General features: G+C 66.0%; 101 protein-coding genes, 1 tRNA gene and 5 pseudogenes (1 of these 107 running past the window's edge). 61 read left to right on the top strand and 46 right to left on the bottom strand.

Features of this window, described 5'->3' with window-relative positions; translation table 11 throughout:
- A protein-coding gene (locus IPJ61_RS14765; protein WP_297109131.1) for an extracellular solute-binding protein crosses the window boundary here: on the top strand, positions 1-617 show its 3' end. Its footprint begins 1147 nt before the window's first position; only the last 617 of its 1764 coding nucleotides appear in the window; its start codon lies off the left edge, out of view; the stop codon is at positions 615-617.
- 101 nt (positions 618-718) lie between these two features.
- Here IPJ61_RS14765 and IPJ61_RS14760 read toward each other — a convergent pair whose 3' ends face one another.
- The 5 genes from IPJ61_RS14760 to IPJ61_RS14740 all read right to left on the bottom strand — a co-directional run bounded on the left by IPJ61_RS14760 (position 719) and on the right by IPJ61_RS14740 (position 11039).
- Complete coding sequence (locus tag IPJ61_RS14760) at positions 719-3187, bottom strand: glycoside hydrolase family 2 protein (protein ID WP_297109128.1); 2469 nt, start codon at positions 3185-3187, stop codon at positions 719-721.
- A 205-nt stretch (positions 3188-3392) separates the two neighbouring features.
- Positions 3393-4916 (bottom strand): glycerol kinase GlpK, encoded by a 1524-nt coding sequence (gene glpK, locus IPJ61_RS14755; RefSeq protein ID WP_297109127.1) that lies wholly within the window; start codon positions 4914-4916, stop codon positions 3393-3395.
- A gap of 33 nt (positions 4917-4949) precedes the next feature.
- Positions 4950-5714, bottom strand: coding sequence for an MIP/aquaporin family protein (locus IPJ61_RS14750; protein ID WP_297109124.1), 765 nt, complete (start codon positions 5712-5714; stop codon positions 4950-4952).
- Between the two features lie 187 nt (positions 5715-5901).
- Entirely contained in the window at positions 5902-8301 is a 2400-nt protein-coding gene (locus IPJ61_RS14745; protein ID WP_297109121.1) for a YhgE/Pip domain-containing protein, read from the bottom strand.
- Between the two features lie 29 nt (positions 8302-8330).
- On the bottom strand, positions 8331-11039 hold the full coding sequence (locus IPJ61_RS14740) for an MMPL family transporter (protein ID WP_297109118.1): 2709 nt from the start codon (positions 11037-11039) through the stop codon (positions 8331-8333).
- Between the two features lie 100 nt (positions 11040-11139).
- On the opposite strand from IPJ61_RS14740, the gene IPJ61_RS14735 reads away from it, so the two are divergent.
- Complete coding sequence (locus IPJ61_RS14735) at positions 11140-11748, top strand: TetR/AcrR family transcriptional regulator (protein WP_297109115.1); 609 nt, start codon at positions 11140-11142, stop codon at positions 11746-11748.
- Positions 11749-11921: 173 nt separating this feature from the next.
- Here IPJ61_RS14735 and IPJ61_RS14730 read toward each other — a convergent pair whose 3' ends face one another.
- A complete protein-coding gene (locus IPJ61_RS14730; protein ID WP_297109113.1) occupies positions 11922-12560 on the bottom strand; it encodes an MBL fold metallo-hydrolase in 639 nt (212 codons plus the stop codon).
- 25 nt (positions 12561-12585) lie between these two features.
- Here IPJ61_RS14730 and IPJ61_RS14725 point away from each other — a divergent pair, with 25 nt between their 5' ends.
- From IPJ61_RS14725 to IPJ61_RS14705, 5 genes are all read left to right on the top strand, one after another.
- Entirely contained in the window at positions 12586-13575 is a 990-nt protein-coding gene (locus IPJ61_RS14725; RefSeq protein ID WP_297109110.1) for an FUSC family protein, read from the top strand.
- 116 nt (positions 13576-13691) lie between these two features.
- Entirely contained in the window at positions 13692-14003 is a 312-nt protein-coding gene (locus IPJ61_RS14720) for a hypothetical protein (RefSeq protein WP_297109107.1), read from the top strand.
- Positions 14000-14305 carry a ribbon-helix-helix protein, CopG family gene (locus tag IPJ61_RS14715; RefSeq protein ID WP_297109104.1) on the top strand — a complete coding sequence of 102 codons (306 nt, stop codon included), beginning with the start codon at positions 14000-14002 and terminating at the stop codon, positions 14303-14305. Before IPJ61_RS14720 ends, IPJ61_RS14715 begins: the two co-directional genes overlap by 4 nt.
- 333 nt (positions 14306-14638) lie before the next feature.
- Positions 14639-15628 carry a UDP-glucose 4-epimerase GalE gene (gene galE / locus IPJ61_RS14710; protein ID WP_297109102.1) on the top strand — a complete coding sequence of 330 codons (990 nt, stop codon included), beginning with the start codon at positions 14639-14641 and terminating at the stop codon, positions 15626-15628.
- A gap of 17 nt (positions 15629-15645) precedes the next feature.
- Positions 15646-16140 carry a dihydrofolate reductase gene (locus IPJ61_RS14705; protein ID WP_297109099.1) on the top strand — a complete coding sequence of 165 codons (495 nt, stop codon included), beginning with the start codon at positions 15646-15648 and terminating at the stop codon, positions 16138-16140.
- A gap of 124 nt (positions 16141-16264) precedes the next feature.
- Here the strand turns inward: IPJ61_RS14705 and IPJ61_RS14700 are convergent, their stop codons facing one another.
- Positions 16265-16966, bottom strand: coding sequence for a class I SAM-dependent methyltransferase (locus tag IPJ61_RS14700; protein WP_297109096.1), 702 nt, complete (start codon positions 16964-16966; stop codon positions 16265-16267).
- Between the two features lie 6 nt (positions 16967-16972).
- Entirely contained in the window at positions 16973-17518 is a 546-nt protein-coding gene (locus tag IPJ61_RS14695; protein WP_297109094.1) for a nucleoside/nucleotide kinase family protein, read from the bottom strand.
- A 360-nt stretch (positions 17519-17878) separates the two neighbouring features.
- Between IPJ61_RS14695 and IPJ61_RS14690 the strand changes: the two genes are divergently transcribed.
- The 4 genes from IPJ61_RS14690 to IPJ61_RS14675 are packed head-to-tail and all read left to right on the top strand — an operon-like array spanning position 17879 to position 21874.
- Positions 17879-19087, top strand: a complete 1209-nt coding sequence (locus IPJ61_RS14690; RefSeq protein ID WP_297109091.1) for a sensor histidine kinase — start codon at positions 17879-17881, stop codon at positions 19085-19087.
- On the top strand, positions 19088-19741 hold the full coding sequence (locus IPJ61_RS14685; protein ID WP_297109088.1) for a response regulator transcription factor: 654 nt from the start codon (positions 19088-19090) through the stop codon (positions 19739-19741). It abuts the gene before it with no gap.
- Positions 19719-20897, top strand: a complete 1179-nt coding sequence (locus tag IPJ61_RS14680) for an ATP-binding protein (protein ID WP_297109085.1) — start codon at positions 19719-19721, stop codon at positions 20895-20897. The genes IPJ61_RS14685 and IPJ61_RS14680 overlap by 23 nt, the downstream gene beginning before the upstream one ends.
- On the top strand, positions 20876-21874 hold the full coding sequence (locus tag IPJ61_RS14675; protein WP_297109082.1) for a hypothetical protein: 999 nt from the start codon (positions 20876-20878) through the stop codon (positions 21872-21874). The genes IPJ61_RS14680 and IPJ61_RS14675 overlap by 22 nt, the downstream gene beginning before the upstream one ends.
- Before the next feature lie 50 nt (positions 21875-21924).
- Here the strand turns inward: IPJ61_RS14675 and IPJ61_RS14670 are convergent, their stop codons facing one another.
- Positions 21925-23286 (bottom strand): MFS transporter, encoded by a 1362-nt coding sequence (locus IPJ61_RS14670; RefSeq protein ID WP_297109079.1) that lies wholly within the window; start codon positions 23284-23286, stop codon positions 21925-21927.
- A 7-nt stretch (positions 23287-23293) separates the two neighbouring features.
- On the bottom strand, positions 23294-24496 hold the full coding sequence (locus IPJ61_RS14665) for a TerC family protein (RefSeq protein WP_297109076.1): 1203 nt from the start codon (positions 24494-24496) through the stop codon (positions 23294-23296).
- A gap of 488 nt (positions 24497-24984) precedes the next feature.
- Between IPJ61_RS14665 and IPJ61_RS14660 the strand changes: the two genes are divergently transcribed.
- Positions 24985-26868, top strand: coding sequence for a penicillin-binding transpeptidase domain-containing protein (locus IPJ61_RS14660; protein ID WP_297109073.1), 1884 nt, complete (start codon positions 24985-24987; stop codon positions 26866-26868).
- 204 nt (positions 26869-27072) lie between these two features.
- Here IPJ61_RS14660 and IPJ61_RS14655 read toward each other — a convergent pair whose 3' ends face one another.
- Positions 27073-27465: a DMT family transporter gene (locus IPJ61_RS14655; protein ID WP_297109070.1), complete on the bottom strand. Its 393-nt coding sequence runs from the start codon at positions 27463-27465 to the stop codon at positions 27073-27075.
- Complete coding sequence (locus IPJ61_RS14650) at positions 27462-27776, bottom strand: DMT family transporter (protein WP_297109067.1); 315 nt, start codon at positions 27774-27776, stop codon at positions 27462-27464. Before IPJ61_RS14650 ends, IPJ61_RS14655 begins: the two co-directional genes overlap by 4 nt.
- A 245-nt stretch (positions 27777-28021) precedes the next feature.
- Between IPJ61_RS14650 and IPJ61_RS14645 the strand changes: the two genes are divergently transcribed.
- Together IPJ61_RS14645 and IPJ61_RS14640 are read left to right on the top strand one after the other, a co-directional pair.
- Positions 28022-29683, top strand: coding sequence for a DUF885 domain-containing protein (locus IPJ61_RS14645; RefSeq protein ID WP_297109064.1), 1662 nt, complete (start codon positions 28022-28024; stop codon positions 29681-29683).
- A 375-nt stretch (positions 29684-30058) separates the two neighbouring features.
- Positions 30059-30814 (top strand): extensin family protein, encoded by a 756-nt coding sequence (locus tag IPJ61_RS14640; RefSeq protein WP_297109061.1) that lies wholly within the window; start codon positions 30059-30061, stop codon positions 30812-30814.
- 333 nt (positions 30815-31147) lie between these two features.
- On the opposite strand, the gene IPJ61_RS14635 is transcribed toward IPJ61_RS14640, so the two are convergent.
- Together IPJ61_RS14635 and IPJ61_RS14630 are read right to left on the bottom strand one after the other, a co-directional pair.
- Complete coding sequence (locus tag IPJ61_RS14635) at positions 31148-31750, bottom strand: mycothiol-dependent nitroreductase Rv2466c family protein (RefSeq protein ID WP_297109058.1); 603 nt, start codon at positions 31748-31750, stop codon at positions 31148-31150.
- A gap of 45 nt (positions 31751-31795) precedes the next feature.
- The gene (locus IPJ61_RS14630) at positions 31796-32572 is read right to left on the bottom strand and encodes a fructosamine kinase family protein (RefSeq protein WP_297109056.1); all 777 of its coding nucleotides are present in this window, start codon (positions 32570-32572) and stop codon (positions 31796-31798) included.
- A gap of 176 nt (positions 32573-32748) precedes the next feature.
- On the opposite strand from IPJ61_RS14630, the gene IPJ61_RS14625 reads away from it, so the two are divergent.
- From IPJ61_RS14625 to rfbB, 3 genes are all read left to right on the top strand, one after another.
- Positions 32749-32985, top strand: a complete 237-nt coding sequence (locus IPJ61_RS14625) for a type II toxin-antitoxin system Phd/YefM family antitoxin (RefSeq protein WP_297109053.1) — start codon at positions 32749-32751, stop codon at positions 32983-32985.
- Positions 32976-33395, top strand: a complete 420-nt coding sequence (locus tag IPJ61_RS14620; RefSeq protein WP_297109050.1) for a PIN domain-containing protein — start codon at positions 32976-32978, stop codon at positions 33393-33395. The genes IPJ61_RS14625 and IPJ61_RS14620 overlap by 10 nt, the downstream gene beginning before the upstream one ends.
- 442 nt (positions 33396-33837) lie before the next feature.
- Positions 33838-34836 (top strand): dTDP-glucose 4,6-dehydratase, encoded by a 999-nt coding sequence (rfbB, locus tag IPJ61_RS14615; protein WP_297109047.1) that lies wholly within the window; start codon positions 33838-33840, stop codon positions 34834-34836.
- Positions 34837-34900: 64 nt separating this feature from the next.
- On the opposite strand, the gene IPJ61_RS14610 is transcribed toward rfbB, so the two are convergent.
- The 3 genes from IPJ61_RS14610 to IPJ61_RS14600 all read right to left on the bottom strand — a co-directional run bounded on the left by IPJ61_RS14610 (position 34901) and on the right by IPJ61_RS14600 (position 37544).
- Positions 34901-35821 carry a hypothetical protein gene (locus IPJ61_RS14610; protein ID WP_297109044.1) on the bottom strand — a complete coding sequence of 307 codons (921 nt, stop codon included), beginning with the start codon at positions 35819-35821 and terminating at the stop codon, positions 34901-34903.
- Positions 35822-35929: 108 nt separating this feature from the next.
- The gene (locus IPJ61_RS14605) at positions 35930-36229 is read right to left on the bottom strand and encodes a hypothetical protein (protein WP_297109041.1); all 300 of its coding nucleotides are present in this window, start codon (positions 36227-36229) and stop codon (positions 35930-35932) included.
- A 43-nt stretch (positions 36230-36272) separates the two neighbouring features.
- Complete coding sequence (locus IPJ61_RS14600; protein ID WP_459251309.1) at positions 36273-37544, bottom strand: IS256 family transposase; 1272 nt, start codon at positions 37542-37544, stop codon at positions 36273-36275.
- A 343-nt stretch (positions 37545-37887) separates the two neighbouring features.
- Between IPJ61_RS14600 and IPJ61_RS14595 the strand changes: the two genes are divergently transcribed.
- Together IPJ61_RS14595 and IPJ61_RS14590 are read left to right on the top strand one after the other, a co-directional pair.
- Positions 37888-38430: an NUDIX hydrolase gene (locus tag IPJ61_RS14595; protein ID WP_297109035.1), complete on the top strand. Its 543-nt coding sequence runs from the start codon at positions 37888-37890 to the stop codon at positions 38428-38430.
- A gap of 64 nt (positions 38431-38494) precedes the next feature.
- Complete coding sequence (locus tag IPJ61_RS14590) at positions 38495-39727, top strand: hypothetical protein (RefSeq protein ID WP_297109010.1); 1233 nt, start codon at positions 38495-38497, stop codon at positions 39725-39727.
- A 415-nt stretch (positions 39728-40142) separates the two neighbouring features.
- On the opposite strand, the gene IPJ61_RS14585 is transcribed toward IPJ61_RS14590, so the two are convergent.
- The 8 genes from IPJ61_RS14585 to IPJ61_RS14550 form a co-directional block, all read right to left on the bottom strand.
- Positions 40143-42854, bottom strand: coding sequence for a PKD domain-containing protein (locus IPJ61_RS14585; RefSeq protein ID WP_297109007.1), 2712 nt, complete (start codon positions 42852-42854; stop codon positions 40143-40145).
- Entirely contained in the window at positions 42851-43102 is a 252-nt protein-coding gene (locus IPJ61_RS14580) for a PKD domain-containing protein (protein WP_297109003.1), read from the bottom strand. The genes IPJ61_RS14585 and IPJ61_RS14580 overlap by 4 nt, the downstream gene beginning before the upstream one ends.
- 209 nt (positions 43103-43311) lie before the next feature.
- The gene (locus IPJ61_RS14575) at positions 43312-47739 is read right to left on the bottom strand and encodes a PKD domain-containing protein (RefSeq protein WP_297109000.1); all 4428 of its coding nucleotides are present in this window, start codon (positions 47737-47739) and stop codon (positions 43312-43314) included.
- Between the two features lie 128 nt (positions 47740-47867).
- On the bottom strand, positions 47868-49370 hold the full coding sequence (locus IPJ61_RS14570; protein ID WP_297108996.1) for an oligosaccharide flippase family protein: 1503 nt from the start codon (positions 49368-49370) through the stop codon (positions 47868-47870).
- 159 nt (positions 49371-49529) lie between these two features.
- Positions 49530-50843, bottom strand: coding sequence for an O-antigen ligase family protein (locus tag IPJ61_RS14565; protein WP_297108993.1), 1314 nt, complete (start codon positions 50841-50843; stop codon positions 49530-49532).
- A 156-nt stretch (positions 50844-50999) separates the two neighbouring features.
- Positions 51000-51827 (bottom strand): GumC domain-containing protein, encoded by an 828-nt coding sequence (locus tag IPJ61_RS14560; protein WP_297108990.1) that lies wholly within the window; start codon positions 51825-51827, stop codon positions 51000-51002.
- Between the two features lie 412 nt (positions 51828-52239).
- The gene (locus tag IPJ61_RS14555; RefSeq protein WP_297108987.1) at positions 52240-53154 is read right to left on the bottom strand and encodes a glycosyltransferase family 2 protein; all 915 of its coding nucleotides are present in this window, start codon (positions 53152-53154) and stop codon (positions 52240-52242) included.
- Positions 53155-53162: 8 nt separating this feature from the next.
- The gene (locus IPJ61_RS14550) at positions 53163-53807 is read right to left on the bottom strand and encodes a CDP-alcohol phosphatidyltransferase family protein (protein WP_297110950.1); all 645 of its coding nucleotides are present in this window, start codon (positions 53805-53807) and stop codon (positions 53163-53165) included.
- Between the two features lie 568 nt (positions 53808-54375).
- Between IPJ61_RS14550 and IPJ61_RS14545 the strand changes: the two genes are divergently transcribed.
- The 5 genes from IPJ61_RS14545 (at position 54376) to IPJ61_RS14525 (ending at position 58309) form a co-directional block, all read left to right on the top strand.
- Positions 54376-55332: a glycosyltransferase family 2 protein gene (locus IPJ61_RS14545; protein ID WP_297108984.1), complete on the top strand. Its 957-nt coding sequence runs from the start codon at positions 54376-54378 to the stop codon at positions 55330-55332.
- A gap of 141 nt (positions 55333-55473) precedes the next feature.
- Entirely contained in the window at positions 55474-55980 is a 507-nt protein-coding gene (gene pssD, locus IPJ61_RS14540) for a PssD/Cps14F family polysaccharide biosynthesis glycosyltransferase (RefSeq protein ID WP_366505708.1), read from the top strand.
- Between the two features lie 305 nt (positions 55981-56285).
- Complete coding sequence (locus tag IPJ61_RS14535) at positions 56286-56558, top strand: hypothetical protein (RefSeq protein WP_297108981.1); 273 nt, start codon at positions 56286-56288, stop codon at positions 56556-56558.
- A gap of 232 nt (positions 56559-56790) precedes the next feature.
- On the top strand, positions 56791-57729 hold the full coding sequence (locus tag IPJ61_RS14530) for an IS1634 family transposase (protein ID WP_297108978.1): 939 nt from the start codon (positions 56791-56793) through the stop codon (positions 57727-57729).
- Entirely contained in the window at positions 57698-58309 is a 612-nt protein-coding gene (locus IPJ61_RS14525; RefSeq protein WP_297108975.1) for an IS1634 family transposase, read from the top strand. Before IPJ61_RS14530 ends, IPJ61_RS14525 begins: the two co-directional genes overlap by 32 nt.
- Before the next feature lie 78 nt (positions 58310-58387).
- On the opposite strand, the gene IPJ61_RS14520 is transcribed toward IPJ61_RS14525, so the two are convergent.
- From IPJ61_RS14520 to IPJ61_RS14510, 3 genes are all read right to left on the bottom strand, one after another.
- On the bottom strand, positions 58388-59029 hold the full coding sequence (locus IPJ61_RS14520) for a hypothetical protein (RefSeq protein ID WP_297108973.1): 642 nt from the start codon (positions 59027-59029) through the stop codon (positions 58388-58390).
- A gap of 276 nt (positions 59030-59305) precedes the next feature.
- Positions 59306-60463 carry a glycoside hydrolase family 16 protein gene (locus IPJ61_RS14515; protein WP_297108970.1) on the bottom strand — a complete coding sequence of 386 codons (1158 nt, stop codon included), beginning with the start codon at positions 60461-60463 and terminating at the stop codon, positions 59306-59308.
- Between the two features lie 835 nt (positions 60464-61298).
- Positions 61299-62072 (bottom strand): adenylyltransferase/cytidyltransferase family protein, encoded by a 774-nt coding sequence (locus IPJ61_RS14510; RefSeq protein WP_366505706.1) that lies wholly within the window; start codon positions 62070-62072, stop codon positions 61299-61301.
- Between the two features lie 221 nt (positions 62073-62293).
- Here IPJ61_RS14510 and IPJ61_RS14505 point away from each other — a divergent pair, with 221 nt between their 5' ends.
- The 3 genes from IPJ61_RS14505 (at position 62294) to IPJ61_RS14495 (ending at position 66548) form a co-directional block, all read left to right on the top strand.
- On the top strand, positions 62294-63775 hold the full coding sequence (locus IPJ61_RS14505; RefSeq protein WP_297108965.1) for a sugar transferase: 1482 nt from the start codon (positions 62294-62296) through the stop codon (positions 63773-63775).
- A gap of 121 nt (positions 63776-63896) precedes the next feature.
- Positions 63897-65036, top strand: coding sequence for an adenylyl-sulfate kinase (gene cysC / locus IPJ61_RS14500; RefSeq protein ID WP_297108962.1), 1140 nt, complete (start codon positions 63897-63899; stop codon positions 65034-65036).
- A gap of 336 nt (positions 65037-65372) precedes the next feature.
- On the top strand, positions 65373-66548 hold the full coding sequence (locus IPJ61_RS14495) for a nucleotide sugar dehydrogenase (RefSeq protein ID WP_297108959.1): 1176 nt from the start codon (positions 65373-65375) through the stop codon (positions 66546-66548).
- A 263-nt stretch (positions 66549-66811) separates the two neighbouring features.
- Here IPJ61_RS14495 and IPJ61_RS14490 read toward each other — a convergent pair whose 3' ends face one another.
- Both IPJ61_RS14490 and IPJ61_RS14485 read right to left on the bottom strand, forming a co-directional pair.
- Positions 66812-67225, bottom strand: a complete 414-nt coding sequence (locus IPJ61_RS14490; RefSeq protein ID WP_297108956.1) for a hypothetical protein — start codon at positions 67223-67225, stop codon at positions 66812-66814.
- A gap of 146 nt (positions 67226-67371) precedes the next feature.
- Entirely contained in the window at positions 67372-67758 is a 387-nt protein-coding gene (locus tag IPJ61_RS14485) for a helix-turn-helix domain-containing protein (protein ID WP_297108953.1), read from the bottom strand.
- Between IPJ61_RS14485 and IPJ61_RS22295 the strand changes: the two are divergent.
- From IPJ61_RS22295 to IPJ61_RS14450, 6 genes and pseudogenes are all read left to right on the top strand, one after another.
- Positions 67691-68395: pseudogene (locus tag IPJ61_RS22295) on the top strand (Sir2 family NAD-dependent protein deacetylase); the annotation flags it as partial. The gene IPJ61_RS14485 and the pseudogene IPJ61_RS22295 overlap by 68 nt on opposite strands.
- 130 nt (positions 68396-68525) lie before the next feature.
- Complete coding sequence (locus tag IPJ61_RS14475; RefSeq protein WP_297108949.1) at positions 68526-68948, top strand: Sir2 family NAD-dependent protein deacetylase; 423 nt, start codon at positions 68526-68528, stop codon at positions 68946-68948.
- A 62-nt stretch (positions 68949-69010) separates the two neighbouring features.
- Positions 69011-69202, top strand: a complete 192-nt coding sequence (locus IPJ61_RS14470) for a hypothetical protein (RefSeq protein WP_297108946.1) — start codon at positions 69011-69013, stop codon at positions 69200-69202.
- Positions 69203-69435: 233 nt separating this feature from the next.
- Positions 69436-69693 carry a PIN domain-containing protein gene (locus tag IPJ61_RS14465; protein ID WP_297108943.1) on the top strand — a complete coding sequence of 86 codons (258 nt, stop codon included), beginning with the start codon at positions 69436-69438 and terminating at the stop codon, positions 69691-69693.
- Between the two features lie 139 nt (positions 69694-69832).
- Positions 69833-70640: pseudogene (locus tag IPJ61_RS22290) on the top strand (DUF808 domain-containing protein).
- Between the two features lie 437 nt (positions 70641-71077).
- Positions 71078-72364, top strand: coding sequence for an IS256 family transposase (locus IPJ61_RS14450; protein WP_297108937.1), 1287 nt, complete (start codon positions 71078-71080; stop codon positions 72362-72364).
- 610 nt (positions 72365-72974) lie between these two features.
- Here the strand turns inward: IPJ61_RS14450 and IPJ61_RS14445 are convergent.
- Both IPJ61_RS14445 and IPJ61_RS14440 read right to left on the bottom strand, forming a co-directional pair.
- Positions 72975-73529 carry a glycerol-3-phosphate dehydrogenase C-terminal domain-containing protein gene (locus IPJ61_RS14445; protein ID WP_297108934.1) on the bottom strand — a complete coding sequence of 185 codons (555 nt, stop codon included), beginning with the start codon at positions 73527-73529 and terminating at the stop codon, positions 72975-72977.
- A gap of 16 nt (positions 73530-73545) precedes the next feature.
- Positions 73546-74646, bottom strand: coding sequence for a glycerol-3-phosphate dehydrogenase/oxidase (locus IPJ61_RS14440; protein ID WP_297108931.1), 1101 nt, complete (start codon positions 74644-74646; stop codon positions 73546-73548).
- Positions 74647-74779: 133 nt separating this feature from the next.
- Between IPJ61_RS14440 and IPJ61_RS14435 the strand changes: the two genes are divergently transcribed.
- From IPJ61_RS14435 to IPJ61_RS14420, 3 genes and pseudogenes are all read left to right on the top strand, one after another.
- Entirely contained in the window at positions 74780-74989 is a 210-nt protein-coding gene (locus IPJ61_RS14435) for a helix-turn-helix domain-containing protein (RefSeq protein WP_297108928.1), read from the top strand.
- Between the two features lie 30 nt (positions 74990-75019).
- Positions 75020-75752, top strand: a pseudogene (locus IPJ61_RS22285) (sugar-binding transcriptional regulator).
- Between the two features lie 97 nt (positions 75753-75849).
- A complete protein-coding gene (locus IPJ61_RS14420; RefSeq protein WP_297108922.1) occupies positions 75850-76695 on the top strand; it encodes an enoyl-CoA hydratase/isomerase family protein in 846 nt (281 codons plus the stop codon).
- A gap of 144 nt (positions 76696-76839) precedes the next feature.
- Here IPJ61_RS14420 and IPJ61_RS14415 read toward each other — a convergent pair whose 3' ends face one another.
- A complete protein-coding gene (locus tag IPJ61_RS14415) occupies positions 76840-77175 on the bottom strand; it encodes a hypothetical protein (protein WP_297108919.1) in 336 nt (111 codons plus the stop codon).
- A 241-nt stretch (positions 77176-77416) separates the two neighbouring features.
- Here IPJ61_RS14415 and trxB point away from each other — a divergent pair.
- The 6 genes and pseudogenes from trxB (at position 77417) to IPJ61_RS14385 (ending at position 82616) form a co-directional block, all read left to right on the top strand.
- A pseudogene (gene trxB, locus IPJ61_RS14410) lies at positions 77417-78351 on the top strand (thioredoxin-disulfide reductase).
- A gap of 163 nt (positions 78352-78514) precedes the next feature.
- Positions 78515-78832, top strand: a complete 318-nt coding sequence (trxA, locus tag IPJ61_RS14405) for a thioredoxin (RefSeq protein WP_297108916.1) — start codon at positions 78515-78517, stop codon at positions 78830-78832.
- Complete coding sequence (locus tag IPJ61_RS14400; RefSeq protein ID WP_297108913.1) at positions 78832-79413, top strand: hypothetical protein; 582 nt, start codon at positions 78832-78834, stop codon at positions 79411-79413. The genes trxA and IPJ61_RS14400 overlap by 1 nt, the downstream gene beginning before the upstream one ends.
- 95 nt (positions 79414-79508) lie before the next feature.
- Positions 79509-80813 (top strand): aminotransferase-like domain-containing protein, encoded by a 1305-nt coding sequence (locus IPJ61_RS14395; RefSeq protein ID WP_297108910.1) that lies wholly within the window; start codon positions 79509-79511, stop codon positions 80811-80813.
- Between the two features lie 9 nt (positions 80814-80822).
- The gene (locus tag IPJ61_RS14390) at positions 80823-81758 is read left to right on the top strand and encodes a D-alanine--D-alanine ligase family protein (RefSeq protein ID WP_459251305.1); all 936 of its coding nucleotides are present in this window, start codon (positions 80823-80825) and stop codon (positions 81756-81758) included.
- A gap of 69 nt (positions 81759-81827) precedes the next feature.
- Positions 81828-82616: an SURF1 family protein gene (locus IPJ61_RS14385; RefSeq protein ID WP_297108903.1), complete on the top strand. Its 789-nt coding sequence runs from the start codon at positions 81828-81830 to the stop codon at positions 82614-82616.
- A gap of 213 nt (positions 82617-82829) precedes the next feature.
- On the opposite strand, the gene IPJ61_RS14380 is transcribed toward IPJ61_RS14385, so the two are convergent.
- The 10 genes from IPJ61_RS14380 to rpmH all read right to left on the bottom strand — a co-directional run bounded on the left by IPJ61_RS14380 (position 82830) and on the right by rpmH (position 90127).
- Positions 82830-83195: a DUF3817 domain-containing protein gene (locus tag IPJ61_RS14380; protein ID WP_297108900.1), complete on the bottom strand. Its 366-nt coding sequence runs from the start codon at positions 83193-83195 to the stop codon at positions 82830-82832.
- A gap of 73 nt (positions 83196-83268) precedes the next feature.
- Positions 83269-84162 carry a ParB/RepB/Spo0J family partition protein gene (locus IPJ61_RS14375; protein WP_297108897.1) on the bottom strand — a complete coding sequence of 298 codons (894 nt, stop codon included), beginning with the start codon at positions 84160-84162 and terminating at the stop codon, positions 83269-83271.
- The gene (locus IPJ61_RS14370) at positions 84162-84986 is read right to left on the bottom strand and encodes a ParA family protein (protein WP_297110942.1); all 825 of its coding nucleotides are present in this window, start codon (positions 84984-84986) and stop codon (positions 84162-84164) included. The genes IPJ61_RS14375 and IPJ61_RS14370 overlap by 1 nt, the downstream gene beginning before the upstream one ends.
- Positions 84987-85621: 635 nt before the next feature.
- Entirely contained in the window at positions 85622-85966 is a 345-nt protein-coding gene (locus tag IPJ61_RS14365) for a GIY-YIG nuclease family protein (protein WP_297108894.1), read from the bottom strand.
- Between the two features lie 419 nt (positions 85967-86385).
- Positions 86386-87057, bottom strand: coding sequence for a 16S rRNA (guanine(527)-N(7))-methyltransferase RsmG (rsmG, locus tag IPJ61_RS14360; RefSeq protein ID WP_297108889.1), 672 nt, complete (start codon positions 87055-87057; stop codon positions 86386-86388).
- A 627-nt stretch (positions 87058-87684) separates the two neighbouring features.
- The gene (locus IPJ61_RS14355) at positions 87685-88161 is read right to left on the bottom strand and encodes a Jag family protein (protein WP_366505698.1); all 477 of its coding nucleotides are present in this window, start codon (positions 88159-88161) and stop codon (positions 87685-87687) included.
- An 87-nt stretch (positions 88162-88248) separates the two neighbouring features.
- Positions 88249-89340, bottom strand: coding sequence for a membrane protein insertase YidC (gene yidC / locus IPJ61_RS14350; RefSeq protein WP_297108884.1), 1092 nt, complete (start codon positions 89338-89340; stop codon positions 88249-88251).
- The gene (gene yidD, locus IPJ61_RS14345) at positions 89341-89634 is read right to left on the bottom strand and encodes a membrane protein insertion efficiency factor YidD (RefSeq protein WP_297108881.1); all 294 of its coding nucleotides are present in this window, start codon (positions 89632-89634) and stop codon (positions 89341-89343) included. It lies immediately after the preceding gene.
- Positions 89631-89978 (bottom strand): ribonuclease P protein component, encoded by a 348-nt coding sequence (rnpA, locus tag IPJ61_RS14340; protein ID WP_297108878.1) that lies wholly within the window; start codon positions 89976-89978, stop codon positions 89631-89633. The genes yidD and rnpA overlap by 4 nt, the downstream gene beginning before the upstream one ends.
- 11 nt (positions 89979-89989) lie before the next feature.
- Positions 89990-90127 (bottom strand): 50S ribosomal protein L34, encoded by a 138-nt coding sequence (rpmH, locus tag IPJ61_RS14335; protein WP_077686880.1) that lies wholly within the window; start codon positions 90125-90127, stop codon positions 89990-89992.
- Positions 90128-90499: 372 nt separating this feature from the next.
- On the opposite strand from rpmH, the gene dnaA reads away from it, so the two are divergent.
- The 7 genes from dnaA to IPJ61_RS14300 all read left to right on the top strand — a co-directional run bounded on the left by dnaA (position 90500) and on the right by IPJ61_RS14300 (position 100024).
- A complete protein-coding gene (gene dnaA, locus IPJ61_RS14330; protein ID WP_297108870.1) occupies positions 90500-91852 on the top strand; it encodes a chromosomal replication initiator protein DnaA in 1353 nt (450 codons plus the stop codon).
- Between the two features lie 739 nt (positions 91853-92591).
- Positions 92592-93473, top strand: coding sequence for an ABC transporter ATP-binding protein (locus tag IPJ61_RS14325; RefSeq protein ID WP_297108866.1), 882 nt, complete (start codon positions 92592-92594; stop codon positions 93471-93473).
- Between the two features lie 4 nt (positions 93474-93477).
- Positions 93478-96018 (top strand): ABC transporter permease, encoded by a 2541-nt coding sequence (locus tag IPJ61_RS14320; RefSeq protein ID WP_297108862.1) that lies wholly within the window; start codon positions 93478-93480, stop codon positions 96016-96018.
- A 55-nt stretch (positions 96019-96073) separates the two neighbouring features.
- A complete protein-coding gene (gene dnaN, locus IPJ61_RS14315; protein ID WP_297108859.1) occupies positions 96074-97246 on the top strand; it encodes a DNA polymerase III subunit beta in 1173 nt (390 codons plus the stop codon).
- A 256-nt stretch (positions 97247-97502) separates the two neighbouring features.
- On the top strand, positions 97503-98663 hold the full coding sequence (recF, locus tag IPJ61_RS14310; RefSeq protein ID WP_297108856.1) for a DNA replication/repair protein RecF: 1161 nt from the start codon (positions 97503-97505) through the stop codon (positions 98661-98663).
- 57 nt (positions 98664-98720) lie between these two features.
- The gene (locus tag IPJ61_RS14305; protein WP_297108854.1) at positions 98721-99245 is read left to right on the top strand and encodes a DciA family protein; all 525 of its coding nucleotides are present in this window, start codon (positions 98721-98723) and stop codon (positions 99243-99245) included.
- A gap of 155 nt (positions 99246-99400) precedes the next feature.
- A complete protein-coding gene (locus tag IPJ61_RS14300) occupies positions 99401-100024 on the top strand; it encodes an SIMPL domain-containing protein (protein ID WP_297108851.1) in 624 nt (207 codons plus the stop codon).
- Between the two features lie 141 nt (positions 100025-100165).
- Here the strand turns inward: IPJ61_RS14300 and IPJ61_RS14295 are convergent, their stop codons facing one another.
- The gene (locus IPJ61_RS14295) at positions 100166-100576 is read right to left on the bottom strand and encodes a hypothetical protein (RefSeq protein ID WP_297108847.1); all 411 of its coding nucleotides are present in this window, start codon (positions 100574-100576) and stop codon (positions 100166-100168) included.
- On the opposite strand from IPJ61_RS14295, the pseudogene IPJ61_RS22280 reads away from it, so the two are divergent.
- Together IPJ61_RS22280 and IPJ61_RS14290 are read left to right on the top strand one after the other, a co-directional pair.
- A pseudogene (locus IPJ61_RS22280) lies at positions 100458-100712 on the top strand (M23 family metallopeptidase); the annotation flags it as partial. The gene IPJ61_RS14295 and the pseudogene IPJ61_RS22280 sit on opposite strands and share 119 nt — an antisense overlap.
- A 65-nt stretch (positions 100713-100777) precedes the next feature.
- Positions 100778-101257 carry a hypothetical protein gene (locus IPJ61_RS14290; protein ID WP_297108844.1) on the top strand — a complete coding sequence of 160 codons (480 nt, stop codon included), beginning with the start codon at positions 100778-100780 and terminating at the stop codon, positions 101255-101257.
- 38 nt (positions 101258-101295) lie between these two features.
- Here the strand turns inward: IPJ61_RS14290 and IPJ61_RS14285 are convergent, their stop codons facing one another.
- Positions 101296-102534 (bottom strand): alpha-amylase family glycosyl hydrolase, encoded by a 1239-nt coding sequence (locus IPJ61_RS14285; protein ID WP_297108841.1) that lies wholly within the window; start codon positions 102532-102534, stop codon positions 101296-101298.
- A gap of 245 nt (positions 102535-102779) precedes the next feature.
- The gene (locus tag IPJ61_RS14280) at positions 102780-103514 is read right to left on the bottom strand and encodes a sulfite exporter TauE/SafE family protein (protein ID WP_297108839.1); all 735 of its coding nucleotides are present in this window, start codon (positions 103512-103514) and stop codon (positions 102780-102782) included.
- 250 nt (positions 103515-103764) lie between these two features.
- Here IPJ61_RS14280 and IPJ61_RS14275 point away from each other — a divergent pair, with 250 nt between their 5' ends.
- The 10 genes from IPJ61_RS14275 (at position 103765) to IPJ61_RS14230 (ending at position 113890) form a co-directional block, all read left to right on the top strand.
- Positions 103765-104781: a serine hydrolase domain-containing protein gene (locus tag IPJ61_RS14275; protein ID WP_297108836.1), complete on the top strand. Its 1017-nt coding sequence runs from the start codon at positions 103765-103767 to the stop codon at positions 104779-104781.
- Between the two features lie 253 nt (positions 104782-105034).
- Positions 105035-107029 (top strand): DNA topoisomerase (ATP-hydrolyzing) subunit B, encoded by a 1995-nt coding sequence (gene gyrB / locus IPJ61_RS14270; protein ID WP_297110940.1) that lies wholly within the window; start codon positions 105035-105037, stop codon positions 107027-107029.
- A 45-nt stretch (positions 107030-107074) separates the two neighbouring features.
- Positions 107075-109696 carry a DNA gyrase subunit A gene (gyrA, locus tag IPJ61_RS14265; protein ID WP_297108833.1) on the top strand — a complete coding sequence of 874 codons (2622 nt, stop codon included), beginning with the start codon at positions 107075-107077 and terminating at the stop codon, positions 109694-109696.
- Positions 109689-110423 carry a DUF3566 domain-containing protein gene (locus IPJ61_RS14260; protein WP_297108830.1) on the top strand — a complete coding sequence of 245 codons (735 nt, stop codon included), beginning with the start codon at positions 109689-109691 and terminating at the stop codon, positions 110421-110423. Before gyrA ends, IPJ61_RS14260 begins: the two co-directional genes overlap by 8 nt.
- Before the next feature lie 62 nt (positions 110424-110485).
- A tRNA-Ile gene (locus IPJ61_RS14255) sits at positions 110486-110562 on the top strand.
- Between the two features lie 368 nt (positions 110563-110930).
- Positions 110931-111155, top strand: coding sequence for a helix-turn-helix domain-containing protein (locus tag IPJ61_RS14250; RefSeq protein ID WP_297108827.1), 225 nt, complete (start codon positions 110931-110933; stop codon positions 111153-111155).
- A 508-nt stretch (positions 111156-111663) separates the two neighbouring features.
- Positions 111664-112017 carry a hypothetical protein gene (locus IPJ61_RS14245; RefSeq protein ID WP_297108824.1) on the top strand — a complete coding sequence of 118 codons (354 nt, stop codon included), beginning with the start codon at positions 111664-111666 and terminating at the stop codon, positions 112015-112017.
- Positions 112018-112036: 19 nt separating this feature from the next.
- Positions 112037-112924 (top strand): hypothetical protein, encoded by an 888-nt coding sequence (locus IPJ61_RS14240; RefSeq protein ID WP_297108821.1) that lies wholly within the window; start codon positions 112037-112039, stop codon positions 112922-112924.
- A gap of 30 nt (positions 112925-112954) precedes the next feature.
- On the top strand, positions 112955-113680 hold the full coding sequence (locus tag IPJ61_RS14235) for a hypothetical protein (RefSeq protein WP_297108819.1): 726 nt from the start codon (positions 112955-112957) through the stop codon (positions 113678-113680).
- Between the two features lie 33 nt (positions 113681-113713).
- Complete coding sequence (locus IPJ61_RS14230) at positions 113714-113890, top strand: hypothetical protein (protein WP_297108816.1); 177 nt, start codon at positions 113714-113716, stop codon at positions 113888-113890.
- Positions 113891-114029: the final 139 nt, after the last annotated feature.

The following is a 114029-nucleotide window of genomic DNA, read 5'->3' as shown; positions in this document are numbered from 1 at the left end:
GCCCGGACGGCAACGCGTACGTCAGCTGGGATCACACCCCGGGCAACGCCGTCGGTCTGATCCTGACCAGCTCCACCCGGAACCCCGAGGAGCTCATCCGCTGGGCGGACTACCAAACCGGCCTCATAGGCACGCTCAACATGCGCCTCGGTGCCAAGCAGGACGAGCTCTGGACCTGGGCCACGGAGGGCGAGCTCGGCATCGACGGCCGCCAGGCGGTCTACAAGAGGCTCAAGTCCGGCGCGGACAACGACGGATGGTGGGAGATGGGTCCGTACAACCAGGTCATGGACGTGCGCCACGGCGAGTTCACCGACGAGAGCTCCTCGATCGAGCCCTCGCTGTACCGCGCAGGTCGCATCTACGAGCCGTTCGCCTCGCCGGTCGAGGAGTACTTCATGGATCCCTTCTTCACGGCCGAACAAGCCGCGCAAATCGGCGAGTTGCGTGTGAACATCGGCAACGCGCGGAAGCAGGGTCAGACCAACTTCGCGCTCGGCAACGCCGACCCGAACGCCGACGGCGACTGGGATGCCTACGTCAACTCCTTGAAGGGTGCCGGCCTCGACCAGTACCTGGAGATCCTGAAGGCGGCCGACGAGGCAAGCAACGGCTGATCGGCGCCCAACGGCACCAAGCAAGGGGCCGCGGACATCAGTCCGCGGCCCCTTATCGTTCCTTGAGCCGGGCAACGGCGACGAAGGAGCCGCCGCCCGGCTCAAGGAACGGTGGGAACCAGGTCGTTCGCGCTCCGGACGACGTCCGACGAAGCGAACAGTGCGGGGTCGAGGCCCTCGGGCGCAGTGACGCGGAACTCGGCCGTCTCACCGGGGAGCAGGGTCACGAGGCCGCGATCGACCTTCGCGTCGGGGTGCACCTTGTCGACCAGCAGCGTGACGTCCTTCGCGAGCGTCGCCGCCGACACGGTCACCAGGTAGCCGCCGTCGACCACCTCCGCCGTGGCGACCGCCGCGGCCGGGTCGAGGACCAGCCAGAGGTCCTCCGAGAAGTACCACAAGGCCCGCTCCCCCGTCGACAGGTCGACGACGATGAGCTGGAAACCCGCGTCGAAATCACCCAGCGCGCAGACGTCGAGCGCGGGGACGTCGAGCGCGAAGGTCGACGACGACCGGGCCGCGACGCTGAGGTTCAGGGAAGTTCCCGCCACCTCGCGCCCGTCGAAGGTCAGGACGCGGGCGTGCGCGCCGGCGGTCCATTCGTCGTCGGTGTCGTTGTGCAGGACAAGCGCGGGGACGCCATCGCGCGGCTGAATGGTGGCCAGCCGCTCCGCGTAGGCATCACGCAGTGCGTACCACAGCGGTTTGCGGTGGCCGTGGCTATCGACGGCGGCCCACGAGATGACGGGCCAGCAGTCGTTGAGCTGCCACACGACCGCGCCCTGGTTCAGCGGGTGCAACGAGCGGAAGTGCTCAAGGCCGAACCGGACGGCGCGCGCCTGGTTCAGCTGGGTCGCCCAGTGCCAGTCCTCGATCGACCCCGGCTTCGCGATGTGTTCTCCAAAGCCACGCTCCAGCTTGAGGTTGCCCTCCGGGGCCTTCTGGTGGACGAGCATCGTGGGGCCGTACGGATCGGCCGGCTCGTCGTGTACCACTGAGAACAGCGTCGACCACGCGGGCGCGCCCTGGAACCCGAACTCGGAGACGAATCGCGGCGTGTGGTTGCGGTAGGCGCTGTAGTCCAGGCTGCCCCACACGTCCCAGATGTGCATGGTGCCGTGCGCGGCCGCGTTCGGGTCGAAGTAAGGGCTGAAGCTGTACGGGCTGCCCGGGGAGTAGGGCGTCGTCGGAGCGAGCTCGGCGACGACGCGCGGGAACAGCTCCTGGTAGTACCCGTCGCCCCACGTGAGGCCGTTCAGCTGCGGCCGCCAGCCCCAACTGGCGAAGCCCATGAAGTTCTCGTTGTTGCCGTTCCAGATGATGAGGCTGGGATGCGTCGACAGGCGGGTGACGTTCTCGCGCGCCTCGGCTTCGAACTCGTCCCATAGCTCAGCGTCCTCCGCGTAGGCGGCGCAGGCGAGCAGGAAGTCCTGCCACACCAGGATGCCCAGCTCGTCGGCCAGGTCGTAGAAGTCGTCGGACTCGTAGAGGCCACCGCCCCACACGCGGAGCAGGTTCATGTTGGCCTCGACGGCGTCGGCGAACCGCTCCGCGAGGCGGGAGCGCGTGATACGCGGGAAGAATGTGTCCTCGGGGATCCAGTTGGCGCCACGGATGTAGATCGGCTCGCCGTTGACGAGGATGACGAACGCGGTGCCGTTGCGGTCCGCGTCGGTGTTGATGGCGACGGTGCGGAACCCGATCTTCCTGCTCCATGCGTCGACGCTCCCCGCGGTGACGGACAGCTCATAGCGGGGCTGTTCGCCGTGGCCGCGGGGGTACCAGAGATCCGCGTCGACCGCGCGGAGCGGCAGCACCGCCGACGCACCGCTCGCCGGGGACAGCGTCGCACGCGCGGAGGCGCCCGCCACGGCCGCGTCGACATCGACGATCAGCGACGGGTCATCGCCCCACTCGAGCTCGACGTGCACATCTACCCTGCGCGCGTCGCCGTCGATGCCGACGACGGGCCGCACCGACGCGATCCGCACGCCGGACCAGCTCTCGATGCCGATGCGCCTCCAGATGCCGGAGGTGACCACCGCCGGCCCCCAGTCCCAGCCGAAGTTGCAGGCGGTCTTGCGGATCGTGTTGTAGGGGTACTCGTACGAGCACGGACGCGCGCCGAGCGCCTCCTCGCGCTCGCGGGCGTAGTGGACGGGCGAGGCGAACTCGACGCGGAGCGTGTTCTCGCCCTCGCACAGGAGGTGGTCGACGCGCCAGCGGTAGCTGCGATGCTGGTTCCGCGTCCGCGCGACCTCGACGCCGTTGAGCAGCACGGTGGCGATGGTGTCGAGCCCGTCGGCCACCAGGTCGTGGCGTTCCTCACCGTCAGGGACGTGCGTGAAGGTGGTCTCGTAGCCCCAGTCGCAGTACCCGATCCAGGCCAGCGCGGACTCGTTGTCGTCGACGTACGGGTCCGGGATCAGCCCCGCGTCGAGCAGGTCGGTGTGGACGACGCCGGGCACGGTCGCGGGGATGTCCCGCCCCCCGACGGCGGCGTACGCGGCGGGGATGTCCCCGCCGATATGGAGCAGCTTCCAGCCGGAGGAGAGTTCACGAAAAGCCATGCGCCAACGCTAACTGCTGGTCGAGGTGTTGAACGCTGGTTGAGCCGACGCGCGAGCGCTAGCGAGCCGTCGTGGTCGTTACCAATGGACGTAACTTTTGAGCGAAACCAACAAACCGGCGCCAGTCCATGGACTGGCGCCGGTTCTCTGGTTTCGACACACCGACTCGGCTAGCGCCTCATGCGGTGGCTCAACCAGCTGTTGTTCAGCCCTGCTCGACGTCCTCGTCAACCCAGTCGAAGGTCCGCGTGACGGCCTTCTTCCAGTTGCGGTAGAGACGCTCGCGCTCGCCCTCTTCGCCCTCGGGCTTCCAGCGCTTCGCCTCGGCCCAGTTGTCGATGACGTCCTGCTCGCCCGCCCAGTAGCCGGTGGCGATGCCCGCGGCGTAGGCGGCGCCGAGCGCCGTCGTCTCCGCGACGACCGGACGCACGACATCGACGCCGAGCTGATCGGCCTGGAACTGCATCAGCAACTCGTTGGCGGTCATGCCGCCGTCGACCTTGAGCTCTGCCAGCTTCACGCCGGAGTCGGCTTCCATCGCGTCCAGGACCTCACGGGTCTGGTAGGCCGTCGACTCGAGCACAGCCCGCGCGATGTGCGCGCGGTTGACGTAGCGCGTCAGGCCGACGATCGCACCGCGGGCGTCGGAGCGCCAGTACGGGGCGAACAGGCCCGAGAACGCCGGCACGAAGTAGGCGCCGCCGTTGTCCTCGACGGAGGCCGCGAGGGTCTCGATCTCGGGGGCCGAGTCGAACATGCGCAGGTTGTCGCGCAGCCACTGCACCAGCGAGCCGGTGACGGCGATCGAACCCTCGAGCGCGTAGATCGGCGCGTTGTCGCCGATCTTGTAGCAGACCGTCGTGAGCAGGCCGTTCTTGGAGGGAACGATCTCGGTGCCGGTGTTCATGATCATGAAGTTGCCGGTGCCGTAGGTGTTCTTCGCCATGCCGGCCTCGAAGCAGGCCTGACCGAAGGTGGCTGCCTGCTGGTCGCCGAGGATGCCCGCGATCGGGACACCGGTGAGCAGACCCTGCTCGCGACCCTCGCCGTAGACCTCCGCGGAGCTCTTGATCTCCGGCAGCATCGACAGCGGAATGCTCATGTCCGCGGCGATCTCCGGATCCCAGTCGAGGGTCTTGAGGTCCATCAGCATGGTGCGCGAGGCGTTGGTGACGTCGGTGACGTGCACGCCGCCGTCGACACCACCTGTCATGTTCCACAGCACCCAGGTGTCCATGGTGCCCATGACGAGATCGCCTGCCTCGGCGCGCTCGCGGGCTCCCTCGACGTTGTCGAGGATCCACTTGACCTTCGGGCCACAGAAGTACGTGGCCAGCGGGAGGCCGACGCGGTCCTTGTAGCGGTCCTGGCCGATGTCGCCGCCGAGTTCGTCGACGATCTTGCCGGTGCGGGTGTCCTGCCACACGATGGCGTTGTAGACGGGCTCGCCCGTCGTCTTGTCCCAGACGACGGTGGTCTCGCGCTGGTTCGTGATGCCGACGGCGTGGATGTCGGTGTTCTTCAGCGACGCCTTGCTGAGCGCCTCTGCGACGACCAGGCGGACGTTCTCCCACACCTCGAGCGGGTTGTGCTCAACCCAGCCGGCGCGCGGGAAGATCTGCTCGTGCTCCTTCTGCCCCACGGACACGATGGTGCCCGCGTGGTCGAAGACGATCGCACGAGAGCTCGTCGTGCCCTGATCGATTGCCAGTACGTACTTGTCAGCCATGAATGCTCACTTCCTTGTGATGGGGTTGGTTGGTTAGGCGGGCAGGAGCACGCCGGAGACGAGGCCTGCGACGACGCCGCCGATGATGGGGCCGACGACCGGGATCCAGGAGTAGCCCCAGTCCGAGCCGCCCTTGCCCTTGATGGGAAGGATGGCGTGCGCGATGCGCGGGCCGAGGTCGCGGGCGGGGTTGATGGCGTAGCCGGTCGGGCCACCGAGGGAGGCGCCGATGCCGACGACGAGGAGAGCGACGCCGAGGGCGCCGAGCCAGCCGAGGTTCGCGGCCGGCGTCGGATTGCTGCCGGTGAAGTTGCCGGAGGCGAGGACGACGAAGACGAGCACGAAGGTCGCGATGGCCTCAGTGACCAGGTTCCAGCCGGAGTTGCGGATGGCGGGGCCAGTCGAGAACACGCCGAGCTTGGTGGCGGCGTCGGTCTCCTTGTCGAAGTGCTGCTTGTAGGCAAGCCAGCAGAGGACGGCGCCGATGAACGCGCCGACCATCTCGGCACCGAGGTAGGTGAGGATCGAGCCGGCGCCGACCGGGATGCCGTCCACGAAGTTTTCGGCGCCCGAGGCGACGACGCCGAGCGTGACGGCCGGGTTCAGATGGCCGCCCGACTTATAGGAGACGAGGACGCCCGCGAAGACCGCGAGACCCCAGCCCCAGTTGACGAAGAGGAAGCCGGTGCCGTTGCCCTTCGTCTTGGCCAGCGCGGTGTTGGCGACGACGCCGCAACCCAGAAGGGTCAGCATGGCCGTGCCGACGACCTCAGAGAGGAAGATGACTCCCAATGACATGAGTGTTGCTCCGTTCCTGACGGCTATGTCAGCTGATAGCGCCCACCGTGGGCACGTCTGTCCGCGGGGAAGTGCCGCCTTTCGACTAGCCAACCGTGGCTTGCACGTCTTTGCAAGACCAATGCACGATCGTGCAGCGCGGGGGCGTCGCGCTGCACTTATCCGATACCGCGCGTACACAAACCAATCAGGCGGCGCTCACGAACTGACGGGCTGTCAGCTTTCTGCGCGTGGCAATGGAGGCAAGTGAGACAATCCCGGCGATCGCTGCCATCAGCAGCGCCACCGTTGCCAGGCCGATCTCGCCGGTCCCCCCGGACAGCCAGGTCCGCACAAGCAGGAACGCGTTGTGCAGCGGCGACACGGCGCCCAGCGGGGACAGCCAGCCGACCGACGATGACAGCCCTAGCGCCACCGTCGCCGCGGCCAACAGCCCGGCGATCGCGCGGCCGACGTTGCCGAACCACGCGGCCAGTGCATGGTTGGCCAGACCGAAGGACACGCCGACGGCGGCGAGCAGCAGGGCGAGGCCGAGGGTGCGCGCGGCGCCTGCCTCGAGGATCACGCCGCCGATCAGGCCGAGCACGACGCCCTGCGCCGCGAGGATGGCGAGGGGGAGCCACACGGTGCGCGCCCACAGTGCGACGCTGCTCGCCCGCGACGCCACGACGTCCCGCGGCACCGGGCGCGACACGACGAAGCCCGCCAACGCGCCCAGCCACAGCCCGACGGTGAGCAGGAGCGAGACGAGCGGCACCGCGTCGGAGGTGATCACGCCGTCGGCGCGCTCGATGGGCGAGGCGACGACGGTGGAAAGCCGCTCGCGGTCGGCCTGCGAGTAGCTGGGGACCTGGTCGGCGCCCTTGGCGAGCTCGGTGGCGAAGGTGCCGACACCCTCGTCGAGCTCCGCGGCGCCGTCGGCCAGCTGCGAGATGCCATCGGCGGCGAGCTTGGCACCGTCGGCTGCCTGAGACGCGCCGTCGGTGTACTTCTCGACGCCGTCGACGAACGTGCCCGCACCCTTCCCGAGTTCGCCGACCCCGTCGGCGAGTTGGCGCGCGCCGTCGGCCAGCTGGTTCACGCCGGCGGGCAGCGCGCCCACTTGGCGGTCGAGTTGCGTGATGCCGTCGAGGAGCTGGGTTGCGCCGTCACCGAGTGCCGGGGCGTTGTCGACGAGCGGCTTCGCCTTCTTCTCCAGCGTCGCCGCGCCGTCGCGCAGCTGCGTCAGCCCGTCGATGAGTTGGCCGAGCTGGGCCTCCGTCTGCTTCGGGAGCTCGGTGGCGAGCTGGCCGACGCCGTCGGCCAGCTGGTCAGCTCCCCCAGCGAGCTGTGCGGCGCCTTGGAGGAGGGTCGTGCCAGAGGCCGGGTCGGCGGTGTTGAGCGCCGTCGACCCCGCACCGACTCCCGCGGCGAAGCCGGAGGAGAACGTGTCCTGCATGACACCCTTCAGCACCTGGATGGTGCCTTGGCACTCGGGCGTCGTCGGATCGTCCGCGCAGCCGAAGTACTGCATGGCGACGCTCGTGGCGGCCTGGGTTGCCGCCTCGTCGGGCATGCTCACCGGGTCCTTGGCGAGGCCCTTCAGTGTGGAGTCGACTTGCTCGAGACCTCCGCTGAGGCCCGCGGCACCGCCCGCGACCTGCTTCGCCCCGGCGGCGAGCTGGTCGAGCCCGCTGGTGTCGGTCTCGGCAGACTCGAGGCCGTCGAGCATCTGGTCGAGCCCCTTGCGGAGGCCGCTCACTCCCCCGATGGCCTGCGCGGCACCGTCGGCGTAGGCGGGGACCTGGCTCAGCAGTTGGTCGGCGCCGTCCGCGAGCCGGCCGACCCCGTCGACGAGCTTCGGGGTCTGGGCGGCGAACTCGTCTACGCCGTCGGCGAGCTTGCCCGCGCCGGTGCCCAACTGCCCGATGCCGTCGACCAGCTTGTTGCCGCCGTCGACGAGCTTCGGCCCGTTGTCGGCGAGCTGCCCGAGGCCCGCCGAAAGCTGGTTGATGCCCTGCGACGCCTCCTTTGCGCCGCTGGCGAGCTTCGTGGTGCCGTCGTGGAGTTGGCTTGCGCCGTCGACGATGGTGGTGAACTGCTCGCCGACGGTGTTGAAGCCGACGTAGATGCCGTCGAGGTAGCCCTCGGTAAGGGTCGCGTTGATGGTGCCGACGGCGAGCCGCGAGACCTGCTCGGCGACCTGCGCATCGGTGACCGGCGCGTTGGCGCCCACCTTGACGTCGATCGTGGCCTGCTCGGCGGTAGCGGCGTCGTTCGCGGAGAACGAGGTGGCCGCGGCCGAGAAGCCCTTGGGGATGGTCACCACGGCGGAGTAGGCGCCGGAGCGGAGGCCCGCCGCGGCGGACGGCGCGTCGGCGAGGGTCCAGTCGACCTTCTCGTCCTTCTCGATCATCGCCGCGGCCAGCTGGCGACCCATCGGGACGAGCTGCCCGCCGACCGTCACCGCCTCGTCGAGATTCACGACGGCGGCGCTGACGGCCTTGTTCTCGGGACGGCTCAGCCCGAGCAGCAGGCCGACGACGAGCAGCGGCCCGAGGGCCAACGCGACGATCGCCGGCCAGGAGACGGTGGTGCGGGGCTTCATGCGAGGCTCCTCGCGATAGGTGTGGAGGCTCACGCGAAGCTCCCCTCGTAGTGGGCGGCGAGCGGGGCATAGGCCCCGTCGATGGCGAACCCCTCGAGCTGTTCCTCGTGCGCGGCGCACAGCACCACGGCACCGTCTTGGCGGATGCGGGAGACGAGGTCGACGACCAGCGCCTTGGCCTCCGGGGTGTCGGCGAGCTCGACCGAATCGACGAAGACCACCGAGCCGCCGTGGGTGCTCGCAAGGACGGCGAGTCCGTCTTCGGCAGCCAGGTCGATGTAGCTCACCCGGCGGCGGACGCGGCTCGCGCCCTCGGGGAGCAGCGCGCCGGCGACGCGGGCACGACCTGCCGACGTCTCCAGCCGACCGCTCAGGGCAAGCGCGGCGCCCGTGCGGGTGCGCACCGGCCCGACGAGGCCGATGACGTTGCCAGCGACGAGCCGAAGATCGATGGGGCCGACGACACCATCGACGGTGAGGCCGTCGGCCAGCACGAGCGAGCCGTCGCCCGGCCAGTCCTTCAGCGCCACCTCCTTGGTGAGCACCTCGCCCTCGACGTCGAACGTCGGTAGCAGGCGATCGAGCCACCGCGGCAGCCACCAGGCGCGCTCGCCGAGCAGCGTCATGACGGCAGGCACCAGCGTCATGCGGATGAGGAACGCGTCGATCGCGACGCCCACCGACAGCGCGAAGGCGATGGCCTTGATCGACGACATGCCTTGGGGGACGAAGAACGCGAACACCGCGAACATGATCACGGCGGCACCGGCGACGACGGGGCCGGAGGCCACGAAGCCGCTGCGGATGGCCTCGACCGGCTCCTTGCCATGCACGTACTCCTCGCGGATGCGGCTGACGAGGAACACCTCGTAGTCCATGGCGAGGCCGAACAGGATGCCCATCAGGAGGATGGGCAGGAAGGAGATCACCGGCATCGGTTTCTCGAGGTTGATCACCTGCCGCAGAACGCCTTGGTTGAACACCAGCGCGGTGGCACCGAATGCCGCGCCGACGCTCAGCAGGTACCCCACCGTCGCCTTGACCGGCACCCAGACGGAGCGGAAAACGGCGGCGAGCAGCACGAGCGAGAGCCCGACGACGAGGACGCCGAACGGGAGCAGCGCGGCGGTGAGCTTCTCGCTGATGTCGATCTGGACGGCGGTGATGCCTGTCACGTAGGTGTCGACGCCGAACTCTTCCCGCCACTGGCCCTCGTGGTCGTTCAGCGCGGCGACGAGGTCGGCGGTGGCGGGGTCGTCGGGTCCGGTGGTGGGCACGATCTGGATCAGAGCGGTGTCGGCGTTCTGGTTGGGCGTGGCGAGCGGCACGGACGCGACGCCCGGGATCTGCTCGATGTCCTCCTTGATACCCGCGACGACCCCGAGCGGGTCGGTGCTGCCGATGATGTCGGCGGTGACGATGAGCGGCCCGTTGACGCCGGGCCCGAAGTGCTCCGCGAGTAGGTCGTACGCGACGCGCGCCGGCGACCCGGCCGCCTGCTGACCCGCGTTCGGCAGCGAGACCTGCAGCCCCACCGTCGGGATGGCGAGCGCCCCGAGCGCGGCGACGACAGCGACGATGGTCACGACCGGGTGCCGTGTCGTCACTCCGACCCACCACGAAAACGCCCCATTCCCTGAGGCGCGCGGCCTTTCATCGTTCCCTGAGGAGGGCGACGAAGGAGCCCGTCTCGAAGGGTTCTTCCTTGACCGGCTCCGCTTCGGCCTCGGCGTCATCCGTGCGCCCAGCACGCCCATCAGCGCGGGAAGCAGGGTCAGCGCGATGATCACCGCGAACGCGACGGTGATCGCGGCGAAGATGCCCATCACGGTGAGGAACGGGATGTTGGCGACGCTCAGCCCGAGCAGTGCGATGAACACGGTCAGGCCGGCGAAGACCACTGCCGAGCCGCTCGTCCCGACGGCGCGGCCGGCGGACTCCTCGGGCTCGAGCCCGTCGCGGAGCTGGTCACGGTGGCGCGAGAGGATGAACAGCGCGTAGTCGATGCCGACGGCTAGGCCGAGCATGATCGACAGCAGCGGCGTGGTGGAGTTGATATCGAACACGCGCGTGAGCAGCAGCATGAGGGCCATGGCGACGCCGACGCCGGCGATGGCGGTGAGCAGCGGCAGGCCGGCGGCGACCAGCGAGCCGAGCACGACGGTCAGCACCACCAGCGCGACGATCAGGCCGACGCCTTCGATGATGCTGAGGTGCGGCAGCTCGATGTTGTACGCCTCGCCGCCCATGCTGACCTGGCTGCCCGCGGGCATCGCCGCCTCGAGTGCGCTGGCGACGTCGGTCATCGGCTGGAGGTCCTCCGCCGACGGCGCGGGACCCGTGTCAAGGCTCATCTGGATGATGGCGGCGCGGCCGTCGTCGGACACCAGTCCGTCGACGTATTCGTTCCAGGGCGAGGTGACGGACTCTGTCTCGGGGAGCTTGTCGAATTGGTCGACGGCGTTCTCGATCTCCGCGCGGTAGTCGTCGACGGTGCGCCCCTCGGGCGCGACGACGATCGTCATCGCGGACAGCGCCGCCCCCTGCGGGAAGGTCATGCGGAGCCTGTCGAGTGCCTCCTGGGACTTCGATGAGGGGATCTCGAACGAGTTCTGGAAGGACCCGGACCAGGCCGCGGCTGCGCCGCCGAGCACGGCGAGGAGCAGGAACCAGACCGCGATCACGGTGAGGCGGTGCCGGTAGCACCAGCGGCCGAGCGCGTAGAGCGTGGCTGACATCTTGCCCCCTGGGTTTCGATACAGAACTGAATCCAACCTGAGCATACAACCTTGTATCGGTTTCGATGCAACTCTGTATCGGGAGCGATAGGGTGGGGGTATGTCAGAGACCACGCCGCGCCGGGAGGCGACGCGTCGACGGCTCATCCAGGCGGCGGTGGGCGAGTTCGCGCGTCATGGGATCGACGCCACGAGCGTCGAGCAGATCTCGGAGGCGGCGGGCTTCACCCGCGGTGCGTTCTACTCGAACTTCGAGGACAAGGACGCGCTGATCCTCGCCCTGTTAGAGGAAACGCATCGGGCGACGATGGCGCGTTTTCAGGCCGACGTCGCGAACCTGCCCGAGGGGATCGGCCTCGACGACGCCATCAACCGCCTGCTCGCGGTCAAGATGGTCTCCCCTGAGGCCTACACGACGACGCTCGAGATCCGCCTGCGCGGCCGCCGCGACCCGGCGCTGCAGCGTCGGCTGGCCATCCTCCGCCAGGAGCTTCGTCCGCAGTTCGCGGCCGTGCTCGATGCCGCCGCCGAACGCCTGGGCCTCGAGCCCCTCGCAAGCGTCGACGACCTGATCGACATCTTCGATGCCCTTCACGACGCAAGCTTCCTCTGGGGCGACGACCTCGCCGCGCCCCGCAGCTGCCGCATCACCGAACTGATCGGCCTGGTCGCCCGCCAGTTCACCACCCCGCGCACCACCGCGGGTTAAGCCGCGCCGCCGGGTTGAGCCCCGCCTCCCCTGGTTTGGCCGCAACAGTCCATGGAGTTTTGACGCATGGAGGCCCCTTCTGTGCCCAATCGAGCACAAAGAGGGCAACTGTGCGTCAAATTTCCATGGCGCTCGACTAGACATACTCATCCGGGCAGCGACGCCCCAGCGGGTTACCAACCCCGGGCGCGCCACTCATCTAGGTGCTCGCGCTCGGCGCCGATCGTCGTCGACGCCCCGTGGCCCGGGTGGACGACGGTGTCCGCAGGCTGCACGAACAGCGTGTCGGCGATCGACGACAGCAACTGGTCGAAGCTCGAGTACCCCCATCTCGTCGCTCCCGGGCCTCCGGGGAAGAGCGTGTCGCCTGTGAACACCACGCCTGGCGCGCCTTTCACCGGGCCGACGACCAGGAACGACGTCGATCCCGGCGTGTGCCCGGGGGTGTGCATCGCGACCACCTCGACCCCGGCGACGGCGACGCGCTCGCCGTCGGCAAGGGCGTCGAAAGGCGCGTCGTCGAGTTCATCGGCCCAGAGGAACTGATCCGAGGGGTTCATCCGCGCGACGAGGCCGTGCCGGGCGGCGAACAGCGCGGCTTCGCGGACGTGGTCCCAGTGGCCGTGCGTGATCAGCACCGCGACGACGCGGCGGCCGTCCACCGCCTCATCGACGGCGTCGGCGTCGTGGGCCGGGTCGATGACGACGACCTCCGTATCGTCGCCGATCAGCCACGTGTTGTTCTCGTGGATGGGCGGTCCGGCGGGGTCGGAGTTCCCGGCGGTCAGGACCTTCTCAATGCGCGCGCTCATGCCTCGACCCTATTACCCTTCCCTCATGGGACAACCGCCGCAGAATCTCCTCCCGCGGGTGATGGCGACCGTCCTCGTGGCGCTGTTGCCGGTTGTGGCGCTGTCGCTGTCGTCGGCATCGGCTGCGACGGGAATCCTGGTGCTGGGCATGCTGCCGACCCTTTCCGCCGCGGCGTCCGGCCCGAGGGCGATGCTCACCGCGGGCGGTGCGAGCGTCGTCGTCGCTGTTGTGGCGGTGTTCACCACCGGCTCGGGCGCGCTGTTGCCCGTGCTCGGCACCGCGCTGGTGGTGGCGTTGGCGTTCGCGACGGGTGCGTTGTCGCCGCGGGGGCTGCATCCGATCGGGGCGTCAACGATCGCGTTCACCGCCTACCTGCTCGTCGATCCTTCGCGGGTTCTTCACGTTCTCGGCTCGCATCTGCCACTGGCGACCACGGCTTTCCTTCTCGCTGGGATGGTCCTTCTCGCCAGCTTGTGGGCGGTTGGAGCCACCGCCGTGATACTGCGAGGTGTGCGGCTTCCTCCCGTCGTCGGGCCGACGACGTTGCCGTACGGAACGATCCTCGCCGTGCTGTGCGGCGCGTTCACCCTTGTGTGCCTGGTGTGGTTCCGCGGCACGAACGCCTGGTGGGCGGTCATGACGATCGCGATGATCCTGCAGCCGGCCCACGCCGACACCGCCCAGAAGATCAACGGCCGCATCCTCGGAACCATCCTTGGCGGCACGGCGGCGGCCGTGCTCGCCACGCTCGTCCCTGGCGAGGTGCGAGCGACGCTGCTCGGCGTCGCCGCGACGCTCCTGTCGGTTCCTCTCCTCTTGGGCGGCGCGGCCTATTGGCTGTACACGACGGTGGTGACCGTCTCGGTGATCCTGCTCACGTTCGAGGGGACCGAGTTGTACGTCGGCGACATGCAGCGGATCGTGATCACGAGCGTGGCCGCGGCGGTCACCGCGGCGGCGGTCTGGGTCGCCGCGCTCCTCGCCCGCCGCTTCCACCCCGCCGCCGAAGGCTAGTTGAGCTACCCGGTGCCCCGCACGTCTCGGGACCGTCGCGCGGGTCGCCAGGGGAACTTGTCCACAGATCTGCTCGGAGGTGGTGGATCTGACCCTACTTTGGACATAACGCTGATATGCGGGCCTTCGAACCAGAAGAGAATTCGTGTTACGATATTTATGCGCGATCGACCGTGCATCAGTCGGCACTGAAGCACGGGCTGTCCGCGTCCCGAGTCCACGCAGCATGGGTATCCGGTGGGCAGCTCGAGTGCCAACTCGACGATGCCGAACCTCAACGTCTGCTCCGAATCGGGTTCGACAGTACAACAGGTATGCCCGTGGATCTGATCGCCTTGGTGTTCGGCCAACAACGGGTCCTGATCATCCACGCGATGGCGGCGCGTCAGCACATGATCGATTTGGTGGAAAGGGGTAGGGGACGATGAGCGAACACGACGACTTGATTGCACGCCGACCGGACGACGGCATCTGGGGAATCATCGATGGGGTGCCTGTGACCGACGAGGTCATCGAACGCCTCGTGGCGAACGCGGAGGCGGGGTGTCCCGGAGTGCGGGTGCGTCCAGTTGGCCGGCCTCGCACCGTCGGCAAGAAGGAGGCAGCGCAGACCGTGACCGTCCGGCTGGATCAGTCTCGCGCCGCAGCGATCAGGGCGCGCGCGGCGCAAGACCACGTCAGCGCATCGGATGTGATGCGCCGCGCCCTCGACCTCTACCTGGCGAGTTGACTCGCTGTCTCGGCAGGTTTCGTCACTCAGTTGACGGACTCGACCGAGACAACCCGAACCTGTTGATCGGCAGAGGGCGACCACTGATCGAGCCGATGGCCGATCGCTGGTTGATTTCGACGCAGGCACGGCGCTGCGCGCAGCGGCCTGGCTCAATCCGGCGGAGGCGGGGCACATCCACGCCGACGAAGGCCGAGGGCAGTCGAGCTTGCTCGACTGCCGAGGCCAAGGAAGGCGTTGCAGTGCGAAGCACGATCACGAAGTCGACCGTGACTCGTGTTGAAACCACTGGACTCATCTAGGATGAGAGCGACCCTTGAGAGAAGGAAGCAGATGCTCGTCCTCATCACCGGCGGTGCCGGGTACATCGGAAGCACAGTCGCGTCGGCCTGCGAGGATGCGGGCCATCAGGTCGTCATCCTCGACGACTTCTCGACCGGCCGGCGGGAGTTCGTCGGCGACCGTGTCCTCTACGACGGCGACATCGCCGACGACGCGCTCCTCGACCGGATCTTCGCCGAGCACCGCATCGACGCCGTGGTGCACTGCGCCGCGAAGATCGTCGTGCCCGAGTCCGTGTCCGATCCGCTGGGCTATTACGAGAACAACGTGTCGAAGACCGTCACGCTGCTGAAGGCGCTGGAGCGCAACAACGTGCCGCGGTTCCTGTTCAGCTCGTCGGCGTCGATCTATGCGCCGGACGAGAACTTCGTCGTGACGGAGGCGTCGCCGCTGCAGCCGGGGTCGCCGTACGCGCGGACGAAGTTCATGGTCGAGCTGATCCTTGAGGACTTCACGAAAGCGAGCGCCGTGAAGGTGCTGAGCCTGCGCTACTTCAACCCCATCGGCACGGACCCGCAGCTGCGCTCGGGTCAGCAGCTGGAGAAGCCGTCGCACGTGCTGGCGAAGCTGCTCGAGGCCTGGTCGAACGGCGAGACGTTCACTGTCACCGGCGTCGACTGGCCCACTCGAGACGGCTCCGGCATCCGCGACTTCATCCATGTCTGGGACCTGGCGAAGGCCCACGTCGCCGCCATTGAGGGCTTCGACGCCGCGACGGCCGACAACGCCTACCAGGTGTTCAACATCGGCACGGGCAACGGCGTGACCGTCAAGGAGCTCGCGGCGTCGTTCGAGGCCATCTCCGGCGACCCACTGAAGATCACCTTCGGCCCGCCCCGCCCGGGCGACGTCGCCGGCGTCTACACCGTGTCGTCGAAGGCCCGCGACGTCCTCGGCTGGGAGGCCAAGCTGAGCGAGCAGGAGGCCGTGCGTGACGCGATCGCCTGGCTCCCCGTCCGCAAGGAGATGCTGGGCTACTAGCGCTGGCGGCATCCCGGATGCGGATCATCGGCATCGCGATCGTCGGCTCCAACGGCGTGATCGGAGACGGCAACGGCCAACCCTTCCAGATTGCCGAGGACTGGGCGCGCTACAAGCGAGTGACGAACGGCCATCCGATGATCGTAGGGAGGCGCACCCACGAGGCCATCGGCCGGTGGCTGTCCGGTCGTACGACGATCGTGGTCACTACCCACCCCGAACGCGTCGGGCTTCCCGCCGATGACCGAGCCATCGGCTATGCGGTGCCCAGCCTGGGAGCGGCGCTCGACCTGGCCCGCTCGCTGGACGACACGATCTATGTCGCCGGCGGCGGCCAGATCTACCTGGAGGCATGGCCGGAACTCACGGAACTGGCCGTTACCGAAGTGGAAGCGGAAGCCCCGGGGACGGTCTTCTTCCCGACCGTCGAGCCGGCGGAGTGGCAGGAGATCGCCCGGGAACAGCGCGACGGTTTCGCCTTCGTGCACTATCTGCGTCGGCAGAAGCCCTGACCGCCGCAGAGCGATCGTTCCTTGAGCCGCGCACCCGGCGCGAGTCGACCCGGAAATCCTTCTGAGCAGAAGCTCCGGCGGACGGGAAGCGACCGACCGGCGGAGCACCTCAAAGCCTTCGACGCTAGTCGGGACGCCTCAAGCTCTCGAGGACGAAGAAGATGAACGAGACGAACCTGGTCGCGCCGTTCTGGGGGAGCAGTTCGTCGGGAGTGTCGGATGCGACCGGGGGCTCGCCAATCGTCATGATACGGAAGCCTGCTTCCGTGAACGCATCCACCATCGCGTGTAGAGGTCGATGCCAGGTATGAAGGACCACCTCTCGCCCGTTGACGGTCACTTCCATGGGGAACTCCACTATGGGGAAGTACTTCGCTCCCTCGACGGTGAACGGGAAGACGAAGGGGTGGTTGACCGAGACGACAAGACGACCGCCGGGCTTGAGCAGGCGGCGCAACTCTGCCAGAGGCTCCCGCCAGTCGCGGAGGTAGTGCAAGACGAGTGAGGCGGCGACGTCGTCGAACGCCGCGTCGTTGTAGGGCAGAGGATCGCCGAGGTCGGCCACCCGAAGGTCGGCTTCGTCCCCCAGCCGCTCGCGCGCGACGTCGATCATGGCCGCGCTGGCGTCGAACCCGACGACCTCCGCGCCGCGTTCGCGCAGCGCGACAGACAGCGCGCCGCTGCCGCAACCGACATCGAGGATCCGACGCCCGACGACGTCACCAAGGAGGTCCAGCATGGCTGGCCGCTCGTAGTAGTTGTTCAGCAGACTCGCATCGTTCTCCGCGACGTAGTCGGCCGCAAAGTCGTCGTATCCCTCAGCCATGCGTCCCTATGCTAGGCGGGCCCGCGCCTTCGCGATCGCCGTCCGGATGAGGCCGACACCTTGGTCGACGCTGACGGTGCTCGTGTCGATCACCAGGTCTGGGGCGATGGCCGCCAACTCGCCGGGCCAGCGCACGTAGACCCCGCTGAGGAAGCCGTGTTCTCGCGAGACTCCTCGCGTCGGGTCGTCTTGGGCCCGCGAGAACGCGACGTCAAACGAACTCGTCGTGGCCACCGTGACCGGGACGACACCCTCTGGTGCCTGGGCCCGCAGCCCCAACACCTCCTCAGCCGAACCCGAGCCCTCCGCCACCACGCAGGTCAGCTCGGAGCGCAGCCAGGAACTGACGACCGTCTCGAAGATGCGGTGCGCCGTGTCCCACCCAGGAAGCGTCGGGAGGGCCATCGCCGCAATCTGGTCGAGTTCGACGAGCGCTACCCATTCGCCCCGACGGCGAAGTTCCGCAGCAAGGGCCGACGAGAGAGTGCTCTTCCCCGAAGCCTGCGGTCCGATGATGACGACGAACGCGAGCGACGCGGTTTCCGAACTCATTTCCCCAGTCTGTCGACCGGGGCCTGCCGAAGCCACCTGTGGGTCGAGATCAGTCGGTGGCCTCGGACCACAGCTCGCGGCGGCGGCGCGCCGCGGAACTGTCGACGACGCCGGTCACAGTGCACGCGATGGCGACGAGCGCCAGCACCCAGAAGAGCTTTCGAATCATGTCGTCAGCCTAAGCCGACCCCCGCGGCCTCCGACACCGGAAACGCCCGGAATCAGACCAGGGTTGACCCTGATTCGGCAAGCGCCGACGGCGGTCTGACCCGCAGCCGGACCGCGGGACATAGGCTATGCCTGTCGCTCCCACGCCTGACCCGAGCGACGGTGTGCGCAGTCGGGCGAAGGAGTGAGGCGATGCGGGACTTCCGCTGGTCGAAGGACGGCCGCATGCTGCTTCGCGATGTCGCGCTGGCCGCCGCGCTCGCCGTCGGCGGCCTCTTCCCGGTCTTCTCGATCCCGAACGACTACCTGATGTGGCGCGCCGTCGGATGGTCGCTGGCGATGTGCGCGGCGGTGGCGCTGCGCAGGGTCGCGCCGCTCGCCGCACTGGGCCTCATCACGGTTGCGGGGCTGGGCATGGTCTTCACCATCAACATCCCCGTGCCCGCGCTGGTGGCCGTGCCGATCGTCGCGTACAGCGTCGGCCGGTATCACCGCCTCACGGCCGCGGTCGCCGTCGGGACAATGGCGGTGGTGGGCAGCGTCGCGGGGCCCATCACATGGACGCGCGGCCTGGAAGCCGGGTACCAGTTCATCGGCACGACGCTGCTCGTCCTCGTGTGTTTCACGACGACGGCGCTGTCCTACCTCGCCGGCCGCCTCATGCGGGAGCGGCAGCTGAGCGACGCCCTCGACCGCGAGATCGCGACGGAACGGTTCACAGCGGCGCAGCGGCAGTCGGAGCAGGAGACGGAGTTGGCGGCGGGGCGCGCGCGGGCCGAGGTGGCTCAGGAGCTGCACGACGTGTTGGCGCATTCGCTGTCGGTGATCGTCGTCCAAGCCGAGGGCGCGAAGGCGCTGACGCAGAAGCGGCCGGAGGCGGCGGCCGAGGCGCTGGGCGTGATCGCGGACACGGGACGCAAGTCGATCGCGGAGGTGCGCCGGATCGTCGCGGTGATGCGCGGCGAGGACGAGGCGCCGGCGTTCGGGCCCGCGCCGTCGCTCAGCCAGGTGCCGGAGCTGGTGCGGGCGGCCGGGGAAAGGATCACGCTGACGGTGACTGGCGAGCCGCACGTGTTGCCGGAGTCGCTGTCGCTGGCCGCGTTCCGGGTGGTGCAGGAGGCGGTCACGAACTTCTTGAAGCATGCGGGGCCGACGGCGACCGCCACCGTCGAGATCGCCTACGCGCCGCGGGACGTGCTGATCGTGGTGCGCGACGACGGCATCGGTGTGCTGTCGAAGTCCGACGGTCGCGGCTCGGGTGTGCGGGGCATGCGCGAGCGCGTCCAGGCCATGGGCGGTGACTTCCGCGCCGGGCCGCGTGCCGGCGGCGGTTTTGAGGTGCAGGCTCGCCTGCCGTTGCCGGCGACGCTCGGCAGCGGCTGGCTGAAGGGAGACGAGTAGATGACGATCAAGGTGCTGCTGGCCGACGACCAGTCGCTGGTGCGGTCGGGGTTCCGGATGCTGATCGATTCCGCCGACGACATGGAGGCCGTAGGCGAGGTCGACAACGGGCGCGACGCCGTCGCCATGGTGCGATCGCGGCCGGTCGACGTCGTGCTCATGGACATCCGGATGCCGATCATGGACGGCACGGAAGCCACGCGCCGGATCTCTGAGCTGGGCGTCGACACGAAGGTGCTGGTGCTGACCACGTTCGATCTCGACGAGTACGTGTTCGCCGCCCTGCGGGGCGGCGCGAGCGGGTTTCTACTGAAGGACGCCTTGCCCGACGAACTGCTGGGCGCGATCCGGGCGGTGGCCGCGGGCGACGCCGTCGTGGCGCCGTCGACGACGAAGCGGCTGCTCACGCACTTCGCCGGTCTCCTGCCGAAGCTCACCTCCGAACCCGACGCGCGCCTCGAGGCGCTCACGGAGCGCGAGCGGGAAGTCCTTGTCGAGGTGGCGCGCGGGGCCAATAATCAGGAGATCGGGCAGCGGTTGTACATGGCGGAGGGCACGGTGAAGACGCACATCGGCAGGCTGTTGAGCAAGCTCGGCGCCAGGGACCGCGTCGGGCTGGTGCTCATCGCGCATGAGGCCGGTCTGGAGACCTGACGAGGTGGCCGCGACGACGTGGAACCCGGTCGACCGCACGCTCGGGTTGGGGATCTCCCTCTGCGGGTTGGGAATCACCGTGTTCAACGTCAGCATGTTCGTCGCCCAGATGCCGGAGTTCGCCGTGTGGTGGCAGGTGCTGTGCCTGATCTTTCCCGTCGGTTTCGCCGTCCTCGCGATCGGCTGGAGGCGGATCCGGCCGAGGGTGCTGCGCACGGTCTGGACGGCGCTCCCTTTTCTGTACATCGTGGTGCTGTTGTTGACCTGCGCGGCGTGGAACGGCGTGTCCGGCACGCTGCCGGTCCCGGCGGTGTGGACGCTCGACACCGCGGTCCTGGGCCTGATGCTGTTGGCGGTGCGCCCGCTGCCGGTGATCGGGTTGCTCTTCGGGATGGCGGTGACACCGTCGTTGTCGGCCCTGGTCTTCTTGGGCGAGGTGCCGCGGAGCTTGGTGTCGCTGGGGCTCATGCATCTGTCCAGCATCATGCTCATGATGCTCGTTCTGCTGCTGCGCGCGCAGATGAAGGAACTGCATCAGACGCGGAAGGTGGCGGCCCAGTTGCGTGCGGAGGAGGCGAGGGCGAAGGCCGACGCCGAGGAGTCCGCCGAGTACGGGCGCATGATCCACGACGAGGTGCTCTCCACCTTCGCGGCGGCGTTGCGGCTGCCGGGGGATCCTCCCCCGGAGCTCCGGCAGGGCGCCGCGGCGGCATTGCGGGCGCTGCACCTGGGGGCGCGGTCGGGCGTCGGGCCCGACGACGCGGAGTACCTGAGGTCTGAGGACGTGGCGCGGTTGGTCGTGGCGCTGGTGTCGTCGGCGGCTCCTGAGGTGCCGGTCGAGTCGGCGCATCAGGAGGGGGCGATACCGGCGGCGGTGGCCGGTGTGCTGGGGTTGGCGGCGGCGGAGGCGGCGCGGAACGCGGTCCGGCATGCGGGCGGCGGGCGCGGGGAGGTCGTCGCGGCGGACGGAACGTTGTGCGTGCGGATCTCGGACGACGGCCCCGGGTTCGAGTCGTCCACGATCCCGCCGGGGCACTTCGGCGTCCGCGAAAGCATCCTGCGCCGCATGCGCACGCTCGACGGCGGCGCGGCGACCATCGAGAGTGGCAGCGACGGGACGACGGTGGAGGTGCGATGGACACAACCCACCAGCTAGACGCGGGCCTCTCTCGGCCGCTCGCGCGTCCCGGGCTGTTGCTCGGCCAGAGCGCGATCCTTGCGTCGTCGATCGTCGGCGGCGGTTTCCCGCCCCTTCAGCAGTGGACGCCTGCGCATTGGGCTGCGGTGGTGGCGATCGTCGTCGTGACGGTGCTGGAGACGAACAGGCGGCCGGGGCGGCTTCCCCAGATCCACGCCTGCCTCGCCGCGGGAGCAGCGGTGGCGGGCGGGGCGTTCGTCATCGCCTCGGCCGGGTCTGCTGACGTGACGCTCACGCTGATGCAGATTGCGTTCGCCGGCGCGCTGCTGGTCCCGCGCGGCCACCCTGTGCTCGGCAGCGTCGCGGGCGGCGCGCTCCTCGTCACCCTGTGGCTTTGGGGCACAGGCAGGGGCTTCACCCCGATCGAGCATCTGAACAACCTGGCGCAGGCGCTGGCGGGTGTCGCGGCGTGCTGGGTGATCCGGGTGACGAACCTCTCCCTCTCCAGCGGCAAGTCGGCGGCCCTCAGCGAGCAGGTCGAGACGGTCGAGGAGACGGGTGACGTCCGGAGCGCGGTCGAGAGCGAGCAGGAGCGTCGTCGTCGGATCGCGGCGTTGGTGGAACCACTCCTGGTGCGGCTCTCGGAGGGCGAAACAGTGACCGACGCCTTCCGCGCCGAGGTCGCCGCGGCGAACGAGGAGGCGCGCGACCTCCTCCGCCGCGACCTGCCCCGCCATCCGGAGCTGACGCGCGCGGTGTCGGCGGCGCGGAAGGCGGGTGCGAGCGTGCAGTTGATCGGCAGCGACGACCGGGGCGAGTCCTTCTCCGACGAGCTGGCCGCGCGTCTCACCGACGTGCTGTCCACCGAAGGCCTTGTCAGTGCGACGATCCGGTTCCTCCCTGCCTCCCGGGGCGGGACGACCTCGGTGCTGCTCGAGGACCGCGACGGCCTACGCCGCCTCCAGCTCGATCCGCCGATGGCTGAGTCGGGCTGAGCACCGCTGGTTGAGCCGAGGCACGTCGACGGAGTCGACCGCGTCTCGGCTCAACCAGCGGTGGCGGTCAGGTCCTCCGTGCCGCGCTCGAACGTGGCGGCGCCCAGACGGCCTCTGGCGATAAGGAAGGCGACGGCGCCGACGGCGTAGGTCGCGGCCATGCCGAGGAACGCGACCATTGACAGGCCCGTGGGCGGCAGCACGTAGGCGGCGACGACGCCGGCGAGCACGAAGGCGCCGTTGAACGCCATGTCGTAGAAGGTGAACACGCGGCCTTTGTAGCCCTCGTCGACGTGCGCCTGGACGATGGTGTCGACGCAGATCTTGAACGACTGCACGGCTACGCCGGTGAGAAAGCTCAGCACGAACAGCGGCCACTTGGCGGGGAGGAAGGCAGCGGCGGCGGTGACGACGGCGCCGGCGACCAGCAGCGCCGGCGCGGTCCGGCCGATGCCGAGCGGGCGCACCAGCACAGGGACGAGCGGCGCGGCGAGGATGAACCCGACCCCGGTGAAGAGGCCCCAGAGGGTGATGTCGGCCAGCGCGGGCGCGGGCTGGTCGACGGGGTGCCAGAGGTTCCGCGCGGCCAGGATCACGGCGACGCTGAGCAGCCCGAACAGCAGCCGCGTCACCGCCATCAGGCTCAGTGCGACGGCGGCGACTGGCCGCGTACGGAGGTGTCGCCAGGCGTCGGACAGCCCCTTGAGGACAGCGCTCGGGCCCCTCGGCGTCTCGGCGCCGGGCGAAAGGTCCGGCGTCCGCCCGCGATCCGGGCCGAGGGCGTCGGACGCGAACCCGCGGCAGATCAGCACCGAGCCGGCGAACAGGACGGCGGCGAAGAGGAAGACCACGGAGTCGGCCTGGTGCGAGGGCAGCACGCCCCCGAACGCGAACCGGGCGAGGAACCCCAGCACGGCGCCGATCACCACACCCATCGGTCCCACCGTCGGCACGATCGAGCTCGCGGTCAGGTACTCGTCCTCGTCTACGGTGTGCTGCAGGCCCGCGGACAGGCCGGCCAGCATGAACCGGTTGATGCTCATCGCGACGAGCAGGCCGCCGTACAGCACGATGGCCCAGACACCTGTGGTCGCGCCGCTGAAGATCGTGACGCCGAGGACGAGCGCGATGAGCGAGCGGACGATGTCGGAGTAGAGGGCGACGTTGCGGCGCGACCAGCGGTCGAGCAGTGGCGACACGAATGGCCCGATGACGGTGAACGGCAGCAGCGTCAGCGCGAGCACGCCCGCGATGGCCCACGCGTCGGGTTGGGACTGCGGCGAGAACAGCAGGTAGCTCGCCATCCCCACCTGCAGCGTGCCGTCGGCTGCCTGGCTGAGGATGCGGAGCGTCAGCAGTCGCCGGAAGGCGGCGTGCCGCCACAGCCGCCGCAGGGCGGAGATGAGCGTCATGTGGTGATCAGGACCCCGTTATTTCGGCGTGCAGGCGCTGGGCCTTCTGCAGGGCGTAGGCGGCGCCGCTCTCCTCCAACATGTGGTCGACCTGGGCGCGTCGGCCGTTGAACTTGTCGAGCTTGGCGACGGCGGCGAGCATCTTCTGGTAGTTCGCCTCGCGCTCCTCGTCGTCGCCGTGGTACTCGGTGTGCAGGTATCCGTGGGCGAGGCGGTCGACGCTGCGCACGGCGGAGAGGATCTGCCCCTTGGGCGAGACGAGCGACGCGATGACGGTGATGGCCAGCACGATGACGATGATGAGCAGCGAGTGCACGGGGTCAAAGGTGAAGACGTGGACGGGCTGGCCATCGTTGATGAAGCCGACACGGTTGGTGTGCAGGGCCTCGAGGACGAGCTTGACGCCGATGAAGCCGAGGATGATGGCCAGGCCGTACTTGAGGTAGACGAGGCGGTCGAGGAGGCCGTCGATCAGGAAGTACAGCTGGCGGAGACCCATCAGCGAGAACGCCGTCGCGCAGAACACGATGTAGACGTTGGTGGTGACGGCGTAGATCGCGGGGATCGAGTCGAGGGCGAACAGCAGGTCGGTGCCGCCGATGGCGACCATGACGAGCAGCATCGGGGTGAGGACCTTGCGGCCGTTCTCGATGGTGACGAGCTTGTCGCCGTCGTAGTGGTCGGTGGTGCGGAGGAAGCGCTTGGCGAGGCGGATCATGACGTTGTTCGCCTCGTCCTCGCCTTCCTTCTCGGGGGCGAGGAGCTTGCCTGCGGTGATCAGGAGGATCAGGCCGAAGACGTAGAACGCCCAGGTGAAGTTGTCGATGATCGCCATGCCCAGGAAGATGAAGAGGCTGCGGGCGATGAGCGCGAACACGATGCCGAACAGCAGCACCTTCTGCTGGTCCTTCCGCGGCACGGCGAAGCTGGACATGATGACGAGGAAGACGAAGAGGTTGTCGACGCTCAGGGCCTTCTCCAGCAGATAGCCGCTGAAGTACTCGATGCCGAGGTGGTGGTCGCCGATGGACCACAGCACGATGCCGAACACGACGGCGACGCCGACGTAGAAGGCGGACCACCACGCGGCCTCCTTCAGCGACGGCTCGTGCGCCTTGCGGACGTGGAAGAAGAAGTCGAATGCGAGGAGTCCGCCGATCACGACAAGCGTGATGGCCCAGACCCAGAGGGGCATGTTGGTGGTGGTCACAGGGACGCTCCTGGTGCAGGCGAGAAAACGGGTTTCTGCCACCGGTACCCTTCAGGGCCAACGTCGATGACTGGCGTCACTTTACGCGACGGTTCCACAGAACCAGAAGCCGTCTGCCATGTCGGAACGCACTTGTAACGTCTGCGCCCGGGCTGTCACGCCCCTTCTATCGCTCGTCACGCACAGCCTCCCACGCACAAATCAGCGTGGGCTGCTCGAGCTGTGTAATGGGCGCACAGCTGAGCGAGCCCACGCAGATATATGTTCGCCAGCCCTTGTAGCCTGGGCTACCCGCTGGTTGAGCGGAAGGCGAGACGACCGCTGGTTGAGCGGAAGGCGAGACGACCGTTGGTTGAGCGGAAGGCGAGACGACCGCTGGTTGAGCGGAAGGCGAGACGACCGCTGGTTGAGCCGACGCGCGAGCGCCAGCGAGCCGTCGTGTCGAAACCAATAAGCTGAACCAGAAGCGAACGACAGGGAGTGAGCCGATGCGGAGACTGCTGGCTGGGGTGATGGCTGGCCTGGTGCTGTTGGCTGGGTGCGCCCCTGGCGAGAAGGGGCCGGACCCGGCTCCGACTGCGCCGACGACTCCCCCGCGGGATCTGCCGCCGGCCGACGCCGCCGTCGAGGAACTCGTCGCCGCGCTCAACAAGCACGATGTCGGCGGGCTGAAGATGGTGCGTGCGGCGTCGGACGCGCAGAAGGAGTTCGAGACGATCTTCGCGGGTATGGACGGCATCTACCCCACGGTCGCGAAGGGTGCGCTCTCCTATGGCGAGGGTGACATCGCCGTCGCGAAGCTCGCCTTCTCCTACGACTTGGGCGAGCACGGCTGGAAGTACGAGACGGAGGCGCGATTCAACTGGGTCGACACGTGGCGGCTCGACTGGGCTCCCACCGTCATCCACCCCAAGCTCACCAGCGACTCGCGCCTCCGCCACACCCACAAGGAGGCGCGGCGCGGCGCCATCAATGACAACGCCGGGCTGGCGATCGTCGAGGAGGGCACGCTGTACGAGGTGGGCTTGGACAAGTCCACCATCAAGGAGGCGGAGTGGGCCTCGGCGGCGAAAGCCCTTGCCAAGGCGCTGAAGATCGACGAGAAGGCGTACGTGAAGAAGGTCGAGGCGAACGGCCCGAAGGCGTTCGTCATTGCCGCGACGCTCGACCAGGCGGACATCCCGGGCGCCGTCGGGGACGTCCCGGGCACGCTGGTCCGCGAGGTCACGGGGGTCGTCGGGGAGACGGGGCTCGCGGCGTCGCTGCTGGGCACCGTCGGGGCGCCGACGAAGGAGATGATCGAGAAGTCCGACGGCACGTTGTCGGCTCAGGACCGGGTGGGGTTGACGGGCCTTCAGCTGCGCTACGACCAGGAGTTGCGCGGCGTTCCGCTGGTGCAGGTCGATCAGGTGGGCCGCAGGGTCGACGGCCAGAACGACCCGACGTTCCAGGAGCAGACGCTCTTCGAGCAGCAGGCGTCGGTGTCGACGGCGATCGACACCAGCCTTGACCGGGCGCTGCAGGCGAAGGCGGAGAAGGTCCTTTCGAAGCAGAAGGGCCTGGCGACGCTCGTCGTCCTCGACCTGAAGACAGGTGGGGTGCTGGCGGCCGCGCAGTCGCCGTCGGGCGGGACGTTCCCGTATGCGACGTTCGGGAAGTACGCGCCCGGGTCGACGTTCAAGGCGGTCACGGCGCTCGCGATGCTGCGCGGTGGGCTCACGCCATCGTCGACGGTGAAGTGCCCCGCGACGCTGAAGGTCAGCACGCACACCATCGGCAACTACTCGGGGTATCCGTCTTCGTCGCTGGGGTCGATCCCGCTGATCGACGCGTTCAAGTACTCGTGCAACACGGCGTTCGCGGGCTCCGACGTCGACGGCGCCCAGCTGGCCGACGCCGCGGCCTCCCTCGGCGTCGGGACCGACTACGACGCGGGGTTCACGTCGTACTTCGGCACGGTGGCGCCGGGCAACGTGATCGACTTGGCGGCGTCGAAGATCGGGCAGGGCCAGGTGACGATGTCGCCGTTGGGCATGACGGCGGTCGCCGCCTCGGTCGGATCGGGCCAGACGACGATTCCGTGGCTCGTGAAGGGCCACGAGGCGAAGGCGACGGCGTCGCTGAGCGAGTCGGAGGCGTCCCAGCTCCAGACGTTGATGAAGGCGACGGTGGACTCCGGCACGGGCCGTCCGCTGCAGGGCGTGATGACGGGCGCGAAGACCGGTACGGCGCAGTGGGGCAAGACGGGGAAGCTCAAGACCCACGCGTGGATGATCGCGTACAACGAGGACTACGCGGTGTCGGCGTTCGTGGAGGTCGGCGATTCCGGCGGCACCACCGCTGCCCCGCTGATCGTCAAGCTATTCGGGTAGCCCACCGCTGGTTGAGCCGACCCTCGCTGGTCGAGCCGACCCTCGCTGGTCGAGCCGACCCTCGCTGGTCGAGCCGACCCCCGCTGGTCGAGCCGACCCCCGCTGGTCGAGCCGACCCCCGCTGGTCGAGCCGACCCCCGCTGGTTGAGCCGGACCCCCGCGCGAAGCGCCGGGTCCGTGTCGAAACCAATGAACTGGTGGATCTCAGTGGGCGTGCGAATCAAGGCGCTTCAGTCCAACAACGCAACCCACAATGCACGCCAGGAAAAGGGCTTTGAGCCAGCTGATCGACTCGTGGCCGGCAACGACGGAGTAGGCGACGGTCAGCACTGTGCCGACGCTCGTCCACACCGCGTAGGCGGTTCCGGTCGGGATGTGGCGCATGGCGATGCCCAGTCCGACGGTCGACGCGATGACGGTGATGAGGAAGAGCACGCTGGGCGCGAGCAGGGTGAATCCCGCGCTGGCCGACAGCGCGTTCGCCCAGACCGCCTCGAGGAACGCGCTGGCGAGCAGGATCGGCCAGGCCCGGCGCGCGCTCAGGGCGTTCCTGCCCGGCGCGGCCGCGGCGGCCCCGCCTCCGGTGGCGCCGCTCATGAGAACACCTTCAGCCCGACGACGCTGACCACGATCCCCAGCAACAGCAGCACCTTGGCTATGCTCGCCGGCTCGGCCTTCGTCAGCATCGCCCAGAGCACGGTCAACGACGCGCCGGTCGCCGTCCACACGGCGTAGGCCGATCCTGTCGGCAGCGTCGCGAGCGCGATTCCGAGCCCGCCGAGGCTGAGGATCGACGCGACGACGAACACCGCGGTCGGAAGCGGTTTCTTCAGTCCATCGGAGCGGCCGAGCGCCGTGGCCCACACCGCCTCCATCACGCCGGCACCGATGAGTATCACCCAGTCCATGATTCGCCCTTCCCGCGAGTCATCCGAAACCCCAGTCGAGTGGGGTGGCCAGTCGTTCGTGCCCGGTACTGAACCGTCGTCGGGGGCGGGTCGCCGTCGGCAATGCTAACACCGGACAGCGTGTACGTCGGAGTCACCTATCTGACTCTGACGTACACGCTGAGCCGGTCCTCCATCTTCCTGGTGAGGTTCGCCATGAGCCATGTGCACGCTTCGCCGTGATGCAACGGGGTAGCCTCACGGACATGGCAAAGACCGAACTCGACCGCATCGCCGACGCCTACGTCGACACGGTGGTGCGCCTCTCCCCCATGACGGCGACCGACATCGGCGCCGACGGCGACCACCGCGCGCTCGACGACTTCTCCCCCGCCGGGCATGCGGCCCAGGCCGAGGCGGCGCGGGAGGCGCTGCGGCTGGTTGAGGCGGCGGAGGTCGTCGGGGCGAACGACGCGGTGACGAAGGCGGCGATGCGCGAGCGCCTGGGGCTGCAGCTCGAGCTACACGAGGCCGGGGAGGACTACGCGGATGTCAACAACATCGCGTCGCCGATCCAGTCGATCCGCGCGATCTTCGACCTCATGCCCACATCGACGGAGGACGACTGGGCGACGATCGCCGCGCGGCTCGGTGCTGTGCCCGCTGCCGTCGAGGGGTATCTGGAGTCGATCCGCTACGCGGCGGAGCGCCCGGACCTGCCGTTCCCTGCCAAGCGGCAGATGGGGATCGGGGTGGCGCAGGCGGAGGAGCAGGCCGGCGACGGCTCGTTCTTCACCGAGGTCGCCACCTCCGCGGCAGCGCCCGAAGCCCTGCGCGGGGAGTTGACCGCTAATGCTCACGAGGCCGCCGCGGCGTACGGTCGCCTTGCGGAGGGCCTGCGCGGGTTCGCGGACCGCGCCGGGGAGGCCGACGGCGTCGGCCGCGAGCGGTATCAGCGCTTCTCGCGCCGGTTCCTGGGCGCAACGGTCGATCTCGACGAGACCTACGAGTGGGGCCTCGAGGAGTTGGCGGGCATCGTCGCGGAACAGGAGGCGGTCGCGGCTGAGCTGTACGGACCGGGCACGTCGCCGGAGGAGGCCATGGCCCGCCTCGATGCCGACCCCGCCCGTCAGCTGCACGGCACGGATGCCTTGCAGCGCTGGATGCAGGAGACGTCCGACGCCGCCGTCGGGGCCCTCGCCGGTGTCCATTTCGACATCCCGGAGCAGTTGCGCGCGCTCGAGTGCTGCATCGCGCCGACGCAGGACGGTGGCATCTACTACACCGGCCCGACGGCGGACTTCTCACGTCCCGGCCGCATGTGGTGGTCGGTGCCGCCGGGCGTGACGGAGTTCAGCACCTGGCGCGAGCTCACCACCGTCTACCACGAGGGCGTTCCCGGGCATCATCTGCAGATCGGCCAAGCGGTCTACCGCGCCAGGGAACTCAACCGCTGGCGGTCTCTCCTGTGTTGGGTCTCGGGTCACGGTGAGGGGTGGGCGCTGTATGCGGAGCGGCTGATGGCCGACTTGGGCTTCCTGGACGACCCGGGCGACCGTCTGGGCATGCTCGACTCTCAGCGCTTGCGTGCGGCGCGCGTCGTCCTCGACATCGGCGTGCATTTGGGCAAGAAGTGCCCCGACGTCTGGGGCGGTGGCACCTGGGATGCCGAGAAGGCGTGGCCGTTCCTGAAGGCGAACGTGAACATGGCCGAGGGGTTCGTCCGCTTCGAGCTGGACCGCTATCTCGGGTGGCCGGGGCAGGCGCCGTCGTACAAGATCGGCCAGAGGCTGTGGGAGCGGGCGCGCGGCGACGCAGCGCGCCGCGAAGGCGGTGCGTTCGAGCTCAAGGACTTCCACCGTCGCGCGCTCGACCTGGGTTCGGTCGGCCTCGACGTCCTCCGCGACGCCCTCGCCACCGCTGGTTGAGCCGGGCCGCGAGGAACGAGCGCCCGTGAGCATGGCGTCGTACCTCGCCCAGACGGTGTCGAAGTCGAGCGGCTCGTCGCCGGCGATCGCGCTTCGCGCTGCAATGCCTTCCTTGGCCTCGGCAATCGAGCAAGCTCGATTGCTCTCGACCTTCGTCGGCGTGTCGAAACCAATGAGCCGGGCCTCACCGTTCCTTGAGCCGGGCCACGGCGACGAAGGAGCCGCAGCCCGAGAGTCGAAAGGTCCGAAACGCGCGCAGGGGGACGCGGCAGTGGACCCGACCCCTTGGAACGATGAAACCCTGACACTTGGTAGGAGCACGACTGGACCTCAGGACGTGGTGGAGCGTTCGGCGTGGTCGGTAGCGTGAATGTCATGATTCACAGGCGCACCTTCCTCCTCGGCGCCGCGGCTCTCCCCCTTGCCGGCTGCGGTCTCCTCGACGGCGGTAGTTCAGGGTTCGAGGACCCCGGGCCGCAACCCGAGTGTCGGACGCCGGCGGAGTTGGTCACGTTCAAGAGCATCGACGGCGCACCGTTGAGCTACGAGCCGACGGGCAAGAAGCAGTCGTTCCGCGCCGACCCGCGCTTCGTCGATCTCCTCGATGACTGGGCCGACGACTGGGCTGGCCTTTCCGGCCTGGGCAAGATCACCGGGATCTCCACGTACGGCGCCTATGTCGACAAGTGCCCGTCGATGCATGCTGCGGGTCGCGCGTTCGACTTCGGCGTGGTCACGCATAAGGACGGCAAGGTGTCGTGTCGCGGTGATCTGTGGGGGGACGACGCCAACCGTCTGCGGTCATACTGGCGCCTTGCTGCGTCGTTGTCTTCGCATTTCACGTACACGTTGACGTTGGCGTACAACGAGCTGCATCGCAACCACATCCATGTCGATGACGCGGTCAGCGAGGGCGAGGAGCCGACATTCGACAAGAACTCACGCGCCCAATGCCTGGTGGTTCAGAACGTGGCGCGGCACGTGTTCGGGCGGAAATGCCCGGACACGGCAGCGTACGACGCGGCGACGAAGGACACCGTGCGCGACATTCAGCGCGACGTGGGTATCAAGGCCCCGCTCTCGGAGCCCGACGGCTGGCGCGCGTTCCTCCGCGCCGCCGCCGCCGCTTGAGCGCCGGTTGCGCCGGTCCCGCGCGAGGCGCCGCCATCGCTCGTTGAGCCGGGCCCCCGCGCGAAGCACCACCATCGTTCCTTGAGCCGGGCCCCCGCGCGAAGCACCACCATCGCTCGTTGAGCCAGGCCCCCGCGCGAAGCACAACCATCGTTCCTTGAGCCAGGCCCCCACGCGAAGCACCACCATCGTTCCTTGAGCCGGGCCCCCGCGCGAAGCGCCGGGCCCGTGTCGAAAGGTCCGCAACCGTGGGCAGGTACCTGCGGAAGGCGGGACCTTCGACACGGTCGGTGGCTCCTTCGTCGCCGTTGCCCGGCTCAAGGAACGAGTTTGTCAGTCGAAGATCGGGCCGACGGTGCGGGTGCGCTTGAGCTCGAAGAAGCCGGGGTAAGCGGTGACCTTCTCGACGCCGTCGAAGAGGTTGCCGGCCTCTTCGCCCTTCGGGGCCGGGGAGATGACCGGGCCGAAGAGGCTCATGCCGTTGATGCGCAGCACGGGAGTGCCCACCTCGTCGCCCACCGGGTCCATGCCCTCGTGGTGCGAGCGGCGGAGATCGTCGTCGAATTGGTCGGTTTGGGCGAGGTCGGCGATGTCCTCGTCGGCGCCGACGGCGGCGAGCGCGGCGCGCACGACCTCGGGTGTCTTCGGCTCCTCGCCCAGGTGGAACCGCGTGCCGATCTCGGTGTAGAACTCGCGCAGCTTGTCAGAGCCGTGTCGCTGCTCCACAAGCAGAGCGGCGCGCGCGGGCAGCCACGCCTGCTTCATGATTTCGAGGTAGTTCTCCGGCAGGTCGCGCCCGTCGTTGAGCACCGAGAGGCTCATCACGTGGAAGACGGTCTTCACGTCGCGGACCTTCTCGACCTCTAGCATCCAGCGGGAGGTCATCCATGCCCACGGGCAGGTGGGGTCGAACCAGAAGTCAACAGTTGTCGTCATGGGACCATCTCAGCACACCGGCCAACCTCCGAACGCGGGCTCTCATCACCGCACCAGCCATGCGGCAATATCCAAGGCCCTCGGGATGTACGACCCCTGGAAGAGCACCACGTGGACGAGGAGCTTGTGGAATTGGTGGACGGGGACGCGTTCGCGCCAGCCGTCGGCGAGGGGGCTGACGTCGACGTAGCCGGCGATGGTGGCGTCGAGATGGGGCGACCCGAACAGCGCCAGGTCTGCCAGGTCTGTTTCGGCATGGCCGCCGTGGGCGCAGGCGTCGATCATGGTGCCGACGGTGTGGTTGCCCTGGCTGGCCCACACCACGTTGCCGCCCCATAGGTCGCCGTGGACGCGCGCGACTTCCGGGCAGCGCGCGGGCTGCGGCGCGTCGAATCGTCCGGAGCCGATGACGTCGCATGCCTTGTGCAGCAGCTCGCTGTGGTCGTCGTGGAGGAAGTCGGCGAACTCGACGTAGGGCCTTGTCCGAGCCTCGGCGAAGAACTCACCGAAGGTGGTCCATCGGGGTTCGTCGACGGCGGGCGCCGGCAGGTTGGCGAGAGTCAGGTCCTTCGCCGCGACACCCGGCGGGGGTTGCCCCCACCAATTGGCGCCGGCGGCATGGGTGATCGCGAGGCCTCGGCCAAACGCGGCGGCGTCCTCCCTTGAGGGGATGCCGGGGTCCATGAGAGCAGTGGTGAGCCAGGTGGTGCTGACGCTCCGGAGCTTGGCGACGGCGGCGCCGTCGACGGCGGCCAGCCACCGGAGGCTGCCCGCCTCTGTCGCGATGGCCTGCCTGCTCCCGATCTTCTGGAACGTCTCCATGGCGCCCTACATCCCGCGCCCCGACGATCGACGCCGGGGAGGGCGTCTCGTGCCGGTGCCTCCGGCCAGGGCAATGCCGCGCATGTCCGATTTTCCCATACACGGCGGCGGGTCGGCGCAATTGTAGACAATTTTCTACCACGAGGTACTCTATGGGTATGACTCAGACAGTTCCCGTGGGCAAGCTGCGCCAGAACCCCACCGAGTATCTACAAGCGGTTGCCGAAGGCGAAAGCTTCGTGATCACCAGTCACCGTCGACCGGTGGCTGATCTCGTGCCACACCGCGGCGAGCCCGGGATCTCCGGAGCCGACTTGATGCGTCGCCTGACGAAGACCCATCGTGACGACAGCTGGCTGGAAGAGCTGGCTGCGGACCGCGCGAACACGACATGGAGCGATCCGTGGAGCTGACCGACAGGTCAGCGGCATTGCTGGACACATCCGTGCTAATCGCCCTCACGCAGGAGGGGCGGACGCTTGATCTCGGTTCTTACAAGCGGCTCTACGTGTCGTCGGTGAGCTACGCGGAGCTCCGCCTCGGTGTGGCGTGCGCCAGCGACGCAGAGTCGGCAGTATCCCGGTATTCGGCGCTGGAGGACATCGTCTCCCTCTTCGGGGAAGGCCTTCCTTTCGACGACCACGCAGCCGTGGAGTTTGGCCGCATTCTGCAGGCGGTGGTCCGACGCAAGGGCGGCCCTCGGGCACACATGAACGACCGGATGATCGCGGCCATCGCCGCATCCCGACGGCTACCCCTGCTGACCTTGAACGCGTCGGACCTCGTCGGGATGGAAAGCCATCTCGAGGTAATCGCTCTGTAGCCTTGATGCCCCGATGGCCGAACGGTGGCACAGCATCTGACGAAGTAGTGGAGGACCCAACGCTCTCTCGCTGGAATCTTCGCCGACTCGACGCTCCCCGAGCGCCTATGGTTCCACAGGCGCACCGCAACCTGGAGTCATTAGGTATTGAGCCGTGGCCCGGTCTGCCGGCGGCGCAGAACCAGTGGGCCGCGCTCGACGATGGGATCACCGCCCCGGCTCTCGCATGGTTCCGCAGACGGGGAACACCCTTCGTCGCCCCGTAGACTCTCCCGCGCGCGGGTGAGAGATGACCCCGTTCACCGAGGACCTCGTCAACTTCCGTAGACTCTCCCGCGCGCGGGTGAGAGACTCACATCCATGTCAGGCCGCAAAGACACCGTCTATCGGCTGACGCAGCACGCCGCGCCTGCCTGAGTGAGCAACAGAATAGACTCCCGGCATGTCGAAGCTACTCGTCACCGGCGGAGCCGGGTTCATCGGTAGCAACTTTGTCCGCCAGGTTCTCCGGGACACCGACCATAACGTCACGGTCCTCGACGCACTCACCTACGCAGGCAACGAGACCTCGCTACACGGGCTACCGGTGTCGCGCTTCCGGCTCGTTGAGGGCTCGATCTGCGACTCGGCCCTGGTCAACGACCTCGTCGGCTCGCACGACGTCACCGTCCACTTCGCGGCCGAATCCCACAACGACAACTCGCTGAACGACCCGTCCCCGTTCATCCAGACGAATCTCGTAGGTACGTTCGAACTCCTCGAGGCCATCCGCAAGCACGAGAAGCGCTACCACCACGTCTCCACCGACGAGGTCTATGGCGATCTTGAGCTCGACGACCCGGCCAAGTTCACCGAGACCACACCGTACAACCCCTCCAGCCCGTACTCCGCGTCGAAGGCAGGCTCGGACCTGCTCGTCCGCGCCTGGGTGCGGAGTTTCGGCGTCCAGGCCACCATCAGCAACTGCTCGAACAACTACGGGCCGTACCAGCACGTCGAGAAGTTCATCCCGCGACAGATCACCAACGTGATCGACGGCGTTCGTCCCCGCCTCTACGGAGCCGGGCTGAACGTCCGCGACTGGATCCACGTCGACGACCACAACGCCGCCGTGCTCGACATCATCGACCGCGGCCAGATCGGCGAGACCTACCTGATCGGCGCTGACGGCGAGAAGAACAACAAGACCGTCATCGAGCTGATCCTCACCCTGATGGGGCAGCCGGCCGACGCCTACGACCACGTCGACGACCGCGCCGGCCATGACCTGCGATATGCGATCGACGCCACCCGCCTCCGCGACGAGCTCGGCTGGCGTCCGCGTTACGCCGACTTCGAGTCCGGCCTGGCAGCAACCATCGAGTGGTACCAGGCGAACGAGGCGTGGTGGCGGCCCATGAAGGCCACGACCGAGGCGACGTACGCGAAGACCGGTCAGTGATGGCAGGCTCCTCGCGGCCTCCCTGTCCGACGGCTCCCTCGGGGGGGCCCGCTGCCGGAACTCCTCAAGACTCAGGCACTTCCAGCTCCAGAACCTGCTCGGCTCGGACGCCCTCCTCGTCGGTAACCGCGATGTTGATGGTTGCCACCCCGCCTGGGACGCAATCAACTGCAGCCCAGTAGGACTGGTACTCAGGAAGGTCGCCGTGCGGATTGATGCTCAGCCCTGCCGAGAGCAGGTTGTAGTTCGGGTCCGAAGCGGGGGTGAACTCGATGTTTGCAGTGCTGTCTGGCGTGAATCCGGTGGCTGTCACACCAACCCTCAGCCCGCCGTCGGCACAGATATCACTTGAGCCGTCGTACCCGACCGTCAGACGGGCCAGGCCAGTAGCCTGAGGACGCCAGCTCCCCGACGTGATCCAGGTGCTGACAGGTGGCGTTTCCGAATCGCTTACTACCGTGAAGGATGCCTCCACGACGGCGCCCGAAATGTCCGTGAATCGGAGGACCAAGTCGCCGTCATTTCCCCAAATATCGTCAGTGCGTTCTGGAAACCACTGAAAGTCGTACGCGAACAGCCCGCGATTATCGGCGTACACAACGTCGCTGAAGTAGCCTGCTTCGCCGTCGGCCCTCTCCAACTCAGCCCGCACAAGCGAGTGAGACGTGAACCCCACGCCGCCCACGTTGACGGCCACGGGCTCACCTCTATTGGTGATCGTCTCGATATCGGCAGACACCCAGGGGCTTAAGCCGTCTGACTCCAGCCCAACCGGCGGAGCAAGGCTGCGTACCTCCACGGTCGGACGATCCGACGGCGCGTCAGTCGTCAGATCACCGTCGGCGTCAACCCCATCGCCTTGCAGAGGGGTCTCTGCCGTAGCCAGATCCTCCCCCGGCTCGTCCGAGAAGTCGTCGCTGCCCGTCTCGATTGCCGCTGGCTCCATACCCTCCGGCATCTCGTCAACGTCGTTCACGATGATCATGGTCGTATCCCCGAGGGGGGTGATCTCGATCAGAGGTAGGTCGATTCTCATCCGCGATGGCCCGTCGGACCAGACGTTGATGTGCTGCCCGTAGCGAGCGAAGTCGATCTAAAACGCATCCTCGCTGCTATTGCCCCGTCCGGACAGAATGGTAAGGAACAGCGCATCATCGGAGTCGTTCAGAACCGCGTCCTCGACTGCGGCTTCGAGCTCGAACCGCCCAATCGGCGTGATCACGGAATACTCCCCCGCAACCGCCCACTCACCACGGGTATTGACAGAGAAAGAGATCGGAAGCCCCAGCGGCTGATACTTGCCAGTCACGACGAGCTCACAGCCAGTAGCACCCAGAACTACTCCGACGGCGACGATAATGCCGAGCACGCGGCGAACAAGACGGATGATCATGGAAGGCCCTCGGGGACTGTCAAGTTTTCGGTGTAAGTCATGGTTAGTGGTTGTGGGCGGACAGTCGGCCGTTGAAGGTGATGTCGAAGGCGTTGAGGGCGCCCTTCCAGCGTTGGGTCCACCGGGCCCGTCCCTTGCCGGTCGGGTCGAGCGCCATCACGGCGAGGTACACGCACTTGAGCGCGGCCTGCTCGTTCGGGAAGTGCCCACGGGCCTTCACCGCTTTCCGGATCCTGGCGTTCACGGACTCGATCGCGTTGGTGGTGCACACGATCCGGCGGATCTCGCGGTCGAACTGCAAGAACGGAACGAACTCCGCCCAGGCGTTCTCCCACAACCTGACGATCGCCGGATACTTGGCGCCCCAGGCGTCTTGGAAGTCGAGGAACCGGTCCTCGGCCTCGCTGAGGGTCGCGGCCTGGTAGATGGGTTTCAGGCTGCGGCTGATCTTGTCCCAGTCCTGACGGGCGGCGTACTTGAAGCTGTTCCGCATCAGGTGCACGATGCAGGTCTGCACGATGGTGGCCGGCCACACCGTGTTCACGCTGTCGGGTAGGCCGGTGAGTCCGTCACACACCAGCATCAACACGTCTTGGACACCGCGGTTCTTGATCTCGGTGAGCACTTGGAGCCAGTACTTCGCGCCCTCGCCGCCGTCGCCGATCCACAGGCCGAGGATGTCGCGGTTGCCCTCGCTGGTGACCGCGAGCGCGACGTAGATGGGCCGGTTCGCGACTTGGCCGTCGCGGACCTTCACATGGATCGCGTCGATGAACACCACTGGGTACACCGGATCCAGGGGGCGGTTCTGCCAGGCGGTCATGCCGTCGAGGACCTTGTCGGTGATCGTCGAGATCGTGGTCTTCGACACCTCCGACCCGTACACATCGGCCAGGTGTGCACTGATGTCGCCGTGGGTCATGCCACGGGCCGATAGCGACAACACGATGTCCTCGATCGCGCCGAGTCGGCGCTGTCGCTTCGCGACGATCTGGGGTGTGAACGTGCCGGCCCTATCCCGCGGGACATCGATGATGACCGGTCCGGCCTTGCTGACCACGGTCTTCGACCGCGTCCCATTGCGGGCGTTTCCATCCGCCGAGGCGCCGCGTTCGTGCTTGTCGTAGCCGAGGTGGTCGGTGATCTCGCCGTCCAGCGCGGACTCCACCACCAGCTTGGTCAGCTCGGCCAGCAGACCGTTCTCGCCATCGATCGACAAGCCCTTGCCACGGGCATCAGCGACGAGCTGCGCAACCAACGATCGGTCAACAACCGGCTGCGGGGAAGGGGTGCTCACAGGCAGTTCCTCGGGCATCGCACTCAAGGCCAGGGCGGCCGTGTCTACAGGGGTACTCATCTTGTAACTCCTTGATCCGAGTTACGCCGTTGACCGTACAGTCCCGGCCCTCGCGATCCTGGATAGCGGCGGTCTGACGGACGACGCCTTCGATTTCCCGAGAGGCGTGCTGGCCGGGCGAGCTGGAGACGAGGAAAAGCCTACTGGACGGTTCACCACGAGCTCAGTTGGCCCTTCCCTCGCGCGGCCCGGCCGCGCGACCGCAGCCGTTGCCGCCTACGGTTGCTGTATCGCGCTGCTCAGCATCGCCGATGAAAGTGTTGAACACACCCGGGGCCTTGCCCCCGGTATGCTCCGAAATATGGAGAGACTTGTGTTTGTACACCCTCCTTGGGCGAGTGTCTTCATCGACGGCGCGGACGATACCCACCCCGGGTACCTCAGGATCCGGGAACGAGATGGTCGTCCCGGCGCGGTGATCCTGGCTGTCCGCGACAGTCAGATCGCCATGGTGGAGGTCTATCGCAGGCCGCTCGGGCGCACACTCCTTGAGCTTCCCCGTGGATTCCGAGACGACGGCGAGACCCTTGAGCAGGCTGCGTGCCGGGAGCTCGCCGAGGAGACTGGGCTTGCGGTGGGGTCGGAGCGCCTGATCACCCTGGGCGCGGTGGCGCCCAACGCGGGTGTACTGGAGTCCATCGTCGAGTTGTTCCTGGTCGTCGTGCCCGATGATGTAGACCCGTTGCTTCCATCCGATCGAGAGGTCGGTGCGGCCCGCTGGATGCCAGTCTCGGAGGTGTTGCGTCTCGCCGCCGAGGGGGCGATCATCGATTCTTTCACGTTGGCGGCGCTGCTGCGTGCCCTTACCCGCGGTCTTCTGTCTGGAGTAAGCATCGATGCCTAGGGTCGCCCGTACGAACGACCGGGTGTTGCTCGCAGAGTTCGACAGCACCCAGCAGCGTGCGGGGATGAGCGGACCGGACTGGCTGGCGGAGTTCCGGAACCGTGACAGCCCGGTTCTCAGAGCGGCGCTCGGGAAGCTGCGCCTGGAGGCGCTGCTCTCGGAGCGGATCGTCGTCACAGATGCGCAGGCGCTCGATGGCAGGTTGCTGCTAGGGCTGGCCTCGTCCGGACTACTGAAGACGCTGCGTACCGATCCAGAGCGGCCGATTCCGATCGAGTTGCGCGCACGAGCGGCGACCGTGGACGCAACGGTCGCCGCGATGCATCAGCCCCAGACCGGCCAGGGATTTCAGTCATCGTTTCTCTCAAACGGCGAGGGTGTGTCCCGGGCGATGACGAGGTCCGGCTGCCGGGAACGGCAGGAGTACTCAGACGAGGGCATTCTCACCCGCTTGGCACACTCCGGAGCCGAGGACACTGAGCTTGAAGCTCTGGCGGAGGGTTGGACCAAACTGGCCGAACTCATCGACGCGAAGGTACTGCCGGCTGCGACCTGGGACCAGAGTCGGCTCTGGTCGGAGGCGTCGGACCTCTCAGATAGATTCCTGCCGGTCTCGGACCTCGCGGCTGCTTTCGCTCAGGACGACGCCGAGGCCGCCTTCATGCGGGACCTGGGCAGGGAGACCAAGCGGAGCGTTTTCTTGGATCGCCTCGGCTTCTGGGACGGGCGGAGGGACATCGCGGAGAAACTCGAGTTCTGGTTCTCCGAGAGGTACAACCGAGCGATCGCTTTCCAGCACCATGCCGACTATCGCAGCATCCACAGCAGCACGAAGGACGGCATCTACTTCAGCGATACGGAGTGGTCCATCGGCGGCCGCAGGGCAACCGAGATCGAGCTTCCCGCGGGCTCCCTGGAGCGGCTCGGCGAGCTCACGACCAGCGAATGGCAGCGGGGCTACTCGCACGTGAGCAGCCCTGGTGTCACGAGCAGCATCGTTGCCTGGTGGAAATATGGGGACGTCGCTAGTCTGCAGCGATCGCTCGCACATGTCGTGCGTGAGTGGGGCCTCTCCGATCCAGATCCTCGGGCCACTCACTCGAGGTTCGCTCCCATCATCACATTCGGCACGAGCCTCCTCGCCCCGGTCGCGACGCTCCCGCTCGAACCCGATCCGTTCGGCTATGTTGCTACTGTCCTGCTCACGCTGGGCGCGACCCTCCCTCAACTGCTAACGACTCGGGATGCTGAGATCACCTGTGCAGTGACCGACTACCTGGACGACGTCGCTACCTAGATGGGGGCACCTGTCTGCCGGATTCTGCCGCTCGCTGCCGCGTGCGGTATTTGCTTGTCTGAACTTGTGGCGCTGTTTGACACCGGCGACCGCGCCAACGAGCCGACGGACTGCGAGCACCTGATAGCGGCCTTCGACCTGACATCGCCCTTGACTCCTCTGATCGCAGCGGTCCAGTGTCGGCGACGCTCGTGGCAACTCCGCCTGAAATTGACTGCCTGGCGTCGGGTGAATTTCGGCCCCCTTGGCGGCCGGTGAACCGCCCCGGGGTGTGGTGGAGGGTCGGATTCCCGAGAGGATGGGGATTGGCAAGTCGGCCGTAAGCCAGCTTCGATCGCGGCCGTGAAGCTAGAGGGGTCCGTCCTGCAGACTGCAGGACGGACCCCGAGCGGTGCCTTAGTAAGGCCGATGTCGCTTAACTGACGACCGTGAGGTCGGCGGTTACTGCGATCGTCAGGTCCGGAGTCGACCGATAGTTCACATGCGACTCAACCGCGATCACGTTGATGCCATCAACCAGCAGGCTCACCGGCACCGACACGACCAACGGCGAGGCCTGAGCTGCCGTCACACGCCGCGCAGAGTCAGCGAACGTCAAGTAAGTGACCGCACCCGATCCGAGGTTGTCACGCCCAACTTCCACACCGTTCACGTACACCACGGCACCATCATCAGCAAGCACAGACAACGACAACGCCGTCACCGCAGCCGAATCCAAAACCTCGAAGGTCGTACGCGCATACGCGGCCCGAGGACGATCAGTAGCGACCGCCGGCGGGTTGAGGTTCGTGCCCACGACCGAAGAACCGTAGCCAATCGGACCCGCACCAGTGGACCAAGCCACGTCACTAAACGTGCGCTGCGCCCAATCCGTAGGCGGAGCCGACAGCTGGTAAAGGTACGACCACGACGACCCGGAGTTCACGACCCGAGTAGTAACCGGCTCACCCACAGGCTCCGTCACCGTCACAGAACTCGTAGAGGTGCTGCTCGCACCACCATTGTCAGTCACCGTGACCGTCACCGGGTAAGTACCCGCAGCCGCATACGTGTGAGAAACCTTCTCACCCGTCACCGCCGCAGAGTTGTCACCGAAGTCCCACGACACCGAAGCAATCGAACCATCCGGATCCGACGAACCCGACGCATCAAACGATGCCTTAAGCCCCGCCACCGAATGCGTGAACGACGCAGACGGAGCGATATTTGGAGTGCCGTTACCTGGTTCCATCGTCGTGAGGTCGGCGGTTACTGCGATCGTCAGGTCCGGAGTCGACCGATAGTTCACATGCGACTCAACCGCGATCACGTTGATGCCATCAACCAGCAGGCTCACCGGCACCGACACGACCAACGGCGAGGCCTGAGCTGCCGTCACACGCCGCGCAGAGTCAGCGAACGTCAAGTAAGTGACCGCACCCGATCCGAGGTTGTCACGCCCAACTTCCACACCGTTCACGTACACCACGGCACCATCATCAGCAAGCACAGACAACGACAACGCCGTCACCGCAGCCGAATCCAAAACCTCGAAGGTCGTACGCGCATACGCGGCCCGAGGACGATCAGTAGCGACCGCCGGCGGGTTGAGGTTCGTGCCCACGACCGAAGAACCGTAGCCAATCGGACCCGCACCAGTGGACCAAGCCACGTCACTAAACGTGCGCTGCGCCCAATCCGTAGGCGGAGCCGACAGCTGGTAAAGGTACGACCACGACGACCCGGAGTTCACGACCCGAGTAGTAACCGGCTCACCCACAGGCTCCGTCACCGTCACAGAACTCGTAGAGGTGCTGCTCGCACCACCATTGTCAGTCACCGTGACCGTCACCGGGTAAGTACCCGCAGCCGCATACGTGTGAGAAACCTTCTCACCCGTCACCGCCGCAGAGTTGTCACCGAAGTCCCACGACACCGAAGCAATCGAACCATCCGGATCCGACGAACCCGACGCATCAAACGATGCCTTAAGCCCCGCCACCGAATGCGTGAACGACGCAGAGGGAGGCTGGTTGGCGGGCTGGTCTGATACAACAACCGGCTGAGTCGAGACACCAACAGCACCCTCATCATCAGTCACCGTGACCGTCACCTGGTACTCACCCGCAGCCGCATACGTGTGAGAAACCTTCTCACCCGTCACCGCCGCAGAATCGTCACCGAAGTCCCACGACACCGAAGCAATCGAACCATCCGGATCCGACGAACCCGACGCATCAAACTCCACATCCAGGTAGTCAGCCTCATACGTGAACGACGCAACCGGAGCCTGATTCGGAGGAACAACCACCGTCACCGACTGAGTCGAGACACCAACAGCACCCTCATCATCAGTCACCGTGACCGTCACCTGGTACTCACCCGCAGCCGCATACGTGTGAGAAACCTTCTCACCCGTCACCGCCGCAGAATCGTCACCGAAGTCCCACGACACCGAAGCAATCGAACCATCCGGATCCGACGAACCCGACGCATCAAACTCCACATCCAGGTAGTCAGCCTCATACGTGAACGACGCAACCGGAGCCTGATTCACCGGCACAGCGGCAACTGTGACCCACTGCTGAGCAGTACTGCTCACACCATCATCGTCAGTCACCGTGACCGTCACCTGGTAGCTGCCCTCCGCCGCGTACGTGTGAGAAACCTTCTCACCCGTCACCGCCGCAGAATCGTCACCGAAGTCCCACGATACCGAAGCAATCGAACCATCCGGATCCGACGAACCCGACGCATCAAACTCCACATCCAGGTAGTCAGCCTCATACGTGAACGACGCAACCGGAGCCTGATTCGGAGGAACAACCACCGTCACCGACTGAGTCGAGACACCAACAGCACCCTCATCATCAGTCACCGTGACCGTCACCTGGTAGCTGCCCGCAGCCGCATACGTGTGAGAAACCTTCTCACCCGTCACCGCCGCAGAATCGTCACCGAAGTCCCACGACACCGAAGCAATCGAACCATCCGGATCCGACGAACCCGACGCATCAAACTCCACATCCAGGTAGTCAGCCTCATACGTGAACGACGCAACCGGAGCCTGATTCGGAGGAACAACCACCGTCACCGACTGAGTCGAGACACCAACAGCACCCTCATCATCAGTCACCGTGACCGTCACCTGGTACTCACCGCAGCCGCATACGTGTGAGAAACCTTCTCACCCGTCACCGCCGCAGAATCGTCACCGAAGTCCCACGACACCGAAGCAATCGAACCATCCGGATCCGACGAACCCGACGCATCAAACTCCACATCCAGGTAGTCAGCCTCATACGTGAACGACGCAACCGGAGCCTGATTCACCGGCACAGCGGCAACTGTGACCCACTGCTGAGCAGTACTGCTCACACCATCATCGTCAGTCACCGTGACCGTCACCTGGTAGCTGCCCTCCGCCGCGTACGTGGAGAAACCTTCTCACCCGTCACCGCCGCAGAATCGTCACCGAAGTCCCACGACACCGAAGCAATCGAACCATCCGATCCGACGAACCCGACGCATCAAACTCCACATCCAGGTAGTCAGCCTCATACGTGAACGACGCAACCGGAGCCTGATTCGAGGAACAACCACCGTCACCGACTGAGTCGAGACACCAACAGCACCTCATCATCAGTCACCGTGACCGTCACCTGGTACTCACCTGCAGCCGCATACGTGTGAGAAACCTTCTCACCCGTCACCGCCGCAGAATCGTCACCGAAGTCCCACGACACCGAAGCAATCGAACCATCCGGATCCGACGAACCCGACGCATCAAACTCCACATCCAGGTAGTCAGCCTCATACGTGAACGACGCAACCGGAGCCCGGTTCGGAGTCAGAATCCCGATGCCGTAATGCCCGGCGACCTGCTCCGGAGACAGTGCGTACGAGTAGACCGCCGCCTCGTCAAGCAGCCCGCTGAAGTAGGCCGAACTCGACCCGTCCCAGACGCTATCTCCACCCACGCGCCAGTAGCCACTGTATGGCTGCGCCGACTTCTGCGGGTTCGTTCCTACCGAGACACCGTCGACGTACAAGATCATCCCGGCGTCGGATTGGGTAGCCACAAGATGGTGCCACTCGCCGTCGTTGTAGGCATCCGACGAGGTCACCGTATGCGCTTCGTTGACCCACACACCGAACACCAGACGGCCATCGTCGCGCATGTACACATGGCGGTCGTAGTTGTTGGACGTCCCCGACGAAGCGTTGCCAAAGCCGATCAGCTTGCCGCCAGAAGTGGTGGCCGTGCGGAACCAAACCTCAGCAGAGTAGATCGAAGGACCTGGGACGCTTGCGTTGGCGACGACGACGTCGTCCACCCCATCGAATTGGGCTGCATTCTGCAGTCGAATTCCGTCGGCGCCCAGGATTGTCCCTTGCTGGTAGGTTCCTGGTCGCAATCCGGTTCCGCTATCCGCAGCGTTGGTACCGCTCGTCTCTTCAAACTGCCAGTAGAGGTTAGGAGCATCATCGAACACGGCTCTGCCGTAAGCGTCGGCCGGGGGCTCAACTGTTGCCCCAACTTCCACATACCTTACCTTCACCGTGTTCGCGGCCGCATCGTCGGTTACACGTAGCGCAACCGCGTAAACGCCCTCGGTAGCGTAGGTATGTGTAGCGGATACCCCCGTTCCGGTGGTCCCGTCGCCAAAGTCCCAGACGAACGAAGTGATCGAGCCGTCTTCATCACTGGAACTCGAAGCATCGAACGCAACGGTCCGTCCAGTGACGTTATGGGTGAATGCCGGCTTGGGCGCCACGTTAGGTCCTGGCGTCCCGAGCAGGAAGTGATTCTCAACCTCGTCCGACGTCAGCGGAGTCGAGTAGATTGCGACCTCGTCGATCGAGCCATCGAAATACGAGGAACTTGCGCCTTCCCAGACTCGGTCGCCACCTACGCGCCAGTACCCCGTATTGGTCTCCGCGATTGCCTGCGGGTTAGTTCCTACAGCGACCCCATCGACGTAGAGCACGAGCCCCGACGCCGACTGCGACGCCACAACATGGTGCCAAGAACCATCGTTGTAGGCATTTGTCGAAGTGATCGTGTGGTAGCCACCGTTGTAGATCCCGTACACCAGGCGGCCATCGTTACGCATGAACACGTGCCGGTCGTAGCTCGAGGACAACCCTGTTGCGCTCGCGCCAAAACCGATGATCTTGCCGCCCTGGGTCGTGGTCGTCTTGAACCATGCCTCGGTGGAATAGACCTGCGGTGCAGGAATCTGCCTGCTAGCCACCACGACATCATTGACTCCGTCGAAGCGGGCACCTGCGTTGCCACGAAGCACGCCCGAAGCGCCCTGGATCACACCCTCACGGTAGATCGCGTGGTTGGCGTTGCCAGAGCCGTCTGCTGCCGCAGCCCCGGCCGCCTCGTCCAGTCTCCAATAGGCCCAAGGTGCCCGGTTGTACACCGCAGCGCCGTAGGGGTCGGCTGGGACTGGCTGCTCAAGGGTCACCGTCTGACGTGTCCGTGACCAAGCTCCAGTGGCGTCTGTCACGTAAAGCTCGATGTCATACGTTCCGCCACCGAGGTATCTATGCGTAACCGTAGGCGTGGATGCAGTCGTCCCATCTCCCAGCGTCCAGGCTCTAACCGTGGTCGGGGAATCATTCTCAGGGGAAGAGACGAGGGTCACGTCAAGGCCGTCAGACTCGATGGTGAACGCCGAGTTGGGTAGCTGCTTTCCTCCGGGAACCACAAGGACGGGGGTACTGGCTCCTAGGTTGCCAGCCGCGTCGACAGCGCGCACAAAGTACCGTTGCGCGCCATTGAGCGGAACCTGGAGTGAGGTAGTCGTCGAGATCCCAACCGCCCGGTCGTCCCGCAAGACCTGATAGGACGCCGCGCCAGCCACACTGTTCCAGGCGAGGGTAACCGAACTCGCGGTCGTACTGGCTACGCGGAGATTTCCTGGCACTCCCGGCGGTGTCGAGTCGGTCGCGTCAAACTTGACGAACCCCCCGTTCCATTGACTACTTGTCTGCGAGATTCGCGACCCAGTGAAATCGCCACCTGCCCACAGAGCGCCGTCATTCCCCACGAAGAGTCCCCATGCGCCAGCGTTACTGCTGTTGAGGAACGGCGGGCTGAAACTGGGAATATAGTCACCCGTCTCAGCATCCCACGCACCCACGAACTGGATCTTGTCTGCCTGGGTCCATCCAGCTGCCGGGGTGGGCCAGAGGTAAGCGTCCTGGTAGCTCCAGCTTCCACAGTGGCAGCCGCCGTAAACCACACCACTACCCTCCGCCAGCGCCTGGAAGTCTCCACCGCTGCCCAATGTGATGGATCCTGAACGCCGCGCAAGCGTGGCCGGGTCATATCCAAAGATCGAGTGCTCCGACCCTCCCACGTACACACGCGGTCCAGCATCAAGAATGGCCTGCTGGTAGCCGCTCCGGTCGCCGTTGCTCCACACCGTGTTCCAAGGCGCCACCAGTGGCGCGCCTGCGACCGCCTGGATCGCCGCGGCCTTGTTCGCAGCTCCCCCCGCGGTCATAGTGAAATAGCCCGCGGCGTAGTATCGCGATCCATCATCGCTCGCGTCCACCGAGACCACGGTGCCATCAAACGCCGGGTTAAAGGTGCGATCGGGCTGTCCTGTCGTCCAGTTGACCCTGGCTCCATGCCGCGCATACACGTTGTTGGCTCCACCGCCGCTGAGGTGAGTGAAAGCCCCGCCCAGGTAGACATAGTCGCCGGCCAATGAGAGCGAGCGAACCATCATTACACCGGAGGTAAGCCGGTTCTCGATGCTCAGATCCCAGCTCGTATCGCGCGCACCAGTCGCCGGATCCAGGAGGGCCGTGCCTAGCGCCGGTTCGCCATTCACGGTGGTGAACTCGCCACCCGCAAGGAGCTTTCCGTTGGGAAGCGCGACCAGCGCCTTCACCTGGTTATTAAATGTCGCAGAGAAGGATGAGATGAACTCACCAGTTGTCGCATTGAAGGCAGCCAAGCCGGCTCGCGGCGCGACGTTGCTGCCAGGCGACGATCCGCGCTGGACCGTCGTGTAGTTGCCTCCGACGTAAACCACGTTCCCGATCTGCGCAAACGCCTGGGCGGGCTGATTGCCCTCCGCGACACGACCATTCAGGTTGCCGGTGACGCCCCAAGGCGTCCGTGCAGCCCAGGAGGACGCCATCGCGCGCTGAGCGATAGCCGAAGTACCCGTGTCTGGAATCGCGGGAAAGTGCAGATCTGTCGACACGAGAGTGGGCCGGACGTACAGCTCGGCGTACGGCAGCGAGCCATTACCTGTAATCGAGTAGAGAAACGAGGTGTCGCTTGAGGAGCCCCCAGCGGCGCCTGTGCCGTAGCCAAAGCCTGCCCTCCAGCCCTGACGGCTGGAGAACTCGAACAGCACGCGATTCCAGTTGGAGTTGGTCCCAAACGAAGTGCTGGTTCCGGTCCCTGAACCGGAGCCGTCGAACGACGCCATCGTGATCGGGTGTGTGGCACCGAACGCCCATGACCAACGGTCGCGGTTGGGCATGGCGAAGCGCACGTTCTGCCACTGCGTGCCGGTGTCGTTCCGCGCGCGGACGATGCGAACCGCGTTGCCCAAGTCCTTGACGTTGCGACCATCGAGCAGCCCGTCGATGGTGTTGCTGGACAACTGAACAGTGCTGAAGCCGGAAGGCGTGCGGTTACGCGTCAGAAGCGCCGAGGGTTCACCTTGGCCGTGGTAGTAGGACTGCCAGTCGTTCCGACCCTTGCCCACCAGCACCCAACCACCGCCGTCGGTGGTCTGGTCACAGAAGAACTGTTGCGGAGTCTGCAACTTAGGCGTAAGCAACCAGTACGCACCGTCCGGTGCGTCCGGGTTGTTCTGCTTAATCTCGAAGCATGACGCTGCCGCCAGCTCTGAAGTTGACCCGTCACGAACGAGTCCGTCCGGTCCCTTGGTGGGGTTCTCCGCTGCAGCCGCGGTTGGCGCGCTGAGAATCCCTCCTCCAACAATCAAGCTCGCAGTCGCGAACACGGCAAGTACGCGTTTCAGGAACATCTTGGGCCCCCCCAGACGAAAAGACAGACCCTCCCCCGAAGGTCTCGCTCCGGAGTATACACATGATCTGCTTCGCGAAGGAATCGAGTAACGTCGACGACTGTAACGACGCCGTCAGGGTCCCTGGTTCAGCTAGCTGATGGTCTCCGCCCCACGATCGCCCGAAGGCCATCCAGGCGCAGTCGACGCCGAAACAGCATGCAGCCGATGAGATAGGCGCCGCCGCCGACAACCAAAGTCACCCCGAGCGCGAGCCAACTGGAGCCTAGAATGCCCCGCGCAACAGCACCGGCTACGCCGAAGGACCCCAGCGTCACTCCGAGGGCAAGTAGCACCTGGCCAGCCTGGAACCGTAGTCCGATGAAGGCCCGCACCTGGACCGATGCCAGGAGCGCATCGAGCAGCATCGATAGCGCCCAGGCCGCTGCGGCACCAGTGAGACCCCACACTGGAACAAGCACCAGATTGCCTGCGATGTTGACCGCGACGACCACCCCCTTGTTGAACGCCGCCCACCCGCTACGACCGGACATCAGCAGTACCGAATGAACGTTTCCAGCGAGGAAGGTGACGGCAGCCCCGACACACAGGATCCCGAGCGCCGCCGCGCCGGCCTCGAAGTCCGAGCCGAGGATCTTGAGAACAACCGGCGCGTAGAGGCCCAGAACCACATACAGCGGGCTAGCGAACAGCACAAGCCAAACGCTGGCCAGACCGTATAGCTCCTGTACCCCCTCTGAGTCCTTCTTGTGCAACAACGCACTGAGACGCGGGCCTACAACGACCCGGAGCGCCGAGTCGATCACGAGCCCCGCTTGAACAAACCGGCTTGCGCCGCCGTAGACGCCCGCCGCCGCGGGTCCCACCAGCGAGCCAACAATCAGCACGTCTAGCCACTGCAGCGTCTGTTCCAGGCCCGCCGACACCGTACGTGGGGCCGCAAACCGCACCAATGTCGGAGCATGCTCACGCAGCGACCCGCGCTCGTAACGAAGACCAGTCGGCCTAAGCCAGCGCGCGACGGCCACCACGAGCAAGACTGCAACCAACACGGACGGAGCAGCCCACGCGAGCGTGACCGTGACAAGCGAACTGGCGCTAGCCGCTGAGATCAACACCAGCGGGAGCCGAATAGCCGGCAGCGCAATATTTCCGAGCAGCACGTACGAGCGCACATTTCCCACGACTCGCAAGGCCGCACCCATCACCAACATCACGGCGCCCGCCGGGACGAACCAGGTTGCCGCCCGGACCACCGCTGCTACCTCGGGTTGACCAGCCCAGATCCATGGAACTATCAGTTGCGCCACAATCGTCGCGCCGGTGCTTATCGCGATGGTTAAGAGCACCATTGTGGATACGACTGTTGATGTCTCGCTCGCATTGCTCACAGCTACACGCGGCAGGAACCATATAGCCGTGGAGTCAAGACCGAACTTCGCCAGCGCGAGGACAATCGCGAACACGCTCATCGCCTGGAAAACCAAGCCGGCTCCCGAGTCGCCCAGAATACGAGCCATGCCAATCGTCAAAGCCAAGCCCAACACGGCGCTCATACTCGCACCGACAAAGCTCAGAGCTCCGCCGCGCGCAATCTCACCACGCGCAGACGCCCTGGAGTCGTCATTCACAAGTTCCTCCTACCAGACTAACCGACTCAATCCGACCACCGAAGCATGGCTAACACCCTCTATGAAGCGCACCTAGCCGGACCCACGATCGCCAGCCGCAACTGCCCATCGCATCAACCTTCGCACCTGACGCCTCCACCCGTTCATCGCCCGGCGTCGTTATCCCGGCTGATGCAGGGTCAACGCGCCACCGCGGTCGATCCCCTCGGAAACTTCGCCTCCCAACGGCCACCAGCGTCGGAGCTGGCTATCGCTCCGCTCGAGCAAAGCAACCGCCACCAGGCTGACATTCAAGCCCGTCATCATCCCGTAGTAAGTTGATTCGACGATCGTGGCCAGAACAACTCCGCCCAGCACCGCTCCCACTGGATCGCATCTGCGGATTGCTCGAACCCATACCAAGACCAGAAACGCGATAAATAAGGCCGCCCCGAGGAAACCATGGGAAAAAAGTACGGTCCACAACTGGCCTTGAGTCCCCAAGGAAGGAAACCATGGGCTAGGAGAAGGCCGAGGAGCTCCATAACCGAGGAGCGGTGAGCGAAGAACCTCCGCCACCGTCGCGCTGTAGAGATCGGCCCGATCCTCAGTCGACGTTGAAGTAGAGACGCGATTTACAAGACGGCCACCGAACGGGGAAAGAGCCACCGCCAGGCCGACAAGTCCGGCGCCAAATGTCGCTAACAACGCGGTCCGCACGGCACCTCGGCGGTATGTCTGCACCAGGTACCAGAGACCGACGACACCTAAACCGATATACATCCCGCGGTTAAGCGTCGCGGCCGCCGGCACAAGGGATGCGATAAGCAGACCTAGAACAGCCAGCCTCCGATTAGTTTTCCAGATAATCGTCAAATATACGACCGCGAGGGGAAGCACCAGTGAATAAACGTTGCCCCACGCATTAGCGTAGATAAAAGGAGCACTCGGACGCGGTGCTTGAACGATCCACGCGTCAGGGTTCCATTGCGTCGTCCTTCGCACAATCATTTCGGCAATGATATCGTTTGAGCGCAATGATGCCGGGACTAGCGAATATAGCGGCGTGACAAAAGTGAACAGGGGGGCCACCATAGCAAAATACCCGCCCGCCGTCATCACCGCTAGAAAGAAGGTGGCGACCCCGGTCACATACCGGACCGTAAGCGTGCGGATCGAATTGAATAAGTATACCGCCATCACAGTGGCGGCCGCATATAGCGTGAACCTATATACGGCTCCTATCGTCCGTCCAAACGTATTGATCGCCACGAACGAACAGAGCACCCAAGCGAGGAACAAAAACCACACGATCCCGACACGAGGCACGGTCACGCCTCTCGCTCTCGCGAGAACGGCAAACATAATGAGGGCTGCAATAGGCCAGATCAAGTCACCAACGCCCATGAACCACGCAACCGGATATCCAACAAACGGCAACGCAAATGGCCATTTCGGCAACGTGTCCGCAGACCAGCCGTACCGCAGAGGCATCAGCTTTCTACGTCCATAGGAGTTACCCGGCCGAGCGGCAAAGTCCGAACTATACGACATTACGATCGGAGAGCCACAGCTAGGCTCAACCACACAGCGGTCGCAGCTACCGCTACCGGACGGCTACCGCTGGAAACGGCCCTACAACGCAGAGAACTAGGCACGGGACGCTCCAGTTCCCTGTCGCCGATCGCCTTCCGGAAGTGCGTCGTCACGTCGTCGCGGCAACCCTTCGCTGCGGTCAGCCAGCACCACCCCCAGAATCTCCCTGCCTACTCCCGCGAGCATGGTGACAAGGTAGGCCACGTCCCGGCGATGAGAGCCGGGAGCCAATACGAGCACGACCGCCTCAGCATCCCTCGCACTCGCGAGCACGTCTGCGGTGCTTGCCACCGGAACGAGCCGAACATTCTTCCCGTTACCCACCTGCGAACTAACGAGCAACTGGGCGAGTGCCGCTGCTGCCGGATGATCTGCTGCTGCAACAACCACCGGTCCGCGACCCTCAACGGCAAACCCGAACAACTCCGATGCCGCGTTCCACCGCTCGGGCCCCAGCTCGCGCTCCGGAAGCCAGACTGGAAGATCCACCAGGTCCGCAAGCTGTTCGCCCGAAGTGACTCGCGAGAACCGCAAGTCCCGGAGGAGCGCACCAGCCAGGCCCACAAACAGTCCGCTCGCGAACCCTCCGGCCAACCACACTGTCGATCGTGGAGCTCGATCCACGCGGCTATTGATCGCCGGAGTGATGATATCACCGGCATTCTCAGAAAGTGTCACCAAGGAGGTCCGCTGAGTAACTAGCGCCGTGATTTCCTGCCGTGCTAGCTCCGCGCGCGCCGCGGCGTCCAGTCCGCCATTCTCCGCGAGGCCCGCCTTTACGTCTTGCGTAAGTATGTCAATCCGGCTGTCGATCGCAGCGGTAAGTGATGCGGCTAGGTCCCGGGCCTGAAGGCTCCGTACCTCAAGATAGGCGGTCGCCATCGAGTCCGCACACGTAATGGCTCGATCCGGTGACTCTGCCGTACATGCCAACGTCAGCACTGTCCCCTGCGGATCGGCAGTAGCCTGGGTGCTGCCCATCAGTTGGCTAGCGTTCCACTCACCGCCCAAATCATCGGCGGCAGCGCTAGCAGTGGTCCAGGACGTCGCAAGCTGCACCTCTGTCCCCATGTCAACCAGGCCGGAACTCGAACGACCAGACCCAAAAGGATCCGTCAAAATGGGCTTGATGGAGACCACCGCTGACGCAGTGTATTGCGCAGTAGTGAAAACGACATAAGCGCCCGTAAGTGCTAGGCCAGTGATCGCCCCGACGACCAGCCACAACCACCGTTCCTTTAAAGCGCGTCCATAGCTACGTACTGGCACGGCCGTTGATCCGTATAGAGTCTGTTCAGGCACGAAGGTCCCTTTGTTCAGGTTTGTCAGTTGTTGCAGTGGGCTGATCACGAACCCATTTCACGCGTGCACGCAAGCGTCTCGTCAGAATCGCGCCCTGTAAGCCGCCAAGTTCTGCAATTGCGGGCGAAAGCAGCGTCTCAAACTCTCGCACGGCGCGTTCTCGGCTTGTCGGATCGAGCGCCGCGATCTGAACTAGGCGAGGAAGTCTCCTTCCGACCACACGCTCACTCAAATCTGCGTAGGCCGCTGCCTGCTGACTATCCGCCCAAGATGCAATCTGCCAAGACTTTGAAGCTGTGACCTGAGTCGGATGAATTCGATAAATGAGACCATACGAAGCTGCCCTCAGAAGTCTCGCTCCTGAGGTCGCACACCGCATCCACAAGTCGTAGTCCTCCGAAGGTACGGCGCGATATCCGCCTACGCGGTCAATAGCTTCTCGACGTGCAACGAGAGTGGGGTGGCAGGCCGGATTCGTGAGAAGCAGATGTAGACGAAAGGCACCGGGAGAGATGGACGCCGGAAGCCCTGGCACCAAACGCTGTCCCTGCAGCTTAAGTATCGCCGTAAACACCAGATCGGCCGAGGTCCGCACCAGCGGAAGAGTCTCCCTGAACCTCCAGGGCATAGAGATGTCGTCAGCATCCATACGGGCGACAAACTGGCTGTCGGTAGCGGCCATGAGTTTCGCCAATGCAGGACCAACACCGCGTCCAGCCTCATCTCCTCCCTGAAGCACTCGCAGTCGCGTGTCTTTGGATAGTTCGTCGAGGATAACCACTGTGGAGTCGGTGCTGCCGTCGTCCAAAACGACCAATTCCGAGTCACGCGGCATCGCCCGCAAGGTCGACGTGACCGCGCGACGGATCGTCTTTTCCGAGTCGCGCACTGGCAAAATGACAGACATTTCTGGCACTAGGCACTCCTTGCTGCGTCGAGAGCGGACAAATCACGGTGCCGTCTACGCATCGACACGAAGCTATGCACAGTTGCCACAAACGCAAGCATGCAATACACCACTGCAAAAGGCGCACCGGTGCCCCACAGCACGAAAGACCACAAAAGAACGCCTGGATCTATCGGCAATAGGACAAATGATCGAAGAGTACCGCCGCGTCTAATTTCGGATCCCGCATTGTTGACAAGGGCCTCGGCAAGAATCTGGCTAAGGAACTGTGCTGAAGTAACCAATCCATACCAGAGCGCCACCAGCGCCAGCCAGTTCATTTCTTCGAAAAACCGGGCTACACCAATAGCCGCGCCCACATGGATGGCCGGGCTACGAAATGCATCAACAACGTGATCCAACCACTCTCCGGCCTTACTCGGCCTCCGGTAGAGACGTGCCAGTTGACCGTCAGCGGAGTCAAACACAAAACCGAGCGCCAGCAGGAGCGCGACCGCAACTCCGAGCATTACCGTTGGCGGCAGCAATATGAGCAGCGCCACGCCAGTCAACGATAGACAGGCCGACATTAGCGTGATGGCGTTGGGACTCAACCCAAAGGCATAAGCACTCGCAGCGATCCAGCGTGCAGAACCTCGGTTCACCCAGCGCATATAGGCCGGAACACCGGAACCCGGCTTCTGCGCCGCATTAAGCCGCCTACGCGCCTCCTGGATTCGGTCCCTCCAGGAATTGGGTCGGGTCATACTCACTCCCGTAAAATCTGCCATCAACTTGTCTCCCCCTAGCCAAGCGTCCCGACCTGATTGGCAATGACCGGGCAGTCTGGCAGCATACACGATGTGCCCCTGGGGCCCAACCGACGTCTCGCTGCCGCCGCGACCTCGCCGCTCGGGCTCCCGGCTTGCGCCTCCACGGTCCAGTCCGCCGAGATGGGCACTACCCGGGTCCCGCCCCCCGGACATCAGTTAGGGACTGATCGCCACGCGCACTCGCTCCGCCAGCCCGCTCCACGTCGGCAGTCCGACCGGACTCAGTTGCTACTTCGGACCACAGCCACAGTGCGCGCCTTGCGGAAGCCCGGTGGGACATCAGCCAGGTGCGTCCACTAGCCGCCCCAAGTCGTCACTGACATCTAGGATCAGCCGAACCAGGCCCACGCGGACGTCCTACCCTTCGCGCATTGCGATAGGGTATACTCCCGACTTAAGCTGTGCCGACGTGGCAGACGAAGCTAGTTCTGTGGGGGACGCAAACATGACAAGGACTTATCCCGATATCGACGTGGTCATCGCCACTCGGGACAGGCATGAACTACTACTCGCCACCCTGGCGGCGATTGAAAGTCAGAACTATCCTGGCCAAATCCGGACTTTCGTCGTATACGACAACTTTCCGATGCGTCGTGACCTCGAACGCCAGTCGGGACCTCGTCCGGTTACCGTCATCGAGAACGTCCGAACTCCTGGTCTACCCGGATCCAGAAACACCGGACTGACTCTCTCCACAGCTCCGATCGTTGGCTTTTGCGATGACGATGATATGTGGCTACCGACGAAGGTGCGACAGCAGGTCGACCTGCTTCTGCAGAATAATGCACTTGGGTGCGTCGCGGGAATTCGGATCCTGTACGGCGACAGTAAAATTGAGCGAGTTCCACCGGTCGACCGAATCGACTCCGACTCTATCCTCACCAGCCGCCTCACCGGGGCTCATCCGTCGAGCTATCTTTTTCGTCGCGAGTTACTCCTCGACCAGGTCGGCCTAGTAGACGAGGAGATACCCTACGGCTACGGGGAGGACTACGACCTACTCATCCGTGCCGCATCAGCAGGAACCATCGTCGTGCTGCAAGAGCCCGCGGTCGAGGTGTTGTGGCACAAGGGTGGCTCCTACTTCTCAAGGCGATGGGAGGCGATGGACGCAGGGATCGCGTACCTAATGTCGAAACACCCTGATCTCTCCCGATCGAGGAAGGCAGCTGGCTGGCTGTACGGGCAGCGGGCTTTCGCTCAAGCCTCCGCCGGCGAGCGCCGAGCCGCAGTATCCACCGCCGTGATGTCGATCCGACACGATCCGCGACAACTGCGGGGGTACCTCGCGGTCGCGGTCGCGGCAGGCCTACTTCGCCCGAAATGGGTCGTCGATCAGCTCAACGCTCGCGGACGGGGCATCTAGCCTTGACATCCAGTGCTGGTGGATGGCGCTTCCTAGTGATTTCGGGAGCGAGGAAGCCATGCGTTTGCCCACCTCTACGCGCGGCTCGGGGATTGGCGCGGGACTCCGGAGACCCCACAACATCGACTGAAAGTGGCCGGAATGAGTGAACCAACGGAACCGTTAGTGCCCCTGCAGTCGCGACCAAAGATAGAAGGAACAAAGATCATGTTTGTTTCTTCGCCAGGCGGACATCTCGCTCAACTTCTCCCGCTCCGTGACTGGTGGCAGAATGTCGATCGCATATGGGTCACCTTTCAGCTTCCGGAGGTTGAAGCAGCGCTGGCGAATGAACGCGTAGAGTGGTGTTACTGGCCAACAACGCGGAATATTCCAAACGCGATCCGCAATTTGTTCCTCGCATGGAGGCTTGTGCGTCGCGAACGACCCGACATACTTGTCTCGGGGGGAGCGGGTGTAAGTGTTCCGTTTTTTTTCGTCGCGCGCTTACTTGGCATTCGGACCGTCTACATCGAGTGTTTCGATAGGATCACCATGCCAACGATGAGTGGTCGTATCTGCTACTTGGTTTCAGACTTGTTCTGTGTTCAATGGGACGAGCAACGTGTCTACTATCCCGAATCAGCAAATATCGGAGCAATTCTATGACCGACCGGCTCAACAGCTACGGAATAGTTGTATCCGTTGGGACTGATCACCATAAGTTCGACCGTCTGATCGACTGGATCGACCGGTCGCTAGGAAGCTGGGGAGAGAACGCGCCACGCTGCCTGGTTCAGCACGGAGCTAGCCGCGCTCCGAGGCTCGCTGAAGGTGTTACTCGTCTACCCCGTGAGTTGCTCCTTGAGCACTATCGGAATGCGATCGTCGTAGTCGTTCAAGGCGGGCCCGGGTCCATACTAGATGTCCGAGAGGCAGGCCGGATTCCCTTGGTGGTACCGAGGGTCCCGGAGTTGAACGAGGTTGTCGACGGTCATCAGGCGGCGTTTTCTAGGGTGATGGAGCAACACGGCAACGCTATCGTGGTGGACAACTGGGAGGCGTTCGACGAACAGTTGAGAAGGATGGCTGCTTCACCGCACGACTTCATGACCGAGCCTCGTGTTTCGAATCCAGGTCTGGCTGCCAAGCGGATCGCCGAACATATCGACCGCATTCTTACCAGTCCACCCCAACGGCGCGGCCGAAGCATTCGCAGACTTCGCCAATTGTTCGCCGCTCGTTAAGACGCACCGGCATCATCTCATACGTCGCCGGAGGATTTTCGATTCAGCGAACAGTCAAGACTGCTGTCATACATCGATGGGCCTCATGGCTCGGAGAACTAAGAACAACTCAAACCCGACTTGGGCCACGCCTTGGAAAGTTGCTTGGTTGAACCCTTTGTGACAAGGGGTGACAGTGTCTGGGAAGGCCTGTTTTCCTGACTAAATCTGGGAGTGTGGGTAGGGTTCAGGCATGGTTTTGCCTCGGATCCGTGTGGTGCCGACGGCCTCTGGTGCCCGTGCGGTGCAGGTGATCTGGCACTACCGTGACAACAAGCCTGTTCTTGATCACATCGGCTCGGCTCACACTGACGAAGAACTCGTACTGCTGAACGCGCGTGCGCAGCGCTTGATCGACGACCGGCAACCTCGGCTGGCTCTCGACGGCGACGCCGCCAAGGCTGCGACCGGCTCGGTGGAGGCGCCGCTCGCGATCGCTGGGGAGCGTGCCGGGTATCTCATCGACGCGATCCAAGGCGTGTACCGCAGCCTGGGGTTCGACACCGCTACTAATGGTGACGAGGTGTTCGAGCATTTGGTGATGGCCAGGATCGTGCATCCCGGCTCCAAGCTCGACTCGATCGAGACTCTGGCCGAGATCGGCATCCGGTCCGCGTCGTACCGCACGATCAAGCGCCGGCTCCCGGTGTACGCGAAACCAGGGTTCCAAGACGGATTGACAAGGGCCTGCGCAGCCAAAGCGGGTATCGGCCCCGGTGTCCTGGTGCTCTTCGATGTGACCACGTTGTATTTCGAGACCGACACCCCTGACGAGCTCCGGATACCCGGATACTCGAAAGAGCGACGTTTGGAGCCCCAAATCACCGTCGGGCTCCTGGCTGATGAGACAGGGTTCCCGCTTGCGGTGGCGGCGTTCGAGGGCAACAAGTCCGAGAAGCTGACCATGCTGCCGATGATCGAGCAGCTGCAACGCACCTACGACCTGACCCGAGTCACCGTGGTCGCCGACTCCGGCATGTTTTCGGCCGGCAACAAGAAGTCGATCATCGATGCCGGACTGGGCTACATCCTCGGCACCAAGTTCGCTCAGGTGCCCTACCCGATCGCGCGGTGGCGGCGCGAACACCCCGACACCGACTATGTCGACGGGCGAGATCTGGACGATCGCTGATCGCAGCGGCAGAGGCCCTGACGGGATCCCGCACTCGATCACCTACTACCAGTACTCAGCCGACCGGGCGCGGCGGTCCCGGAAAGGCATCGCCGAACAGGTCCGCAAAGCCGAAGACGCCGTCGCGGGGAAGACCGCGGTGAAACGCAACCGGTACGTCGACCTCCACAAGCCGACCAAGACCGTGAACTACGAACTCGCCGAGAAGAACACCGCGCTGGCCGGGATCAAGGGCTACGAAACCAACCAGATCGACCTCAACGCCGAGCAAGTGATCAACGCCTACCGCCAGCTTCTACGGATTGAGAAGGCATTTCGCATGTCAAAGACCGATCTGAAGGCCAGACCGATCTACCACCGCAAGAAGGACTCGATCGATGCGCACCTGACCATCGTGATGGCCGCGATGGCTGTTGGCCACGAACTCGAACACCGCACGGGGCTCTCCCTACGCCGTCTGGTCCGCACCCTGAAACGCTACCGCACCTTCGAACTCAACATCAACGGCCACATCGTCCACGCCGCCACACCACTCCCCACCGACGCCCAGGCCCTCATCCACCGACTCGCGAAAACCTGACTAATCTGGCCCAAGTCGGGCTGCTGTCATACATCGATGGGCCTCATGGCTCGGAGAACTAAGAACAACTCAAAGGCATCAACAAGCGGGGTCATCCGGGAACGTCTGATCAGCAATCATCCACTGTCCGCCTCGAGGCTCAAGCGTGAAGAGCATGCGACTCCGGTTCGGGGTGGACTCGTCCCGAACGTTCACGCCGTTCTCGTCGAGCACCTTAACATCAGACGAGTCCACACAGGCGCTAACGATCAACGTGTTGTCGTCCTTCTCGTCTTCCACCGCCACGTCGCTGACCGTCGGGCTACCTACCTGATGCCAGTCTGCGTCTGACCACTCCTCCAGCTGAAGTTCAAGCATCGTTCGGAATGCTCCGGTGGCAACGCCATCCAGCACGTCGACTGACGGCTCTTCACCCAGTGCCTCGCTCGCACGTTCAAGCACGACCTGGACACGCGCCTCCAGGATTGCATCATCTGCCGGCGGCGGAGTGACGTCGATTGGAGGAACCTCGGACGCCGCTCCGCTACCGGATGGTGAAGCTTGGCCGCTAGGCGGGGTCGTTGCGCCGGATGACGCGGAAGACGGGCCAGGACCTCGCACTGGATCGCCTGACTTGGGCAGCAAGTTCGGGATCACCAACGCACCCACACACACGACGCCCACCGCGATCAAACCGGCGGCGAGACGGCGGTTACGCCTTCCAACCAGAGGTTCAGTCATACTCAACTTCTCGCTTCCCAGCCCTGAACGGATCGTGGGCTCCCCACGGGCACCATGCTACAGGTCTATCAAGCACGCGCTTCAACGGCAAACTAGGCCACACGGGACCGGGCGGACTGTTCGAGTTCTTGGGAACAGCCCGCCGCTTCAGCAGCGATGTGGGACCGACTCGCTGTCGGGACCTCTCCGAGAGTGCATGCGCGCCGGCCTTATCCTTCGGCGGTCCCGCAGCGCGGAGGCCGCCGCGCTCCTAGGCGCCACTGCAGACTGGGCCTGCTAGCCCTTGTACTCCCAGTACCGAACGTAATCGACCTGCATCGTCGCCGGCAGCACCGTCTCCTCTGGCCGCTTCGGGTCGGTGAAACCCATCCAGTCGCTGCCAACCTGTGTATTGATCCGCAGATCAACGCCGCTAGTACTGAAGGAGTCCTTGAGCCAGGGATGCTCTGCGGAACGAATGTCCCACATCTTGACACCATCCAGGAATACCCGTATATAGCTGGGCGTCCACTCAACAGCCCAGGTATGCCAATCATCAGCGATGTAGGTTGCGGGCTTGACGAGGTTCTGAAGCTTCACCTTCGAACCACCGGGCTTCGTCAGACCATGAACTGCCGACTGCCAAGATCCGGCTGGGTGGGTCTTCAGATGCTGATGCGGATCGCCCATCGACTCCATCAGGTCTATCTCGCCGACGGTCTTTACATCCTTCAGCCAGATAGCTGGCCAAAGACCTCGCGAGACACCCCGCTTCTGCGGGAGCTTCGCGCGCACCTCCCACCGGCCGTATCTCTTAGTCAGCTTACCGGTGGTGTCCACGAACCCCGTGGAGAAGGCCCGGCTGCGGCCTGCCTTCACCACCGGCTTAGCCAGCCGCGTGGTCTCGATCCTCAAGGTGCCCCCCTGCACCTTCACACGTGCGCCGTCGATCATTGCCTCGTCGTAGGATTGGTAGTCACCGGTTCGTACTCGCCACTTGGTGGTATCGACCTTGGTACCGTCGAACTCGTCGCGCCAGTCCGGCACACCCCACCCGGCGACGTTCGCGGGGGGCACAGCTGGCGACTCCGGCAGGGAGGGCGAACCAGCCACAGCTGGACGCGCCACGACCGTTGCGTCGAACAGCACTGCAGCAGAGTTCGCATAGTTCACGCGGGTGTCTGCCGAGATCGTGTTCACACCGTTCATGAGCACCGATTTAGGGATCGTGAACGTAACAATCTCACGAACCGTCTTGCTAGCGCGGGTCAGCGGCGAGAGCTGACCCTGCGGAAGATTGGTGCGGCCGACCTCAGCCCCGTTCACCATGACACGAAGACCATCATCAACAATAGCGTGGATGCGAACCTCGCCGACTTCACTCGGATACACCTCAAAGGTCCTTGTGGCATAGATCACGGCGCCGTCGCCACGCCGCGACACAGTGGTCTTCACGTCGGCGCTCCCGAAGCCCAAGGGCGCGTTACCAGATGCCCAACCAGATGTGGATGGGGACGGCCACCCTGCAACCGTGGCTGTGCTGGCCGCGTACCGCCAGCTACTTCCAGCTGCGACGAGCACCTGCTCGGCGAGCTCTGGTTGCGGCAGCCTCTCCCCCTCGGCCGCCCTGGCATTCGTCGGCGGCAGGAGGGAGACCCCTAGAAGCAACGCTACGACGAGGGTTAGCACAGCGCCCAGACGTCCCCGCATTGGCTGGGGACCATCACTTCGATCCATCGGATGACTCTTTCTACTCGACTGAGCCGCTCGGCTCAGTTGTGGCGTGCCGTGCGTGATCCCCCTAGCACGGCGGGCCAAACCTTAACATAGCCTTAAAAATCTCAACAAACCCGTCCGAGCTGCGAGCGCAAGCTCGGGTCAACTTCTGGCTATCAGACGGGCACATCCGTCACATACGGGACTTTCATCGAGCACATCCGTCCCGCGGTCGACGGAGTCGAGCTGGCGATCGGTGGTTTGACTAGGTATGACCAGGTGAGCCATGCTGGACCAGCTAGTGGCCGTCGCCTCAGCGAAGTAGTCACCACTGCTAACTTAAGTACTCGTTCCACCACTCGTAGGTGCTGGTCAATCGCTTCCCCCGACGCACCTACCTGAGGATTCACAGGTTTTCTTCAGGAATCGCCCGGATTCTCCGCTTCGAACGGCGCGGCTGACGTCGACGTCCGAGCATCTCGGAACTCAATGTCTGACGCCCAGACAATCAAGGGATCTACGAAGCGCGCGCTAGTTTCTCCGGCGACCCCCCTTGAAGGTCCGACTACGTGTTTCAGCGCTGCGCCAAGATCTGACGCAAAGCGGTCGACGACGTGTGCGCGGTGTACGGGAAGTACTGGACAGAAGCGCCAACGCTGGCCATCTCCTTCTCCAGGCGGTCACCCTTCGTCGTACCCTTCCAGTCGTCGCCCTTGAAAAGAACGTCGAAGTGGACGCGGTCCCACACGTCGAGCTTGCTCGTCGAGAAGTCGACGACTACGGCATCGACAATGTCCATGGCAGCGACGACACGCACTCGCTCCTCGAGCGGGACCATGGGCATCTTGCCCTTCGCCGCGAAGAGCTCCTCGTCCGTGACAACACCAACAACGAGCCGGTCGCACAGCGCGCGTGCCCGCTTCAGGATGTTCAAGTGCCCTATATGGAACCGGTCCCACGCCCCTGGCACGTAACCCAGAACACCCTGTGCGGTTGGCGTGGTGTGGATCCACTCGTCGAGGCGAAGCTGGCGCGGCATCAGTAGGCGGTCGACAGCTGCGTGGGCGACCCCGACACCGGCTCGGGCGAACACGAGATCCCGCGGACTGCGCTTGAGCGCGTCGCTCGGGTCGAAGATTCGCGCATCGGCCACCTCACGCACTGAACTGATGATCTCCAGCCGCTCCTCGGCCGGCACAACAGGTGCGATCCCGGTGATCTCACGGACAGCCTCGTCCGACAAGACCCGTGCCTCGACGCGATCCGACTCCTCGGCGGCTTGGCGAACGATGTCCACGTCCCCGACGTCAACAAGGTCGAATGTGGAAAGTAGGTAGGCAGTTGCCACTTGCACGATCCCCCTAAGGTGCAAACAGTCGCGGCCCCACGGGGCCGAACTTCAGGTCCCACTGTCGCACAGACCCCACACCATCGCCAAGCCCGGCCCGGGTTCCTTGCGCGAACCCGGTGGGGGGAGTTGCATCTTCACAGTGATCCGTGCAAGGATGCTGCCAACTGAGTGGGGGCGCTCAAGTTTAGAATGCCGGGGGGGCGTTCTGGGTGCCTCCCGTGTGGGGGGTGTCGTTTATGACGACTATGGATTTGCGCGCTGGCGCATCCCGGCTAGATACCGCTGGCTGGACAGCTACGCTCACCCAAGGACGTGCGAAGCACCGACGCATCGTCGGCGTGCTCGCGGATGCATCGGTCATCTTCATCGCTGCGGTCGCAGCCCACGCCCTGCGTTTCGAGTTCTTGAACGAGGCAGCGCCGGAGCTTCCGCTGTGGCTGATGCTTCTTGTGCCGGTGGCATGGCTTGGCACGCTGGCCCTCGCCGGGGCCTACTCGAACCTGAACCTGCAGACGGGACCGGTCGAGTTCCAGCGCATCATGCTGGCGTCCGTGATCTTCGCCGGCACCATCGGGACCATCAACTACTTGGTCCAGTACGACCTGTCGCGGGCGTTCTTCCTACTGACCTTTGCCATCGGGGTGCCAGCACTACTTACGCTCAGGTACACGCGACGCTTGGTTCTCAAGCGGCTGCACGCAGCCGGACACCAGCGCAACTCTGCCATCATCGCCGGTAGCCCGGCTCACATCGACGAGGTGGCACGCGTGCTGCGTCGCGAGAAGTGGCTCGGATACGAAATGGTTGGCGCTGTCACAACGGCCGACATCACGGAGACTCCTAGCGGGCTCCAGGTCCTCGGCACCGTTAAGGACGTCGTTGAACTGGTCGAGCGCTCCGGTATCCAGACCGTGATCTTCGCCGAGGGTTCGTTCCCAGACAGCCAGCACTTCAAGCGCATGGCGTGGGAACTCGAAGAGCATTCGGCACAGATGATCGTGGCTCCTGCGCTGTCAGACATCAGCGCCAGCCGTCTCGCCACCCGTCCGGTCGGCGGGCTTCCCTTGATGTACGTCGAGCGGCCCCAAGCCCTCAACGCATCGCGCTGGGCAAAGCGCCTGTTCGACATCGTCGGATCCGGCATCCTGCTGCTCGTGGCGGGTCCTATCATCGCCATCGTCGCGCTCCTCATCAAGCTTGAGGACCGCGGGCCGATCTTCTTCCAGCAGACCCGCGTGGGTCGTCGCGGGGAGGAGTTCCAATGCCTCAAGGTGCGTTCGATGGTGGTCGACGCCGAAGCCCGGAAGGCTGAGCTCGAGGCGCAGAACGAGAGCGAGGGGAAGGTGCTGTTCAAGATGGCGCGCGATCCCCGCATCACTCGAGTGGGCGCCTTCATCCGACGTTTCTCCATCGACGAGCTCCCGCAGCTCTGGAACGTCTTCCGCGGTGACATGAGCCTCGTCGGGCCCCGCCCGGCGTTGCCCAAGGAAGTCGCCCTCTATGACCGCGACGCCGAGCGCAGGCTCGACGTCCGGCCCGGCCTGACCGGCCTCTGGCAGGTCTCCGGCCGTTCTGATCTCCCCTGGGATGAGACCGTTCGTCTAGACGCTTACTACGTCGACAACTGGTCTTTCATGCAGGATCTGACCATCATGCTGCGGACGGCACGCGCGGTGGTCAGTTCCAGGGGGGCGTACTGAGCCATCCCCCACCGGCCCGGGCCCCCCGGCGCGCGCCTCGCGACCCCACCGTCGCGAGGCGCGCGTCCTCTTTGACGACTTTCACAAGCAACTCTCTTTGACCTTATGAACAGGACACCACATGACCACGGTGACTGACGACGCTGCGCTGACAGCCCACACCCGGCAGACTTACCCTGTGCCCGATCCCAGCCTTCCCGAAGTACATCCCGACATCGCGGGGCTGGACGATCTCGAGTTGCTCCGCCAAGGCCTGCTGACGCAGGACCTCCTTGACCTCCCACCAGGTCCCGCAACTTACGTCGATGCAGAGGGTGTCCCCGTGGCGTCGGTTGATGAAGCGGGAAAACTGCGCTGGCTCTCGCCGCGGTCCAGCAGGCCCTACGAGCGCTGGCACACCGGGCTGATAGACCTTACTGCGCCCATCGCCGTCGTCGACCACCCCGGGCGGCTAGCGTCGGTACGCGGCGACGCCGCTACCACCGTCGTACTCGCGTCCACCGACGCAGGAAGGGCGGATCTCCACCTGGTTCGCATGGCCCGGCAGCGCGCCACAGAAACCGACTCCCGCCTGGTCGTCCTACCGCTGGGATCGCGCTCGAAGCGTCGGCCACTGAAGCTGGCACGCATCCTGGAGAAGCTTCGGGAGATCGGCCCGGTTACCAACGCCACATCGGACGACTTGTCGTCCTTCGAGCCCGCCGGAGTAGGCCTCGTTGTCTTCTTCACTGGATTCTCGGGATCCGGGAAGTCGACCGTGGCACGGGCCCTCGGCCACTACCTCATCGAGAACTACGGTGCAGAGGTCAGCCTCCTCGACGGCGACGTCGTGCGCCGTAACCTCTCATATGGCCTCACTTTCTCTATGGAGGACCGCAACGCCAATGTCCGAAGGATCGGCTGGGTGGCGGCGGAAATCGCCCGCCACGGCGGCATCGCCATAGCGAGCCCCATCGCACCCTTCGACGTCACCCGCCGCGAGGTGCAACGCATGGTCACCGAACGTGGTGGCCGCTTCCTACTCGTACATGTCAACACCCCGCTGAAGGAATGCGAACGGCGCGACCGCAAGGGCCTCTACGCTAAGGCCCGCGCCGGCCTCATCCCGGACTTCACCGGAATCTCGTCTCCATACGAGCCGCCGGAAGACGCCCACCTCTGCATCGACACCACCGGAGTCGAAATAAACGTGCTCCGAGACATGGTGCTGAGCGAGCTGGAGAAGCGAGGTTGGCTAGGAACGGGACTCAGGCTAGGGTAGCTCCGTTGTGCGGATGACCTACTCTGGGATCAGGCCGTTTATGTGGGGGTTTTCTACATAGACACTGGTCCTGCAAGCAGGATCCACCATCATGCTGCGGACGGCACGCGCGGTGGTTGGATCCAGGGGGGCGATTGTGAGCCATCCCCCACCGGCCCGGGCCCCCGGCGCGCGCCCTGCGACTCCACCGTCGCGGGGCGCGCGTCTATTTTGTGCCGACACGACAACGTTCCGACGCGCAATCCGATCTGGCTAACGGCCCGACACGGAGGATTGCTCACCGACATGCCGCGAGCACCGTATCCTCTTCCTGACACAGGAGAGTGAGGGCAAGACGTGGAACGCGTTCGAGTCGTTGTAGTTGGTACGGGATACGTAGGCATGTCGTTGTCGGTGTTGCTGGCGCAGCGCCACGACGTCGTCGCCGTCGACATCGATCAGCGCAAAGTCGACCTGATCAACAACCGTGTCTCACCCATCGAAGACGCTGAGCTCGAGCACTACCTCGCCAGCGTGCCCCTCACGCTCCACGCAACCACCGACGGACCATCCGCCTATGCAGACGCCGACTTCGTCGTCGTCGCCACCCCCACCGACTACGACGAAGTCACCAACTACTTCGACACCAGCAGCGTCGAGGCTGTCATCGACCAGGTCCTCGCCGCCAATCCATCCGCAACGATCATCGTGAAGTCCACGGTGCCCGTGGGCTTCACGGCGCGGATGCGGGACACCCACCTCGGCGCCGCGATCATGTTCTCGCCCGAGTTTCTGCGCGAGGGGCGCGCGCTCTACGACAATCTTCACCCGTCGCGCGTCATCGTCGGGTCCATGTCCCCGCGGGCAAAGGCCTTCGCCGACCTGCTCGTCGAGGGCGCCCTCGACGAGGACATCCCGGTCCTCCTCACCAACTCAGGCGAGGCCGAAGCCATCAAGCTATTCGCCAACACATACCTCGCTCTCCGCGTCGCCTACTTCAACGAACTCGACACCTACGCCGCCACCCACGGCCTCGACACGCGCCAGATCATCGAAGGCGTAGGTCTCGACCCGAGGATCGGCTCGCACTACAACAACCCGTCTTTCGGGTACGGCGGCTACTGCCTTCCCAAGGACACCAAGCAACTCTTGGCCAACTACCGGCACGTGCCGCAGAACCTGATCACCGCCATCGTCGATGCGAACACCACCCGCAAGGACTTCGTCGCCGCCGACATCCTCTCTCGGCGTCCCCGCGTCGTCGGCATGTACCGCCTGGTGATGAAGACAGGATCGGACAACTTCCGTGCCTCTTCGATCCAGGGCGTGATGAAGCGGATCAAGGCGAAGGGCGCCGAGGTCATCGTCTTCGAGCCGACGCTCATCGAGTCCGAGTTCTTCCACTCAGAGGTGGTCAGAGACCTGGAAGAGTTCAAGAGCAGGGCCGACGTCATCGTCGCCAACCGCCACGCCCCCGAACTCGACGATGTCGCCGCGAAGGTCTACACCCGCGACATCTACGGCCGCGACTGACGGGACCGCTGCCTGAGCCGGTGCGCGAGGAGCCGTCGTGTCGCAACCAATGAGCGCGCGCATGACCGGCAAGGCCGAGCTGCACCACCTCAGTCTGCCGCCTCGCGTTCATTGATTTCGACACAGGCGCTCGTTCCTCGCGGCCCGGCTCAATCAGCGGTCTCAGTCAGCGGGGCTGAAAAATGCAGCATGCTGCGTTTTTCAGCCCCGCTATCCCCAGAACGTCGAGCAACTGAACGTTTCCAGCCCCGCTGGCCCGAAAATCACGAGGACAGGCTCAAGTGAGAGACCGCATCGTACGCCTTGGTGCCTGCCGCCCGCCTGAGCGTGTCGAGGACGCCTACTTCGGTCTTGGGCGAGCCGAGAAGCGTCCTCATGTGCGCGGCCCGGACCTGCTCGGGGTATTGCTCAGCGAGCCGAACGAGCAGGTCGCCCGCCCCAACCACCTCGATGCCATGCTCGGCCATCCAGACTCGCGGAAAGTGCCGAGTGTTGTCCGTGAGGAGGATGTCTGCGTCAGCAGAGAGCGCCGCGGCAAGTACGTGACGGTCAGCCGCGTCCATTTCCACCCCAGCGGCCACCGCCGCGTCCTCAGGGTAGACAACGACCAGCGCCCGCTCAAGGAACCTGTTCATCAACTCTTCGAGCCGCGCCGTGTCGGCGTAGGTGAGAGCCAACCGCGCGCGGAGGTTGCGCGACATCTCGTCGAGGATCTACTGGCTCCACCGGATCTCGATCGCACCAGCGTCGGCGGCATAGAGAAAGTAGTCACGTAAGGTCCGCGAGTACAGAACGTTTGCGTCGGCGAGGACGACGCGGATGCTCAATCGACCAAGCCGATCTGGTTAGAGAACTCGGCCAGAGCCTTGGCCGCGTCGTCGCGACGCGCCCGGCGAGTCCTCTGGAACTCAAGGATCGCCTGCGCAGGCACCCGATGATGGGTGCCGACCTTCACATGGCCAACCTCGCCCGACTCAATCAGCCTCATCAGCGTCGGCCTGGACACCCCCAGCATCGCCGCTGCCTCGGTCGTCGTGAACATCTCCCTGATCGGGATCACCATCGCCCCGGCATCGCGTTCCGCATCCAACAGCGCGAGCACCTTCTCTGCGCTACGACGCGGCAGCCGGAGAGTGACATCGATGCTGTCCCGCGGCTCTTCCAATGCCGCGCGAAGGGCCCTAACGTCATCAACGAGTGCCTCAGACATGAATCTCGCCTCTCAACAGCTGCAACTGGACTCAACTGCTGTAAGTGTAACAGGTGGCACTACCCCGCAGGTCAGAGCGGCAGCGGCTTCGACGTCGTCCTATCCTGGCCTCGTGGAGCGGACACCTGGAGACGTCGGAGGCTGGTTCCGCACGGCGCGAGACGGCGCCGTCGCCCTGCCCGCCACTCCTTCGTGGGGTCCGGGAACCGGCGGGTTCGGGCTGGTGTCACCGGACAAGGACATCGACGCCGCCGCCCGTCTGCTCTGGGGACGGCGCACCCTGGTGCTGACCGGCGCGGGTATGTCGACCGACTCCGGCCTGCCGGACTACCGCGGCCGCGACTCCGTGCCTCGCGCTCCGATGACCTATCAGGAGTTCGTAGGGTCCGACCTGAGCCGCCGTCGATACTGGGCGCGAAGCACGGTCGGCTGGAGATGGTTCGCCGACGCCCGGCCCAACGACGCTCACCACGCTCTCTCGCGCCTGGGCATGGTGACGCCGCTGACCGGTGTGGTGACGCAGAACGTCGACGGCCTGCACCAAGCGGCCGGATCCTCGCCCGTGGTCGATCTCCACGGCAACCTCGCTCGTGTCAGGTGCCTCGGCTGCGGCGCGATCACCCCGCGCATCGCGCTGCAGGAGCAGCTCCTCAACCTAAACCCGGCGTTCATCGATCCGGATGCGTCGGCCGAGTCCTCAGACTACCCGCGGGACCTTTCGACACGGGCTGCGGCTCCTTCGTCGCCGTGGCCCGGCTCAAGGAACGATGCAGACCCGCGCCGCGGCCCGGCCCAAGGAACGATGCAAGCCCCCTCCGAGGCCCGGCTCAAGGAGCGTTGCCCCCGACGGCGACGCCGAGGTCGACCGCACCCACGACTTCCGCTACCCGGACTGCGCCGACTGCGGCGGGATGCTGAAACCCGACGTCGTCTACTTCGGCGAGAACGCACCCCGGGAGGTGACGGAACGCGCCCACGCGATGCTGGACGTCTCCGACGCCCTCCTCGTGCTGGGTACCAGCCTCAGCGTGATGAGCGGCCTGCGCTTCCTCCGCCGCAGCGCGAAGGACGGCCGCCCAGTGGTGATCGTCAACGACGGCGCCACCCGCGGCGACGACCTCGCCGCGCTCCGTCTCCACGGCCGGATCGCCCCGGTCCTCCGCCGCTGGATCGATGGCGCGAACGGGTAACGGTCTCACACGAGCGATCTGAGCATCTTGATGCCTGGCCCTAGACGCGTCATGATGTATCTATGCGGACGACACTGACCCTCGATAGCGACGTCGCCAGGCTTGTTGCCGAGACGACGCACAAGGAGCGACGCTCCACCAAGGACGTCATGAACGACGCGCTGCGGCGCGCCCTCAGCCCACAGCGAACCCGGTCGTACACAGCCCCGGTGTTCCGCGCAGATCCGTCCCCGGCGCGGACCCCGCGCGACTGAATCAACTAGTTGACGAACTTGAGGACGACGAGTTACTCAAGGGCCTCCAACCGTGATCATCCCCGATGTGAACCTGGTCATCTACGCCCACATCGATGGCTACGCTCAGCATCCCGTCGCCCTGAGATGGTGGGAGCAGTTGCTCTCAGGAACCGACGACATCGGCATCATCGCGCCGGTTGTGATGGGGTTCGTTCGGATCGTGACGAACCGGCGCGCCCCTCACGTCACCTTTGAGCATCGAGCAGGCAGCCTCTACCGTCGACACCTGGTTCGAACAGCCCAACGTTCGGTTTCTTCCGGATACGAACGCCACGCTGCGTCGATCCCTCGACTTGCTGCGGGAACTCGGCGTGGCCGGCAACCTGACCACTGACGCACAGATCGCTGCTCACGCCCTGGAGCACTCGGGCACCGTGGCCACGAACGACGCCGACTTCTCACGATTCGCCGGAGTCAAGACTCTGAATCCGCTGCTCGGCCCGGCGTAGGGTCGGGAACACCCCAACGAAAGGACCCACATGGCAGGCGGACTCGCGGCGCTGCTCGACGACATCGCGCTCATCGCGCGCGCAGCGGCATCGGTCGACGACGTGGCCGCAGCGGGCCGGGAAGGCGTCGGCCAAGGCGGTGGGAGTCGTCGTCGACGACGCGGCCGTCACTCCTCGCTACGTGCAGGGATTCACCCCGGACCGGGAACTGCCGGTGATCTGGAAGATCGCCAAGGGCTCGATCATCAACAAGATCATCTTCATCCTCCCGGCCATCCTGCTGATGAGCTGGCTCGTGCCGTGGCTGCTGACGCCGCTGCTCATGTGCGGCGGCCTCTACCTATGCTTCGAAGGCGCGGAGAAGGTCTGGGAGCTGCTCAGCGGGCAGTCACACGCCAAGGAGACGCCGGCCGCCGTCCGGGGCACCGACTACGAGAAGACCATGGTTTCCGGTGCCATCCGCACTGACTTCATCCTCTGCCGAGATCATGGTGATCTCTCTGAACGAGGTCGCCGACCTCAACTTCTGGCTCCGTGCCGGCTCCCTCATCGTCGTCGCGCTGCTCATCACCGCGTTGGTGTACGGCGTCGTCGGATTGATCGTGAAGATGGACGACGTCGGGCTCAAGCTGGCGGGAAACAAGCGGACTGAGCGCCTCGGCCAGGGCCTCGTCAAGGCGATGCCTGTCGTGCTGAAGGTGCTGAGCACCGTCGGGATCGCCGCCATGCTGTGGGTGGGCGGCCACATCCTCCTCGCGGGAATGAACACCCTCGGCTTCACCCCGATCTACAGCTTCGTCCACCACCTGGAACACGAAGCCATCGCCGCCGCCGGCGGATTCGTCGGCTGGCTGCTGAACACCCTCGCCTCGGCGCTGTTCGGTCTGATCGCGGGCGCCATCGTCGTCGCGATCATGCACCTGATCCCCCGAAAGAACACCCACTAGCCACGAGTTCCCGTTTGAGCCGGTGGTGAGTACCCTGCCTTCAGCCAGCCCGTAGCTCTATGAGGCAAGCACCTCCGCGTCACAGCCTAGGCGCGCGTAGGTGGCCAAGGCCCGTCGGTCTAGCGTGACCAGCGTCCCGCCCGCGACTCGAATGGTCTCGGCGATGAGCGCGTCATACACCGCCCCACCAGCAACGCCTAGCACAGGGAAACGCTCGGAGACGAGCCTCATCTGGTGTGCCGCATCGAGACTCAGTGGCCTTTCATGAATGACCTGCCCCAGGAACTCCGCGGCGACTTCAGGGAGCAATGATCAGAACCTGTGGATGGCTCTCGGCGGGGTGACGTGAAAGTGGCGTACCTCCCGAGCAAGATCTGAAGCCCATACAAGTTCTGATCAGGGTCGGCGTTGGAGCGCCGGCTCGGGAAGGTACGCCCATGCTCAAGGTAGTCCAGGAGAACACCGAGTCCAACGTCGACGCGACCGTGCACGGTGGGTCGTTGCTCGATGAGATCGTGCGTGACGGCGCCCGGCAGATGCTCGCGGCCGCGCTGCAGGCCGAGGTCGCGGCTTACGTCGAGCGGTTCGCCGGGGAGGTCGACGAGCACGGTCACCGGCTGGTGGTCCGCAACGGGTACCACGCTGCGCGTGAGGTGACCACGGCCGCCGGCGCGGTCCCGGTGCGCCAACCGCGGGTCGACGACCGCCGGATCGATGAGGCCACCGGTGAGCGGAAGCGGTTCGGCTCGGCGATCCTGCCGGCGTGGGCCCGTAAGTCACCGCAGATGGCCGAGGTGCTGCCGCTGCTCTACCTGCACGGTCTGTCCTCCAGCGACTTCGGACCGGCGCTGACCCAGTTCCTCGGCACCTCGGCCGGACTGTCGGCCAAGACGATCACCCGGCTCACCGAGCAGTGGCAGGCCGAGGCCCTCGCCTTCAACCAGCGCTCCCTGGCCGAGACCGACTACGTCTACGTGTGGGTCGACGGGATCCACCTCAAGGTCCGCCTCACCCAGGACAAGGTCTGCCTGCTCGTCATGGTCGGGGTCCGCGCCGACGGCACCAAGGAACTGATCGCCCTGGACGACGGGCACCGGGAGTCCACCGAGTCCTGGGCCGACCTGCTGCGCTCGTGCAAGCGCCGGGGCATGGCCGCTCCGGTCCTGGCCGTCGGCGACGGCGCCCTAGGGTTCTGGGCCGCGCTGCGCGAAGTCTTCCCCACCACCCGCGAGCAACGGTGCTGGTTCCACCGGATCGCAAACGTGCTCAACGCCCTGCCCAAGTCCGCCCAGCCCGGCGCCAAGGCCGCGCTGGCCGAGATCTGGAACGCCGAGGACCGCGAGCACGCCGAGGCCGCCGCCAGGGCGTTCGCCGCCGACTACGGCACGAAGTGGCCCAAGGCGGCCGCGAAGATCACCGAGGACCTGGACGTGCTGCTGGAGTTCTACGACTACCCGGCCGAGCACTGGGTCCATCTGCGTACGACCAACCCGATCGAGTCGACCTTCGCCACTGTCCGGCTCCGTCAGCGCGTCACCAAGGGTCCTGGCTCGCGCGCCGCGGGCATCGCGATGGCGTTCAAGCTCATCGAGTCCGCGCAACGACGCTGGCGCGCGGTCAACGCCCCGCACCTCGTGGCCCTCGTCCGCGCCGGCGCCACCTTCGAGCGCGGCAAGCTCGTCGAACGACCCGAGGAATCAGGACGCCAGCAAAACGTCGCATGACACGCCGATCCACAGGTCTTGACAATTACTCGACTTCAGGTGATACCCGGCTTGCCCCCGGGAGCCGCGTGAGCACGCTGTACGTCTCCACCACGCTATGTGCTGCCACGCGTGGCCGACCGGCAATCTCTAATGCGAGCCCTCCCCATGTGCCTCGTGCCAGGGACGTCGCAGCAGCCACAAGCACGCTCGTATCGACAGCCTCACACGCCGCAGCTTTCAAGCGTCGCTCGCACAACCTCGGCAGTGGCACCTCGATCGGCCCATCCCGGAACTATCACCGGAATCCCGTCGGGCATCTCAAGGTGCATGCCAACACCAGTGAGATCGATGCTGATGCGGGCCGTCCTGCGATGGCTATGTCGACGAGCTGACCCGGCCCCAGACCCAACTCGTCAGCGCATGTCTTTGGGGATAACGATCGGCCACCTGAGTCAATGGTTGCATGCATGGGACGATTATACCATTGACGATCTGGTCCTCGGCTACATGCCCTGTCTCCAGTCCATGGCCGCCCCAGCAGTGCTGTTGGCAGTCCATGGACTGGAAAAGGCTCATTGGTTTCGACACACGGGCGCTCGTTCTCGCGGCCCGGCTCAACCAGCGGGTATCAGCCCAACCTAGCGTGCTCAGCCGACGATGTCCTCGGCCGCCATCCGGGCGGCGGAGGCCGCCTCGTCGGTGGTCTGGTCCTAGCCTCGTCCCAGCCGAGGACGCCCGCGGCGATCTCCGCCACCTCGTCGACGGCGGCACCGCCGCGATCGCGCGACTCGGAGTTCAGACGCACGCGCGCCACGAAGATGTCCTCCAGGTGCATCGCACCCTCGACGGCGCACGCGCGCGCCACCTCGGCGCGCAGGAACTGCGGCGCGGCCTTCAGCGGCTGGCCGAGGCTCCCGTCGGCGTCGACCATGGCCAGCAGGTCCGTGACCTCCGAACCGTAACGCGAAAGCAGATGCTTCATTCGATCGGCGTCGAACCCGTACTTGGCTCCGAGACGCGCCGCCTGGTTGCGCGTCGCGTCGAGGCCGCTTGCGCCCATGAGCTGCAGGTCGAACGTGACCGACGGCTTGGCCTTTGCCAGCTCCTTGCCCAACGCGAAGTCGACGGCGTCCTCCGCCATCACGCGGTACGTGGTGAGCTTGCCGCCCGCGATCGCGACCATGCCGGGATGACCTCGGTCACGGTGTGCTGCGGGAGACCTTCGTCGACTTCGACTCATCCAGAACGCGCGGCTGCAGCAGCGGGCGCAGGCCGGCGTAGGTGCCGATGATGTCGGCGCGGGTCAGCGGCTTGTCGAGGACCTCGTTGGCGTGGTCCAGCACGTAGTCGATGTCCGCCGACGTCGGAACGGGATGCTTCAGCTGCTCGTGCCACGCGGTGTCCGTGGTGCCGATCACCCAGTAGTGCTGCCACGGGATGATGAACAGCACGGACTTCTCCGTGCGCAGGAACATGCCCGTCGTGGCCTTGAGGCGCTCGCGCGGGATGACGATGTGGATGCCCTTCGACGCCAACACCTTCAGACCGCCGGTGCCGCCCGCCATGTCCTGCGTCTCCTCGGTCCACACGCCCGTCGCGTTGATCAGGCGCTTCGCCTTGATGGTGAGCTCCTCGCCGGTCTCGAGATCGACGGCGGAGACCCCGGTGGCGTGGCCGCGCGAGTCCTTCAGGATCCCGGTGACGCGGACACGGCTCGCGGCCTCGGCACCGTACTTGAGCGCGGTGCGGACGAGCGTGACGACGAGGCGGGCGTCGTCGACACGGGCGTCGTAGAACTCGATGGCGCCGCGGAGCGCCGTCGGCTTCACCTCCGGGAAGCGCCGCATCGCGCCCTTCTTGGAGAGGTGCTTCTGGAGGGGCACGGTCTTGTGACCGCCCGCGCCGATGACCGCAAGGGCGTCGTACATGCCGACGCCGACGGCGGAGTACGCGCGCTCGATCACCGGCCGCTTCAGCGGCCACATGAACGGCTGCGCCTCGACGAGGTGCGGCGCGATGTGCGACAGCAGCCGGCCGCGCTCCTTGAGGGCTTCGGCGACCAGCTTGAAGTCGAGGTTGTAGAGGTAGCGGAGGCCGCCGTGCACGAGGCGCGAGGAGCGCGATGACGTGCCGGAGGCCCAGTCCTGGCCCTCGATGACCGCCGTCTTCAGGCCGCGGGCTGCGGCGTCGAGAGCAATGCCGGCGCCGGTAACGCCTCCGCCGATCACCAGGACGTCAAAGGTCTCGGTCTTCATGGCCTCGAGGGAGGAGGTGCGCTGTTCGGGGGTAAGTACGCTCATGGTGGAGGGCTCCTTTGCTAGTGGGGTCAACATTTCCCGCTCTGCACGTTTCGCGCAAGCCACCTGCACGTTCGTGCACTATGCTCGGTCGTGGCTTGGCGAGGGTGCACCACGCCACGACAGGAGGGCGTCGATGGCAGACAAGAGCAGTGAAGCACTCATCACCGTCGCACGGATGTACTACGTGCAAGCCGAGACGATGGATGCCATCGCGCATCAGCTCGGGGTATCGCGCTCGACGGTGTCACGGCTGCTCAAGGAGGCCCGCGAACGCGGCCTCGTGCGCGTCACCATCGTCGACCCCGACCGCCCCCTCGGCCGCCTCGCCGACCTCTTCCAGTAGCACTTCCGCGTCACCGCCCACATCGTCCAGGTGCGGCCGGGCGCGAGCAACGTCTTCCGGCTCGACCAGGTCGCCCGCGCCGCCGCAGACCTCCTCAGCGACCTCACCCAGGACGGCGACACCATCGGCGTCGCCTGGGGCACGACGACGTCGGCCATCGCCACACACCTCCGCCCCCGGGACCTGTCCGGCGTGACGGTGATCGGCCTGAACGGCGGCGCCAACCACCAGACCACGGGCCTGCCGTACGTCGGCAGCATCCTCCATCGGTTCGCCGACACGTTCCGCGGCCAGGAGCAACCTCGCGCTGCCCGCGTTCTTCGACGACCCCACCACCCGCGAGGCCATGTGGCGCGAGCGCAGCACCCGACACATCCTGCGCGTGCGCGACAGCTGCCGGATCGCACTGTTCGGCGTCGGGGCCCTCGGCGCCGACCTCCAAAGCCACGTCTACGCCTCCAACTACCTCAGCCCGGAAGACCTCGACAACCTGCAGCGGCAGGGCGTCGTCGGCGACGTCTGCACCGTCATGCCTCGCGAGGACGGCTCCTACAGAGACCTCGAGATCAACCGCAGGGCGACCGGCATGACGCCCGCCGAGCTGCAGCGCGTGCCGCGCCGGATCTGCGTCGTCAGCGGCCTCGCGAAGGCCTCGCCGGTGCTCGGCGCGCTGCGCGCCGGAGTCGCGACCGACCTCGTCATCGACCAAGAGACCGCTAGAGCCGTCCTCAGCAGAATGAAGCCCGGCATCAGGTTAGGCTGACGCGCATGTCAGATTTCATCCTCACGGACGTCACCGACGGGGTCGCCCGCATCACACTGAACCGCCCCCGGGCCATCAACGCCCTGACGGCGACATGATGTCGACGATCTACGCCGCGCTGACCACATGGCGCGACGACGACGCCGTCACCGCCGTCGAACTGGCCGGCAACGGTGATCGTGGGTTCTGCGCCGGCGCCGACGTGCGGGCCCTGGCCAAGATCGTCGGCGACGGCGGCCCCTGGCTGCGGTACCTCGAGGGCGAGTACGCGCTCGACATGATGCTGGCGAACTATCCGAAGCCGGTGACCAGCCTCCTCCGCGGGATCGCGATGGGCGGCGGGTTGGGAATCGGCGCGCACGTCGACCGCCGCGTCGTCTACGCCGACACGGTGATGGCGATGCCGGAGACCAAGATCGGCTTCTTCCCGGACGCGGGGATCATGCACCAGCTGTCCCGCGCAGGCGCCGTGGGGCGGCACGTGGCGCTGACGTCGTCCACCTTCACGGGCGGCGATGCGCTGCTGATGAACCTGGCCGACGAGTCCGCCGACGGCCCGCTCCCCGCCCCCTTGTTCGACGCCGATCACACATGGATCGAGGAGTGCTACCAGTCGAACGACCCGGTCGAGATCGCCCACGCGCTGGAGAACCACCCCGCCGACGGCGCCCGCCAGGCGGCCGTCGACCTGCGCGCCCGGTCGCCGTTCGCGGTGCACGTCGCGCTGAGGGCGCTGAATCACGCCCGGAAGATGACGCTGAACGAGGTCCTGAACCAGGACCTACGCCTGGCCGAGTCCGTCCTCCCCGTCGACTTCCCGGAGGGCGTCCGCGCTCTGCTCATCGACAAGGACAACGATCCGCACTGGCGGTGGGCGACCCTGGAGGACGTCCCGGTCGCGGAAGTCGACAAGGTCTTCGGCTACCGCAGCCCCTGGCGCTGACGCTGGGTGAGCCGACGCGCGAGGCGCCAGCCGAGTCGTCGTGATCGCGCTTCGCGCTGCAACGCCTTCCTTGGCTCGGCAATCGAGCAAGCTCGATTGCTCTCATCCTACGTCGGCGTGTCGCAACCAACTGGCTGGTCAGAGCTAACTCCGGCGCAGCGCGAACGCAAGGTTGACGAGCACGATGCCGGTCCAGACGAGCAGCATGCCGAAGAAGCCGGCGTAGCTGGCGGCGATCGCGGTCAGCGGGATCGACATCACCAACGACACGATGCCGATGGTGATCCGCGAGCCCTGACCCGTCTGCGAGGCCTGGTTGCGCTGCTGCAGCGCGGCGAGTTCCGCCTGGTAGCGGCGCTGCACCGTCGCCTCGACCTTCGCGGCGAGGGAGTCGACGAGCGCAGGCTCGATCTCCGCTCCCATCTCTTGCCGCACGCCGAGTGCGGCGTGGAGGTCCTCGCGCGACAGATCCTGATTCATGGACCCGAGCCTACGCCCACTCGGCCACCGCGGCATCGGGGTGATCCCCCGGTTCCACCGGATACCCGACGCCCCGAACGGATCGGCCGGTAACTGGCTCTATTGGGAGCGATCTCTCCCAAAACGCCCAAGTAGCGTCGGATCGGTTCGCTTGGCGAAGTAGCCGACCGCGCGCGAGGTCCGACGCGGGTACGGGGCGCCGTCCGCGAGCGCCTAGGATGTACCGGTCTGAGAGGAACCCATGTCTGAGATTCGTGACGTCATCATCATCGGCTCCGGCCCCGCCGGATACACCGCGGCCGTCTACGCCGCCCGCGCCAACCTGAAGCCCCTCGTGTTCGAGGGCGCACTCGACGCCGGCGGCGCGCTGATGACCACCACGGAGGTCGAGAACTTCCCCGGCTTCCCCGAGGGCATCGACGGCCCGGACCTCATGACCAACATGCGCGCCCAGGCGGAGCGCTTCGGCGCCGAGCTCATCACCGACGACGTCACTGCCGTCGACCTCACGGGCGAGATCAAGGTGGTCAAGGACTCCGACGACGTCGAGTACCGCGCCCGCGCCGTCATCCTGGCCATGGGATCCGGCTACAGGAAGCTCGGACTGCCCGACGAGGAGCGCATGTCCGGCCGCGGCGTGTCGTGGTGTGCGACATGCGACGGCGCGTTCTTCCGCGACAAGCCCATCGCGGTCGTCGGCGGCGGCGACTCGGCGCTCGAGGAGGCGACGTTCCTCAGCAGGTTCGGTAGCAGCGTCGTCGTCATCCACCGACGCGACCAACTGCGTGCTTCGAAGATCATGATCGAGCGCGCGATGCGCGACCCGAAGATCGACTTCGCGTGGAATTCCACGGTCGTGGCCATCAATGGCGAGCGCTCCGTCGAGTCCGTGACGCTGCAGGACACCCTCACCGGCGAGCAGCGCGATCTGCCGGTCAACGGCTTGTTCATCGCGATCGGCCACGACCCCGCTCCGCGCTCGTGCAGGGCCAGATCCACCTCGACGACGCGGGCTACGTCCTCGTCGAGAGCCGCACCACCGCCACGAACATCCCTGGGGTCTTCGCCTGCGGCGACCTGGTCGACCATACCTACCGCCAGGCGATCACCGCCGCCGGCAGTGGCTGCTCCGCCGCCCTCGACGCCGAACGCTACCTCGCCGCCCTCGACGACTGACTCACATCCATTGGTTTCACTTCCACGACGGCGGGCTTCGCCCTGCGCGCCAGCCGAGTCGGCGAGTCGAAACCAATAAGCCCCCCCCACAGGCACAGCGATGGGATTGTCGGCCGAAGGTTCTAGACTCGGTCCCCAACCAAGTTCCAAGGAGAGAACGCGCATGGCAGTGATCGACGTGACGGAGAAGACCTTCGTCGACGAGGTGCTGATGGCCGACGGCCTTGTCGTCGTTGACTACTGGGCCGACTGGTGTGCCCCGTGCAAGCAGATGAGCCCCATCCTCGACGAGCTGGCGGCAGAGTTCGGTGAGGTCAAGTTCGTGAAGGTCGACACCAACACGAACCCGAACCTCGCCGCTGCGCAGGGAGTCCTTTCCCTGCCGACGCTGCAGTTCTTCCAGGGCGGGCGCGTCGAGAAGTCGCTGTCCGGCGGCAAGACGAAGAACGCGCTGAAGAAGGCCATCAACGAGCTGATCTGATGAGCAACGATCAGTCCGAGGAGCCCCGCGAGTGGCGGCCCGTCGCCCCGGAGGGTGCGCGAAAGGCGCCGCTACCCCCCGCGGTGAAGTACGGCGGCCTGGGACTTCTTGCGCTGTTGATCGTGGCCGCGGTGGTGATCGGGATCGCGCTGGGCGGCGGGTTCACGCCTGAGGAGCCGACGCCGACGCCGACCCCCAAGCCGGCGTTGCTGATGGATCCGCCGGTGCAGGTCGGCGACTTCGTGCGCGGCGAGCTCACCACCAGCGAGGGGCCTGCGCCTGCCAATCAGCGAATCGTGCGCGCCGACTACTCCGACGGCACCAACAAGCTGGTGCTGCTCCTCACGTTCCCCGAGTCCGATGTCGCCGATTTCCTGGCCGCGGCCGGCATCGAGCATCCCGAAGGCGGCGTCATCGAGCTTCTCGAGGGGGTCAGCTGCGGTGTCTCCGCGGACACGACGCTGCCCGCGTGCGGGAAAGTCGTCGACGGCACCGGCATCCTCATCGTGTCGCTCACCGACGCCGAGGTCGGCGACGTACGCGAGCGCCTGAACGACTTCACCACCGCCCTCACCCCTTAGCCGAACACCACCACGGCGGTGCGGCCCCGGGGGCTACTCTGAACCCACCGCCGCGCGGCAGAAAGCCGTGCGCTCCGACGCCAAAGGCAAGGACAGTGACCGAGCTACACCGACACGACACCCGGCTCGACCGGTTCGTCGACAGCTACTCAGAGCGCACCAACGGCATGCGGGTCTCCGCCGTCCGAGCTCTGTTCGCCGTCGCCAACCGTCCGGAGATCGTGTCGCTGGCCGGTGGCATGCCGAACATCAAGGACCTGCCGCTGCCGGAGATCGCGGGCTCGCTTGAGGAAATGATCGCGACCAACGGTGTGCAGGTCATGCAGTACGGCTCCGGGCAGGGCGAGGCGGAGCTGCGGGAACGGATCGTCGACGTGATGGCGTTGGAGGGCATCCACGCGCACCCCGACGACATCACCATCACCGCGGGATCGCAGCAGGGCTTGGACCTTGTCACACGCATTTTCTGCGACCCGGGCGATGTGATTCTCGCCGAGTCGCCGTCCTATGTCGGGGCGCTGGGCACGTTCCTGAGCTATCAGGCCGAGGTCGTGCATGTGCCGTCGGACGTCGACGGCATCGACCCCGTCGCGCTGCGGGAGACCGCTGCACGGCTGCGGGCCGAGGGCAAGAAGGTGAAGTTCCTCTACACGATCCCCAACTACAACAACCCGTCCGGCGTGACGCAGCCGTGGGCGCGACGCCTCGAGGTGCTTGCGGCGTGCGAGGCGGAGGGGGTCATCGTCGTCGAGGACAACCCGTACGGGCTGCTGTCGCTCGATGCGGACCCTGTTCCCGCGATGCGGTCTGTTGATGAGAACGTCATCTACCTGGGGTCGTTCTCGAAGACGTTCGCGCCGGGATTCCGTGTCGGATGGGTGCTGGCGCCGCACGCGGTGCGCGAGAAGCTGGTGTTGGCGCAGGAGTCGGCCACGCTGTGCCCGCCGGTGTTCAGCCAGTTCGCCATCGCGAACTACCTAGCCAACCACGATTGGCAGGGCCAGATCACCGTCTTCAAGGACATGTACCGCGAGCGTCGCGACGCGATGCTGCGCGCGTTGGCCGACGAGATGCCCGCGGGCACGACGTGGACGCATCCCGCAGGCGGGTTCTTCGTCTGGGTCACGCTGCCGGAGGGCCTGGACTCCGAGGCGATGCTCCCGCGCGGCGTCAATGCGCGCGTCGCGTTCGTGCCCGGCCACGCGTTCTATGCCGACGGCCAGGGTGCTCGCAACGTCCGGCTCTCATTCTGTTTCCCGCCTCCTGACCGGATCGAGGTGGGTGTGCGGCGATTCGCCGACGTCGTCCGCCGCGAGCTCGAGGTCATGAACACCTTCGGCGTGCACCACTCGCCGACCCTGCACGACAACCGCCCCGGCCCTAGCGCTAACCTCGCCTGACAAGGAGGAATGATGACCATCATCGTGATAGCAGGTGGGTTGAGCCACGAGCGGGACGTGTCACTGCGCAGCGGCCGCCGGGTGGCGCAGGCTCTTCGCGACGTCGGCCGCGAGGTCGTCGAGATCGACGTCAACGCAGACTTGGTGTCCGTGCTGCGGCGCACGCCGGACCCTGTCGTGGTGCCGATGCTGCACGGCGGCCTCGGCGAGGACGGTGCGCTGCGGGAGGTGCTCAGCGTGCTCGGGGTTCCGTTCGTCGGTCCCGACGGCGCAGCCTCCCGCTTGACGTTCGACAAGTCCGTGGCCACTCCGGTGGTCCGCGCGGCGGGCATCGAGACACCGCTCCAGGTCGCGCTGCCGCACGACATCTTCCGCGACCTCGGCGCGCCGGCGCTGATGGAGGGCCTCGGCGAACGCATCGGCTATCCGTTGATGGTGAAGCCGTCGCGGAGCGGGTCGGCGCTGGGCGTGACGAAGGTTACCGACCCGTCGGGCCTACCCAGTGCGCTGGTCGCGGCCTACGCGTACGGCCCCGTTGCGGTGATCGAGTCGTACATCAATGGCGTCGAGGTGGCGATCACGGTGCTCGACGACGGCGACGGCCCGACGGCGCTGCCGGCGGTCGAGATCCGTCCGTTGTCGGGTGTGTACGACTACGAGTCGCGTTACACCGCGGGTGCCACCCGATTCGTCACACCGGCGGAGCTCCCCGACGAGGTCCTCGCCGCCGCTGGTGAGCTGGCGGTCGCGGCGCACACCGCGCTGGGCCTGCGGCACGTGTCGCGCTTCGACTTGATCGTCGCCGACGGGCGTCCGGTGTTCATCGAGGGCAACGTCGCGCCGGGCATGACGGAGACGTCACTTGCCCCGTTGGCCTTCGAGGCCGCCAACCGAGACCTGGGCGAGGTCTTCGCCAAACTGGTGGATCTAGCCGCCGCCAGCTGACCACCGCTGCGTTTGGGCAGTGCGCGGAGCCAATAAACTGGCACCGACAAGCAACCTGAGGAGCAGCTGATGTCGGTCTGGGCCAAGCAGACGCTTGCGATTCTGGCGAGCGTGGTCGTGGCCGGCGTGATGTTGTTGCTGGGGCTGTGGCAGATGGCGTCGTACGAGGAGTCGACGCACGATGTGTCCGCGGAGCGTGCCGCGGCGCCACCCATCGCGCTTGCCGACCAGGTGTCGGCCGACGGCACCGTTCAAGATGTCTACGCCCGCCGCGTGACGGTGACCGGCGAATATCTGCCGGAGCATCAGGTCCTGGTCGGCGTCACGAATGAGGAGGGAAAGGCCTGCCGTGACGCAACGGGAAGCACCGTGGAATGCGACGTCTGGAGGGTCGCGACGGCCTTCCGGCTGACGGACGGCCGCACGGTCGCGGTGGTGCGAGGCGCCGTCGAGCCGGGATCGTCGGCGCCCGCACCGCCCACCGGTGAGCAGAGCCTCGTCGGCGTGTTCCTGGCGCCAGACAAGGCCGGTGCCGATACTTCTGGCGGGCCGAACTCGTCCGGCGACCACGTCGGCGCTCCGGACCATCCCACGCTACGGGTGCAGGAGCTGGCGCAGACATGGCCATCACCACTGATCGGTGGATATCTCACCTTGTCATCGGCGGATTCGGTAGCCCAGGGCCTGACAGCGGCGCCGTTGGTCCTTCCCGAGGCGGAAGGCTCGCCAACCCACCGCGGCTACGCCCTGCAGTGGTGGGTCTTCGCTGCGGGTGCGGTCGCTTTCGGCATCTACGCGGCCCGCGGCTTCGCCAAGCAAGACGAGCGTCAACGAGAGCGCATCGCCACCACCGGCTGACCGCCGTCACAGCCAGCCATCATCGGCTAGGACGCCCACGCGCGTAGGCCACGACGACCAGTGCACCCACAACGAAGCTGAAGACCTTCATGGAGGGGAACCTATCGGCGCTGGTTGGCGCCCATCAAGGCCACTGGCGTAGCGCGGTCCCCCGGTCTGATACGCCCAAGACACACGTCCTATTCGCCGCAGGTCGAGCAGCGCGCTGCCGGTTCAGCGCGCGAAGACGGCGACCTTGGCCCGCACGTTCTTCGTTGCGTAGTGTTCGGCGACGAAGGACAGGAATGGCACGGTGCCGGCGAGCATGATGGCGAGGAACCACTTCAGCGACCACTTCACACGACGGCCGAGGTCGTAGGCGGTGATCAGGAGCACCATGTACAGCCAGCCGTGGGGAATGCCGGTCCACATCACGACACGGCCGTCGCCCCAGATGTACTTCAGCGGCATGCCGACACAGATCAGTACGACAAGCAGGAGCCCGACGACCCAGGCCATGACGCGGTAGCGGATCAAGGCCGCCTTGATGCCTGGCACGTCCTCGACGTCGAAGCCGACACTCTCCGCGTGGTCACTCATATCGCTCTCTCTTCTTAACCGTAAACCTATTTATCGACATATCGATGTACCTCTGTAGCGATGTATTGATTTGTCAGATTGTCCGCCCATCGAGAATCGCGACGATCCTGTCCAGGTCGTCACCGGTCGCGAACTCGATCGTGATCTTTCCCTTGCTTCGGCCGATGTTCACCCGGACACGTGTGTCGAAGTGATCGCTCAGATGCCCGGAGAGCTCGCGTTCGCGTTCGGACGGCTGACGAGGTGCACGCGGATGCACCGGAGCAAGGCCCGCGCCGACGGCGCGCTTCCCCAATGCCACGATCTCCTCGGTCGAGCGTACGGAGAGTCCCTCGGCAACAATGCGCTCGGCCAGGTGCTCTTGCTGCTCAGCCGTGTCCAGTGCCAGCAGCGCACGGGCGTGACCGGCAGAGATGACGCCGGCAGCAACCTTGTTCTGCACGCGCGGAGGGAGGTTCAGGAGCCGTAGCGTGTTCGAAACCTGTGGCCGAGACCTGTGGATACGCTGGGAAAGCTCCTCCTTCGTGCACCCGAAGTCTTCAAGCAGCTGGCCGTAGGCGTGCGCCTCTTCGATCGGGTTCAGGTTCGCGCGGTGGAGGTTCTCCAGGAGCGCGTCGCGGAGCAGCGCGGTGTCATCGGTGCCGCGGATGATCGCGGGAATGGTCGCGCGTTCCGCGAGCTTTGAGGCACGCAGTCGCCTTTCGCCCATGATGAGTTCGTACTGACCGCGCCCCGACTCGCGGACGACGACGGGCTGCAGCACGCCGAACTCGCGTACCGATTCCGCCAACTCGCTGAGCTCGTCCTCATCGAAGACCGTACGCGGTTGCTGCGGGTTCGGCGCGATCGCGTCGACCGGTAGCTCCGCGAAGCGTGAGCCGTCGCCGAGCGCCGCCGGCGTCTCGTCGTCGGTCCGTGCAAACAGGTCTCCCAATCCGCGGCCCAGGCCACTCTGCCTCGTCGCCATCACTTGCCCTTTCCTTGGTTCGCGATCTCGCGCGCCGCCTCCACGTAGGCAACGGCGCCCACAGACTTTGGCTGATACGTCACGACGGACTCACCGAAGCTCGGCGCCTCTGCGACCTTGACGGACCGCGGGATCTCGACGTCCAGCGTCTGCACGGGGAAGTGCTTGCGTACCTCGTCGGCAACTTCCCGCGACAGGTTCGTGCGGTTGTCGACCATGGTCAGAAGTATGGTGCTCAGCACCAGGTCGTCGTTGAGGTTGCCCTTCACGCGGTTGATCGTGCGCATCAGCTGACTCACGCCTTCCAGCGCGTAGTACTCCGTCTGGATCGGAACCAGGATCTCTGTAGCGGCCACGAGAGCGTTTAGCGTGAGCAAGCCCAGCGACGGTGGACAGTCGAAGAACACGTAGTCAACGCCACTTTCGGCGATGTAGGTGTGAATCGCGTCTCGCATCCGATGCTCGCGGCCGCGTTCAGTCACGAGTTCTAGTTCGGCTGAAGCCAGGTCGATCGCCGCAGGAAGAACATGGAGGTTCGGCGAGTGCGGAGACGGCTGAGCGTGCTCAATGATTCCGACGCCCTCCATCAGAACCTCGTAGGTACCCTTGGAGCCGGGCGAATGATCGACGCCGAGCGCGGTCGATGCGTTCCCCTGCGGGTCATTGTCGACGACGAGCACGTTGAGGCCACCGAGCGCTAGCGCTGTGGCGATGTTTACTGTCGTGGTCGTCTTACCGACGCCGCCCTTCTGGTTAGCCACGACAAAGATTCGGGGCCCAGAAGGCCGGGGAAGCTGTGGGTAGCCACTGTCGACGACAACCATCTCGTCGCCGTACTCGTCGTCGATGCTCCAGTCATCGGGTTGCATCGCCCGACGCGGCTGCCCGGCCGTTTCACGTGAAACGCTGTTGTGATCCTTCCACGGTTCCTCCACACTAGGCTTCCGCTTCCGAAAGAACAGCGCCATCCATGCCTCCTCGACTCGGTCTCTGACTCTACCGAAGCCCACCAACAACGCCGAACCAGACACTCGTGGTCGGCTCGGAAAAGCCCCGTTTCACGTGAAACGGGTTCATACCCACCTCAGGCAACCACATTCGGCACCGACACCGCCGTCTCCCGACCGTAAAGTCAAGGGATCGTGTGCCAGTTCGTTGGTTTCGACACGACGGCTCGCTAGCGCTCGCGCGTCGGCTGAACCAGCGAAAGTCCCTCCGACGAACCGAGCCGCGACAGCGGGACGACGACCACCGCTGGTTGAGGCGGACCGCGAGGAACGAGCGCGCGTGTCGAAACCAACATACTGACGCCAGTCTATGGACAGCCACAGAAGCTTGAGGACAGTCCACAGAACAGCCGCAGCCCAACGGTTTCGACACGCCGACGAAGGTCGAGGGCAAGGAAGGCGTTGCAGCGCGAAGCGCGATCACAACGGCTCGGTAGCGCTCGCGCGTCGGCTCAACCACCCGGGGGTACCCGGCCAGGACGCAGGCTAACCGCCGCGCTGATCACCGCGATCTCGACCCGACGGCCACGCTTCGAAAACGCGGGAACGTCCGCATACCTGCGCTCGATCAGCGCAACGCGCTTCTCTCTGGACCAATCCTGCACCTGCTTCTCCAAGAAGTACGCGTCATCGACGCGGTCGAATTCCTCGGCCCAGACCAGGTGCACAAGGCGCCTACTCCGTGTGTACTTCGCGTCCTGCCCGACCACGTGTTCGGACGCACGGGGACCCAGGCTCCGGGTCGAACCGACAGAGAAGGAGCCATCGGCGCACTCAAGCACGTATACGTACGGCATACAAGCGTTATGGAATACACGGACGCCATTTCCCGACTAAATCGGCGATCTGTGGATAAGTCCGTGGACAACTAGCCGACCTGTGGGTGCCCGGACCGCCGTCCGCGATGCCCGTCCAGCGTCTCAACTAGCGGACGCCACTGGTTGAGAGACCGGCCACGAGGAACGAGCCGCTCGTCTCGGTACTGAACGGACAGGATGGTCGGAAGCCCTCTGTCGTGTCACAACCAACAGGCTGTTGATAGTCCATGGAACGTGCACCAGTTCATTGGGCTTCGACACGGACCCGGCGTTTCGCGCCCGGGTCCGGCTCAACCAGCGACGGTCCGGCTCAACCAGCGACGGCCCGGCTCAACCAGCGGTAGCCGCCGGCTCGTCAATCAGTCCGGAGACGATGTGCGCCGCTTGGCGGTGTCGTCTCAACCATTCCTGGCGACGACCCGGATGGCGCGCGTACGGCCGACTCCCGGTGCGACCTGAAGCTCGAGGACCTCCGCCCGGAGACCGGAAGCCGCCAGCTTCTTAGACGTCGATCTAATTTCATCTTCCGCCGACTCACCCTTCAGCGCGACCAATTGTCCGCCGCCGAAGAGGGGGGTCGTCCACTTCAGGAGCTTGTCAAGTGGGGCAACGGCGCGGCAGACCACGACGTCGAAAGTCTGCTTGCACTCTTCAGCCCGCGCACGGCGCACGTCGACCCGGTCGCCGAGACCGAGTTCATCCACAGCCAACTGTAGGAAGTTAGAACGCCGCAGCAATGGTTCGATGAGGGTCACACGAAGGTCCGGGCGGACGATCGCCAAAGGCAGTCCTGGAAGACCGGCTCCACTGCCGACGTCGGCGATATCGAGGCCTGTACCAATGAGGTCGACCAGCGCCAAGGAGTTCGCCACATGGCGCTGCCATAGCCGGCCGCCCTCCCGTGGCCCGAGCAGACCCCACTCCATACCTCGATTTGCAAGTATGTCGATATATTGGTTTAACTCTTGACCCACATCCGGATACAGAGCTTCGATGCTCTCCTGGGCCTGCGCCTCGAGTTCCGCCTCGGACGTCTCGTCGGCGACGCCTCTCGGATCAACCTCTTGCATGGATGGACCACCTTCACTCACAGACGTACATCTCATCATGTCCAGTGCTTCGTTGCGCGCACCGTCGACGACGTCCGGAACGGGAACCGATCCTAGGGACGTACTGATCAATGGGGTGCCGAGTGAGGACGTACCAGGCGGGATGAGCTGGGCTCTCGAGGTCTTCGGCGTTATGTTGGTCGTTCGTCGAGCGAGGAGAATGCAGCGAGGCGCCGCTGGAGCACCGGAAAGCGCAGCGAGCTTCGGACGCGGGGCACTAGGGTCGTGTGCCAACTCATTGGTTTCACTTCGACACGACCGCGGGGGCTTCGCCCGCCGCGTCGGTTCAGTACGGCGCGACGCACTTCCGGCGCTCCGTACGGCCCCCACTCAGAGGCACTCACCGACCAAGCCCCTCTAGCCCCAGAACGCAAGCAACTGAACGAACGAGGCTCCGCTGCGCCACGAGGACCGGCGTCCCGGGAGTGAGTGAGCCACGGTTGGCGTACCGCCCGGACCGCCCCCACAGACCCAGCTCACGTTCACAGAGAAGCCGTGAGTGATTCGGTTCCGACACGGACCCGGCGCTCCGCACCCGGGTCCGGCTCAACCAGCGGGGTAGTTGGCGTACGCGCTCTGTGGCCGCGGCTACTGCGCGCGGACGACGACGCGGCGGTGCGGGGGCTCGCCCTCGGACTCGCTCACCAAGCCCGCGGCGGCAACCTCGTCGTGAACGATCTTCCGCTCGTACGCGTTCAACGGCGCCATACGGACCTGGTCGCCGGTCTCCTTGACCTCGGCGATAGCGTCCTTCGCCAGCGCAACCAACTCGGCGCGTCGACGCTCGCGGTAGCCGGCGACGTCGAGCATCAGCCGCGAACGGTGGCCCGTCTCCGTCATCACGACCAAGCGCGCGAGCTCCTGCAGCGCATCGAGCACCTCTCCGTCCTTGCCGACGAGCAACTCGGAATCAGTGTCGATCGCAATGTGCGCCCGCCCGTCCCTCACGGAGTTCTCGATGTCACCGTCGAGGTCAGCGATGTCCATCAGCTCTTCAAGGTAATCGGCGACAAGGTCGCCCTCGGCCAGCAGCGCGGCTTCCGTCTCGTTCGACATGCCAGTCATCCTCTTCTCTGAGCCCGCCCGATCGACGGCGGGGGTTGATCGTTGTCCGGATCGAGGTCCGCCGCTGCCAGCGGCGGACCGCTCCTGTTAGTTCTTCTTGCGCGCCGAGCGGCTCTGCGACTTCGGCTGCTGCCGCTGAACGACCTGCTTGCCGTCCTCGTTCGTCCGAACGGTCTGCCGCGTCACCTGCTGCCGCACAACCTTCGGGACTTCGCCGTCGGCGGCGGGCGCCGCCGGACCCGGCTTGTTCGCCGAGCCCTTCTTGGAGCGACGGCGCTTCTCGTTGCGCGCCTCGATGATCGCCTGCGGGTCCTTGCCCTTCGCGAGCATCCGCTCCTCCCAGTCGATGAACGCCGGGGTGTTCGGCGCCGGGTTGTTGCGGATCAAAAGACCCTGCTGCGCCATGGTCCACAGGTTCGACGTCAGCCAGTAGACCAGCACACCGATGGGGAGCACCGCCGACGAGATCGCATACACGACGGGGAAGAAGTACAGCATCATCTTCTGCATCTGCGCAGCCTGGCCGGTCTGCGACTCCGGCGGCATGTTCTTGCGCGTCAACTGCAGCTGAGTCACGAAGAAGATGCCCACCATCAAGATCACGAGCAACACGCCGACGACCTGCGTCATGCCAAAGGTCTCGAACGGGAACGTGCGGTCAGCAAGCTTCACGGTGCCGAAGATCGTCGCATTCTGCAGCGACTCCACCAGCTGCGGGTTCTCACGGAAGAAGTACCCACGGACGTGACCTGACGACACACCTTCCAGCACGCGGAACAGCGCGATGAAGATAGGCATCTGCAGCAGCAGCGGCAGGCAGGAGGCCATCGGGTTGACGCCCTCCTCCTTGTATAGCTTCATCGTCTCCTGACCGAGGCGCTCCCGGTCGTGCCCGAACTTCTTCTGCAGCTCCGCCTGCTTGCCCGACAGCATCTGCATGTCGCGCGCGGAGTTGATCTGCTTCACGAACAGCGGGATGAGGATCGTGCGGATCGTCACTGTCAGCATCACGATCGACAGCGTCCAGTTCCAGCCCGACTCCGCGCCCAGCAAGGGCGTGAACAGCCAGTGGAAGAACACCACGACACCGGAGACTGCCCAGTAGAGGGGCTGCATCAGCGCGGAGCCCGCGGCCATGATGGAGTCCCAGATACTCAGCGTCACGAAAAGATCGACCACTTAAGCCACCTCAGCGCTCATTCGGGGACGAAGGTCCCCGGATTCATTTTCAACGTTTTGGGCCCAGGCCGCCGCTTCGGGCGTCTCGGGTACATAGTCGACGCCACCCATCGACCAGGGGTGGCATCGAATCAGGCGCCTCGCGATCAGCGCGCTGCCCTTGGCCGCACCGTGCACCTCCAACGCCTTCAGCCCGTACTCGGAGCAGGTGGGGTGGAACTTGCACACGTCGCCGTAGGCGGGGGAGATGAACTTCCGCCAGCCTTTGACGAACAAGATCAGGAGATGCTTCATGCGGCGGCCCTCGCCGTCGCTCGTCGCCAGGCCGAGGCCAGGTCGTCGGCAAGCCTCTCGGGATGCGACGATGCGTCCGGCAGTGCGCGCACCACGACGTCGCGCCGGGACGATAGGTCGAACTGGCCGGACAAGTGCCGGAGCCGCCGCTTGACACGGTTGCGCTCGACGGCGTTGCCGACCTTCTTGGAGACAACAAAACCCACCCGGGTGAACTCGGGTGGATCTTGGTCGTTCCGTCGGATCATGTGCACCACGACGGTAGGCGTCGCCGCCCGGGCACCACGTCTGACGGCCTGGCCAAAGTCGCTCGGCCGTTTCAGACGGTGTGGGCCCGGCAGCACGAGGCTTCAGCTCAGGCCGACAGCTCGACGCGGCCCTTGCGACGACGGGCGCTCAGGATGGAGCGGCCGGCGCGGGTGCGCATGCGGGCGCGGAAGCCATGGGTGCGGCTGCGGCGGCGATTACTCGGCTGGAAAGTGCGCTTGCTCACTTGGGATTACTCCCTCTTGTTCGAAGAGTTGACAGCTGCCCGGGTAGGGCATGGGGAAGTGGCCGCCGTAAACAGCGACTGGTCAACGATACGCGGCAAGGCCCAGGGAAACCAAACCGACGCCGGGTGAACTGGCGAACTAAGCAAATTACACGCGTGTAGTCCAGCCGACACGCCGTCGACCCGCGACATCCACCTTGCGCAGGTGCCCCCAGGGCCACTAGCTTCGTATCTTGCGCTGAGGTTGTCCACAAGGCAGTGGCGCGAAGGGGCGTGTGCGTCATAGTTATACCCTGTTGTGGACAACCCTGTGGAAGGGTGACGAAACTATAGAGGCGGGGGCGCGGCTGGCCGTCTGGGAAGCGAGGACACGTGACAGACTCGCCGACGCCGGAACTAGGCAAGCTGTGGAACGACGTCGTCTCTTCTGTCGATCTCGCAAGTCGCGCATGGCTACGGCGAACGCAACCTCTCGACATACACGGCAGCACCCTGATGCTCGCCGTCGCCGATGAGACGACCCGCGACAGGATTGAGTCCAAACTCCGCGCCCAGGTCCAGGAAAAGCTCAGCGCGATCTGTGCACAACCCATGTACCTCGCCGTCATGATCAACCCCGATCTGGTGCTCGAGGAGGTCGTAGAGGCCCCCGAACCGACGGATCTCCCTCCGCAGCCGATGCTTCCGCGCACCCTTCCGCAGGAACTCCGGCTGAATCCGCGCTACACGTTCGAGTCGTTCGTCGCCGGATCATCCAACCGCTTTGCGCACGCCGCCGCCGCTGCCGTCGCCGAGACGCCCGGCAAGTCGTACAACCCGCTGATGATCTACGGCCCCTCCGGCCTGGGCAAGACACACCTCCTCCACGCCATCGGCCACTACGTGAGCTCCTACTACGAGCAGCTCCGGGTCAAGTACGTGTCGACGGAGGAGCTCACCAACGACTTCATCAACGCGATCTCCTCCAACCGGACGGCCGAGTTCCGCAGTTCGTACCGCGACGTCGACGTCCTGCTTGTCGATGACATCCAGTTCCTGGAGTCGAAGATCCAGACGCAGGAGGAGTTCTTCCACACGTTCAACACGCTGCACAACGCGCAGAAGCAGATCGTGATGACGTCCGACCGGCCGCCGAAACTGCTGGAGGCACTGGAACCCCGGCTGCGTTCACGGTTCGAGTGGGGTCTCATGACCGACATTCAGCCGCCCGACCTCGAGACGCGCATTGCGATCCTCCGGAAGAAGGTCGCCTCGCAGCGCCTTACCGCCGGCTCCGAGGTGCTGGAACTGATCGCGTCGCGCATCCCGACGAACATCCGCGAGCTTGAGGGCGCGCTGACAAGGGTTGCGGCGCTCGCGAGCCTCAACCAGCAGGAGATGACGGTCGCTCTCGCGGAAGAGGTCCTCAACGACCTCATGCCCCAGGACGCCTCGCCCGTCGACGCCGAGACCATCATGGAGTCCTCCGCGCGATACTTCGGCATCTCGCACGACGACCTGACCGGCTCGAGCCGGGTAGCAAGTATCGCGTCGGCCCGCCAGATCGCGATGTACCTCTGCAGGGAGCTGACGGACCTGTCGCTGCCGAAGATCGGCGCCAAGTTCGGTGGCCGTGACCACTCGACGGTGCTGCATGCCGTCCGCAAGATCAGCGAGAAGATCGGCGTCGATCGTGCCCTTTACACCCAGGTCACGGAGCTGACGAACCAGATCAAGCAGTCGTAGGCCGCCCCACCGCTGGTTGAGCCGGCGCACGAGGCGCAGCCGGGTCGGCGTGATCGCGCTTCGCGCTGCAACGCCTTCCTTGGCCTCGGCAATCGAGCAAGCTCGATTGCTCTCAGCCTTCGTCGGCGTGTCGAAGCCAACGAACCGGCGCCGGCTTCACGGACTCGCGTTCATGAACCAGGTGCCGGTCTATTGGTTTCACTTCGACACGACCGCGGGGCTCCGCCCTTCGCGTCGGCTCAGTACGGCGCGACACGGGCGCTCGTTCCTCGCCGCGCGGCTCAACCAGCGGTACGCCGGATCAGGTGTCCACAGCGGTGGGGATATCCCTCCGGGCACGGGTGTGGACGGAGCTGTGGACAACTTCGAACCTGAGAACCGTCCACAAATCCTCCACGTGTAGTTTTCGGTTCGTCCACAGGCGGTCCACAGGCCTGATTCGCTTCTGACAACGGTTTACATCGGTTATCCACGCCGTCAACAGGCGTTACTACTAGTTCTAGAAGACATCTACCTGAAAAGAACTCAAAGTCACCCTTGTGGGCAACTCGACCGTCCGTCGAGGTGCTAGCTCTCCTGTCCGGGGCGCGGGCGTCCCGACAGATGGGCGTGCGTGGCCGTGAGGAGAGGGCCAAATAGCATGCAGATGCGCGCGTAGGGGACGGATGAGCATCGAGAACCGCCGGAAGTTGATGGAGCGAAGACGCGGGTCGATCCGCCCGGACCGCCTCGGAGACACATGTGTACGGTGGGGCGCGTGATCGTCGCAGCTCGGGGCAAGGGCCTCACCAAAACCTATGGCTCCGGCGACGCCGTCGTGACGGCACTGGACGGCGTCGACTTCGAGATCGTCCAAGGCGAGTTCACCGCGATCATGGGACCTTCTGGTTCCGGCAAGTCGACGCTCATGCATCTCCTGGCGGCCCTCGACACCCCGACGGCGGGTGAGGTCTGGATCGGCGAAACGGCCGTCGGCTCGCTCGCCGACACCCCGCTCACGAAACTCCGCCGCGAGCGCGTCGGGTTCGTGTTCCAGGCGTTCAACCTCGTGCCGACACTCACGGCGCGCGAGAACATCCTCCTGCCGCTGTCCATCGCAGGGAAGGCCGTCGACCAGGAGTGGTTCGACCGCATTGTCGACGTCCTCGGTCTACGCGACCGGCTGACGCACACGCCGTCGGAGCTGTCCGGCGGGCAGCAACAGCGCGTGGCATGCGCGCGGGCGTTGATGAACCGGCCCGACATCGTCTTCGGCGACGAACCCACCGGCAACCTCGACTCGACCTCCGCCGCCGAGGTCCTCACCTTCCTCCGCCGCAGCGTCAACGAGTTCAACCAGACCGTGGTCATGGTCACGCACGACGCGCACGCCGCCAGTTACGCGGACCGCACCGTCTTCCTGTCCGACGGTCGCATCGTCGACGAGCTGCGCAACCCCTCCCACGCGGACCTGCTGAGCGCCATGGCCCGGCTCTACCCATCGCCGTTCACGCTGGAGGAACCAGCGCCGGTCGGCATCTACCGCGACGGCGGAGCTGTTCCGGCGCGCCGCGAGGACTGGCTCGACGACATCGAGAGCACGGCCGAACGCTCCATCGCCCGCCGCGCACTCCTGGACTGACCGCATGCTCCGCGCCACGTGGAAGTCCCTCTGGGCACGCAAGATCCGGCTCTCGCTGAGTGCACTTGCCATCGTGCTCGGCGTCGCGTTCGTCGCAGGCTCGCTGATGTTCACCGCGATGCTGCGCGACGGCCTCGACTCCCTGCTGAAGGGCTCGTTCGGCGACGTCAACGTGATCGCCGAAGGTGCAGGGATCGAGGCCCTCGCCACACCGCGGCTGCTCACCCAGGCGGACGCCGACGCCATCGCTGCCGTCCCGGGAGTAGCCCGTGCGACGGGGATCGTGTCCAGCTACAGCGTGTTCCCCCTAGCTGCCGACGGTTCGCTGCTCGCCTTCCCCGGCACCCCCGGAGTGGCGACCAACTGGCACGACACCCCTGCCGCTGGCGGCCAGACGGGGCCGCGCATCGTCGACGGGCGCGCACCCGCGGCCGACGACGAGGTCGTCATCGACCCCGCCACCGTCGCGCGCGGCGGGCACGCCATCGGCGACGACGTCCGCGTCGCGACCCCGCTCGACGGCATCCGCAGCTACCGGCTTGTCGGGACCGGCACCTACGGCGCGGGCGCTACCGCGGGCTCCAGCTACCTGTTCTTCACCCTCGACGAGGCCCGCGCCATCGCAGCGAAGGGCGCCGACGGCTACACCGGCATGTGGCTCCAGGTCGCCGACGGCGCATCCGTCGACGGCGTCGCCGCCGCCGTCGACGATGTCCTCCCCGACGGTTTCGAGGCGACAACCGCCGAGCGGCTCGCCGACAACACCGCGGAACGACTCGACGTCGGGCTGGGTTTCGTCAACATCCTGCTGCTCGTGTTCGCGGGGATCGCGCTGATCGTCGCGTCGCTGCTGATCCTCAACACGTTCTCCATCCTGATTGCGCAGCGCGCCCGCGAACTCGCCCTCTTGCGTGCCGTCGGCGCCACGCGACGTCAAGTGCTGACCTCCGTGCTGCTTGAGGCGCTTGTCATCGGCGTGATCGGTGCCACCATCGGCCTGGTCGTCGGCTACGGCCTCGCCTGGTCGATCCTCGGCGGAATGCGCGCTTTCGGCCTCGACCTCGGCCCGGTCACCCCGCAGATCAGCTGGCAGGCGACCGCCGCCGGGTACGCCGTCGGGGTGGTCATCACGCTGCTCGCGGCGCTGTCGCCGGCGCGCCGCGCGTCCTCCACCCGCCCCGTCGAGGCCCTTGCCGCCGTTGACAAGGGTCCGGAGCGGCAGGGGGCGACGCAGTACGTCGGGATCGGGCTGATGGAGCTGGGCGCGGCGGGCGTGGTGTGCGCGGTGCTGCTGCCCATCGACGCCCCGTTCGTCTGGCTGGGCGCAGGGGCCGTGCTGCTGCTCGTCGGCGCCGTGCTCGCCACCGCAGCGGTCGGCCGGCCGCTGGTCTGGGCCTGCGGCCGGGTGTTCCGTCGGGTGTTCGGCGAGGTCGGGCGGCTCGCCGAACTCAACTCCGTACGCCAACCGCGCCGTACGGCGGCCACGGCGGCGACCCTGATGATCGGCGTCGCGCTCGTCACCACCGTCGCCATCGTCGCGGCCAGCACCACCGCCTCCGTAGAGCGCCGCCTCACCTCCGACCAGCGTGGCGACTTCGTCATCGCCCCTGTCGGCTACGAGCCGTTCGACGCCCGCATCGTCGCCTCCGTCCAGCAGATCGACGGCGTGTCCGCGGCCTACCCGTTCTTCCGTGGCCCCGCACGCATCGGCGACGCGGACATCCAGCTCGGCGGGGCGTCCGCGGAGGCCCTCGAGCGCGGCAGCAGCCTGCGCGTCACCGCCGGATCGCTGCACGCCGACGGCGACGCCCTGCCCGCGCTCGTGTCGTCGGATCTCGCCCGCGACCAGGGGCTTGCCATCGGTCGCATCGTCGACATCAGTGGCCCGGTCGGCGAGATCCAGGTGTTGATCACCGGCATCCAGGGTGGCGGCTCCACGCCCAGCCTCGGCGACGTCGTCGTCACCCCCGAGACGTTCGCGGAGGTCACCGACGCTTCCCGCATCCACAGCCTCACCGTGTTCCTCGCCGACGGCGCCGACCGCGAGGCCGTGCGCGCCGCGTTGAAGGACGTCGTCGCGGACATCCCGACGGCGGCCGTCTCGGACGTCGCGGAGTTCGCCCAGGCCCGCGTCGACCAATTCGGGCAGCTGTTCGGCGCCATCTACGCGCTGCTCGCGCTGGCCATCGTGATCTCGGTGCTGGGCATCGTGAACACGCTCGGCCTCTCGGTGATGGAGCGGGCGCGCGAGGTCGGCCTGCTGCGCGCCGTCGGCCTCACCCGGCCTCAACTCCGGCGCATGGTGACGTTGGAGGCGGTGATCGTCGCGCTGCTCGGCGCCGCGCTCGGTGTCCTGCTCGGGCTTGCGCTAGGACTTGCCCTTGCCTCGCTCCTCGATGAGACGGGCGTCGATGTGGTGAGCGTGCCCTGGGCCCTGCTCGGGCTGTTCGTCGTCGGCGCGGCCCTCGCAGGCGTGATCGCCGCGGTCGGACCGGCAGGCAGGGCGGCGCGGGCGAGCGTCATCGACTCGATCGCCGTCGAATGATCACCGACACCCCGGCTATGATGCTGGGCGATACCGACTTTCAAAGGGGAACCTCGTGAAGATTCGAGTTGAGCGAGACGCGCTGTCCGATGCGGTGGCATGGGTGGCGCGCAGCCTCCCCAGCCGCCCGACGGCGCCGATCCTCGCCGGGATGCTGCTGGAGGCCGACGCCAGCGGGCTGACGCTCAGCAGCTTCGACTCGACGACGTCGGCGAAGGTCACCGTGCCCGCCAACGTGACCGACGAGGGCACCGTGCTGGTGTCCGGTCGGCTGCTGAACGAGATCGCGCGCTCGCTGCCGAACAAGCCCGTCGAGCTGAACGCCGACCACAGCAGGGTCGAGCTGACCTGCGGCCAGGCGCGGTTCACGCTGCAGACGCTGCCGGTCGAGGAGTACCCGACGCTGCCGGACATGCCCACCCAGACCGGCGTCGTCAATGCCGCCGAGTTCGAACGCGCCGTCGGCCAGGTTTTCGTCGCCGCCGGCCGCGACGAGCTGCTGAACGTGTTCACGGGCGTGAAGGTGGAGATCGATGGCGAACACCTCTCCCTACTGGCCACCGACCGCTACCGAATGGCGCTCAAGGAGCTGACCTGGAACCCGGCACGGCCGGACGTCGAGGGCAGCGTGCTCGTGCCCGGCAAGGTGCTTGCTGACACCGCGAAGTCCATGACCAGCGGCGAGACGGTGACCATCTCGCTGTCGACCACGGAGTCCGAGGGCGAGGGCCTCGCGGGCTTCATCGGCGAGGGCGCGAAGGGCTCGCGGGAGGCGACAACGCGCCTGCTCAGCCAGTCGTTCCCGAAGGTGCGCCACTTGATGGACGTGCAGGCGAGCGTCTCCGTGCGCGTGTCCACGGCGGACCTGCTCGCCGCTGTGAAGCGTGTCGCGCTAGTCGCCGAGCGCAACACCCCGCTCCGGATGCGCATCAACGAGGACCACATCACTCTCGAGGCCGCGACCGGCGACCAGGCGCAGGCTTCTGAGGCGCTCGAGGCGCAGGTCGACATCGTCGGCGACGAGCAGTCGATCACGGACGCGGGCTTCAACCCGCACTACCTGCTCGACGCCCTGACCGCTGTCGACGCTCCGTTCGCGCACTTCTCGTTCACGCTTCCTGGCAAGCCCTGCCTCATCATGGGTCTGGCAAGCATCGACGCCGACCCGCTCGGCGACTACCGCCACGTGATCATGCTGATGCGCCTCCCGGTCGAGAACGCTGGCTGATTCACGCTGGCTGAGCCGGGCCGCGAGGAACGAGCGCCCGTGTCGAAACCAATGAACTGGCGCATTTCCATGGACTGCCAACAGCTCATTGGTTTCGACACGCCGACGAAGGCTGAGAGCAATCGAGCTTGCTCGATTGCCGAGGCCAAGGAAGGCGTTGCAGCGCGAAGCGCGATCACGCCGGACTCGGCTGGCGCCTCGTGCGGCGGCTCAACCAGTGGTGATCGGTCCGGCTCAACCAGCAGTTAGGTGACCGATGTTCGTGACGGAGCTGTCGCTTACCGACTTCCGCAACTATGAGAGCGCGACGCTCCAGCTGAGCGACGGCGTGACGGTGTTCGTCGGCGCCAACGGGCAGGGCAAGACCAACCTTGTCGAGGCCGTCGAGTACCTCTCCACGATGTCGTCGCACCGGGTGTCCTCGACGGCGCCGCTGATCCGTGCGGGGACCGAGTCGGCCGTGCTGCGGGCGAGGGTCCAGGCGGGTCGCGACGACCCGCGCCTGATCACGCTCGAGCTCGAGGTCACCACCGGCAGGTCCAACGTGGCTCGCCTCAACCGCGCACCCCTGCAGCGTCCGCGCGACCTGATCGGCGCGCTACGCACCGTCGTCTTCTCGCCCATGGACCTCGCCATCGTGCGCGGCGACCCGTCGGACCGACGCGGATGGCTCGACTCGCTCGTCGTCACGCGCTGGCCGCGCATGGCAGGCGTCCGGCAGGACCTTGACCGCGTCCTGAAGCAGCGAAATGCCTTACTAAAGGCGATGTCCGGCCGGTCTCGCGTACCAAGCGGAGGTGACGAGGAGGTCACGCTCCAGGTGTGGAACGAGCAGCTCGCGGCGATCGGCGCGGAGCTCCTTCACGCCCGCCTCGACACGCTCGCAGACGTCCTCCCTCACGCCCAGCGCGCGTACGAGACCATCGCCCCGGTCAACAACCAGGTCACCGCCACCTACAAGACCGCGCTCGAAGTCAACCGCGCCCGGGAGGCCGACGACATCCGCGAGGGTCTGCGAAGGGAACTGCTCGACGCGATGGAGCGGCGTCGACGCGACGAGATCCAGCGCGGCGTCACCCTCGTCGGGCCGCAACGCGACGACGTCGACCTCCGCATCGGCGCGCTGCCCGCGAAGGGCTACGCGTCGCACGGAGAGTCGTGGTCGTTGGCGCTCGCGCTGCGCCTTGGCGGCTTCATGCTCGTGCGCGACGACGGCGTCGAACCGGTGCTCGTCCTCGACGACGTGTTCGCCGAACTCGACACGTCGCGTCGGGAGCGCCTCGCGGGCGCGGTCGCCGACGCCGAGCAGGTCCTGATCACCGCCGCGGTCGGCGCCGACGTCCCCGACTTCCCTGCCGAGCGTCGTTTCCGGGTCGACGCAGGCTCCGTCACCGATGAGTTGAATAAGGAACTGTAAGTTTTACAGTAATTTACACTTCATTTACACATCGCTCCGTGTCGTAGGCTCTTTCGGGTGAGCGAACCGCACGATCCGACGGGCCTGGACCTGGCCTCCGAGATCGCGCGCGCAACGGTGGAGGCGTCGGAGTACGGTGTCGTGCTTCCCGAACCTGCGCCGTCGAGGACACCCCGGCGGCGGGAACGCGTCACGGAGCAGCAGCGCTCGGGTGCGCACCCGGACGAGCGAGACCCGCAGCTGATCGGCAATGTGCTCGACCAGGTCGTCGCGGAACGCGGTTGGAAGCGACGCATCTCGCTGTCGACGGTGCTGCGGCGCTGGCCCGAGCTCGTCGGCGAGGCGAACGCGGAGCACGCCCGCCCCGTCCACTACGACAACGGCGTCCTGCTCGTCGACTGCGACACCACCGCCTGGGCGAGCGCGATGAAGTTTCACGCCTCGAAGCTCGTCGCGCGCCTGAACAAGGAACTGGGCGAGCGGACCGTCACCCGGGTCGAGTTCCGGGGCCCGCAGGCGCCGTCGTGGAAGCGGGGCCCGCGATCGGTGGCCGGCCGAGGCCCGCGCGACACCTATGGCTAACTACCGCTGGTTGAGCCAGACCCCTGCGCGAAGCGCCGGGTCCGTGTCGAAGCCAATGACTGACGCATGTCCATGGACTGCCAATAGTCATTGGTTTCGACACGGGCGTTCCTTCGTCGCGGCCCGGCTCAACCAGCGGAACGTACACTTCCGACATGAAGATCACCGTCACGGGCAATAGCCAAATGACACTGCCGGCCGAGTGCGTCGCGGTGTCGCTCAGCGCCGGGTTCACCGGCTCGGACCGCGCGGCGGTCGTCACCGACACCGCTGCTCTCCTCGAGCGCCTGCGTGCGCGGCTCGACGACGCCGTCGCCGACGGCCGCGGGCGCGACGTGCGCCTATCCTCGCTGCGCACCTGGACAAGCGTCGGAGACGACAGACGCGGCAGGGTCCGGCACGTCGCGGAGGTGCGCGGTTCGTTCGTCCTCGACGACCTCAGCACCGTCGGGCCGCTGCTCGGCGAGCTCGCCGGGATCGACGGCGTGCAGATCGGCAACCTCGAGTGGCAGCTCACTGACGAGACGCTCAAGGCCATCCAGCCGGACGTCCTCAAGGCCGCCTTCACCCATGCGGTGCAGCGCGCGGAATGGATCGCCGCAGCGGCCGGGCTCGGCACCGTCGAGGCCGTCGCCATCCGCGACGACGCCCCACCGCGGTTCGCGCGCCCGATGATGGCGCGCGCGATGATGGCCGACTCCGCCGCCCCATCGATCGACCTGGACCCGGAGGATGTGGACGTGTCCGTGATATTGAACGTAGATTTCGACGCGCGCTGAGATTAAGATAGGCCTCCTTGGTTCAGGGGGGAACATGAAACGCAGCCTGGTGGGGGCCGTCGTTGCTGTGACCGTCGCATGTGCGTCGGTGAGTGCGCTTCAGTGGAGCGATGGCGACGAGACACTTCTCGCTTTACCTAGTCACGAGCCGACGGCGTCCGTCACGCCGGCGGCTGTTGGCGCGCGCGCCGCGCCGCGCGCGCTGATCTCGCCGGAGGTCACGCCGTCAACCGGCCTCTTCGACCCGTTCTCCGCGCAGACACCGGACGTTATCCAGGGCGACAATCCGTCCGTGGTCCCGCTGCCCGCCGCGCCGTCGAGCATCGACACGTCGCGGGTCGGCAAGGTGGGCACAACCAAGGGTGATGAGCTGCTCGCCGTGCCGCTGTCCGGCGGCCGTAAGACATCGCGGTTCGGGCTGCGATTCCACCCCATACTCCACATCTGGAAGCTGCACACCGGCCTCGACTTCGCCGCGCCGTGCGGCACCGCCGTCGGCGCAGCGGCCGACGGCGTCGTCGTACGCACCGGCTGGGCGGGCGGCAACGGCATCCAGGTCAAGGTCGATCACGGCGCGCTCGGCGGGCATCGCGTGGTCACCACCTACAACCACTTGTCGTCCGTAGGCGTGAGCGTCGGCCAGCGGGTGAAGGCGCTCGACGGTGTCGGCCGCGTCGGCAACACCGGCTACTCGACGGGTTGCCACCTGCACTTCGAGGTGATCGTCAACGGGAACTTCACAGATCCCGAGCCGTGGCTGAACGGCAAGGCCACCGTCGTCGACCTGTCGAAGATGGGTTCGGCGACACCGACGCCATCGCCGAGCGCGTCCCCGTCGCCCAGTGCGTCCCCTTCCCCTTCCCCTTCCCCTTCTCCTTCTCGGTCTCCGTCCGCATCGCCATCGCCCAGCGCGTCGCCGTCACCGAGTCCTTCGGAGAGCCCGAGCCCGTCGCCTTCGCCGTCGAAGTCACCATCGCCGAGCCCGTCACCATCGCCGAGCCCCTCGGAGAGCCCGTCTCCCTCGCCGTCGCCGAGCGAGTCTCCTTCGCCCACTCCTTCGGAGAGCGAGTCGCCGTCGGAGAGTCCTTCGCCGTCCCCGTCCGAGGAACCGTCGCCGAGGGAGTCGGCGAGCGAGTCACCCAGCGTGGCCCCCGAGGAGCCGACGACATCGGCGTCGGCGAGCAAGACGGCTGCACAGTCAGCGGAACCCGAGTCAGACCGGGAAGAGTCTGAGTCGACCCCGGCCGATTGAGGTCGGCCAGCGGCAGGGCTCAACCAGCGTTGGTGGTCCAGAGGATGGCGCCGGCGGCGTCGCGAACCACAACCGACGGTGCGCCCGCCAGGTTCAGCTCGACCTGGATCGCGTCGTCGCCTGAGAAGCTGCGATAGGTCAGCTGCTCGTTGGTCACCTCGAGGCGTTCGGTGCGGGCGTGCACCAGCCAGGGGTGGCGGCGACGCAGGCCGATCAGCTCCTTGTGGACCCGCAGTACGGGCTCGCCGAACGGCAGCAGCTCTGCCGGGGTGTCCGGGAACGGCGGGCGGACGGCGTCGTCGCCTGCGGCCATCTCCTCCTTCACGCCCGTGAAGCCCTGCTCGTCGCCCGCGTAGATCGACGGCGTTCCCCCGACCGTCATGAGGATCGCGAGCGCGACGACGGCGAGGTCCGCCCCCACCGTCGAGGCGATGCGGGTGACGTCGTGGTTGCCGACGAAGGTGTTGGGGACGAACGCATCGAGGAGAGCGTTGTGCCTTGTCAGGCACCAGTCGAGTTCGAAGAAGTTGCGGTCCTTCAGGCTTGACCAGATCGCCTTCCACAGCTCGTACTGCGTCACGGAGTCCACCGTCGACGACGTGACGAATGCGGGGTAGTCGCCGTGGATGACCTCGCCGAGGATCCACGCGCCCGGATGGCGTTCGCGAACACGGGGAAGGGTGCGCGCCCAGAAGGAGGGGTCGACGGAGTACGCCGCGTCGAGGCGCCAGCCACTCGCGCCGCGATCAAGCCAGTGGATCATGACGTCGGCGACGAGGTCAGCGGTGCGGTCCGCGTCGTGGTTCAGCCGGGCGAGCGCGCCGTGCCCCTCGAAGACCCGTGGTGCGGGTCCGCCCGGGGCGTCCCAGTCGATGTCGAACAAGGCGGCGGCCTCGCTCCCGGGACCTTCGGCGAGCGCGCGGCGCAGCTCGGGGTGCCCGGACCCGACGTGGCTGAACACGCCGTCGAGCAGGAGATGCAGGCCTCGCTCTCGGCAGCCGGCGACGAGATCGTCGAAGTCCTCGTCGCCGCCGAGCCGCGGATCGATGCGGGAGAAGTCGAGGGTGTCGTAGCCGTGGGCCTCGGAAGCAAAGATGGGCCCGAGCAGCAGCCCGGACGCGCCGAGTTCGACGGCGTAGTCCAGCCAGTTCAGCAGTCGCCGCAGCCGCGGGGCCGGCGTGTGCTCGTCCCGGATCGGCGCCCCGCAGAACCCAAGCGGGTAGACGTGCCACCAGATCGTGTGGTCAACCCAGTTCATCTCGACTCCTCCACCTCGGTGCGAATGTGGCCAGCCTAGGGCCATCGTTCCCTGAGGATGCGCCGCGCGCGGACCAGCGCCGAGTGGAGAACGCTGCGGCGCCGTCTCGAAGGGTCCGCAGCCCCTGCGATGGTGGTCTGCCGTAGTTCCTGCCTCGTCTTTCGGACCTTTCGACTCGGCCCCGGCGCTTCGCGCGGGGGGCCGGCTCAAGGAACGTAGCTAGGGAAGCATTGATCAATACGTCCCTAGAGGACCAGGAGGGCGACGGCGGCGAGGACGGATGTGAGCAGCGTGATGATGTCGAACGCGCGCTGAGGGACCTTGCCGATGATCGCGATGCCGATCGCGGTGCCCACCAGAACCACGGGGACGAGAACGGCCGACGTCGTCAGTACCCGGGGCGTGAACAGGCCCAATGAGGCGCTCAGCGGGACCTTCGACACGTTGATGATGAAGAAGTACCAGGCGCCGGTGCCGAGAAAGCGCAGCTTCTCGACCTTCGCCAGTTGCAGGTACAGCGCCATGATCGGGCCCGCGGCATTGGCCGTCATCGTCGTGAAGCCGGCGAGGACGCCGGCGCCGAGCGACAGGGCGCGGTGCGGGGGGCCGTCATCGGTGGCCGCCCTGCGGTTGGCGGTGAGCTGCCAGACGAGCTGGATCAGCACGAACGCCAGCAGGAACCAGCCGATGGCACGCTTCAGGAGCAGGTCGTCGACGACCGACAGGAACCACGCGCCCAGCAGCAGCCCGGGCAGGACGGCGGGCAGCAGCGCCCGGAGCAGGCGCCAGTCGGCGGCCTTCCTGTATCGCAGTACGGCGACGACGTCGCCGACGATCAGCAACAGGAGCGCTGCCGCCGTCGACTCCTTCGTCGGCATCGCGAGCGCCAGCATCGCGACGGCAACCGATCCGAGCCCGCCGAAGCTCGTCTTCGCTACCCCGACAAGCAATGCCGCGGCACCGAGCAGCACCCACTCCATAAACCCTCCTTCACCGCTGGTTGAGCCCGTCCGCGAGGAACGAGCGACGGTGTCGCACCGTACTGAGCCGACGCGCAGGGCGGAGCCCCGCTGTCGTGACGAAGTGAAACCAATGGACTGGCGCCAGTCCTTGGTCCGGTCCGCCAGCCTATTGGTTCGGCAACCGACGGACGGAGCGCCCCCGCGGCGGAGGCGCGATCGGTCGGCCCGCAGGGGGCGCTTTTTGGTCGCGACAGTGTGAGAATGGGTCATGATCACGCTCGACGCCGCCGCCATCGACGCCGCCGCTGCCACCAACTCGTTCTCCGGCGTCGTGACGGTCGAGGTCGCGGGCGAACGCGCGTTCGAGCGCTGCTATGGACACGCGCACCGCGGGTACGGCGTGCCGGTCACCGCAGGAATGCAGTTCGGGCTGGCCAGCGGCAGCAAGGCCTTCACCGCGCTGGCCGTGTTGCGTCTGGTGGAGGACGGCACGCTGCGCCTCGACCAGCCGGCGCGCGAGATCCTCGGCGACGACCTCCCCCTCATCGACGACGCGGTCACCATCGAGCACCTGCTCGGGCACACTTCGGGCATCGGCGATTACCTCGACGAGGACGGCGACTGGGAGGTCGACGACTACGTCTTCACTCTCCCCGTCCACACCCTCACTTCGGCGGCGGCGTTCCTGCCCGCGCTCGAGGGGTTCCCGCAGAAGTTCGCGCCCGGGGAACGGTTCTCGTACTCCAACGGCGGCTACATGGTGCTGGCGGTGATCCTCGAGCGCATCACGGGCGAGGTGTTCCACGACGTCGTCACGCGTCTGGTCCTGGAGCCGGCCGGCCTCGCCGACACCGCGTACCTGCGCCTCGACGAGCTTCCGGGTTCGGCGGCGACGGGGTACGTCTTCGACGAGGGCAATCGGGCCAACACCCTGCACCTGCCGGTCCTCGGCAACGGCGACGGCGGCGCGTTCAGCACGGCCGCGGACCTACACAGGTTCTGGCTGGCGCTGCACGCCGGGCGCATCGTTTCGCCCGCGACGGTGGCGACGATGGCGACCCCCCGCGCTGACGTTCCCGAGGAGGGCATGCGCTACGGCCTCGGCCTCTGGCTGCACGCGACCGGCCCCGCGACGGTCATTGAGGGCTACGACGCGGGCGTCTCGTTCCGCTCCACCCACATCCCCGGCGCGGCGACGACGGCGACCGTGCTGGGCAACAGCTCAGAGGGGGCTTGGCCCGTGATCGGCGTCGTCGCTGACGCCGTCGACGCCGCCCTGGCCTGAATCGGCGTTCTGCCGCCCTGAGGGACCCAGAGGGGTAGGGGGCCACGGGCTGCGCCCCACGGGATCGGCCAGACGGGCACTCTGGGCGTTCTATCGATGGTTTCACGGGCGCGCGGCGTCGTCAGAACCGGGCATGACCGGGTATGATGAGTCGGTCACCGACGCCGGGGTACCCGGCGTCCGTTTGTGTGAACAGGAGATATGTGTGTCTGACGACCTGCAGGTAGGCGACGGTTTCGACCCCATCGAGCGGATGGAGGGGCTCCAGGACTCGGCAGACAACACAGTGACCGGCAGCTACGACGCCGACCAGATCTCCGTCCTTGAGGGCCTTGAGGCGGTGCGCAAGCGCCCGGGCATGTACATCGGCTCCACCGGCGAGCGTGGCCTGCACCACCTGGTCTACGAGATCGTCGACAACTCCGTCGACGAGGCCCTCGCCGGCTACTGCGACTCGATCGAGGTCGAGCTCCTGAACGACGGTGGGGTGCGCGTCACGGACAACGGCCGCGGCATCCCCGTCAAGGAGCATCCGGTCGAGAAGATCCCGACGGTCACGCTCGTGCTGACCGTCCTCCACGCGGGCGGCAAGTTCGGCGACGGCGGCTACAAGGTCTCCGGCGGCCTCCACGGCGTCGGCTCCTCGGTGGTGAACGCGCTGTCGGAGAAGCTGATCGTCGATGTCCGACGCGACGGCTTCCGCTTCCAGCAGACCTTCCACCTTGGCGTCCCTGTCACTGAGCTCGAGCGTCTCGAGGCGACCGACGAGACCGGAACCACCATCACGTTCTACCCCTCGCAGGACATCTTCGAGACCACCGACTTCAGCTATGACACGCTCGCCACGCGTTTCCGCGAGATGGCCTTCCTGAACAAGGGGCTGCGGATCAGCATCGTCGACCTGCGCGACGATCATCTCACCGTCAACGAAGAGGGCGAGCCCGAGCGCCGCGCGGACGAGTTCATGTACCCCGGCGGCCTGCGTGACTACGTGACGTACCTGTCGACGGCGAAGGAGCCCATCCACCCCAGCGTGATCGACGTCGAGGCTCACGCTCCTGACCAGGGGATGGGCGTCGAGATCGCCATGCAGTGGAACGTGAGCTACACCTCCAGCGTCCACACGTTCGCCAACACCATCAACACGCACGAGGGCGGCACCCACGAGGAGGGCTTCCGGGCGGCGCTGACGAACACCGTCAACCGCTGGGGCGACTCGTGGGGTCTCATCAAGAAGCGCGAGGACCGCGTTTCCGGCGACGACATCCGCGAGGGCCTGACCGCCATCGTCTCCATCAAGGTCGCCGAGCCGCAGTTCGAGGGCCAGACCAAGACCAAGCTCGGCAACACCGAGGCCAAGAGCTTCGTGCAGCGGGTGCTGAACGACCGCCTCGGCGACTGGTTCGAGCGCAACCCCGCGGAGGGCAAGGAGATCATCCGCAAGGCGCAGTCGGCGGCGCAGGCGCGCATCGCGGCCCGCAAGGCGCGCGACATGGCTCGCTCCCGCAAGGGCCTCCTCGGCGGCTCGGGCCTGCCGGGCAAGCTCGTCGACTGCCAGTCGACCAACCCCGCCGAATGCGAGCTGTTCATCGTCGAGGGCGACTCCGCCGGCGGCTCGGCCCGCGGCGGCCGCGACCCGAAGACGCAGGCGATCCTGCCCATCCGCGGCAAGATCCTGAACGTCGAGAAGGCGCGCATCGACAAGATCCTCGCCAACAAGGAGGTCGAGGCGATCATCAACGCGCTCGGCGCCGGCATGCAGGAGGACTTCGACCTCGACAAGCTGCGCTACCACAAGCTCGTGCTGATGGCTGATGCCGACGTCGACGGCGCACACATCCGCACGCTGCTGCTGACGCTGCTTTTCCGCTTCATGCGTCCGATGATCGACGCCGGTCACGTCTTCCTCGCGCAGCCGCCGCTGTTTCGCCTTCGGTGGAGCAACGCGCCGCACGAGCTGGCCTACAGCGACGCCGAGCGCGACGCCCTCCGCAACGACGGCCTCGCCAACGGCAAGAAGCTGCCGCAGATCAACCCGATCCAGCGCTACAAGGGCCTCGGCGAGATGAACGCCGAGGACCTGTGGGACACCACCATGGACCCCGAGAATCGGATCCTGCTCCAGGTGACCCTCGAGGACGCGGCCGCCGCGGACCAGATGTTCTCCATCCTGATGGGTGAGGACGTAGAGCAGCGCCGCACGTTCATCCAGCGCAACGCCCGCGACGTTCGCTTCCTCGACATCTGAGCCCCGGCTCCGCCCATCCAAGAGTGACGAAAAGGTACATCCCGCATGGCTGACGACACCGACGACAAGACCACCCTCACCGGGCGTGTCGACCCGATCGACCTCCAGCACGAGATCCAGAACTCCTACCTCGACTACGCGATGAGCGTGATCGTCGGGCGCGCGCTGCCCGACGTCCGCGACGGCCTGAAGCCGGTGCACCGACGCGTGCTCTACGCGATGTGGGACGGCGGCTATCGTCCCGACCGCGGCTGGAACAAGTGCTCCCGCGTCGTCGGCGAGGTGATGGGCCTCTACCACCCGCACGGCGACACCGCGATCTACGACACCCTCGTACGCCTCGCTCAGCCGTGGGCGATGCGCCACACGCTGGTCTCTGGGCAGGGCAACTTCGGCAGCCAGGGCAACGACAAGGCCGCGGCCATGCGGTACACCGAGTGCAAGATGGCGCCGCTCGCCGTCGAGATGGTGCGCGAGATCGAGCAGAACACCGTCGACTTCCGCCCCAACTACGACAACCGCGAGGAGGAGCCGGTCGTCCTGCCCGCCCGGTTCCCGAACCTGCTGGTCAACGGCTCCACCGGCATCGCCGTCGGCATGGCAACCAACATCCCGACGCACAACCTGCGCGAGGTCGGCGCGGCCGTGCAGTGGGCGCTGGAGCATCCCGACGCCTCGCGCGAGGAGCTGCTCGAGGCTGCGATGCAGTACATCCACGGCCCCGACTTCCCCGGCGGCGGCCTGATCGTCGGCCGCCAGGGCATCGAGGACGCCTACCGCACGGGTCGCGGCTCGGTGGTCATGCGCGCCGTGATCGACATGGAGGAGGACGAGAAGGGCCGCCAGCTGCTCGTCGTCACGGAGTTGCCGTACATGTGCAACCCGGACTCGCTGGCGCTGCGCATCGCGGAGCTGGTGAACTCCGGAAAGCTCACCGGCATCGCCGACATCCGCGACGACACCTCCGCCCGTACCGGCACCCGCCTTGTCATCGTGCTGAAGCGCGATGCCCAGCCGCGCGTCGTCATGAACAACTTGTACAAGCACACGGCGCTGCAGGATACGTTCGGCTGCAACATGCTGGCCATCGTCGATGAGGTCCCGCGCACGCTGCGCCTCGACCAGTTCATCTCGCTGTGGCTCAAGCACCAGCTCGAGGTCATCCGCCGTCGCACGCAGTGGCAGCTGGAGGAGGCCGAGCGGGCCGCGCACCTGGACCGCGGCCTGGTGAAGGCGCTGAACGCGCTCGACGAGGTGATCGCGCTGATCCGGGCGAGCAGCACGGCCGACGAGGCCAATCTCGGCCTGCAGGAGTTGCTCGGAATCGACGAGCTGCAGGCCCGCCACATCCTCGATACCCAGCTGCGCCGCCTGGCGTCGATGGAGATCCAGAAGATCATCGACCGGCTTGCCGAGCGGGAGGCCCAGATCGCCGACCTTAAGGCCATCCTGGCCGACGAGGCCCGCCAGCGCACGATCATCTCCACCGAGCTGCAGGAGATCGTCGATAAGTACGGCGACGAGCGCCGCACCCGGATCGTCGCGGCCGACGGTGACTTCTCCGAGGAGGACTTCATCCCCAACGAGGACGTCGTGGTCACCATCACGCACGGCGGTTACGCCAAGCGCACCCGCGCGGACCAGTACCGCGTCCAGAAGCGCGGCGGCAAGGGCGTTCGCGGTGCGACGCTGCGGGCAGACGACGAGGTGCAGCACCTCTTCACCACGACCAACCACCAGTGGATCCTGTTCTTCACGAACTTCGGTCGGGTGTACCGGGCGAAGGCGTGGCAGCTGCCGGAGTCGGGCCGTGACGCGAAGGGCGGCCATGTCGCCGGGCTGATGAACTTCCTGCCCGACGAGAGGATCGCGCAGGTGCTGACCATCAACGGCTACGACGACGCCCCCTACCTACTGCTGGCCACGAAGCACGGCCTTGTGAAGAAGACGGAGCTCAAGGCCTACGACTCGCCGCGCCAGGCAGGTGTCATCGCCATCAACTTCCGCGAGGAGGGCGACGAGCTCATCGGAGCGGCGCTGGTGTCGTCGGACGACGACGTGCTGCTGATCTCACGCAAGGGCCAGGCCATCCGGTTCCAAGCCGATGACTCGCAGCTACGCCCCATGGGCCGCGCGACGTCGGGCGTGACCGGCATGAAGTTCCGCGACGGCGACCAGCTGCTGAGCATGGCGGTGCTGCGTGCCGACGAGGACTACGCCGACCAGTACGTGTTCACGGTGACCGATGGGGGCTTCGCGAAGCGCACCGCCGTCGACGAGTACCGCCAGCAGGGCCGCGGTGGCCTCGGTGTCAAGGCCATGAAGCTGAACGAGGATCGCGGGCAGCTGGTCGGTGGCCTGATCGTCGGCGAGGCGGACGAGGTGATGGCCATCAAGGTCTCCGGACAGGTCACCAGGTCGGCCGTCACGGACGTCCCCGTGAAGGGCCGCGACACCATGGGCGTGAAGTTCGTGGGGGTCAAGGGAACCGACGCCGTTGGTGCGATCGCCCTCTACCCCGAGTCTGATTCCGATGAGACCACCGGCCCAGATCAGGCGAATGGTGACGCGGAGAGCGACGCTCCTGTGGGGGGAGAGGGTAGCGTAGGGGGCGACGTCGCCAGCCAGGTGACCGAGCCGACCACCGAGGAGATCGCCGATGAGTGAGAACTCACCGCGCTGGCCGGGATCGAACGGAGCCCCCGGGCTCGACTTCTCCCCGTACCGCACGCCCGCCGACGAGACGCAGCCCTTGGCCGCTGTCGACCGCCCGGCAGTCCCGGTGGGGGCGCCTGCGGAGGCGCCTGCGGGTGCAGCCGGTTCGGCTCGCGCAGGTGCTGCCGGCGTGGCCGCTGCGGGTTCTGCGAGTGGTCCGGCGTCGGAGGCGACCCAGGCGTGGTCGGCCGCTCCGGTGACCGAGCCGATCCCCGCCCCTGTCCCGACGGAGTCCCTCCCGACGGCGTCAGCGTCGGCCCCGGCGGCCGAGCAGCGCCCCGCGACGCGTGCTCCGCGCCCGGCGCACCGGACGCGCAAGGCGCGCCTGCGCCTGGCCCGCCTCGATCCATGGTCTGTGATGAAGACGACGTTCCTCTTCTCGATCGCGTTCGGCGTGATGATGGTCGTCGCGACGTTCGCGCTGTGGTCGGTCCTTGCCGGCTCGGGCGCGTTGGAGTCGCTGAACACGTTGATCAACACCTTGATCAGCAGCGAGCAGGAGGGCGGCTCGTTCAAGATCGAGGACTACCTGAGCGTGCAGCGCATCCTCGGGTTCTCGGTCGTGGTCGCCGCGATCGACGTCGTGATCATCACTGCGGTCGCGACCCTTTTCGCGTTCCTGTACAACCTGTCGGCAGTCGTCATGGGCGGACTGGAGGTTACCCTCGCCGAGGACTGACTCCCTAGCCAGCGTCGGTTTGCCCCTCGACGCTGAGCGCGATAGAGTTTCTCCTCGGTGACGGGCCTATAGCTCAGACGGTTAGAGCGCTGCCCTGATAAGGCAGAGGTCACTGGTTCAAGTCCAGTTAGGCCCACCAACATGAAAACCCCTGTTTGCCAGGGGTTTTGCTGTATCTGGACGCTGCCTGACGGTCTATTCCTGGTCCTCGTGGGACCTGTGTGGGACAGTGGTTCGGGCCACTTGCGCCCCATTGGATCGGCATGGACCATCGTGTAATCTGGGTTGTAGCCCGAAATGAAGGGCTAGGAAGGCGCAGCTGACAGGCCGCGTCGGCCCCGTTCGCAGCGGGGCGTCGGATCTGCCAGGAGCTCGGGTAACCCCCGGGGGAGGCGGACGAGGTTCCGAAGAGCGACGGCCCCACCCGGGGCACGCGCCCCAGACGACCGGCGACACGGTCAGGTGGTAGCGGTCACTCAGTAGAGCGATGCTCCTGAGGAACCCAAAATGTCACGATCCACCCACACGTCCAACGTGCTTGTTGAAGACGAGCTGCGCGCCTACCCGATCGACGAGGTCGTCGACCGCCTCGGAGTGTCGAGGTCCACCGTCAAGCGGATGCTGGACGCAGGCGAACTCAAGACTCTCCTGCCGCGTCGCAAGGGAACGCCTATCCGGATCACGGCGCGCAGCCTGCGCGCGCTGTTTGAGGATGCCGAGGCCCGTCGGTGATTGCCGCGATCGTGGTCGGCCCGGAATCCCGGATCTCCCGCATCAACTGTGTACCCACGGCGAGCCATGCCTGTGGGCAGTCTCAGCCCATTCCCGTCTTGACTTGGGCTTACGCGCGCACGGAGGGCGCGAGTTACCGCACCGGCAGCCCCTTCGTGGGTACACAGTTGCGGGTACACACTTTGCGCACTCCGCACCAACCGTGTACCCACACCAACCCCGTTGCAGCACCTGAAATGCCTGGTCACGACGCGATTCTTCCCGTCGCATCCGGGTACACGGTTGCGGGTACACACTTTGCGCCCCGTGACACCAACTGTGTACCCACACAGCCCGTCGCCTCACCCGACCTGTCCGATCGCCCGTAGAAACAGAGCGATCCCGCCGGGCGGCAGCCCGACGGGATCAGAAAGACCTGGAAGTCATGACCCACTTTACCAGCGAGCCACCGCCAGTCCAGCCCCGCCGTGACAACCGGCGTGAGCGTTACCGCGGTCGCCGCTATCGCATGTTCAAGTTCTCGATCCCCTTGGGCAGCCTGAATCCTGCAGCTGCGTTGCAGCAGCTTCGCAGCAACCTGGACGACATCAAGACCGTCGCCGACTTCGTCGCCGTCCCCCACGTGCGTGACGCCGCAGAGGCACACCTCCAGGGGGCTTTGCGGTGCAGCACTCCGTTGACGTTGATCGAGGCCGGACATCGACTCGGCTTCGACGCCGAGGTCAAGTTGCTGACCGGTCGGGGTGCATTCGAGGCTTTCGCCAACTACTTGACCCACTCCGATCCCGTCGAGCAGGCGAAGGGCAAGGCCCTCTACGACCGGTCCGGAGTTCATCGTCTCGCGCCAGCGCATCTGGGCTGACGTTGATTTCTGGCTAGAGATGCGTTCCCGTCGCCTGGAGCGTCTGGAGCGTCTGGAGCGGCGCGAGTGGCCGCTGCGCCCGCTTGCCCTGATGGATGACGAGCTGACCCCCGACCAGGTGGCGATCCGGTTCCCGATCACGTGGGCGATGCACGGCCACAAGCTTGCGCCGCTGGCGGGCGAGCGTGCTCGGGCACTCAAGCGCGAGGAAGATCGAGTCAAGTTCGAGCAGCGGCTGGCATGGGAGCAGTCACCTGCCGGCCAGAGGGCCCTCCACGAGGCCGAGGCGGCCGCTGAAGTGGAGCGGCTGGGGCGCGAGCGCGCCAAGGCTGAGGCGGCGGAGAAGGCAGCTCAGGAGGCTCGCCAGAAGGCCGCTGAGGCGGCTGAGGAACGGCGTCGGTACGAGGAGTCTCCCGAGAGGATCGCGGAGCGCCAGAGGGCTGCTGAGACGGCTGGGCGCGACGGTTTCGTGGCTATGGCCCGCGTTTCGGTGGGGGTGTCCAGGGAGCCTCTACTGATGTCGTGGGTGGAGCGCCTGGATTGTGAGAATCGCGCGTCGTGCGGATGGTCTGTCGATGATCTCCGGGCCGAGTTCGCGCATGGTTCGTTCACCTGGCTGGGTGCCGCGATGCTGGCCGCTTGGGCCTACGACGTGCCGTTCGACGACGGCGATTGTGCTGAGGAACTCCGTGCCGAGCTGGCCGATTTCCGGCGCGAGCTGGAGCAGGTTCCCAGTGAGATCGCCCGCCTCGAATACCAGGCGGCTGAGGGCAACCAGGACGCCCTCGCGCAGGCCGTGCGGCGGCGCGAGCAGTACGCCCGGTTCCCCGATCTCGTCCCGTTGCCGAGCCCTCGTCACGACTTGGCGCGGGCCGCGAAGAAGGAACTCCTCGCTGCCGTCCGGTAGGCGAGGTCAACCAAGGAAAGGACGCTCGACGTGAGCATCGAAAACAAGTACACCAACGAGGTTCAGGGGCTGTCTGCGGAGGCCCTGGCTGAACAGGCTGAGCGGGTCGAGGCGATCAAGGCCGAGACCGCTTGGCGGAAGAAGAATCAGGCCAAGATCGACGCCGGGATCGTGGCCCGCGCCGAGGCCAAGGACGAGGGTTCCAAGCGCTGGATGGAGGAACTCCGCAAGGAGGTCATCGGCGAGCTGCGCCGGGCCGAATCGGTCAAGAAGATCGTCCCCGAATCGGCCCCGAAGAAGGCAGCCGAGCCGGCCGATTCCAAGGCCGATCAGCGGCCCATTCAGGCCGCTGCGCAGGCCCCCCGCAGGGCGGCCAGCAGCAGGCCGGAATCACCCCGCAGAACATGGCGGGACGGCCGTGATTCGGTCCCGTTTCACCCCCTCGATGGCGCGCCTGTCGAGGGTGAATCCCCGCCCTCTGGGCAGGGGCAGCACCCCACCCGAGGCCCCCGGTGGGGCGTCGGTGTAGGTCCTGATCTGCCACGCCGCGCCCCGGCCGAGCCCTCCGCAGGAGTCCCCCGGAAGGGCCCCGGTCAAAGTTCAGGCGCAGCCGGTGGAGCGCAGCTCCAGAACTTTGACTTTACGAGGCTAAAGCCGAATCAGGTGTCCAGGGGGGCGAAGCAGGGTCCCGGGGCACATGAGGCGGCTGCGGCACGTCACCGGGTGGAGAGGCGAAGCAGAGGCTCCACCCGGTGATGGGTCGCCCGAACGAAGAGGAGGTCTACGACGATGAGTGAGGCAGTCAGCCGGGCCGGGTTCAACGTGCGGCACCTGCGGCACGGCCAGTCCGGCACGAAGGCGGATCGCGCGTCGCTGCTCCACGAGTCCATGCGCGAGCTGGACTCGAGGGCAGCGAAGTTCTACGCGACAAGAACCCGAACATCGTCGCCGCTGACACCGCCCTGAACGTGACGATGGTCAACGACGGACAGGGCGGGTTCCGGCGCGCCAAGTCGACCAAGGAGGTGCTCGACTACGGCGACGCCAGGATCGGCACTCAGCAGAACCCGAAGGACGAGGATCGGGTCGGCAACACTGGACGGAT

The sequence above is a fragment of the Tessaracoccus sp. genome (assembly GCF_016714275.1).
In the GTDB taxonomy this organism is placed as follows: Bacteria; Actinomycetota; Actinomycetes; order Propionibacteriales; family Propionibacteriaceae; genus Arachnia.
Note: the sequence above shows the minus strand (reverse complement) of the source record. Positions and strands in the feature narration are given on the sequence as shown.

What these genes read in the sequence shown, in the direction of transcription:
- glpK (WP_297109127.1), bottom strand. Translation starts at nt 4,916, where the DNA reads ATGGCTGACAAGTACGTACTGGCAATCGATCAGGGCACGACGAGCTCT.
- IPJ61_RS14285 (WP_297108841.1), bottom strand. Translation starts at nt 102,534, where the DNA reads ATGAACTGGGTTGACCACACGATCTGGTGGCACGTCTACCCGCTTGGG.
- IPJ61_RS14680 (WP_297109085.1), top strand. Translation starts at nt 19,719, where the DNA reads ATGAGGCCGGTCTGGAGACCTGACGAGGTGGCCGCGACGACGTGGAAC.
- IPJ61_RS14530 (WP_297108978.1), top strand. Translation starts at nt 56,791, where the DNA reads ATGGTTTTGCCTCGGATCCGTGTGGTGCCGACGGCCTCTGGTGCCCGT.
- IPJ61_RS14640 (WP_297109061.1), top strand. Translation starts at nt 30,059, where the DNA reads ATGATTCACAGGCGCACCTTCCTCCTCGGCGCCGCGGCTCTCCCCCTT.
- IPJ61_RS14365 (WP_297108894.1), bottom strand. Translation starts at nt 85,966, where the DNA reads ATGCCGTACGTATACGTGCTTGAGTGCGCCGATGGCTCCTTCTCTGTC.
- IPJ61_RS14445 (WP_297108934.1), bottom strand. Translation starts at nt 73,529, where the DNA reads ATGGTCGCGATCGCGGGCGGCAAGCTCACCACGTACCGCGTGATGGCG.
- IPJ61_RS14520 (WP_297108973.1), bottom strand. Translation starts at nt 59,029, where the DNA reads ATGACTGAACCTCTGGTTGGAAGGCGTAACCGCCGTCTCGCCGCCGGT.
- IPJ61_RS14600 (WP_459251309.1), bottom strand. Translation starts at nt 37,544, where the DNA reads ATGCCCGAGGAACTGCCTGTGAGCACCCCTTCCCCGCAGCCGGTTGTT.
- IPJ61_RS14325 (WP_297108866.1), top strand. Translation starts at nt 92,592, where the DNA reads ATGTGTACGGTGGGGCGCGTGATCGTCGCAGCTCGGGGCAAGGGCCTC.
- trxA (WP_297108916.1), top strand. Translation starts at nt 78,515, where the DNA reads ATGGCAGTGATCGACGTGACGGAGAAGACCTTCGTCGACGAGGTGCTG.
- IPJ61_RS14275 (WP_297108836.1), top strand. Translation starts at nt 103,765, where the DNA reads ATGATCACGCTCGACGCCGCCGCCATCGACGCCGCCGCTGCCACCAAC.
- IPJ61_RS14645 (WP_297109064.1), top strand. Translation starts at nt 28,022, where the DNA reads ATGGCAAAGACCGAACTCGACCGCATCGCCGACGCCTACGTCGACACG.
- IPJ61_RS14400 (WP_297108913.1), top strand. Translation starts at nt 78,832, where the DNA reads ATGAGCAACGATCAGTCCGAGGAGCCCCGCGAGTGGCGGCCCGTCGCC.
- IPJ61_RS14705 (WP_297109099.1), top strand. Translation starts at nt 15,646, where the DNA reads ATGCGGATCATCGGCATCGCGATCGTCGGCTCCAACGGCGTGATCGGA.
- IPJ61_RS14720 (WP_297109107.1), top strand. Translation starts at nt 13,692, where the DNA reads ATGCGGGCCTTCGAACCAGAAGAGAATTCGTGTTACGATATTTATGCG.
- IPJ61_RS14475 (WP_297108949.1), top strand. Translation starts at nt 68,526, where the DNA reads ATGCAGACCCGCGCCGCGGCCCGGCCCAAGGAACGATGCAAGCCCCCT.
- IPJ61_RS14240 (WP_297108821.1), top strand. Translation starts at nt 112,037, where the DNA reads ATGCGTTCCCGTCGCCTGGAGCGTCTGGAGCGTCTGGAGCGGCGCGAG.
- pssD (WP_366505708.1), top strand. Translation starts at nt 55,474, where the DNA reads ATGAGTGAACCAACGGAACCGTTAGTGCCCCTGCAGTCGCGACCAAAG.
- IPJ61_RS14630 (WP_297109056.1), bottom strand. Translation starts at nt 32,572, where the DNA reads ATGGAGACGTTCCAGAAGATCGGGAGCAGGCAGGCCATCGCGACAGAG.
- IPJ61_RS14280 (WP_297108839.1), bottom strand. Translation starts at nt 103,514, where the DNA reads ATGGAGTGGGTGCTGCTCGGTGCCGCGGCATTGCTTGTCGGGGTAGCG.
- IPJ61_RS14610 (WP_297109044.1), bottom strand. Translation starts at nt 35,821, where the DNA reads ATGATCATCGTGAACGACGTTGACGAGATGCCGGAGGGTATGGAGCCA.
- IPJ61_RS14655 (WP_297109070.1), bottom strand. Translation starts at nt 27,465, where the DNA reads ATGAGCGGCGCCACCGGAGGCGGGGCCGCCGCGGCCGCGCCGGGCAGG.
- IPJ61_RS14300 (WP_297108851.1), top strand. Translation starts at nt 99,401, where the DNA reads ATGAAGATCACCGTCACGGGCAATAGCCAAATGACACTGCCGGCCGAG.
- IPJ61_RS14635 (WP_297109058.1), bottom strand. Translation starts at nt 31,750, where the DNA reads ATGACGACAACTGTTGACTTCTGGTTCGACCCCACCTGCCCGTGGGCA.
- IPJ61_RS14590 (WP_297109010.1), top strand. Translation starts at nt 38,495, where the DNA reads ATGAGCGGACCGGACTGGCTGGCGGAGTTCCGGAACCGTGACAGCCCG.
- galE (WP_297109102.1), top strand. Translation starts at nt 14,639, where the DNA reads ATGCTCGTCCTCATCACCGGCGGTGCCGGGTACATCGGAAGCACAGTC.
- IPJ61_RS14370 (WP_297110942.1), bottom strand. Translation starts at nt 84,986, where the DNA reads ATGGTTGTCGTCGACAGTGGCTACCCACAGCTTCCCCGGCCTTCTGGG.
- IPJ61_RS14390 (WP_459251305.1), top strand. Translation starts at nt 80,823, where the DNA reads ATGATGACCATCATCGTGATAGCAGGTGGGTTGAGCCACGAGCGGGAC.
- IPJ61_RS14560 (WP_297108990.1), bottom strand. Translation starts at nt 51,827, where the DNA reads ATGGCGACCGCCTATCTTGAGGTACGGAGCCTTCAGGCCCGGGACCTA.
- IPJ61_RS14660 (WP_297109073.1), top strand. Translation starts at nt 24,985, where the DNA reads ATGCGGAGACTGCTGGCTGGGGTGATGGCTGGCCTGGTGCTGTTGGCT.
- IPJ61_RS14715 (WP_297109104.1), top strand. Translation starts at nt 14,000, where the DNA reads ATGAGCGAACACGACGACTTGATTGCACGCCGACCGGACGACGGCATC.
- IPJ61_RS14320 (WP_297108862.1), top strand. Translation starts at nt 93,478, where the DNA reads ATGCTCCGCGCCACGTGGAAGTCCCTCTGGGCACGCAAGATCCGGCTC.
- IPJ61_RS14735 (WP_297109115.1), top strand. Translation starts at nt 11,140, where the DNA reads ATGTCAGAGACCACGCCGCGCCGGGAGGCGACGCGTCGACGGCTCATC.
- IPJ61_RS14685 (WP_297109088.1), top strand. Translation starts at nt 19,088, where the DNA reads ATGACGATCAAGGTGCTGCTGGCCGACGACCAGTCGCTGGTGCGGTCG.
- IPJ61_RS14525 (WP_297108975.1), top strand. Translation starts at nt 57,698, where the DNA reads ATGTCGACGGGCGAGATCTGGACGATCGCTGATCGCAGCGGCAGAGGC.
- IPJ61_RS14375 (WP_297108897.1), bottom strand. Translation starts at nt 84,162, where the DNA reads ATGGCGACGAGGCAGAGTGGCCTGGGCCGCGGATTGGGAGACCTGTTT.
- IPJ61_RS14740 (WP_297109118.1), bottom strand. Translation starts at nt 11,039, where the DNA reads ATGTCAGCCACGCTCTACGCGCTCGGCCGCTGGTGCTACCGGCACCGC.
- IPJ61_RS14555 (WP_297108987.1), bottom strand. Translation starts at nt 53,154, where the DNA reads ATGTCTGTCATTTTGCCAGTGCGCGACTCGGAAAAGACGATCCGTCGC.
- IPJ61_RS14245 (WP_297108824.1), top strand. Translation starts at nt 111,664, where the DNA reads ATGTTCAAGTTCTCGATCCCCTTGGGCAGCCTGAATCCTGCAGCTGCG.
- IPJ61_RS14595 (WP_297109035.1), top strand. Translation starts at nt 37,888, where the DNA reads ATGGAGAGACTTGTGTTTGTACACCCTCCTTGGGCGAGTGTCTTCATC.
- IPJ61_RS14730 (WP_297109113.1), bottom strand. Translation starts at nt 12,560, where the DNA reads ATGAGCGCGCGCATTGAGAAGGTCCTGACCGCCGGGAACTCCGACCCC.
- IPJ61_RS14485 (WP_297108953.1), bottom strand. Translation starts at nt 67,758, where the DNA reads ATGTCTGAGGCACTCGTTGATGACGTTAGGGCCCTTCGCGCGGCATTG.
- cysC (WP_297108962.1), top strand. Translation starts at nt 63,897, where the DNA reads ATGACCACGGTGACTGACGACGCTGCGCTGACAGCCCACACCCGGCAG.
- IPJ61_RS14450 (WP_297108937.1), top strand. Translation starts at nt 71,078, where the DNA reads ATGCTCAAGGTAGTCCAGGAGAACACCGAGTCCAACGTCGACGCGACC.
- gyrB (WP_297110940.1), top strand. Translation starts at nt 105,035, where the DNA reads ATGGAGGGGCTCCAGGACTCGGCAGACAACACAGTGACCGGCAGCTAC.
- IPJ61_RS14575 (WP_297109000.1), bottom strand. Translation starts at nt 47,739, where the DNA reads ATGTTCCTGAAACGCGTACTTGCCGTGTTCGCGACTGCGAGCTTGATT.
- IPJ61_RS14260 (WP_297108830.1), top strand. Translation starts at nt 109,689, where the DNA reads ATGAGTGAGAACTCACCGCGCTGGCCGGGATCGAACGGAGCCCCCGGG.
- IPJ61_RS14670 (WP_297109079.1), bottom strand. Translation starts at nt 23,286, where the DNA reads ATGACGCTCATCTCCGCCCTGCGGCGGCTGTGGCGGCACGCCGCCTTC.
- recF (WP_297108856.1), top strand. Translation starts at nt 97,503, where the DNA reads ATGTTCGTGACGGAGCTGTCGCTTACCGACTTCCGCAACTATGAGAGC.
- IPJ61_RS14695 (WP_297109094.1), bottom strand. Translation starts at nt 17,518, where the DNA reads ATGAGTTCGGAAACCGCGTCGCTCGCGTTCGTCGTCATCATCGGACCG.
- IPJ61_RS14605 (WP_297109041.1), bottom strand. Translation starts at nt 36,229, where the DNA reads ATGATCATCCGTCTTGTTCGCCGCGTGCTCGGCATTATCGTCGCCGTC.
- IPJ61_RS14440 (WP_297108931.1), bottom strand. Translation starts at nt 74,646, where the DNA reads ATGAGCGTACTTACCCCCGAACAGCGCACCTCCTCCCTCGAGGCCATG.
- IPJ61_RS14420 (WP_297108922.1), top strand. Translation starts at nt 75,850, where the DNA reads ATGTCGACGATCTACGCCGCGCTGACCACATGGCGCGACGACGACGCC.
- IPJ61_RS14725 (WP_297109110.1), top strand. Translation starts at nt 12,586, where the DNA reads ATGGGACAACCGCCGCAGAATCTCCTCCCGCGGGTGATGGCGACCGTC.
- IPJ61_RS14250 (WP_297108827.1), top strand. Translation starts at nt 110,931, where the DNA reads ATGTCACGATCCACCCACACGTCCAACGTGCTTGTTGAAGACGAGCTG.
- IPJ61_RS14675 (WP_297109082.1), top strand. Translation starts at nt 20,876, where the DNA reads ATGGACACAACCCACCAGCTAGACGCGGGCCTCTCTCGGCCGCTCGCG.
- IPJ61_RS14470 (WP_297108946.1), top strand. Translation starts at nt 69,011, where the DNA reads ATGCGGACGACACTGACCCTCGATAGCGACGTCGCCAGGCTTGTTGCC.
- IPJ61_RS14435 (WP_297108928.1), top strand. Translation starts at nt 74,780, where the DNA reads ATGGCAGACAAGAGCAGTGAAGCACTCATCACCGTCGCACGGATGTAC.
- IPJ61_RS14230 (WP_297108816.1), top strand. Translation starts at nt 113,714, where the DNA reads ATGAGTGAGGCAGTCAGCCGGGCCGGGTTCAACGTGCGGCACCTGCGG.
- gyrA (WP_297108833.1), top strand. Translation starts at nt 107,075, where the DNA reads ATGGCTGACGACACCGACGACAAGACCACCCTCACCGGGCGTGTCGAC.
- rsmG (WP_297108889.1), bottom strand. Translation starts at nt 87,057, where the DNA reads ATGCAAGAGGTTGATCCGAGAGGCGTCGCCGACGAGACGTCCGAGGCG.
- IPJ61_RS14565 (WP_297108993.1), bottom strand. Translation starts at nt 50,843, where the DNA reads ATGCCTCTGCGGTACGGCTGGTCTGCGGACACGTTGCCGAAATGGCCA.
- yidD (WP_297108881.1), bottom strand. Translation starts at nt 89,634, where the DNA reads ATGAAGCATCTCCTGATCTTGTTCGTCAAAGGCTGGCGGAAGTTCATC.
- IPJ61_RS14380 (WP_297108900.1), bottom strand. Translation starts at nt 83,195, where the DNA reads ATGAGTGACCACGCGGAGAGTGTCGGCTTCGACGTCGAGGACGTGCCA.
- IPJ61_RS14700 (WP_297109096.1), bottom strand. Translation starts at nt 16,966, where the DNA reads ATGGCTGAGGGATACGACGACTTTGCGGCCGACTACGTCGCGGAGAAC.
- rfbB (WP_297109047.1), top strand. Translation starts at nt 33,838, where the DNA reads ATGTCGAAGCTACTCGTCACCGGCGGAGCCGGGTTCATCGGTAGCAAC.
- IPJ61_RS14550 (WP_297110950.1), bottom strand. Translation starts at nt 53,807, where the DNA reads ATGCGCTGGGTGAACCGAGGTTCTGCACGCTGGATCGCTGCGAGTGCT.
- IPJ61_RS14750 (WP_297109124.1), bottom strand. Translation starts at nt 5,714, where the DNA reads ATGTCATTGGGAGTCATCTTCCTCTCTGAGGTCGTCGGCACGGCCATG.
- IPJ61_RS14760 (WP_297109128.1), bottom strand. Translation starts at nt 3,187, where the DNA reads ATGGCTTTTCGTGAACTCTCCTCCGGCTGGAAGCTGCTCCATATCGGC.
- IPJ61_RS14385 (WP_297108903.1), top strand. Translation starts at nt 81,828, where the DNA reads ATGTCGGTCTGGGCCAAGCAGACGCTTGCGATTCTGGCGAGCGTGGTC.
- IPJ61_RS14355 (WP_366505698.1), bottom strand. Translation starts at nt 88,161, where the DNA reads ATGACTGGCATGTCGAACGAGACGGAAGCCGCGCTGCTGGCCGAGGGC.
- IPJ61_RS14415 (WP_297108919.1), bottom strand. Translation starts at nt 77,175, where the DNA reads ATGAATCAGGATCTGTCGCGCGAGGACCTCCACGCCGCACTCGGCGTG.
- IPJ61_RS14745 (WP_297109121.1), bottom strand. Translation starts at nt 8,301, where the DNA reads ATGAAGCCCCGCACCACCGTCTCCTGGCCGGCGATCGTCGCGTTGGCC.
- IPJ61_RS14295 (WP_297108847.1), bottom strand. Translation starts at nt 100,576, where the DNA reads ATGCCGTTGCCGCCCGCCCAGCCGGTGCGTACGACGACGCCGTCGGCC.
- IPJ61_RS14650 (WP_297109067.1), bottom strand. Translation starts at nt 27,776, where the DNA reads ATGGACTGGGTGATACTCATCGGTGCCGGCGTGATGGAGGCGGTGTGG.
- IPJ61_RS14690 (WP_297109091.1), top strand. Translation starts at nt 17,879, where the DNA reads ATGCGGGACTTCCGCTGGTCGAAGGACGGCCGCATGCTGCTTCGCGAT.